The 115,343-nt window shown below is 44.4% G+C and carries 87 protein-coding genes and 1 tRNA gene (2 of these 88 cut by a window edge); 26 read left to right on the top strand and 62 right to left on the bottom strand.

The features are described from left to right. The 3 genes from trxA to MUY27_RS05600 form a co-directional block, all read left to right on the top strand. On the top strand, nucleotides 1–206 hold the 3' portion of the coding sequence (gene trxA / locus MUY27_RS05590) for a thioredoxin (RefSeq protein ID WP_245129000.1). The gene continues 91 nt to the left of window position 1, outside the view; only the last 206 of its 297 coding nucleotides appear in the window; its start codon lies beyond the left edge, outside the window; its stop codon occupies nucleotides 204–206. 126 nt (nucleotides 207–332) lie between these two features. Beyond that, the gene (locus tag MUY27_RS05595) at nucleotides 333–554 is read left to right on the top strand and encodes a hypothetical protein (RefSeq protein WP_245129001.1); all 222 of its coding nucleotides are present in this window, start codon (nucleotides 333–335) and stop codon (nucleotides 552–554) included. Then, nucleotides 542–1,360 carry a DUF481 domain-containing protein gene (locus tag MUY27_RS05600; protein WP_245129002.1) on the top strand — a complete coding sequence of 273 codons (819 nt, stop codon included), beginning with the start codon at nucleotides 542–544 and terminating at the stop codon, nucleotides 1,358–1,360. Before MUY27_RS05595 ends, MUY27_RS05600 begins: the two co-directional genes overlap by 13 nt. Here the strand turns inward: MUY27_RS05600 and MUY27_RS05605 are convergent. The 4 genes from MUY27_RS05605 to MUY27_RS05620 form a co-directional block, all read right to left on the bottom strand. After that, nucleotides 1,357–1,854: a hypothetical protein gene (locus tag MUY27_RS05605; protein ID WP_245129003.1), complete on the bottom strand. Its 498-nt coding sequence runs from the start codon at nucleotides 1,852–1,854 to the stop codon at nucleotides 1,357–1,359. The genes MUY27_RS05600 and MUY27_RS05605 overlap by 4 nt on opposite strands. Nucleotides 1,855–1,896: 42 nt before the next feature. Beyond that, nucleotides 1,897–4,086, bottom strand: a complete 2,190-nt coding sequence (locus MUY27_RS05610) for a penicillin acylase family protein (RefSeq protein WP_245129004.1) — start codon at nucleotides 4,084–4,086, stop codon at nucleotides 1,897–1,899. A gap of 20 nt (nucleotides 4,087–4,106) precedes the next feature. Continuing rightward, a complete protein-coding gene (locus MUY27_RS05615) occupies nucleotides 4,107–4,799 on the bottom strand; it encodes an aspartate/glutamate racemase family protein (protein ID WP_245129005.1) in 693 nt (230 codons plus the stop codon). Between the two features lie 64 nt (nucleotides 4,800–4,863). Beyond that, nucleotides 4,864–5,349 carry an inorganic diphosphatase gene (locus MUY27_RS05620; RefSeq protein WP_245129006.1) on the bottom strand — a complete coding sequence of 162 codons (486 nt, stop codon included), beginning with the start codon at nucleotides 5,347–5,349 and terminating at the stop codon, nucleotides 4,864–4,866. 73 nt (nucleotides 5,350–5,422) lie between these two features. On the opposite strand from MUY27_RS05620, the gene MUY27_RS05625 reads away from it, so the two are divergent. The 3 genes from MUY27_RS05625 to MUY27_RS05635 all read left to right on the top strand — a co-directional run bounded on the left by MUY27_RS05625 (nucleotide 5,423) and on the right by MUY27_RS05635 (nucleotide 8,023). Continuing rightward, nucleotides 5,423–5,914, top strand: a complete 492-nt coding sequence (locus tag MUY27_RS05625) for a hypothetical protein (RefSeq protein ID WP_245129007.1) — start codon at nucleotides 5,423–5,425, stop codon at nucleotides 5,912–5,914. 13 nt (nucleotides 5,915–5,927) lie between these two features. Next, nucleotides 5,928–6,806 (top strand): cyanophycinase, encoded by an 879-nt coding sequence (locus MUY27_RS05630; protein ID WP_245129008.1) that lies wholly within the window; start codon nucleotides 5,928–5,930, stop codon nucleotides 6,804–6,806. A 296-nt stretch (nucleotides 6,807–7,102) separates the two neighbouring features. Then, the gene (locus tag MUY27_RS05635; RefSeq protein ID WP_245129009.1) at nucleotides 7,103–8,023 is read left to right on the top strand and encodes an MBL fold metallo-hydrolase; all 921 of its coding nucleotides are present in this window, start codon (nucleotides 7,103–7,105) and stop codon (nucleotides 8,021–8,023) included. 3 nt (nucleotides 8,024–8,026) lie between these two features. On the opposite strand, the gene MUY27_RS05640 is transcribed toward MUY27_RS05635, so the two are convergent. Genes MUY27_RS05640 through kduI form a run of 5 tightly spaced genes read right to left on the bottom strand, consistent with a single transcriptional unit; the run spans nucleotide 8,027 to nucleotide 12,777 of the window. Next, nucleotides 8,027–9,379, bottom strand: coding sequence for an MFS transporter (locus MUY27_RS05640; RefSeq protein ID WP_245129010.1), 1,353 nt, complete (start codon nucleotides 9,377–9,379; stop codon nucleotides 8,027–8,029). A gap of 20 nt (nucleotides 9,380–9,399) precedes the next feature. Then, nucleotides 9,400–10,059, bottom strand: a complete 660-nt coding sequence (locus MUY27_RS05645) for a bifunctional 4-hydroxy-2-oxoglutarate aldolase/2-dehydro-3-deoxy-phosphogluconate aldolase (RefSeq protein ID WP_245129011.1) — start codon at nucleotides 10,057–10,059, stop codon at nucleotides 9,400–9,402. Further along, on the bottom strand, nucleotides 10,049–11,086 hold the full coding sequence (locus tag MUY27_RS05650; protein WP_245129012.1) for a sugar kinase: 1,038 nt from the start codon (nucleotides 11,084–11,086) through the stop codon (nucleotides 10,049–10,051). The genes MUY27_RS05645 and MUY27_RS05650 overlap by 11 nt, the downstream gene beginning before the upstream one ends. Nucleotides 11,087–11,100: 14 nt before the next feature. Further along, complete coding sequence (locus MUY27_RS05655; protein ID WP_245129013.1) at nucleotides 11,101–11,916, bottom strand: SDR family oxidoreductase; 816 nt, start codon at nucleotides 11,914–11,916, stop codon at nucleotides 11,101–11,103. Nucleotides 11,917–11,946: 30 nt separating this feature from the next. After that, nucleotides 11,947–12,777, bottom strand: a complete 831-nt coding sequence (kduI, locus tag MUY27_RS05660) for a 5-dehydro-4-deoxy-D-glucuronate isomerase (protein ID WP_245129014.1) — start codon at nucleotides 12,775–12,777, stop codon at nucleotides 11,947–11,949. Nucleotides 12,778–13,025: 248 nt separating this feature from the next. On the opposite strand from kduI, the gene MUY27_RS05665 reads away from it, so the two are divergent. From MUY27_RS05665 to MUY27_RS05680, 4 genes are all read left to right on the top strand, one after another. Next, nucleotides 13,026–13,640: a NanQ anomerase/TabA/YiaL family protein gene (locus tag MUY27_RS05665; protein ID WP_245129015.1), complete on the top strand. Its 615-nt coding sequence runs from the start codon at nucleotides 13,026–13,028 to the stop codon at nucleotides 13,638–13,640. Nucleotides 13,641–13,651: 11 nt separating this feature from the next. Then, nucleotides 13,652–13,990: a cupin domain-containing protein gene (locus MUY27_RS05670; protein WP_338042650.1), complete on the top strand. Its 339-nt coding sequence runs from the start codon at nucleotides 13,652–13,654 to the stop codon at nucleotides 13,988–13,990. Between the two features lie 23 nt (nucleotides 13,991–14,013). Beyond that, nucleotides 14,014–15,201 (top strand): mannonate dehydratase, encoded by a 1,188-nt coding sequence (gene uxuA, locus MUY27_RS05675; protein ID WP_245129016.1) that lies wholly within the window; start codon nucleotides 14,014–14,016, stop codon nucleotides 15,199–15,201. Nucleotides 15,202–15,247: 46 nt separating this feature from the next. After that, nucleotides 15,248–15,321: transfer RNA gene (locus MUY27_RS05680), tRNA-Arg, on the top strand. 198 nt (nucleotides 15,322–15,519) lie between these two features. On the opposite strand, the gene MUY27_RS05685 is transcribed toward MUY27_RS05680, so the two are convergent. The 9 genes from MUY27_RS05685 to MUY27_RS05725 form a co-directional block, all read right to left on the bottom strand. Beyond that, complete coding sequence (locus tag MUY27_RS05685; protein WP_245129017.1) at nucleotides 15,520–17,031, bottom strand: SusD/RagB family nutrient-binding outer membrane lipoprotein; 1,512 nt, start codon at nucleotides 17,029–17,031, stop codon at nucleotides 15,520–15,522. Between the two features lie 11 nt (nucleotides 17,032–17,042). After that, nucleotides 17,043–20,207: a SusC/RagA family TonB-linked outer membrane protein gene (locus MUY27_RS05690; protein ID WP_245129018.1), complete on the bottom strand. Its 3,165-nt coding sequence runs from the start codon at nucleotides 20,205–20,207 to the stop codon at nucleotides 17,043–17,045. A 172-nt stretch (nucleotides 20,208–20,379) separates the two neighbouring features. Then, nucleotides 20,380–21,699, bottom strand: a complete 1,320-nt coding sequence (locus MUY27_RS05695; protein ID WP_245129019.1) for a gluconate:H+ symporter — start codon at nucleotides 21,697–21,699, stop codon at nucleotides 20,380–20,382. A gap of 24 nt (nucleotides 21,700–21,723) precedes the next feature. Further along, a complete protein-coding gene (locus MUY27_RS05700; protein WP_245129020.1) occupies nucleotides 21,724–23,439 on the bottom strand; it encodes an IlvD/Edd family dehydratase in 1,716 nt (571 codons plus the stop codon). An 18-nt stretch (nucleotides 23,440–23,457) separates the two neighbouring features. Then, entirely contained in the window at nucleotides 23,458–25,050 is a 1,593-nt protein-coding gene (locus MUY27_RS05705) for an aldehyde dehydrogenase (NADP(+)) (RefSeq protein ID WP_245129021.1), read from the bottom strand. 5 nt (nucleotides 25,051–25,055) lie between these two features. After that, nucleotides 25,056–25,892, bottom strand: a complete 837-nt coding sequence (locus MUY27_RS05710; RefSeq protein WP_245129022.1) for a fumarylacetoacetate hydrolase family protein — start codon at nucleotides 25,890–25,892, stop codon at nucleotides 25,056–25,058. Between the two features lie 208 nt (nucleotides 25,893–26,100). Beyond that, nucleotides 26,101–27,201, bottom strand: coding sequence for a bile acid:sodium symporter family protein (locus MUY27_RS05715; RefSeq protein ID WP_245129023.1), 1,101 nt, complete (start codon nucleotides 27,199–27,201; stop codon nucleotides 26,101–26,103). Beyond that, nucleotides 27,201–28,484: a mandelate racemase/muconate lactonizing enzyme family protein gene (locus MUY27_RS05720; protein WP_245129024.1), complete on the bottom strand. Its 1,284-nt coding sequence runs from the start codon at nucleotides 28,482–28,484 to the stop codon at nucleotides 27,201–27,203. The genes MUY27_RS05715 and MUY27_RS05720 overlap by 1 nt, the downstream gene beginning before the upstream one ends. Nucleotides 28,485–28,511: 27 nt before the next feature. After that, nucleotides 28,512–29,465: an RraA family protein gene (locus MUY27_RS05725; protein ID WP_245129025.1), complete on the bottom strand. Its 954-nt coding sequence runs from the start codon at nucleotides 29,463–29,465 to the stop codon at nucleotides 28,512–28,514. 256 nt (nucleotides 29,466–29,721) lie between these two features. Here MUY27_RS05725 and MUY27_RS05730 point away from each other — a divergent pair, with 256 nt between their 5' ends. From MUY27_RS05730 to MUY27_RS05745, 4 genes are all read left to right on the top strand, one after another. Next, nucleotides 29,722–30,603: a helix-turn-helix domain-containing protein gene (locus MUY27_RS05730; protein ID WP_245129026.1), complete on the top strand. Its 882-nt coding sequence runs from the start codon at nucleotides 29,722–29,724 to the stop codon at nucleotides 30,601–30,603. A gap of 8 nt (nucleotides 30,604–30,611) precedes the next feature. Next, nucleotides 30,612–32,135: a gluconokinase gene (locus MUY27_RS05735; protein WP_245129027.1), complete on the top strand. Its 1,524-nt coding sequence runs from the start codon at nucleotides 30,612–30,614 to the stop codon at nucleotides 32,133–32,135. 508 nt (nucleotides 32,136–32,643) lie between these two features. Beyond that, nucleotides 32,644–32,844, top strand: a complete 201-nt coding sequence (locus tag MUY27_RS05740) for a hypothetical protein (RefSeq protein ID WP_245129028.1) — start codon at nucleotides 32,644–32,646, stop codon at nucleotides 32,842–32,844. A gap of 10 nt (nucleotides 32,845–32,854) precedes the next feature. Further along, nucleotides 32,855–34,030, top strand: a complete 1,176-nt coding sequence (locus tag MUY27_RS05745) for a nucleotidyltransferase family protein (RefSeq protein WP_245129029.1) — start codon at nucleotides 32,855–32,857, stop codon at nucleotides 34,028–34,030. A 444-nt stretch (nucleotides 34,031–34,474) separates the two neighbouring features. Here MUY27_RS05745 and MUY27_RS05750 read toward each other — a convergent pair whose 3' ends face one another. The 14 genes from MUY27_RS05750 to MUY27_RS05810 form a co-directional block, all read right to left on the bottom strand. Further along, the gene (locus tag MUY27_RS05750) at nucleotides 34,475–35,521 is read right to left on the bottom strand and encodes a hypothetical protein (RefSeq protein ID WP_245129030.1); all 1,047 of its coding nucleotides are present in this window, start codon (nucleotides 35,519–35,521) and stop codon (nucleotides 34,475–34,477) included. A gap of 4 nt (nucleotides 35,522–35,525) precedes the next feature. Then, nucleotides 35,526–36,455 (bottom strand): hypothetical protein, encoded by a 930-nt coding sequence (locus MUY27_RS05755; protein WP_245129031.1) that lies wholly within the window; start codon nucleotides 36,453–36,455, stop codon nucleotides 35,526–35,528. 97 nt (nucleotides 36,456–36,552) lie between these two features. Then, entirely contained in the window at nucleotides 36,553–36,687 is a 135-nt protein-coding gene (locus tag MUY27_RS20555) for a hypothetical protein (RefSeq protein ID WP_262918279.1), read from the bottom strand. A gap of 32 nt (nucleotides 36,688–36,719) precedes the next feature. Beyond that, the gene (locus tag MUY27_RS05760; protein WP_245129032.1) at nucleotides 36,720–38,549 is read right to left on the bottom strand and encodes an asparagine synthetase B family protein; all 1,830 of its coding nucleotides are present in this window, start codon (nucleotides 38,547–38,549) and stop codon (nucleotides 36,720–36,722) included. After that, nucleotides 38,546–39,028, bottom strand: coding sequence for a lasso peptide biosynthesis B2 protein (locus tag MUY27_RS05765; protein WP_245129033.1), 483 nt, complete (start codon nucleotides 39,026–39,028; stop codon nucleotides 38,546–38,548). The genes MUY27_RS05760 and MUY27_RS05765 overlap by 4 nt, the downstream gene beginning before the upstream one ends. Continuing rightward, a complete protein-coding gene (locus MUY27_RS05770) occupies nucleotides 39,021–39,311 on the bottom strand; it encodes a PqqD family protein (protein ID WP_245129034.1) in 291 nt (96 codons plus the stop codon). The genes MUY27_RS05765 and MUY27_RS05770 overlap by 8 nt, the downstream gene beginning before the upstream one ends. 41 nt (nucleotides 39,312–39,352) lie before the next feature. Further along, a complete protein-coding gene (locus MUY27_RS05775; RefSeq protein WP_262918280.1) occupies nucleotides 39,353–41,014 on the bottom strand; it encodes a trypsin-like peptidase domain-containing protein in 1,662 nt (553 codons plus the stop codon). A gap of 101 nt (nucleotides 41,015–41,115) precedes the next feature. After that, the gene (locus tag MUY27_RS05780) at nucleotides 41,116–42,510 is read right to left on the bottom strand and encodes a TlpA family protein disulfide reductase (RefSeq protein ID WP_245129036.1); all 1,395 of its coding nucleotides are present in this window, start codon (nucleotides 42,508–42,510) and stop codon (nucleotides 41,116–41,118) included. Nucleotides 42,511–42,524: 14 nt separating this feature from the next. Then, a complete protein-coding gene (locus MUY27_RS05785; RefSeq protein ID WP_245129037.1) occupies nucleotides 42,525–43,937 on the bottom strand; it encodes a PKD-like family lipoprotein in 1,413 nt (470 codons plus the stop codon). A 12-nt stretch (nucleotides 43,938–43,949) separates the two neighbouring features. Next, nucleotides 43,950–44,657, bottom strand: coding sequence for a DUF4843 domain-containing protein (locus tag MUY27_RS05790; RefSeq protein WP_245129038.1), 708 nt, complete (start codon nucleotides 44,655–44,657; stop codon nucleotides 43,950–43,952). A gap of 6 nt (nucleotides 44,658–44,663) precedes the next feature. Beyond that, nucleotides 44,664–46,079 carry a RagB/SusD family nutrient uptake outer membrane protein gene (locus MUY27_RS05795; protein WP_245129039.1) on the bottom strand — a complete coding sequence of 472 codons (1,416 nt, stop codon included), beginning with the start codon at nucleotides 46,077–46,079 and terminating at the stop codon, nucleotides 44,664–44,666. Between the two features lie 11 nt (nucleotides 46,080–46,090). Next, nucleotides 46,091–49,243 carry a SusC/RagA family TonB-linked outer membrane protein gene (locus MUY27_RS05800; protein ID WP_245129040.1) on the bottom strand — a complete coding sequence of 1,051 codons (3,153 nt, stop codon included), beginning with the start codon at nucleotides 49,241–49,243 and terminating at the stop codon, nucleotides 46,091–46,093. A 339-nt stretch (nucleotides 49,244–49,582) separates the two neighbouring features. Beyond that, the gene (locus MUY27_RS05805; RefSeq protein ID WP_245129041.1) at nucleotides 49,583–50,713 is read right to left on the bottom strand and encodes a FecR family protein; all 1,131 of its coding nucleotides are present in this window, start codon (nucleotides 50,711–50,713) and stop codon (nucleotides 49,583–49,585) included. A 68-nt stretch (nucleotides 50,714–50,781) separates the two neighbouring features. Continuing rightward, nucleotides 50,782–51,357, bottom strand: coding sequence for an RNA polymerase sigma factor (locus tag MUY27_RS05810; protein ID WP_245129042.1), 576 nt, complete (start codon nucleotides 51,355–51,357; stop codon nucleotides 50,782–50,784). Between the two features lie 1,312 nt (nucleotides 51,358–52,669). On the opposite strand from MUY27_RS05810, the gene MUY27_RS05815 reads away from it, so the two are divergent. The 3 genes from MUY27_RS05815 to MUY27_RS05825 are packed head-to-tail and all read left to right on the top strand — an operon-like array spanning nucleotide 52,670 to nucleotide 54,579. Next, the gene (locus tag MUY27_RS05815) at nucleotides 52,670–53,323 is read left to right on the top strand and encodes a FadR/GntR family transcriptional regulator (protein ID WP_245129043.1); all 654 of its coding nucleotides are present in this window, start codon (nucleotides 52,670–52,672) and stop codon (nucleotides 53,321–53,323) included. A gap of 6 nt (nucleotides 53,324–53,329) precedes the next feature. Beyond that, entirely contained in the window at nucleotides 53,330–54,163 is an 834-nt protein-coding gene (locus MUY27_RS05820) for a sulfite exporter TauE/SafE family protein (RefSeq protein WP_245129044.1), read from the top strand. A 14-nt stretch (nucleotides 54,164–54,177) separates the two neighbouring features. After that, nucleotides 54,178–54,579 (top strand): DUF1634 domain-containing protein, encoded by a 402-nt coding sequence (locus tag MUY27_RS05825; RefSeq protein ID WP_245129045.1) that lies wholly within the window; start codon nucleotides 54,178–54,180, stop codon nucleotides 54,577–54,579. Between the two features lie 83 nt (nucleotides 54,580–54,662). Here MUY27_RS05825 and MUY27_RS05830 read toward each other — a convergent pair whose 3' ends face one another. From MUY27_RS05830 to MUY27_RS05910, 17 genes are all read right to left on the bottom strand, one after another. After that, complete coding sequence (locus MUY27_RS05830; RefSeq protein WP_245129046.1) at nucleotides 54,663–56,069, bottom strand: alpha-L-fucosidase; 1,407 nt, start codon at nucleotides 56,067–56,069, stop codon at nucleotides 54,663–54,665. 58 nt (nucleotides 56,070–56,127) lie between these two features. Further along, nucleotides 56,128–57,750 carry a RagB/SusD family nutrient uptake outer membrane protein gene (locus MUY27_RS05835; RefSeq protein WP_245129047.1) on the bottom strand — a complete coding sequence of 541 codons (1,623 nt, stop codon included), beginning with the start codon at nucleotides 57,748–57,750 and terminating at the stop codon, nucleotides 56,128–56,130. A gap of 30 nt (nucleotides 57,751–57,780) precedes the next feature. Continuing rightward, a complete protein-coding gene (locus MUY27_RS05840; protein WP_245129048.1) occupies nucleotides 57,781–61,068 on the bottom strand; it encodes a TonB-dependent receptor in 3,288 nt (1,095 codons plus the stop codon). Nucleotides 61,069–61,351: 283 nt separating this feature from the next. Next, complete coding sequence (locus MUY27_RS05845) at nucleotides 61,352–62,509, bottom strand: FecR family protein (protein ID WP_245129049.1); 1,158 nt, start codon at nucleotides 62,507–62,509, stop codon at nucleotides 61,352–61,354. An 84-nt stretch (nucleotides 62,510–62,593) separates the two neighbouring features. Continuing rightward, entirely contained in the window at nucleotides 62,594–63,199 is a 606-nt protein-coding gene (locus MUY27_RS05850; protein WP_245129050.1) for an RNA polymerase sigma factor, read from the bottom strand. 193 nt (nucleotides 63,200–63,392) lie between these two features. After that, nucleotides 63,393–65,132 (bottom strand): thiamine pyrophosphate-dependent enzyme, encoded by a 1,740-nt coding sequence (locus tag MUY27_RS05855; RefSeq protein ID WP_245129051.1) that lies wholly within the window; start codon nucleotides 65,130–65,132, stop codon nucleotides 63,393–63,395. Between the two features lie 136 nt (nucleotides 65,133–65,268). After that, on the bottom strand, nucleotides 65,269–67,665 hold the full coding sequence (locus tag MUY27_RS05860; protein WP_245129052.1) for a sensor histidine kinase: 2,397 nt from the start codon (nucleotides 67,663–67,665) through the stop codon (nucleotides 65,269–65,271). 363 nt (nucleotides 67,666–68,028) lie between these two features. Continuing rightward, nucleotides 68,029–68,754 carry a 6-phosphogluconolactonase gene (gene pgl / locus MUY27_RS05865; RefSeq protein ID WP_245129053.1) on the bottom strand — a complete coding sequence of 242 codons (726 nt, stop codon included), beginning with the start codon at nucleotides 68,752–68,754 and terminating at the stop codon, nucleotides 68,029–68,031. 9 nt (nucleotides 68,755–68,763) lie between these two features. After that, nucleotides 68,764–70,266 carry a glucose-6-phosphate dehydrogenase gene (gene zwf, locus MUY27_RS05870; RefSeq protein ID WP_245129054.1) on the bottom strand — a complete coding sequence of 501 codons (1,503 nt, stop codon included), beginning with the start codon at nucleotides 70,264–70,266 and terminating at the stop codon, nucleotides 68,764–68,766. 31 nt (nucleotides 70,267–70,297) lie between these two features. Continuing rightward, complete coding sequence (gene gndA / locus MUY27_RS05875) at nucleotides 70,298–71,707, bottom strand: NADP-dependent phosphogluconate dehydrogenase (RefSeq protein WP_245129055.1); 1,410 nt, start codon at nucleotides 71,705–71,707, stop codon at nucleotides 70,298–70,300. 35 nt (nucleotides 71,708–71,742) lie between these two features. After that, nucleotides 71,743–72,366 carry an HAD family hydrolase gene (locus MUY27_RS05880; RefSeq protein WP_245129056.1) on the bottom strand — a complete coding sequence of 208 codons (624 nt, stop codon included), beginning with the start codon at nucleotides 72,364–72,366 and terminating at the stop codon, nucleotides 71,743–71,745. 2 nt (nucleotides 72,367–72,368) lie between these two features. Further along, complete coding sequence (gene tal / locus MUY27_RS05885) at nucleotides 72,369–73,496, bottom strand: transaldolase (RefSeq protein WP_245129057.1); 1,128 nt, start codon at nucleotides 73,494–73,496, stop codon at nucleotides 72,369–72,371. Next, nucleotides 73,493–73,951: an RpiB/LacA/LacB family sugar-phosphate isomerase gene (locus tag MUY27_RS05890; protein ID WP_245129058.1), complete on the bottom strand. Its 459-nt coding sequence runs from the start codon at nucleotides 73,949–73,951 to the stop codon at nucleotides 73,493–73,495. The genes tal and MUY27_RS05890 overlap by 4 nt, the downstream gene beginning before the upstream one ends. A 6-nt stretch (nucleotides 73,952–73,957) precedes the next feature. Next, on the bottom strand, nucleotides 73,958–75,973 hold the full coding sequence (tkt, locus tag MUY27_RS05895) for a transketolase (RefSeq protein WP_245129059.1): 2,016 nt from the start codon (nucleotides 75,971–75,973) through the stop codon (nucleotides 73,958–73,960). Between the two features lie 215 nt (nucleotides 75,974–76,188). Then, nucleotides 76,189–77,673 carry a gluconokinase gene (locus tag MUY27_RS05900; protein WP_245129060.1) on the bottom strand — a complete coding sequence of 495 codons (1,485 nt, stop codon included), beginning with the start codon at nucleotides 77,671–77,673 and terminating at the stop codon, nucleotides 76,189–76,191. Nucleotides 77,674–77,825: 152 nt separating this feature from the next. Then, entirely contained in the window at nucleotides 77,826–79,103 is a 1,278-nt protein-coding gene (locus MUY27_RS05905; protein WP_245129061.1) for an MFS transporter, read from the bottom strand. Nucleotides 79,104–79,153: 50 nt separating this feature from the next. Further along, nucleotides 79,154–81,505, bottom strand: a complete 2,352-nt coding sequence (locus MUY27_RS05910; protein WP_245129062.1) for a glycoside hydrolase family 78 protein — start codon at nucleotides 81,503–81,505, stop codon at nucleotides 79,154–79,156. 217 nt (nucleotides 81,506–81,722) lie between these two features. On the opposite strand from MUY27_RS05910, the gene MUY27_RS05915 reads away from it, so the two are divergent. Next, complete coding sequence (locus MUY27_RS05915) at nucleotides 81,723–82,190, top strand: hypothetical protein (protein WP_245129063.1); 468 nt, start codon at nucleotides 81,723–81,725, stop codon at nucleotides 82,188–82,190. Nucleotides 82,191–82,231: 41 nt separating this feature from the next. Here MUY27_RS05915 and MUY27_RS05920 read toward each other — a convergent pair whose 3' ends face one another. The 10 genes from MUY27_RS05920 to murQ form a co-directional block, all read right to left on the bottom strand. Continuing rightward, entirely contained in the window at nucleotides 82,232–84,079 is a 1,848-nt protein-coding gene (locus tag MUY27_RS05920) for an outer membrane protein assembly factor BamB family protein (protein ID WP_245129064.1), read from the bottom strand. A 17-nt stretch (nucleotides 84,080–84,096) separates the two neighbouring features. Next, nucleotides 84,097–85,620, bottom strand: a complete 1,524-nt coding sequence (locus tag MUY27_RS05925; protein ID WP_245129065.1) for a glycoside hydrolase family 10-like protein — start codon at nucleotides 85,618–85,620, stop codon at nucleotides 84,097–84,099. Between the two features lie 75 nt (nucleotides 85,621–85,695). Next, on the bottom strand, nucleotides 85,696–87,417 hold the full coding sequence (locus MUY27_RS05930; RefSeq protein ID WP_245129066.1) for a RagB/SusD family nutrient uptake outer membrane protein: 1,722 nt from the start codon (nucleotides 87,415–87,417) through the stop codon (nucleotides 85,696–85,698). 14 nt (nucleotides 87,418–87,431) lie between these two features. Continuing rightward, entirely contained in the window at nucleotides 87,432–90,707 is a 3,276-nt protein-coding gene (locus tag MUY27_RS05935; RefSeq protein WP_245129067.1) for a SusC/RagA family TonB-linked outer membrane protein, read from the bottom strand. Nucleotides 90,708–90,766: 59 nt separating this feature from the next. Then, nucleotides 90,767–91,981, bottom strand: a complete 1,215-nt coding sequence (locus MUY27_RS05940) for an exo-beta-N-acetylmuramidase NamZ family protein (protein WP_245129068.1) — start codon at nucleotides 91,979–91,981, stop codon at nucleotides 90,767–90,769. Nucleotides 91,982–91,998: 17 nt separating this feature from the next. Then, on the bottom strand, nucleotides 91,999–92,778 hold the full coding sequence (locus tag MUY27_RS05945; RefSeq protein ID WP_245129069.1) for a phosphodiester glycosidase family protein: 780 nt from the start codon (nucleotides 92,776–92,778) through the stop codon (nucleotides 91,999–92,001). A 542-nt stretch (nucleotides 92,779–93,320) separates the two neighbouring features. After that, complete coding sequence (locus MUY27_RS05950; RefSeq protein WP_245129070.1) at nucleotides 93,321–94,445, bottom strand: enolase C-terminal domain-like protein; 1,125 nt, start codon at nucleotides 94,443–94,445, stop codon at nucleotides 93,321–93,323. Then, on the bottom strand, nucleotides 94,442–95,695 hold the full coding sequence (locus MUY27_RS05955) for a C40 family peptidase (RefSeq protein WP_245129071.1): 1,254 nt from the start codon (nucleotides 95,693–95,695) through the stop codon (nucleotides 94,442–94,444). Before MUY27_RS05955 ends, MUY27_RS05950 begins: the two co-directional genes overlap by 4 nt. Nucleotides 95,696–95,698: 3 nt before the next feature. Then, on the bottom strand, nucleotides 95,699–97,207 hold the full coding sequence (locus MUY27_RS05960) for a sodium:solute symporter (protein ID WP_245129072.1): 1,509 nt from the start codon (nucleotides 97,205–97,207) through the stop codon (nucleotides 95,699–95,701). 26 nt (nucleotides 97,208–97,233) lie between these two features. Next, on the bottom strand, nucleotides 97,234–98,049 hold the full coding sequence (murQ, locus tag MUY27_RS05965; RefSeq protein ID WP_245129073.1) for an N-acetylmuramic acid 6-phosphate etherase: 816 nt from the start codon (nucleotides 98,047–98,049) through the stop codon (nucleotides 97,234–97,236). 193 nt (nucleotides 98,050–98,242) lie between these two features. Between murQ and MUY27_RS05970 the strand changes: the two genes are divergently transcribed. Beyond that, complete coding sequence (locus tag MUY27_RS05970) at nucleotides 98,243–98,986, top strand: DeoR/GlpR family DNA-binding transcription regulator (RefSeq protein WP_245129074.1); 744 nt, start codon at nucleotides 98,243–98,245, stop codon at nucleotides 98,984–98,986. A 21-nt stretch (nucleotides 98,987–99,007) separates the two neighbouring features. Here MUY27_RS05970 and MUY27_RS05975 read toward each other — a convergent pair whose 3' ends face one another. Beyond that, nucleotides 99,008–102,040, bottom strand: coding sequence for a serine hydrolase domain-containing protein (locus tag MUY27_RS05975; protein ID WP_245129075.1), 3,033 nt, complete (start codon nucleotides 102,038–102,040; stop codon nucleotides 99,008–99,010). 322 nt (nucleotides 102,041–102,362) lie between these two features. Between MUY27_RS05975 and MUY27_RS05980 the strand changes: the two genes are divergently transcribed. Beyond that, nucleotides 102,363–103,670: a gluconate:H+ symporter gene (locus MUY27_RS05980; protein WP_245129076.1), complete on the top strand. Its 1,308-nt coding sequence runs from the start codon at nucleotides 102,363–102,365 to the stop codon at nucleotides 103,668–103,670. A gap of 16 nt (nucleotides 103,671–103,686) precedes the next feature. On the opposite strand, the gene MUY27_RS05985 is transcribed toward MUY27_RS05980, so the two are convergent. Beyond that, on the bottom strand, nucleotides 103,687–104,157 hold the full coding sequence (locus MUY27_RS05985) for a DinB family protein (RefSeq protein ID WP_245129077.1): 471 nt from the start codon (nucleotides 104,155–104,157) through the stop codon (nucleotides 103,687–103,689). A gap of 353 nt (nucleotides 104,158–104,510) precedes the next feature. Here MUY27_RS05985 and MUY27_RS05990 point away from each other — a divergent pair, with 353 nt between their 5' ends. Both MUY27_RS05990 and MUY27_RS05995 read left to right on the top strand, forming a co-directional pair. Beyond that, on the top strand, nucleotides 104,511–104,963 hold the full coding sequence (locus tag MUY27_RS05990) for a cold-shock protein (RefSeq protein WP_245129078.1): 453 nt from the start codon (nucleotides 104,511–104,513) through the stop codon (nucleotides 104,961–104,963). Nucleotides 104,964–105,097: 134 nt separating this feature from the next. Next, on the top strand, nucleotides 105,098–107,242 hold the full coding sequence (locus MUY27_RS05995; protein ID WP_245129079.1) for a glycoside hydrolase family 31 protein: 2,145 nt from the start codon (nucleotides 105,098–105,100) through the stop codon (nucleotides 107,240–107,242). A 96-nt stretch (nucleotides 107,243–107,338) separates the two neighbouring features. Here MUY27_RS05995 and MUY27_RS06000 read toward each other — a convergent pair whose 3' ends face one another. Continuing rightward, nucleotides 107,339–109,861 carry a sensor histidine kinase gene (locus MUY27_RS06000; RefSeq protein WP_245129080.1) on the bottom strand — a complete coding sequence of 841 codons (2,523 nt, stop codon included), beginning with the start codon at nucleotides 109,859–109,861 and terminating at the stop codon, nucleotides 107,339–107,341. A 184-nt stretch (nucleotides 109,862–110,045) separates the two neighbouring features. On the opposite strand from MUY27_RS06000, the gene MUY27_RS06005 reads away from it, so the two are divergent. From MUY27_RS06005 to MUY27_RS06020, 4 genes are all read left to right on the top strand, one after another. After that, nucleotides 110,046–111,599, top strand: coding sequence for a PAS domain-containing sensor histidine kinase (locus MUY27_RS06005; RefSeq protein ID WP_245129081.1), 1,554 nt, complete (start codon nucleotides 110,046–110,048; stop codon nucleotides 111,597–111,599). After that, nucleotides 111,596–111,967, top strand: a complete 372-nt coding sequence (locus MUY27_RS06010) for a response regulator (protein ID WP_245129082.1) — start codon at nucleotides 111,596–111,598, stop codon at nucleotides 111,965–111,967. Before MUY27_RS06005 ends, MUY27_RS06010 begins: the two co-directional genes overlap by 4 nt. 209 nt (nucleotides 111,968–112,176) lie before the next feature. Then, nucleotides 112,177–113,376, top strand: a complete 1,200-nt coding sequence (locus tag MUY27_RS06015; RefSeq protein ID WP_245129083.1) for an ROK family transcriptional regulator — start codon at nucleotides 112,177–112,179, stop codon at nucleotides 113,374–113,376. Between the two features lie 67 nt (nucleotides 113,377–113,443). Then, on the top strand, nucleotides 113,444–115,343 hold the 5' portion of the coding sequence (locus MUY27_RS06020) for a SusC/RagA family TonB-linked outer membrane protein (protein WP_245129084.1). 1,391 nt of this gene lie beyond the right edge of the window; only the first 1,900 of its 3,291 coding nucleotides appear in the window; its start codon is at nucleotides 113,444–113,446; its stop codon lies beyond the right edge, outside the window.

The raw sequence follows: 115,343 nt of genomic DNA on the forward strand, positions 1-115,343 counted from the left end.
CTATACTAAAACAGCTGAAGGAAATGACGGGCGATAAGCTGCGCATTTTAAAGATTGATGTGGATAAGAACCCCCAAACGGCTGAAAATTATCAGATACAAGGGGTTCCTACTTTGATATTATTTAAGAACGGGCAGGCCAAGTGGCGCCAGTCTGGTGTGATACCTGCTGCGCAACTTAAACAAATCATCGATCAATATATTTAACCTTTAGTAGAGTTATTAACACCCGCTGTCTAAAACTGGTTAATAACCAACCGTTTAGTGTTGAAATATACACAAAACCAGATAGCGAAATAATTTGTCGTTATAATAAAACCATTTTCATTTCTTATGAATCCGTTTTATAAACGACTTTTTACATTCGGTGAACTGGTACAGTATTTCGGCCGGATGAACCACGTGAACTACGAAGACTATTTCGAGATAGAGCATCCCGGTCATCCCGTATTTATTCACGGCGACAGGGTGAAACCACGTTTAAATTTCACCAAACCTTGCCCGCGTAAAGAACGCGCCAGGATAATGGGTATTTTTAACGAGTGCTTTGGCTGAAAAGCCTTGCTTATGCTATTGTTTCGGTAAACATATCCGGCAGGCGCTTGTTGCCTGTAAGCATGCGTTTACTCATCATCACCGTACCTACTATAGTTTTTCTATGGACGTGCGCCCTTACATGCCTGGCGCAATTTAACGATACTACCCATTACTACACTAATTTTACATCTACCGGTGCCATTAACCGCACGCAAGACGGCAGCAGTTACCTGTTAAACAATGCTTTCCGTTTCAGTGAGAAAAAGAAAAGCATTGCACTGAACTTTAACAACAACTGGGTTTACGGTAGAAGCAATGATGACCTTACCAATAACGATTTTTCTACTTCCTTAGATTTCAACCTTTACAAAAGCATCCCGCACTTTTACTATTGGGGCCTGGTGAATTATGTAACCAGTTATTCGCTGAAAATCAATAACCAGTTTTTAGGGGGAGTTGGCGGCGCATACAACCTGATTGACAAGAAAAACATAATGCTGAACCTGAGTGACGGCGTTTTATATGACCGCGGGGACTTGTTTATTGCCGACGACATCCGGGATAATTACCACACCTTCCGGAATTCTTTTCGCCTGTTATACCGCTTTGTGATTAAAGATATTGTAACGCTTGACGGCAGCAACTTTGTGCAGAATTCATTTTCGAGGCGAAATGATTACATCATCAGATCTACCACCAACCTTTCCGTCAGGATCAGGAAATGGTTAAGCTTTACCACTTCTTTAAATTACAACCGCATGAACCGTACCCATAGCGAAAACACGCTGTTGAACTACGGCCTCACTATCGAAAAATACTTTTAAGGGGATTCTATGGTGATGAACTGCCGCTCATGCACTTCTACTGTAAAAAAGGATTGATTAAAGGGGATATATACCGACACGCTATACAGATCGCTCTGGTAAACACGAATGTTTTTAGTATCATCCGCCCCCTTAAAACACAACGGGTAACCGTATTTGGTAATCTGGGTCAATATTTCATTAATGTGCTTTAACGAAGTAGTGGTATAACTGATCACGCGCAGCATCCGGCCATCCTTATTTGGCGACCCCATACCGGTAGTAACCGTTTCACGGAAACCATCGTATTTATTCTGATATCGACTGATGGGGTGCCCCGAAGTAAAATCTGTCGACAGGAATTCGAACTTCTTACCAACCGTTAAAAACTGGTTGATCTGTTCTGGCGGAGCGCTTACCAAACTCAGCAGATCCGGAAAGTTAATGTGTTGCGCCTGAACCCTGGATAGTCCAAGTATCATCAGAAAAGACAAAACAGCAAAAACCTTCTTCATTTTGGAAATAGCATTCAAATATACATAATCTTGCCGAATGCTTTATTGGCCGGGCCGATACTTCTTCTCTGCATGTTGCAGTACATCGTCCTTATAAAACCATACGTCTTTAAATTTACCATCAAGATAGCCTTGCGCCTGGTCTGTAAAATGCGGTGAAGAAGGGTCTGATGATTGCCCGCCAGTTACAATACTTCTGGCTTTAATTTTCTTACCAAACTCTACCACGGCTACAAAACTATTACCAGAATAGCCATAACGTTTTTGCGTATTGGGTTGCGTACGGCTTACAAAAGAAGGTAACTGACCAAATGTACTGGCCGTGTAAGCCACCGGTAGACTGGGCTTCTGGTCATCAAAAACACCATCAGCAGGCCTTTGGTAACGGTTGATATCACCCCATTTCACTTCCCATGTACCAAACCTGGTTTTAAGATTGTCGGTTGCCTGCTGCAAATAAGCTAATAACTGCTTTGGCGGCATGGTTTGCATCAGCTGTTCCACACGTTGGGTCTGAAAAGTACCGGCTGCAACAGAGGCTGGCCTCGGCAGATCTTTCATCACCAGTGTCCCCCATTCTACAGCCAGTGTAGTAGCTACAGAATTTACGGCGGCATACTTATCCCATTGCTGCAAAGTCTTTACGGCATCAGTAAAAGGTTGTTTAACCGAATCCGGCGCAGCCTGGTAAGCCTTAAACAATGGCGGCAGCAATACATCAAAAGCGGCCAGATAACGGGTATAGCTTCGCGCAACCAGTTCATCCATGGTAAGTTTTACTGTTCCGCTAAATATCTTTTCTGCCAGCGCTCCCCTGAAATTCTCCCCATCCGGCCCCATGTATTCCGGGTAATTTGCTTTTTTGGGACTGGCAGTGCCGGAACAGGTAAAAGGCGTGGCGTTGCAGTTTTGTATAAAACCGGTAGACGGATTATACACATGGATTATTTCGTCTAAACTATGCAGGTCATCCCATTCGGTATCTTTGATTGTTCCATCAACAGGCTGCGTCCAGTCATACGCCGGGTTTCTTTTCGGCATGAAGTTTCCGTACCAGAACGCAATATTTCCGTCTGCGTCTGCGTACACCGTGTTGTTACTGGTATTTGCCCGGATACCCATTGCGCCTTTAAAATCAGAGAAAGACTGCGCGCGCGTAATTAACCACGATTCAGCCAATGCCTCATCCGAACGGTTGTTTGCTTTTAAACTCAGCCATTGCCCGTTCCGCAAAGCAATGATCGGTCCGTGTTGGGTATAATAGCCTTCAAATTCGCGCTCCAGTAGTTTACCATTTTCCAGGTACCGGATCAGGATTGTCCTCTGCTTCATTGGCCTTTTCTTGCCCTTATACTCATAAAACCATTTACCGTTTTGCTGGCTGACCTTTTCAACGTAAAGATCCGCTACGTCTGCGTAACTGCTGGTGTGCATCCACCCGCAAAAATTATTGAAGCCCTGGTAGACGAAAAACTGCCCCCAGGTAATCGCGCCGTAGGTATTTGTTCCTTCGTCGCTCACCAGTTGCGCCTCGGTACGAAAATAAAAAGGCACATGAGGGTTGATATACAACATCGCCTTACCGCTTGCAGACCGTGAAGGCGCAATGGCAAAACCATTTGAACCGATCTCGCGCTCGTTCAGCAGCGCCGTAATATCATCAGAAGGCCGGGATCTGGTCAGGCCAACTTTTTCTTCCTTACCATAAAAAGCCGCTGTTTCAGAAACAGTTGCGCCACCAAAATCTGTGGCGGCCACACTACCATCTGTATACATCAGCGGGAACCAGGGCTCAAAGCGCTTTAAAACCAAAGGCTTTACTTCCGGATGCTTATACAGATAATAGTTCACACCATCGGCAAAGGCATTGAGTAAATCTCTCATCCATATGGTTGCCTTACCGTAATCTTTTATGGCGTCTGCGGTATCTGCAATCAACTGCATCTGTAGATCTTCAAAAACGCGCGACTTTCCATCTACCTCGGCCTGCCGTCCCATCTGGTATAAATAATTACGCTCTATCGCCTTGAAATTATCCTCGCATTGGGTATACATCAGGCCAAAAACAACATCGGCATCTGTACGGCCATAGATGTGCGGCACGCCATAGTTATCCCGGATGATGTTCACCTGCGCGGCTTTGCTTTCAAACCGTTTAATTTCATCTTTCGAAAAACGCTGTGCATGCGCAAAAAAGGGCAGCAAAGCCAATAGCGGCAATAACTTTTTCATCGATTTAAGTATAGCAAAAATTATAAGCCAAGAGCAAGTTCTATCGCTTTCCCGGCATGGATTACAGTAGTATCAAATAGTATCACATCGGTGTCCGCAGGTGTGATCAGCAACCCAATTTCGGTACACCCCAAAATTACCCCCTCTGCACCCCTGGCGACCAGTTCGTTTATTATTTCAAGATATTTGCTGCGCGACTCCGGACTAATGATGCCTTTGGCCAGTTCGGTGTAAATCACCTCATGAACCACCAAGCGTTGCTCATGCTCCGGTATCAGCAGTTCTATCCCATGCGCTTGTATACGGCTCTTCAGGAAATCTTGTTCCATGGTATAGCGGGTACCTAATAAGCCTACTTTTTTAAAACCCTTTTTAGTAATGGCTTCTGCGGTGGCGTCGCCGATATGAACAAGCGGAATACGAACGGCTTGCGCCACCTGATCAGCTACTTTATGCATGGTATTTGCGCAGATCAATACCATGTCTGCACCGGCTTTTTCTAATGATTGCGCTGCTGTAACCATCATCTGGGCAAGTTCATCCCAGTTACCTTCACGCTGTAGGCGGGATATCTCTTCGAAATCAACGGTGTAGAGAACAGACTTGCAGAAATGCAGCCCGCCTAAACGCTGGTTAATTCCGCGGTTAAGAAGTTGATAATAAACAACGGAACTCTCCCATGACATCCCCCCGATCAGGCCTATAGTTTTCATAATAGACCAATTTAAGACATCCGTCTCGATAATACAATGCCCCGAAAGTCTTTTCGCCAGTCTGTTATTCTTTTAAAGCTTTCCGGATGGTGGTATAAGCTTCTTCTGCTCCCTGCCGTTTCAGCACTTTAAATTTTTTACCGGCTTGTTCATTGTAATTTTCGAAGAAGCGCTCTATTTGCGTGATAATCCCTTCGGGTAAATCATCGATGCTTTGATGATCTTTGAAAAGATGTGAAACTTCAGGAATACCCAGGAAGCGGTCGTTGCGAACTGTCTCGCCGTTCTCTTCGGTTTGCTCTGCCATAATACCCCCGATGATACGGCAATCCATACAACAACCGGGGAAACTTTTGATCTCCGAGATCACAATAATATCCAGCGGATCGCCATCCTCGCCCTTGGTACCGGGCATAAAGCCAAAGTCAAACGGGAATACCAACCCAGCGGGCATCACCTTTTTCAGCTTGAAACACTGCATTTCGGGCTCATAATCATACTTATGGCCGCTACCTTTCGGGCTTTCTATAATGGCGGTTATACTATCCATACTCACATTGCTTTACAACTTTTAAGAACATTTATAATACCGCCATGTTTCTGAAATATTAACCAATTAGAAAATGATTTTCAAAAGAGCATTAACTGGCGCTATAAGTGGCACTACTTTAATGACTGCCTTTAGTTATGCTGTCACCAAAGCAACCGGTAAGAATTTCATTGAACCGGTAATCCTTGGCGAATTGCTTCACCGCATTGCGCCGATAAAAAAGCCTGCGTCAAAGATCATTGGTTGGACAGCCCATTATGGCGTAGGCCTGTTCTTCGATCTGTTTTATGAAGAATACCTGCAAATCAGAAGAACCAGCCCCAACCTGATGAATACCGCCTTGTTAGGCAGTATCAGCGGGCTTACAGGCATCGCCGTATGGCATGCTACTTTTAAAGCGCACCCAAACCCGCCTGGGGTAGACTTAAAAAATTTCTATAAACAATTATTCATTGCCCACCTGGTATTTGCCGTGGGGACTGCTCTGATGCGAAAAGCAATAGATAAAAAGAATGATGTGCATAAACCATTCCCGCAACCATTATCTGACAACGCAATTGTTTAAAAATAAAATAAATATGGAGCGCAAAAGTGCAGACCTGCTAACGAACGAAACAGAATGCCCCGTACCAAACGGCATTCTACTCGTAATAGGCGGTGCGGAAGACCGCGGGCAGGACGAGCAAAAATATCAAGGCAATAATGTACACATGGAGGTGCTGCAGACTTTTGTAGACCTGATGGACAAAGAGCAGCCCCGTATAGAATTAATTACCTCTGCCAGTGATGCCGATGTGAACGAAACGTACAAAGAGTACCAGGAAGCTTTTATAAAATGCGGTGCAGGCAATGTCGGTCATATCAACCATAATAAGTTTGAAGAAGTAAATTTTGAAGAACTGGAACAACGCTTACGCGAGGCCGACGGGATTTTTATTGCAGGGGGTGACCAGTTGAAGCTGACGTCTATTTATGGCGGAACTAAACTGCTGATGTTGCTGAAGAACCGATACATCTACGAGAAATTAGTGATAGCCGGAACCAGCGCAGGCGCGATGGCGCTTTCAACGCCGATGATTTACGCAGGAGTAGGACGTGATGAAATGATTGCAGGTAATGTGAAAGTAACTACTGGGCTGGAATTCCTGAAAGATATTTGCATCGATACACACTTTGTACACCGTGGTCGTTTTGTACGCATATCGCAGGTAATTGCCGAGAACCCAACCAGTATCGGCATTGGTATTGAAGAAGATACCGCAATTATTGTCCGTAACGGCACAGATATGGAAGTGATCGGCTGCGGCGTAATCATTGTCATTAACGCCCGGCATAGCTACGGCTCTACCATTGCCGATAACCGGGAAGAACTGCTGACGATCCGCGGTTTAGAAGTAGACATTTTGGCAAAGGGCCAGCATTACCAGTTTGACCAGGTGAACCCGCCCCATCATTAAAAGTTGTGGTATTTAACAGAGTGCTTTTAAAGGAAGCTCTATTTGTTTGAGGCACGAACCAGTTCCCCTTTTTGTGCATCACGAAAGCCGTCGTGTATGCCTCTTGTAAAATCGCCCCAATGCGCTAGCAAAGAATAAAGCAATACAACGAGGATCACGCGCCAGAATATTTTTCGTTTCTCCATTTTTGATAATAACAACCTAATATACCGTTTTCAGTCATCATTTACTAATTCACATCTTTTAAAACTGTAACAAAAACCAAAGGTTTAATAATTATAGTAACAAGTAAAGACATGAAGGATAGCAGCAGTGGTTACTTTGAAGTAGCGCCAGGTGTATATGGCTTAAAGATCATCTTCGTCAATATTTATATGGTTGCCGGTGCAGATGGACAATGGGTGTTGGTCGATGCCGGCATCATGGGGTCAGCAGGGAGGATCAAAAAAATGGCCGAAGAACTTTTTGGCGATGTACCGCCTTCAGCCATTATCTTAACCCACGCCCATTTTGATCACCGCGGGGCTTTGCCAGCGCTATTAAAGACATGGGATGTTCCGGTATATGCACATAACCTGGAATTACCCTACCTCAGAGGCTTGTCTTCCTATCCACCACCAGATCCTACCGTAGGCGGCGGACTGATGAGCCTGCTGTCTGTACTATATCCAAAAAAACCTTTAAACCTGGGCGACCGTGTTCGGGCTTTACCGCAAGATGGCAGCGTGCCCTTTTTAAATGATTGGATCTACATCCCCACACCGGGCCATGCACCGGGACATATATCCTTGTTCCGTGGACGCGACAAGGTATTGATTGCTGGTGATGCCTTCGTCACGACAAAACAAGAATCGGCTTATGATGCGCTTACCTTCAAAAAGGTATTAAGCGGCCCACCGAAATATTTCACGCCGGATTGGATTTCTGCTAACGATTCGGTGATCAGATTACGAGACCTGCATCCACACGTAGCGGCTACAGGCCATGGCGTGCCCATGCAAGGCGAAGAACTTGCCAAAGGCTTAGACCATCTGGTGAATACTTTTAATGAAACAGCTGTACCTGCGCATGGCCGTTATGTGCATGACGCTGCAAAGATGAATAAGCGGGGCGTGCAATATGTACCGCCACAAAAAGTAAACCCCGTAATACTGGCCTCGGCGGCACTGATTACAGGGGTATTAACCTACACGCTTATTCAAAAAATTAAAAAGTAGCGCTTATAGCTGCACCTGCTTGTAGCGCGGTACCAGCAGCTTCATGATGCACCAGGCAATGATATATGATGATGCACAAATAATGAACATAATAAAGTACGCATGCTGCGGATTTTTTGCATATAAATCCGTCAGGTAACCGGCTAGCTTCTGGATCAGCACACCGCCCAGTCCACCGGCCAGGCCACCGATACCGGTAACAGATCCGACAGCCTTTTTAGGGAACATATCAGACACGGTAGAGAAGATATTTGCAGACCAGGCCTGGTGCGCCGCTGCGCCTACACAAATTACTGCAACAGCAAATATTACGGCGTTATCACCGAAGATGCTTTTATCTGCAAAATACTGGGTAGAAAGCACCAGCAACGGGAATACGGCAATAATCAGCATTGCAGTGATACGTGCCCTATAAACTTCCCATCCTTTGTTAATGAAAAACATTGGTATACTTCCGCCAAAAACACTACCGATGATAGCGATACCGTAAACGATAAACGTTGGCAGCATTACCTGCTCGCCCGTCATACCAAACTGCTTTTTCAAATAATCAGGCAGCCAGAACAGCAGGAACCACCAGATCCCGTCCGTCATAAATTTGCCCACGAAGAACGCCCAGGTTTGCGGGAAGGTCAGCAATTTCCACCACGATACCTTTTCGCGCAACGCCACATCTTCAGATGGAGCGACATGCATTACCAGGTCATCGCTATGGATGTAATCGTATTCTTCTTTACTTAACGACTGCATTTTACCCGGCGGGTTGTACAACAGAAACCAGAAAATGAGCCATACAAAACCTACGGCACCGGTAATAATGTAAGCATACTTCCACCCTTGTTGATAGCCAAAATAGGTTAAACACCAAGGCACGAAAAGCGAGGCAATCATGGCGCCGATATTAGAACCACTGTTGAATATCCCTGTAGCCAGGGCACGTTCTTTTTTAGGGAACCATTCGGCAACAGTTTTGATAGAAGCCGGGAAGTTGCCCGCCTCACCAATACCGAATAAACTGCGCACAAACATGTGTACTGCTACGGTACTGCCTGCAAAGGCATTCAGGATACCGAATACAGACCAGGTAATCAGCGAAAGCGCCAAACCCAGTTTTGTACCGATACGGTCTATCAGCAGGCCTGCCAGAACGGTTACCACGGCATAGAAAAAGGTAAAGCACGAGGTAATGTTCGCGTACTCACTGTTGGTCCAACCGAAGCCGCCTTTTTCTACCGGAGTAGAAAAAAACTCTTTCAGGTAACTAATTACCTGGCGGTCCATGTAATTGATGGTAGTTGAAAACAGTAGCAGGGCAGCAACTACCCACCTGTATTTCCCTATAGAAGTTTGTGCCATAATTTAGGTTCCTCGTTCTGCTATCTGGCGGTTTGTACCAGTTGCAGGGCGGTTAAAGTGTCGTTATATAATTGGTCGTATTCTTTATTCTCGAGCACCGATTTACTGATCAGTTTGCTGCCCATCCCAACGGCGCAAACACCTGCATGGAACCAGGTGGTAATATTATCCAGGTTCATTTCTACGCCACCGGTTGGCATAAACAGCTGGCCGGGGAACAGTTCGCGGATGGCCTGCAGGAATGCGGGGCCTAAAATATTTGCCGGGAAGATCTTGATCAGCGCCGCACCATTTTGCTGTGCGGTAAAGATTTCGGTCGGTGTCATACAACCGGGAATCCAAAGCATGTTGTTTTTAGCAGCTATTGCAGCTACCTCTGGGTTAACGATGGGCTGGATCAGGAAATCAGCACCTGCATCAACAAAGTTTTCAGCGTCTTTAGCCGTTTTGATGGTACCGATACCCAACAGCATGTCGGGCATTTCCTCCTGCTGTAATTTTTTAAGCGCTTTGAAATTCTCTAAAGCCGCTTCGCCACGGTTGGTATATTCAATCACCCTTACCCCTGCTTTGTAAAGCGTGCGGGTAACATCAAGGCTTACCTCTTTATCTTTATAAAAAAACAAGGGCAGCATGCCTTGGGTAATAATACAATCTAAAACATCCTGCTTAGTTTTCATACTGAATAGCTTGTTTAATTTCTTCAACGGTACTATGGGTAGCATCGCCTGCAATAAATAATTTTTCAAATGCTGCTGCCGTAGCAAAAGCCAGCGTATCCGATGGGTGAAGGTTATTGTAATAGCCGTAGATTAGCCCGGCCATAAAACAATCGCCGCTGCCTACTTTATCTACCACGGCATCGGTATTGTATTCGAACGAATGATACAAATGTTCGTCAGTGTATAAGGCTGTATAATAGGCGATGTCTTTCCCGCCATCAAAACGGAAGGTATTGGCAACTGCCCTACATTTCGGGTATTGCTTCATGATCTCCTGAGACGACCATTGCGCTGCCTTCAGGTAAATGCTTTTTTGACCCGATTCAGTTACTTCCAAATCCACCGGGATATCCAGCATTTTTTCGGCGGCCCAGATGTTCCCCATAATCAGGTCGCAATATTTAGCCAGTGAAGGCATCACCTCTTTTGGGGATTTACCATATTGCCAAAGCTTTGCCCGATAGTTCAGATCGACAGAGATCAGTATCCCACGTTCTGATGCCGCGGCTAAAGCTTCTTCGCATAGGTCGGCCACGTTTTGCGATAGTGCCGGGCAGATCGCACTGAAATGGAACCATTTTACGCCTTCAAATACTTTGTCCCAATCGATCACACCGGCACCAAGTTCTGCAAATGAAGAACCTGCACGATCATAGATCAGCGCATCGTTCTTCATATCGCGGCCGGTGGTGAGGTAAAAAGTACCGATCCGTTTACCGCCGAAATGCACGGCAGAAGTATCGATATTTTTTTCTTCCAGCAGACTGAGCACCTGATTAGACATCCCGTTATCCGGCAGTGCCGTGAAGTATTTAGACTTAACGCCCCACAAAGCCAGCGCGGTTGCCACATTCAGCTCGGCGCCGCCTAAATAAAACTTTAGCGAATTTTCCTTTAACCAGTTTCCGTCGCCATCGGGGCAGAAACGGATCAGCAATTCGCCAAAAGATAATACTGAACCTCCCGGCTCTACTTGTAATCCCATTGATGTTAACTGATTTATACTCCGCTAAATATAGAAAATCCTCCGTCAACGCAGATCATTGATCCGGTTACAAATTCAGATGCGTCGCTCAATAACCACACAATAGCGCCGATCAATTCATTCGGGTGCCCGAAACGTTTAAATGGTGTTTGTTTGATCACGGCTTCACCACGCGGGGTATAGCCCCCTTCTTTCTTGGTTAATAAATAGCGGTTTTGCTCGGTAAGGAAAAAGCCTGGTGCCAGGGCATTCATGCGGATGGCATCGCCGTAACGGTTAGCCAGTTCCACCGCAAACCACTGGTTATAGCAATCTACCGCAGCCTTGCCCATGTTGTAACCCAACACTTTGGTTACTGCCCGTTTAGAGTTCATGGACGAAATATTCACGATGCTGCCCTTGCCTGTTTTCGCGATAGCTTCACCAAATACCTGAGTAGGCAGTAAAGTTCCCCAAAGATTTAGGTCCAATACCTTTCTCATCCCCTCCAGGTTCATTTTAAAAATATCCTCTTCGGGTTGAAGCACACCTTCTGGCATGTTACCACCGGCAGCATTCACCAAACCATCCAGTCGGCCGTATACTTCCAGTACTTTATCTTTTGCTGCCTTCAGTTGCTCTTCGTTAAGCACATCGGCTACCAACGCCAATGCTTTACCGCCTTTTTGGTTAATCGCTTCGGCTCTTTCCTCGGCTACTTGTTTGTTTCGCCCAAGGATAGCTACGGTGCCACCTGCTTCCACAATGCCATCAACAAAAGCGCCGCCTAAAATACCGGTACCGCCGGTTACAACGATTACTTTACCTTCTAAAGAAAATTTATTTTCCACCTATTTGTAGTTGAATGATTTAAGATTTAATTACCTGATATCTGTAAGCGTCACCGGATCCATATCTGTATAATCCAGGTTTTCACCTGCCATACCCCAAATAAAGCTGTAGCTTGATGTACCAACGCCGGAGTGAATGCTCCATGGCGGCGAAACTACGGCATCGTAATTCTTCATCAGGATGTGGCGTGTTTCATTACCCTCGCCCATAAAATGGAAGATGCGCTGCCCTTCAGGCACATCGAAATAAAAATAAGCTTCCATACGGCGGTCATGCACATGCGAAGGCATGGTATTCCAAACGCTTCCGTTATGCAGAATAGTTAAGCCCATTACCAACTGGCAGCTTTGAATACCTTCTAAGTGGATATACTTATTAATAGTACGCTGATTAGCCGTAGCAACGTCACCCAGGTTAACCTTTACTGCCTCTTCATTAGTCATTAAGGTAGTTGGGTAGGTATGGTGTGCCGGGGCAGAAAGGATATAGAAAACCGGCGAATCGCCACCCTTAGCCGCGAAGCTTACTTCTTTTACGCCCTTGCCCAAGTACAGGCAGTCGAGCTTGTTTAAGCTGTAAACCTGCCCGTCTGCAATAACTTCACCTGCACCTGCCACGTTGATGATGCCCATTTCACGGCGTTCTAAAAAGTATTCGGCACGCAGGTTTGGGTAGTTTTCTAATGATAACTTTTCACCGGTCGGGATAGCTACGCCTACCATCATACGGTCGTAATGGGTATAGGCAAAATTGATCTGCCCTTGCTGCGCCAGTTCGTCCATCAGGAAATTCTCCCTGATCTTTTGGGTTTGGTAACTTTTAAAATCCCCGGGGTGGATGCTATGTATTACTTTTAACACGAGATGTTCTTATTAGGTTAAACTTTATAAATGGGTTAGCAAGTCTACAATTCTCGGCGTTTATAAGAAAGAAAATCGGCCCTTATTTCTACGCAATCGTTATCGGAACACTCAAAAAACAGAGGTTAGCCACGCTACTCAATCGTTTGCGTAAATTGTGCGTGGTATAATTATAATTTAAGCGATATACGTTGTAATATTGAACAATCGGCCTGCCGATAAGATGATAAACCGTAACATTAACTTAGATGAAGACGAAAAAAGTGGGTAAGCTTGCGCTGGGTATAGCATTGGCGTTGTTAACCGCGGGGGTAGTTTTTGCGCAGCCTAACACGGGGAATAATAAAGCGGCGAAAAAGTGGGTGAAGAGCAAAGCCTGGGGCAATGGCATTAAATTGAATGTCTTCGACGAGGTGAACGCAGCTGAATTTCAGAAACAATACATCGCCAACAAAGCCGTATGGGATAAAGCTTTTGAGTTTATCAAAACGCACGATCTAGACACCCTCCATGTCGGCCGCTACCCTATCGACGGCGACAATGCGTACGCAACCATTACCGATTCGCCTACCCGCGAATTCGACCAAACCAAATGGGAATCGCACCAGAAATATATTGACCTGCAGTATGTGATCCGCGGTGCGGAGAAAATTGGTATGGTACCGGTTAATACGGCTACCGTGGTGAAAGAATATGATCCTGCAAAAGACGTGGCCAACTATTCTGCCGATGGCAAGTATTACCTGGCTACCTCCGGAACGTTCTTTTTGTTCTTCCCACAAGATGCACACCGCCCGAATGTAAAAACCGAAGGTGCGGACACTGATAAAAAACTGGTAATTAAAATAAAAGTTGCCCAATAACTGAACAGCTGATGAACGGATTATTTCAGTTTGAAAAAGAATTAGCCTGGGAAGATGCCGGGCCGGGTGTAAAACGGCAGCTTTTCGGTTATGGAGAAACGCTGATGATGATAAAGGTAAAATTTGAAGCCGGGTCTATCGGCGCAAGGCATAGCCACCCGCATGTACAGGCTACCTACATCGAAAGCGGCATTTTTGAAATGACCATCGGCGACGAGGTGCGCACCATCTCAAAAGGTGATGGTTACTTTGTGCCATCGAATATGGAACATGGCATCAGGTGTATCGAGGCCGGGATGCTGATAGATAGCTTCAGCCCGATGCGTGAGGATTTCATCACAACAAAATAAATTTATACGATCAATCATAAGAAATGAGCTTAGAACAAGCATGGCGCTGGTACGGACCAAATGATCCGGTTTCACTTGCCGACGTTAAACAAGCCGGGGCTACCGGCGTGGTAACCGCCTTACACCACATCCCTAATGGGGAAGTGTGGCCGGTTGAGGAAATTTTAAAAAGAAAAGAAACGATTGAGGCTGCTGGCCTGAAATGGTCTGTCGTGGAGAGCGTTCCCGTACATGAAGATATCAAGAAACGTACAGGCAATTGCGACCAATACCTGGAAAATTATCGTCAAACCCTGCTGAACCTGGGGCAGTGCGGCATAGACATTGTTTGTTATAACTTTATGCCCGTGCTGGACTGGACCCGTACGGACCTGGATTATGCCCTGCCAGACGGTTCTACCGCCTTGCGGTTTGATATGCCGGCATTTGCTGCTTTCGACGCTTATATTTTAAGACGCCCGAATGCCGAAGCCGATTACCCGGAGCACCTACTGCAACTGGCAAAAGAATACCTGCAGCAATTGAGCGATGATAGCAAGAAGCTGCTGGTAAAAAATATCATCGCAGGTTTACCCGGTTCTGAAGAGGGATATACCCTTGAGCAGTTTCAACAGGTACTGGACAGCTACAGCGGCATCGGCGCGAAAGAGTTGAAAGAAAACTTAGCTTACTTTCTGCAACAGGTGATCCCGACGGCTGAGCAAGCCGGGGTGTTAATGTGCATCCACCCGGATGACCCACCCTACCCTATTCTTGGCCTGCCGCGCGTGGTAAGTAAAGAGCAGGACATTGTAGACCTTTATAATGCGGTGGACAGCCCGAACAACGGACTGACCTTCTGTACCGGGTCTTTTGGTGTGATTTCCGAAAACGACCTGGCCGGAATGGTGAAAAGATTGGGCGACCGTATCCATTTCATCCACCTGCGCGCTACCAAACGTGATGAATTGGGAAATTTCTATGAAGCCGACCACTTAGACGGCGACGTGGATATGTACGAGGTGATGAAAGCGCTGCTTGAAGAGAAAAAGAAACGTGTAGAAAATGGCCGCAAAGATGTTCGGATGCCTTTCCGCCCCGATCATGGACACAAAATGCTGGACGACCTGCACAAGAAAACCAACCCGGGTTACTCGGCCATTGGCCGCCTGCGCGGACTGGCAGAGCTGCGCGGACTGGAATTAGGCATTAAAAGAGCATTTAACCTGTAACTTTTAATTTAAATTTTGCATATTTGCACCGCAAAAAACATTGCGGGGTTCCATAGCTCAGCTGGATAGAGCAACTGCCTTCTAAGCAGTAGGTCTCAGGTTCGAATCCTGATGGAATCACTTCAGGTACATTAAGTACCTTTAAAAACCCTCTAAAAATCTTATTTAGAGGGTTTTTATTTTAGCAATCCTTATGATCAACTTATCTACTGGTTGCTTAAATTACAACTCTATGCAGGCTGTTCATTGATATGAACCCCCCGAAGCCATTGCTGCTTCGAGGTTCGAAAAAAATAATATTTAGTAGTACCCGGGTCTTTATTTATCCCAGAAAACAGGGGTATCCAAATCATCCGCGCCTATGCTGGCAACAGCCGCTCTGTAATTATCGGCATTTATAGCCGCTTCTGTTTGCGGATAAGTGTACCTGCGTACAAAACTCCCTTTTATTTGCTTACCAGGGTAAGTATTAGGCGCGAGTGTGGGATAGCCGCTTCTCCGGAAATTAGCCCAAGATTCTGCACCGTTACCGAAAGATGTTATCCAATACTGTGTATTGATAAGTTTTAAAGCATTAGCATCAGAATAGGCGTTTAACGGATTGTTCAGGTAAGCATTCTCTGTACTGGCAGGTATTATTGCAGTAGCATCATAAGTGGTAAATTGGTCCATGGCGGCTTTCACACCATTTGCGTAAAACGAGCCTGGTGAACCAGTGATAAAACCCTTATAGGCTGCCTCTGCCAGGAGCAACTGTGTTTGGGCATAGGTTATAAAAAACTGGGGCGCAGTTACTTTACCAAACACGCTGTAGTTCACCTGCGAATACTTAAATCCTGAGCCGCCCCCCCCGCGGAAACCCGGAGCAGAAGGCAGTGTGCCGCTGTCATACCCTACTGGTAGGCCATATTGGTTAGCCGATGTGGTATCCGGAGTAAGCGTCAAAGCCTTGCCCGGATCGGTATAAATTGCAGATATATATTTCAGCCGCGGGTCGCCGGTAGATTTCAGTTGCGTAACAAACGGTTCTGCAAGGTAATAGGTATTGGTTAACTGCTGGATTTGTTGCGTCATCGGATTGGTATACGTGTTGTTATATTTAAGATAACAGTTATCGGCATTGGATTGCATTACACCTCCATTGAATGCTGTTTGTACAATTGTTTTTGCTTTTGCAGGATCAATCTTGGTGTAGCGCATGCCTATTCGTAGCAATAAAGAATAGCCGAGGCGTTTCCATTGAGCAATATTACCCCCGTAAAATACGTCTCCAGTTACTACGTCCTTAGCAGGGTCCAGCGCGGCTGTAGCAGTGGTAATTTCATTCACCAGGTTAGTGTAAATATCCTGCTGCTTATCATATTTTGGCAGATATACCGTGTTAAGGTATGCTTGCCCCGCCTGGCTGTAAGGCACATCGCCATAGGTGTCAACCAGCATCATATAGTTGTAAGCCCGCCAAATTCTGGCTTCGTTATACAGGTTTGGTCTTGATGCGTCGGATTTTGCAGAAGCCAATACCTGCTCCAGCAGTTTTATGCTGTTTGGGTAAGCATTATTCCACCGCAATACGGTATAGGTTTGATTTAAAACATTAAAGTTAAACGCCGACGTAACACCGCCAAAAGGATCTACAAATTGCTGAACCACCGTTGCCTCGGTTTCCATCAGCGAGGCATACGTTAATAACTCTGCATTGGAAAACAAAAATACAGGGTCGAGGCTTGTAGGATTATTGGGGTTAACATTCAACTCTTTGAATCCCTTATCGCAGCCCGCTACGGTATATAAGCAAGCGGCGAATATTATTACTTTGATATACTTTTTCATGATGGTACGTTTTAAAGTTTGACGTTAAGATTGAATCCGTAAGTCCTTGTAGTAGGTAAAGACCCTTGCTCATACCCCGTGAGAATGTCGCCGCTTGATTGTATGGCTTCAGGATCAAGGTTTGCCAGGTATTTTTTGATAATAAGCACATTGTGGCAAACAGCTGAAAGTACCAGGCCTTTAATAAATTTGGTTTTCACCATTTTAGAGAAATCGTAGCTTAAAGAAAGGTTCCTCAATTTGATGAAATCTGATTTATAAATAAAAGGGTCCAGAATACCTTGTGAACGGTAATTAGCATAAAAATCTTCGGCGTTTACAGCTGTTGTGTTTGGCGACCCATCAGCATTTACCGCATTAAACTTCACGCCGCCTTCGCGGCCTACCAACGATTCTTTAGATAAACCTTCCCTCAGGAAATTCAGGTTAGAACTTGATAAAACTTTCCCGCCGAATTTATAATCGATATGAGCCATCAGCGTAAGTTTCTTATAGGTGAATGTGTTAACCCAGCCACCGGTAGTTTTAGGTAACGCACTGCCGAAAAGTTTTGGACTGGTACTTGCTACCGGTTTACCGCCAGAGACGATGATGTTACCACCGGCGTCCCGCTTGTATGTTGCACCCTGGATTTGGTTCAACGGCAAACCCACCTGGTCAACAATCGAACCAAAGAACTCGCCAGTGCCCAAGGTTAATTGATTTTGCCCATTTGCCAGTGCCAGTACCTTAGAGGTATTATAAGCCGTGTTAAAGGCAGAGCGCCAGGTAAAGTTGCTCCTCTTAACCGGCACCAGGTCTAACAGGAACTCCATACCCCTGTTTTGCAGTTTGCCCAGGTTTACTATAGTGCCTGTATATCCCGAAGAATTTGAAATAGCAACGCTCAAGATCTGATTGGTGGTACGCTTATCATACGCTGCCACATCAAGATTAACGCGGCTATCAAACATATGCAGTTCAAGGCCTACTTCTTTTTCCTTTACACTATACGGCTTAATATCGGGGTTAGGAGTAGTAGTATTGTTGATACTGCCTACCGGAACGCCATTAAAAGCATTTTGAGAAATAGAATAGGTAAGCGAGTTGCTGTAAGGGGCAATACCGTTTGCGCTACCCACATTGGCATAAGTAGCCCTCAACTTTCCGAATGAAAGCCACGAGGGCAGTGTTTTAAACATTTCGGAGAAAACAAAGCTGCCGCTTACAGAAGGATAAAAATAATGGTTATGCGTAGGGCTTAAAACCGAAAACCAATCGTTACGTCCGGTTATATTCAAAAACAGGTAAGACTTATAGCCAAACTCAGCAGTGCCATAAAGAGAATTTACAGTTGATTTAGAAAGGCTGTAGCCCGATGTAGTAGTCACGCCATTGCCAAGGGTATAAAAATCCCTTACATAAAAATTTGTTGCACTTACATTATAACCCTGGGAAGAAGATGGGAAAGTATTTCCGCCGACGGTGGCATCAAAAGAAAAATCGCCCCATTTGTGACCTCCGCCAAGCAAGAAGTCGGCGTTTAGCGCGCGGTAAGAATTGTCGTTTGAGGTATAGCTGCCATTGTAAAGACCTGTGGGTGCGGCGCCGACTGCCAACGTGCCTGTAGGTACATTCTGCTCGTAATACGATGTGCTGTATTCCATATTCGCGCGACCCTGTAAATAAAGCCAGTCAAAAAACTGGTAGCGCAACGTGGCGGTGCCCAGAAGGTGGTCACGGGTTTGCCTGGTAAATTGTTTTGCCATGATCCAGTAAGGATTGGTTAGCGTAGTGAACCTTGAAGTAGGCGTTTCGTTGCCATTAGCGTCAACAGCTGCTGCTTTTAATACATCGAGGCTAACCGAGTTAGAATAACGGTATATGTAGTTAGTGACTGAGGTACCCTGAATACCAATTATTGGTGGATTATTATTGTTCTCGTGGTCGTAATTCGCGTAAACCTGTGCAGAAAGCTTAGGCGTAAAATTATGGTTGATCCCAAGGTTGAAAATCTTTTTATGATAATCATTATTGGGGACTATGCCTTGCGCATCCTGGTTTGAATAGGCAAACCTAAAGCTTCCTTTATCGCCGCCGCCTGAAAATGCAATAGTATTGGTCCATGCGTTAGCCAGCCTGAAGAATTTACTGATACGATTTTTTTCGGGGGCGTAGGGCCGTTGTACACCGTCAAACTGATAGGTAGGAGCGTTATCAAATTTTTCACCGAAGCTCCACGCGCCTGAACTTTGCGCCTGTCCTTGGGTTTTAGGCCGTACGTTATTTTCGCCTTGCCCGTATTCGTATTGAAAATCGGTAAAGTCCAATGCCTGGTTTTGGGTGAAGTTTGAAGTAAACTCGATACCAATACCTGAATTTTTGTTACCGCTTTTGGTGGTAATGATAATGGCGCCGTTGCTTGCACGGGAACCATAAAGGGCTGCCGCAGTAGCACCTTTTAATACCGTCATCGATTCAATATCATCTGGGTTGATCTGCTGCATATTATCACCTAAATCCACCGATTGGGTATAACCATTAGCACTCGATGGGCTTTGAGATAAGGGCAAACCGTTTAATACGATCAGCGGTGAGTTTTCGCCCCCGAATGAAGATTGTCCGCGCAGCCTGATTTTTGTACTTCCGCCCGGACCCGCGGCTGGTGGCGTAATATCAAGCCCCGCTACTTTACCTTCCAGGGCGTTTACAAAGTTTGTACTGCGGTTAGTGGTAATCTCGCCCACGCGTACGTTTTCTGCCGCATAACCGAGTTTTTTCGACTCCCGTTTGATACCTAACGCTGTTACCACAATTTCATTAAGAGCGCTTACTTTGGGCTCAAGGGTAACGTTGACAACGCTGCGGCCGCTTAATGATTCTGTTTTAGATACATAACCGATGTAGGTGAATAACAATACCGCGTCTCCGCCGGATACTTGTAAGCGGTAATTACCCTTAGCATCTGTGAGCGTCCCTTTGGTGGTACCCCGTTCGCTTACGCTAACACCTACAAGTGGTGCTCCTTTTTCATCAACAACTTTACCGGTTACCGTTTGGGCATTTGTTTCTTTATTAATATTGATACGGAGATTACCTGTGTTCCCCGCTTTTACATCTGCTGTTAAAATAAGCGTCAATAGCACACTTATAAAAACACACAGGCACATGCTGTATGCGTGAATCTTCTTTTTCATAATTTTAGGTTGGTTAATTGGTGTATATCGTTTTAATCGCCTCACAGATTGGGCTCGTGAGTACAATTACCCTGTATGTTGCCTGGTCGGCAACGATTTGCTTATTTATGTACTTTTCTCTTCATAATTTAACCGGCTTTAGTGTTTTATTAATCTTTTAGTTCATTAGTTTTTAATTTTCGAGCGAGCCGTTTAGTAATAGCACCCCGGCAAGACCTATTACCGAAACGAGGCTCTCCATAACCGTCCAGGATCTTAAGGTTTCTTTTACCGATAGCCCGAAGTATTCTTTGCAGAGCCAGAAGGCAGTATCATTTACATGCGACCCGAAAAGGCTGCCGCCGCCTATTGCCAGTACCAGTAAATTGGAGTTGATTCCCGCGTGATGGGCAATTGGAAATAAAACGCCGGCAGCGGTTACGCCAGCTACGGTGGCAGAACCAAGGCAAACCCGTAAACAAGCAGTAGCCAGCCAGGCAAGTAATAAAGGGGGCATGGCCGAATGAACCAGCATAACGGCAAGCGCGTCATTTAACCGGCTGTCGACAAAAACCTGCTTTAAGGCCCCGGCACTACCTATGATCAACAGGATCATGGCTATTTCTTTTACCGCGTTACCGTAACAACCCATAATTTGCGTCATCGACTTCCCTTTGCTTAACCCCAGTGTATAGGTAGCTATGATGACCGTTAACAGCATGACAGAAACCGGCTCGACTAACCAATGGCTTAAGGCTATTATCCAGGGAGCAGGCCCAAAAAGCATAGGCAACAAATAGGCCAGGCAAATTAGCATGACGGGCAGAAGCGAGGATACTATACTGTTGAGGATCCCGGGTAATTCTTTCTCAGGCAACACCGCAGAGGCTTTGACCATGTTGGAACCACTAGGTCTGATATTTTTGAGCGTGATGGCAAATAATGGCCCCGCTACAAGTATCGCCGGGGTAGCAATAATCAATCCGTAGCCGAAGGTTTTCACTATATCAGCATGAAAAACACTGATCAATGTCATGGGTGATGGGTGTGGCGGTAAGAAACCATGCATCACTGATAAAGCCGTAAGCATAGGCATGCCTACATACAGCAGTGGAAGGCGATAGCTTTGAGTAACAGAGAATATAATAGGTACCAGCAGTATAAAGCCGACGTTGTAATATAAGGGGATACCTACAACACAGCCCGTTAACGCCATAGCATAAGTTACATACCTGGCACCAAACAGGGCATGCATAAAATTAGCTATGCGTTGTGCAGCCCCGCTCTCGGCCACCAGTTTGCCCAACATAGCCCCTAATATGATGATGATAGCAACCGACCCCAGGGTATCCCCGAGCCCCTTGTTTACCGACGTAATTACCCTGGTAAACGGCATCCCGAACAGACAGCCGGCCAACAGCGCAACGATAAGGAAAGCGAGGTATGCATTAACCTTTGCCCAGGATATAAGCATTACCAGCAGCAGTATACATAAGACGAGTACAAGTACCATTATATTCAATCGGCGCTATGTTTTTTAATGAGAATCACGCGTTACTACCGAACCCGAATTTCCTACCAGGAAATCGAGGTCGGCCCCTTTGTCCGCTTGTTGTACATGGCGTTGGTACATCGAAACGTAGCCCCTATCAGTATGATAGGCTGGTTTCTGCCACAGAGACCTCCGTTTTTCCAGTTCAGCATCTTCTACCAGCAGGTCAATTCTTCGCGCGGGCACATCCAGTCTTATCAGGTCCCCGTTGTGCACAAGTGCAAGGTTACCGCCAATAGCAGACTCTGGCGAAACATGCAGAACGACGGTACCATAAGCCGTACCGCTCATGCGACCGTCAGAAACCCTCACCATATCTGTTACCCCTTTATCCAAAAGCTTTTTTGGCAGCACCATATTGCCAACTTCAGGCATACCGGGGTAGCCCACCGGGCCAACACTTTTTAGCACCATCACGCAGGTTTCATCAATGTCCAGCTCAGGGTCATCTACCCTTGCATGGTAATCTTCTATGTTTTCAAAAACTACCGCCCTGCCGGTGTGCTGCATGAGGGCTGGAGTAGCTGCCGAAGGTTTAATAACTGCACCATTTACCGCCAGGTTCCCTTTCAATACGGCGATGCCCGCTTCAGGAATAATGGGGTTTTGGCAGCTTGTTATCACTTCGTTGTTATAGCAAATACCTCCCTTACTTATATTTTCGGCATGTGATTTACCGGTAACCGTAAGCGTGTTCATATCCAGCACCTCTACTAACTCCTTTAAAATCACGGGCAGGCCGCCAGCGTAATAAAAGTCTTCCATCAGGAATTTGCCTGATGGCATCAGGTTAAGTAATAAAGGAATTTTACTACCCAGCCTGTCAAAATCATCAAGGGATAGATCTACCCCTATGCGCCCTGCTATGGCGGTAAGATGTATAATGAAATTGGTTGAACCGCCTATAGCAGCATTTACTTTTATTGCGTTTTCGAAAGCAGAGCGGGTAAGGATTTTTGACATGACAAGCCCTTCCTTAACCATTTCTACAATGCGCCTGCCGGATAGCTGTGCCAGTACCTTTTTACGCGAATCTACTGCCGGGGTAGCAGCTGATCCTGACAAGCACATTCCTAATGATTCTACCATACATGCCATAGTAGAAGCTGTCCCCATGGTCATGCAATGTCCCGCGCTACGCGACATGCAACTTTCTGCTGCCAGGTAGTCTTCTGTAGTAATTTTACCGGTTTTAAGATCATCGGTCAGTTTCCAAACGGATGTGCCCGATCCTATATCGCCCCCTTTGAACTTCCCGTTAAGCATAGGCCCACCAGGAACTACAATCGTAGGTAAGTCAACGCTTGCCGCACCCATCATGGTAGAGGGAGTGGTCTTGTCGCAACCGGTGAGTAGTACCACACCATCAATAGGGTTACCACGAATTGATTCCTCTGCATCCATACTGGCGAGGTTTCTGAAAAGCATCGCCGTGGGTTTAAGCAATGTTTCACCTAATGACATGATGGGAAATTCGACCGGAAAGCCGCCGGCTTCATAAACGCCACGCTTAACGGCTTCGGCCAGGTCGCGAAAATGCGCGTTACAGGGGGTAAGTTCGGACCAGGTGTTGCAAATACCGATAACCGGTCTACCGTCGAAAAGGTCGCCGGGTATACCCTGGTTTTTCATCCAGCTACGGTATAAGAAACCCATCTTACCCGATTTACCAAACCAATCCGAACTTCTGAATTGTGACATTATTCTTTATCCTTTTATTTATTTACTAATGGATGTATTTTCAAACTGCCCATTAATAGAGCGCCAGATACCCAGCGGGTTGCCGTCCTTTAACTCATCAGGCAACAAAGCCTGGGGCATGCCCTGGTAGCATACCGGCCTGGTAAATCTGTATATGGCCCCGGTACCAACAGATGTAGTACGCGCATCTGATGTTGCTGGGTAAGGTCCGCCGTGTACCATAGGCTCCACCACTTCTACTCCAGTCGGATAACCGTTGATGATTAACCGCCCCACTTTAGTTTCCAGGATTTCAAGAAGCGGTTTATACAGTATCAATTCATCTTCGGTGCCATGAACAGTGGCTGTTAAGTGTCCAGACAAACCTTCCGCGAAGTTTATCATTTCGGCCTTTGATCTCGCCGCAACAACAATTGCTGACGGACCGAACAATTCTTCCTCCAGTTGAGGCTGCTCAAGAAATGTATTAAGGTTTGTTTTAAAAAGGGCCGGTACCTGAAGCTGCTCATCTTGTGGCAATTCCCCTTGCGCTAATAATTCCAGGGCTTCATTCGCGTGCCGGCCAGCTACCCCCTTAGCGTAAGCATGAGCTATCGCATCGGTTAACATTACGCCACCCTGAGCAGCATTGATATTATTGATCAAGTTTTCATAAAAACGCTCTTGAGCCCCTGTAGATTCATGTATCAACATACCGGGATTAGTACAGAACTGCCCCACGCCAAGGGTTAAAGCATTGGTGTAAGCGGCGGCTATAGCTTCGTACCGTTCTGCCATGGCTTGCGGTAATAGAAATACCGGGTTGCTGCTACCCATTTCGGCAAAAACGGGTATCGGTTCTGGACGGGCCGCGGCGGCATTGAATATCAGTCTGCCAACGCGGTTTGAACCGGTGAAAGCGATTGCTTTAATTCCTACACTATTGGTGAGCGCTATGCCCACTTCTGCCTTATCACCTTGCAACAATGAAAAATATGCCGCCGGCATGCCAGTTGCGTAAGCTGCCGCAAGTATTGCCCTGGTTACGATTTCGCTGGTAGCCGGATGCCCGGGATGCGCCTTGAATATAACCGGGCAGCCTGCAGCTATTGCACTCACTGTGTCGCCGCCGGCAGCTGAAAAAGCAAGCGGAAAGTTGCTCGCGCCAAATACCGCAATCGGGCCGACCGGCCTTTGCATTGACCTGATATCAGGCCGTGGCGCTGGTTTCCGATCCGGATCGCCGGTATCTATCTTCGCCTCTACCCAATTGCCGTCTCGAACTAGCTTAGCAAACAATCGTGCCTGATTAACAGTACGCAGCAGTTCACCTTCTATCCGTGCGGTAGGAAGCGCCGTTTCCAGGCAAGCCATTTCAACTATCTGTGGCCCCGCCTTTTCTAATTCTGAAGCAATTGCCTCTAAAAACAAGGCTTTTTCCAGGCCGCTTTTTCTCCGGGTTACCTCAAAGGCCTGTTGCGCCACCGTTACTGCCATGTCTATGTCGGCTTTGGAGGCATTAAAAAAACGAGTGTCCAGCCTGTTGCCTTTTACACGTTCCACCGCATAAAAGAATTCAGTGCCGGTTGTCGCGCTTACTCCATTAATTATTTGCTTACCATCAACATTCATCCTTATTACTCCCCTACTACATTTGAAAGCCGACCAATACTGCCGATACTGATATTAACCACGTCTCCATATTGAAGTGTAAAAGAATCTGGAGGGACGATGCCGGTTCCGGTCATCAGATATACACCCTGTGGGAACGACAATTCCATCAAAAGATATTCTGCCAGTTCCGCATGTGTACGCTTCATCCGGCTGATCAGCACTTCATCAGCAAATACCTGTTCGCTGCCTCTCAATATTTCGATCTGAATTTTGGTATCTGGATCAATAGGTTTAGCAGGGACGAATAGGCACGGTCCTATGGATGCAGCTCCGTCATAGGATTTGGCTTGAGGCAGATAAAGCGGGTTTTCACCCTCAATATCTCTCGACGACATATCATTGCCGATCATATATCCTTCGATAGTACCGGCGCTACAGATAAACAATACCAGTTCGGGCTCGGGAACGTTCCATTTGGAGTCTTTGCGAATGCGCACGGTACCGCCCGGACCAATTGCGCGGTACCCGGCCGATTTAAAAAAGAGTTCCGGGCGCTTTGCATTATATACCCTGGAATAGAAATCACCGCCTCCTGCATCTTTCGCTTCCTCCATCCGCGCGTCCATGCTCCGAAGGTAGGTTACTCCCGACGCCCATATCTCCTGCCCGGCAATAGGCGCGTCTATATTTTCAAGGCTGGCAGGCTGTGCTATACCGGCGGGCAAATTCATGATATCTTGCAGCACCTGCTGATGAAGCCCCTGGCGGTTTATAAAGCTATCCCAGCACCACTCCGCAGAAGTGTAAAGTTTCTCCAGGTATTGGACAATAACTTTTCCGTTTGATTTAAAAATATGCATAGCTGTTTTTATTATGCCGGGTTTGCCCGGCTAGTAACACAGTCAAAAAAAAGAATGTAATTATTTGGTTACAATTGGTTGCTTTACAAAGAATGTTAATTGAAGTGGCTTTGTCTTCTAAAAAACCACAGCGATGAATTTTACACATCTTGCTGCGGTAACTTATCTCCGGATAGTTTAATAACTATCTCTATATCAATTTTTTGAATTATTCCTTTACTGTTTTTTTATGCCAGTAAGACGCTAACAAAGAGCCGGTAATATTCATCAACGTGGAAAAGATTACCGGTGCAAGGCCAAGGGTTGCTATTTTACCCAGACCTTTTGCCAGGCCCGCTGCCATGCCCCCGTTCTGCATACCTACCTCAATTGCTATGGTGCGGCAGTCGCGCTCTTCCATCCTTAAAAATTTGGCTGACCAAAAGCCAAGCAGGTAGCCGCCGATGTTGTGAACCAATACCATCACGGCAAGCAGCGGCCCAACTTTGAGTAAGCTGTCGCGACCTGCAGCCGTTATAATGATGATGATCCCGACGATACCCGCCATCGATACTAAGGGCATCAACTTTTTTAACCCGTTAGCGCGTCCTTTGCCCATAAATGAAAAAAGCAGCCCCAGGGCAATGGGGATCATTACCATTTTAAAGATATCTCCAACCATTTGCCATGGGTTTACTTTGATTAATGGCCCGGCAAGTAAATTCATCAAAAATGGCGTGACCAGGGGCGAAAGCAGCGTGGAAATGCTGGTAATTGTAACAGATAAGGCGAGATTCGCCTTGGCCAGGTAGGAAACTACATTATATGCCATACCATTGGGGCAGCAACCAATCAGAATAATACCTGCTGCTACCTCCGTGGGCATCGCCGCGAACTTTACGCCCAGGCTGGCGATGCTAAAGCCAAGCAAGGGCATGATGATGAAATGGCTTGATACGCCTATTAATAAGCCCTTTGGCGCATGGAATACCCCCAGAAAGTCCTGGTAGTGCATAGATGTACCCATACCAAACATAATTAGCTGGATTAGCGGTACAATCAGCGTGGCATACTTAAAACTGTTGTAGCTAAGAAATAGACCCGGATAATAAAGAGCCATAGTTGCAGCAAAAAAAATCACGATGGTGTAAGCAAAGCTCCTGGTTTTTTCAAAGCCCCTGCAACCAATAGCCAGCAGCAAGAAGAAGGCAAGCACATATGGGCCGGCATAAACCGCTCCCCTGCAAACGATGGTTAACAATACGGCGACTAATGCCGCCGCAGAAAGCATCATAGCTATTTTATAAAAGGTACGCATACTCCAGGCCATCAGGCAAAGAAAGGCACACCGGGCGTAGCGTATTTTTTCAAGCCCTCTTCATTTATTTCTACGCCTATCCCGGGCTTATCAGACACTACCAGGAAACCTTTTTCAATAAAAGGCTTATCATAAGTGACTATCTCCTTCCATTTCGGTTCTGTATCGCTAAGTGTTTGCCACTCCAGAATGTGAAAATTGGGAACCGATGCGCAAACATGGGCGGTGGCCATGGCGCCAAGGAATGAGCCTACCATGTGGGGTGAAAAAGGCACATAGTATAAATTGGCCAGGTTGGCGATGCGCTGCCCTTCGCCCAGGCCACCACACTTCTGCAAATCCGGCATTACAATATCTATCCCGGCTTCAGAGAGCAACCTGGTATAACCATAGGCCAGATAAAAGTTTTCACCGGCGCAAATAGGCGTGGTTGTTTCCTGTGTTATCGTTTTATAAACATCAATATTATCCGCCGGTATAGGCTCCTCTAACCACATCAAGTTCAGAGGCTCCATCATTTTGGCTACCCTGCGGCCTGTAGTGGCATCGTAGCGCCCATGCATATCTACGCAGATATCTATATTGGGGCCTACCTCTTTCCTTACCGCAGCAATGGCGTTATACATCCTGTCCAATTCGGCATTACTTGCCGTCCAATTGTAACGGTCAAACTTATTGGGATCCCAGGCATCATCGATATCAAATTTTACGGCGGTGTAGCCGCGGTCTACAGCGCCTCGTGCAGCCTTTGCATAATCCGCCGGAACGGGATGCGTGGCCGTGTATAACTCGGTATCACAATATACCCGGCATTTGTCCCGGTATTTGCCACCCAGCAGTTGGTAAACCGGTAAACCTAACGCCTTGCCGGTGAGGTCCCAAAGCGCGGCCTCAATAGCGGTAAGTACGGCAACAAACATACCTGACTGTGCTCCGCCAAAAAAGTTTGCCTTACGGATCTCTTCGGCTATTCTGTTAGGATTAAGCGGGCTGCGTCCCTTTAGAAAAAACTCCAGCCGTTTTACCAAATAATAGGTACCCACTATTGCGTCAACACCCTCACCAGAGCCCCATATTCCCTGGTTGGTGTATATTTTCACAAATAGCCCGCCCCCGGCGTAGGCACATTTTACTTCAGTTATTTTCAGGTCTGAGGGAGCCGATGCTTGCGGGGTACGCTCTTTGGCATCTATTAAACCTTGACCAAATGTTTTGCTTAGCGGCGCGGCGAGTGCAACTGCACCGGCTAACGAAGCTTTAGTTAGAAAGCTACGCCTGTTTTGTTTGTTTGACATAAATTTGATTACTAAGGGTAGGTTATTTTACCAGGTACGGTTTTTAAGAATCTCTTTTATTTGTTCTTTGGGCACGGGCAGTTCGTTAATATGGTCGTTAAGCCATTTAGAAAAATCTTTTTCTATGTCATCGCTCCATCGCGCATCTATTTGCCCGGCTGTGTATTTTCCTTCCTTGAGGCGCAGGTGCCCAAACATATCCCTTAGCCTTACAATCTCAGAAGTGGTCACCACTTTCTCGGCCAAATGGGGTGGTATAAATATTACTATACCATTTTCGCCAAGCACAACGTCGCCCGGCATTACGGTAACCTGTTTAATCCGGGTTGGCTGATTTATACCAACAATCATGGTATTAAGGTCGCCCGGCGGGTTGTGATATGATGGATCATAGCTTTCAACAAACGATGTGAAGCCCCCGATCTCTTTTAAGCCGCGTATGTCTCTAACAGCACCATTGTATACAATACCATTACCGGTTTTTGCGTATATGGCATTTCCTACGTTATCACCAATGGTAGGCCCGTTCTTGTGCGCACCAAACTGGTCAGCCACGTACACATCTCCTTTTATCAAAAGATCTACCGGCCAGGTGTTCTGCCCTTTTTTTCCCCTGGCCTTACCACGGTCATCAATAGCTTTCCATACATCTGGCCTGGCAGGCATAAACGTTGCCGTTACTGCCCGCCCTACCAATACACTGTCGGGGTTTATCACCATCCAGTTATCTGCTATCTGGTAACCGTAACCCGCATTTTTCAATACCGCCCACGCTTCTTCTATACTAACCTTTTTCATTCTCGTCAGGATACCATCGGGTACCTTTGGACGCCCGTCTGCAAAACGCTCGCCTTTCCACTCAGGGGTTAAAAAGATTAGTTCGTCTTTAGTGATTTGCTGGGCAAATGCTACTTGAATACCTAAGCAGCAATGCAATAAGACAACACCTAAAATGCAGACAAGGAAACGCCATTTTTTCATAATAAAGTTTAATGTGCACGCTGAATGCGGGGGACCCGCAGTTAACAGCAGGCCGGTTTAGTTTTTGGAATTGGTTTATAATTAAACAAATAATGCCATTATAAAACCCGGAAGATACCATTAAAAAACAGCGATGATTTTTATACAAATGTTGGTATGATAATGCGTAAACTTGTTGGTTAGGGAACCGGGTTGGGCACCTAAATACTTGCAAGGTTTTGTAATAGCCGCAGCAGCATACCAATTATTATCCTGAATGAATCAACTGATACTTCAGCAAGGCTTATCCAAGGAGCTTGCGGACTTCCCGCATATACTTGAATTTGTCCATAAAAAAAATAATACCATCCAACTCAACTCGTTTAGCAGCAATGTTTGCGATTGTATTTGCCTGTATTATATACTGGAGGGAAAGTTTACCTGGATCATTGATTCTATGGAACACACCTTGTATCCCGGTGATTTTGCTATAGTGTTACCACGACAATGCATCGGCGGCCAAAGCGGTATTATGAACATCGGGGCGCTATTTTGGATCAAAATATCTATCGAAGATCATAGCAAACTGTTACTGGGCAAATGGAGCGGCTTAACCAAAAAAGAAAAAATATCGGTCAACCAGATATTGATGCTTAATAAAGAACAGCCCGTTTTAAAATTAAAAGAAGCGCATACCCTGATGCAAAACCTGCAAACGGAGCTGCTAAACGAAGAAGTGGGCTTTTATACACGTATTAACCAATTGCTCGATGAGCTTTTTGTGTTGATCAGCCGTCAGTTCATCAGACAGAATAACTCCAGGCGGGATTTCCCGCAAAACTTCCTGAAACTGGAACAAACTTTAAGACAAAACCTTGCCCATCAATGGACGGTTGAAGAAATGGCCACACTGATAGGTATGGGCACTACGGCTTTTACCGAAAAGGTAAAAAATTATTCAGGCTTCTCGCCGCTGAACTATCTGATCATGATCAGAATAGCCGAAGCCACCAAATTGCTCAAGAAAAACCAGGTGAACGTAACCGAGATAGCGCTGAATACCGGTTTTTATTCTTCACAGCACTTTTCTACAACATTTAAGAAATTAACCGGCTATACACCGACAGAATTCAGGAAAAACAACACAACAGATCAATAACGTACATCATGAATTGTATCATCATTATAGAAATGGGCACAGCCGCAGTCAAGGTCTTTGCCTTCGATCTTTCCGGAAACTTAATCAGTTCGTCCAAGGGGCACTACCCCACTTTTCATGAACAAAACGACCATAGCGAACAGGATCCGGAGCAGATGTTTATTACGATGTTGTACATACTAAAAAACCTGCTTATAGAGAAGATTTATCCAAAAAAATACACGGTAAGCTGTATCTGCTTCGGCTCATCAATGCATAGCTTACTGGCTGTTGACAAAGACGGGATACCCTTGGGCAACGCCATTACCTGGGCAGATAACCGGGGGAAAAAAGAAGCTGCAGAATTAAAAGCTAGCGCACTGGGCGAGGCAATTTATAAAGCCACTGGTACCCCGATACACCCAATGTCATCTTTGATAAAAATTTGCTGGATGAAAAATAACGAACCGGACAAATTTAAGCTGGCAAAAAAGTTTCTACCGATAAAAAGCTATATTATACAGCAACTCACAGGCGCATGTGTGATAGATTTCAGCATCGCATCAGCAACCGGTTTGATGAACATCCACACCCTGGCTTGGGACGAGGCGGCGTTGAATTTTGCCGGTATAACATCTGAGGAACTACCCGCTTTACACCCCGTTTTTTACTCGGACTTGACGCTTAAGAAAGAATATCAAAGGGTACTGAAACTGCTACCTGCAGTAAAAATCCTGGTAGGATCAAGCGATGGCTGCCTCGCAACGCTGGGCGCCGGCGTATGGGGCAATGATATGGCCACAATCACTATCGAAGACAGCGGTGCTTTCCGCATCATCGGCGACCATATCATTGATGACCCTAAACAACAGATATTTAATTACTTGCTTACAGAAAAACATATTATTACCGGGGGGCCAACAAGCAACGGCGGCGTTATATTTAACTGGTTCACCAAACAATTCGGCGATTTTCAGAAAGCATATGATATCGACCAGTCTATGGATGAACTGATCCAGGAAGCAGCAACAGTAGAAGTGGGCTCGGGCGGTTTGATATTTCTTCCCTTTTTGCACGGAGAACGTGCACCAATATGGAACCCCAATGCCCGCGGCTGCTATTTTGGTGTGAACATCAGGCACGAGCGTAAACATTTCATCAGGGCTACGATCGAGGGAATTTTATTTGAGATGTATAGTATAGGCCGGTCCCTGGAGAAACATCGCCATATTAAAGGCCTCTCTATTAATGGTAACTTTGCTTCGATACCGCTTTGCACACAAATTATTGCCGATATTTTTAATAAGCCGGTAAGTACACTAAGCCATGGAGATAGTATAGGCAGAGGAGCCTTCCTGTTAAGCGCCACCGAGATGGGGCTCTACCCCTCTCTGGAAGAGGCTTCTAAAACAGTGAATATGCATCAAACCTTTTATCCAAAGGCAGAAAATCATGAGATTTACGCCCAATATTTTAGGGTGTTTGAAAGTCTGATTACCAAGGTAGCTGATGAATTTAACCTCATTTCTGACCTGCAGCAGCGTTACAGCTAACTGCCTGCCAACGGTTGCCATTTATTATGCCGCTTTACATTAACGCTGGTACAATCCTGATTCTTGGGCCATGCGTTCAGCAATAAATGAAATAATCTAAAAACCTGCATTTATCCAGAAATTAACGCAAATTTCACCGGGTATGAAGATGAAACTATAACTTCAATTATGAGTAAGGTAAATACATTGAGATCAGGTTTCATTGGAAAGATAACCCAAAAACGCTTTCTATTGCCTAAAGGGTAGCTTTTGAAGGAATGATCGCGTAAATTCAGTTTGGTTTTGTTGCCTTCGGCTTCATTGAAATTTGTTGCTTACTATGGTAAGTTAGGGGTATACATTATCCTGCTTTTTAAGTAATTTAGTGAAATTTACAGCAGAATTTGAGCTAATTGTACAGTGCATTTATTTTTTAATAAATTGATTTTTTACACCGTACGATAAAATATGAATGGTTGGGGTATTCATGCTTATAAAATGCAGTATCGATATATTAATCTAAAAGCCCATGTCAATACAAAAAGCGCTAAACGTTATAGATCGCCTTAAAACAGATACCAAATTGTCCGGTTCGCTAAGAACATTTGACGATTTATTAACAGTCTTAGAGAAAGAACAAGTAGAAATAAGCAAGGAAGCACTTCATAAGGGATTTCTTTTGGATTGGAAAATGCGTTGGATCAAGAGCACGAGTGATTTAGGCAAATAAACAAGAATTTATGTTATCTACGCAACAGTTGCGTCGCCGCTACTCCGCCGAACAAACCCTGATCATATTACTTTGTCGGTTATATTTCAAAAAAGCCCTACTACTTGACGTTCAAAAATATTTAGAAGATACCGACATTGATTGGACATTATTTTATAAAAGTGCCCAGCTTAATAGTATTCGCGGATTTCTGTACGATATAATAGAGACTTTTGATCTTAAAATTGATTACTCTGTACTCAATATGTTAAAAGCAGCCGCCTCGACAATTCAACAGAAAAACCTTTATCAGCTTAAAATCACCCGTGAATTAGCAAGGGATTTTCAAGTTCATAATATCCATGCTTTAAGTTATAAAGGGGCGTTTTTTGCTACTAGTTACTATAAAAAGCCTTTTTTGCGTGAAAGCTCAGACATAGATTTTTTGGTTAGCCAAAGGGATGTTATAAAGGCTATTGAATATTTTAAAGAACACAACTATCATCATAAATACGATATACCCACAAAGTACCTTGGCTATGTAATGAAAAATTGTAGAGACTTATCATTCAAAACACCCGGACACTTCTCAGGTCTGAGCTGCTCAGTGGAAATACAATGGTCTTTAGTGGAAAGTCATTTCAATGCTTTTCCGGGATATGATTTCTTTTCAGGTAACTTTAAGAAAAGAGATGGCACTGATGTTCCGGGTTTGAATGAAACCTATGATTTTATCTGCGTTTCTTCGCATCATCTTCTTAAAGAGCCTTTATTTAAATTTAAATACCTGGTTGATTTAGCCTGCATAGTCAATACTGCCGGAGAACGTCTGGATTTTGAAAAAATAGAAGACCTTTATTTGAAGTTAGGATATGAACGCTTTCTATATGCCGGATCAGCAGCACTAACTGACATTTTAGGCATTCAATTCGGGACTTCACCACAAGTTGAGGCTTTTTATGCTATTTTTCTAGCAGACAAGAATGCTCACCTCCCGATGGTCAATCGGCTTCAACTTTTTAAGACCTTCATAAAAAATCAAAGTTTAAGACAAAACTTTGTTTTTATGATTAAGGTGATACGTTCAGTGGCAAGACCTAATATAAGTGACCTTCTTTTAAATCTACCCCCTCGCCTTGTGCCGTTATTGTTTATCATTAGGCCAGTTAGATTGATGAATAAGTATATTATTAAACTCCTAACATAATTATTTCATTTTGCTAATTGTTGCTATCTGCCAATTGCTTCTAAATATAAACCGGTTGCCAATTCTTCTGATCCCAGCCTACAGGATTGACCGTTACGTGATTAATTTGTACCATCAACATCATAAGCATTTAAGTGATAAAAAAGGATGGTCGCGCAGATAGTGGTTCCTGGCTTTTTCATCGATAAATTGAACAGGTATAAATATGGCGGCCTTTCCAGCATGATATAACATTCTTTCTTTCTCTAAAAAAGAAGCGAATGTCCGGTCAAAAGATTATTGAACAAATTATAATCATCCCTTCGCCACAATTTCAATTGGTCAAAATTCAGCATTAGATTGTTGTTAGAAACATAACTTCTAAATCTACCCTGATTACGCTGACTGCTTTTTGAATTTATACCTCTAATATTACTTTATTCAATATCAAAGGTCAGACATAAATTATGCTAAGTTCATCCACAAATTGAGGTAGCCCAGATAAGCTTTAAATTCTAAAGGTTTATCAAGTTTGTAGGACACTTTTATATGTGAGAGCGTTTGCTTTAAATAGACAAACTCCAAATCTGACCTTTGTAAAGACTCAATCCACAAATGCTCTGGCCAATGTGGTATATCGCCAGGAAAAATATTCTTATTCCAGCTTTCTACCGCTTGAATTTTTTGAGGTTCGCATAAACCTTTTTCAATGATAACCGATTTGAATGCCACCCACCGGACATCTTCAGCAGAAAACTCATTCCAAAAACACTCAAATCCAATACCCGGTAGAACACCGGTACTTATATCAAGACATAACGTAACGCGATCAGCATGTTCATATACAAATTCTATACAATCTGCTAAACTTTCAGATATCCACTGATAGCCAATAGCTTTAAGAAATAAAAGCACACTTTCCGCTGTAAGCGTTTTAATATTTACTCTTAAAACATTAACGTCACGAGAAAATTGCATACCCAAGTAAGCAACATTACCATGCTCTGGACACAGATCTATGATCTTATCCAAAATTGGCAAAAAAACTTTCCTTTCTCCAAGTGTTTCCGTGATCAGGTAATCACAGAAAGTTTTTTTCTTGTCCTTGGTTAAGGTAGGTTCCAGTTGTAAAAATAATAGTGGCACCCCAAATGCAGTAGTTCTTACGTCTAACTCCAGGAAAATTTCTATTATATCTTCGTAGTAAGAATTCTTAGAAGTTGACCATTTGCTTAAAAAATCCATAAAGCGTGTCTCATCTTCAGTTTGCCTGTCAATTAGCTTATCGAACCATTGATATACAGATGTTAAATCATCTTTATCCCTTTGTAAACACATTTGCAAATCAACCTGCGTATTTGAATTTAGTCTGCATTCGAGGGCGAACCTCAAAATAGGAGGAAATAATTCTGCCGCTTCTAACAAATGCCGCCTTTGTTCATTTGATACAAGTTCGGCGGGGAGCTTGTCAAAAAAACCTGCCGAGGCACACAATAATGAATAATTAAGCATCGCTTTAACGTTTGTCAGTAAGAGAAACCCTTAAAATTTCATGATATACCTCACCAATCCTTTCAATGGCATCTGGTGCATGTACTGCGTAAAATGGCAGATCGTCTATGAACCTTTTGGCCGACTTGAAATAAAGTTCTATATATGCTTTCGAGTTTACACCGGGGAGCATCATTTCTTTTAGCAGAAACATAAAGGCTTTCTGTTTATCCTGATCGTGAACAATATTGAGAGGTGATAACTCGCGCGGATAAAGCTGAAAAACTGCCTTTACTGGTAAAGACTCAGGCTGTGCTAAATCTACAGAACTTTTAAAGTAATATTTACCTGCTACTGGCTTCTCAGAGTTGTCAATTTTGTTGCGATAGGTAAAAACACTTTGAAGCTCACTATAGGGAAGGTTAAACAGCGATGCAGTTTCGGGTGTTACTTTTAAATCATCATCTCCCTTATAAGCAAACCAATTACCGCCGTTAGAGCCAACAACGGCATAGTCATCGCACCAAACAGTGTGCCCTTTTAAACGAAAATAAGCTGTAAGGGTAGATTTGCCAGCCGTTTTATGGCCAGTAAATAAAATTACACCGTTATCAACCTGGACACCAGCCGCATGTAAGCAAAAGTTTCCCTGATGTTGTAAGCAAAATTTGGTGATATTCCCTCTTATCAGAGAATTAATGGTTCTTTTAGAAGCTGCATCAGTATATGCGTAATATACATTTTTGGCGGAGCCTGATATTAAAAACTCGGCCTTATCGGTATTGTCAAAGTATTTGAACAATGTACATTTTTCTCCATTTGTTGAAAGACCGCTCTGTACAATTTCGCCGATATCATTATTGATAATGGATCTTAAATCAGAAAAGACAAACTTTTCTTTTATAGTAATAAATGCATCCCACGATAGCTCTTTAAATTCAGTATCTAATTTCAAACTTTTGGATTAGGGTTAAAACTGAGTAAAAAATATACAAGCCGAAATAATTTCGGCCTGTATATTAAACAAAAAAGGTTACTTAGAGTATGACACATTAAGACCCGTATCCATTTGTACTGTCATTAGCGTCCGCTCCTTGTGTACCAGCGTTTGTAACTTCGCCAATTTTTCCTAATTCTTTGATTTTAGGCGATTCATAGCTCTTTTTTTGGTTCTCTTGATTTTCCATGATCAGAAATGATTAAAGTATTAAAATGTTGGTTAATTAGCTGTTTGCCTGTAATCATATAAACCCCATAAAAGAATATTTGCCAAAGCCTCTATCTTTTTGGTATCTGCTTTTTTCAGTAGTTCTGAGTCAGATATTTCTTTGTGCAGCGCAGGTTCATCGATAACTCCCTTAATAAAATCCGGAGCACTACTGATCTTGTCTTTCAGAAATTCCAGTAAGCCCGATTTTTTTAAATTTTGAATTCGGGAAAAAGAATAAGCAAGCGTCTTTTGCCGGTGAACTACCACCGCAGGTAATTCTTCAACCATCGCTGCGCGGAGAATTAATTTTTGATTAAGCAGATGAGGTGGAACAATTTTTATAAATTCAAAGAGTTCTAAAGAAAAAAATGGGTGAAGATATTTCATCTTCATTCCGGTAAAGCCCGGGTGACCAATTTCAAACAGGTATGGCCAAAAAGGATGTGTGGACATACCGTCAGCTAGTGCTTGAGGTGAAGCTGCAAGCTCTATTTTGGCCTTTAAATATTCTTCATCAATAAAATCTTCCCTTATCCATGAGGGCGGGCTAAAAAAAGGTTTGGCAGCTAGCTTCCGTTTTTTCTTCTTTGTACTTACGTTTAATCTTGGTATCCTTTTATGAATAACCACAAACTTTCCCCAATCCAAAACTGTTTTAAATACACCATTTAAAAGAATTCTGCTGCTCCAGATTTCATCTTGACACCCAAACAAAGGATCACCACCAAAACCGGTAAGTGTAATCCTTGATCTCTGTAATGTATCCCTTAGCATACCGCCATCCGGTACAGTTGCTAAACTTCCGGCGGGTTCTGGATACCATGTCTGATCATCTTTTGCATGATGTCCGGCCAATTGGTCAGCCAGGTAATGGCGCAGAGGAATGCCCAAATGTTCTGCAATTATTTTTGAATAGAAGGTTTCGGATTCTACCACATTTGTTTCCAAGGTAAAATTATAGGCATTAAGGCCCATTGCAGACCCGTACCTTTCTTTGTGGTTTTTTGCAGTTAAAGCAGTTACCGAAGAACTATCCATACCACCACTTAAATGACAAGACACGTGCTTACTACGAACCCGATCACCTACTGACCTTTCTAAAATATCATAGAACCTGGCTACATAAGCAGATGTGGTTAACTTTTCTACGGGAGTATTTTTCTGTGTTCCACTCCAATATCGACTGATTTCCAACTTACCCTTTTTTAAAGAAATCTGATGAGCTGGCGGTAGCTTAAAAAGTTTTGTATAAATGGTGTGTTCAACGCTGTCGTTTCTACCGCAAAAAAAATAATCTTGCAATACATTAGTACGCAGCTCATCAAAGAGATTTGGTACATGCTTCAGGCAGCGGTAATAATTACTAAATAAGAACCCATGTTCCGTGTTGGCGTAATAAAAAGGTACCAGACCGAAATGATCACGCGCACAAAAAAGTGTTTCAGTCGCTTCATTCCAAATGGCAAAGGAGAAGTCACCTGCAAGATATTTCATCATACCTTCTTCCCAGGTTTTAAAAGCATATAAAACCAAATGGCTGTCTGGTATTTTGTTATCTACAGCAACTCCTTTTTGTTGCATCAGCTCAATCAATCGTTCGCGATTGTCGAGTCTTACATCTCCTGTAATGTAAACTTTTGCATCATCGGTGAATGGCTGGATGTCATCGTCGGTATCGTCATCTACTTTTAGCCAACCAAACCTCAGATCAATCAACGGGCTTTGATGTCTGCCCAAATGGTCATTACAACATCGAGAAATTTCTTCCTGACATTTATCCAGTACACTGCTTGCGTTATAACGGTTATCAGATGCTATTAAACCAACAAATCCGCTCATACAAATTGCATTTTTGAATTTAGTTTATCTAGCGGTAGCACGAAATAGTTTTCAATATTAATCGGATGGTCATTTAAGATAATCCCGTTTCTTTCGAGCCACGCATGCGCAAAAAAATTACCGTTGTGAATATCTACGCCTATTCTCAAATCTGTTCTTAGCCCATAGCATTTAAGTGCATATTGCATAGCAAGGGAACGCGACAAGCATCTCCCTTTGAAGCGCCCCCCCAGGCTAATTAAGTAAAATATGTTATAATAACGATCTATTATCACCATATCCCCATCGTCGCCCGCATGAAGATAAGTATGCTTTTTACTAAACGAATTTAAAAACTCCAATAACGCAGTTGTTCCCTTAAAACCAATGGTTAAAAGTGATGCCTCGATTAAATTTACCAAAAAACGGCATCTCAAAAACTTGTATCTAAAAGCGGCTAAGCTTTCGCTAATTTGACGTATGGCAGTTTTATTACTCATGCCGTATCTCGATCAGTTTATATTCAACCAATTTGTGTAACAATGCTGCCATATCCTCATTCACAACATCCTCAGTTACCTCATACTCCATCGTAAGTTTTGTAATAGCCACATCTATCTTTCCAAACTCAGATAAAAGTTCCCAAAAACGCTTACCTGTTTCGTCCAACTCATAAAAATATTCGGTATTCATGTTCATTAATACCAAACCGCCGCCAATATGCTGTGTAAGAACTTCTGGCGGAAAAACAACCATCTTATTTGAGAATTCCATTTTTGCCATCTTGAATTACATTTAATTAAACCGTTAATTTTAAGCTGAACTTATTTCTTATAAGTAACCAATTTCCTGATCACGTCTGCAGGCAAAATTACAGTTGAGGTCCTGCTATGCCGGGCAATGTTGATACCTAAAAATTTCCCGGCACCGTCATAGACAGGCCCCCCGCATTCATCAGACCGGATTGCTGCATCCTGCACAAAAACTTCTTTAAATCCGTCAGCCCGCTTGCTACGTTTACCCTCGTATTTAGCCGCCAGATGATCAGAACTTTGTTCTTCAAATGGGATGATGACTTTCAGCGTACTCCCATCCCTCAAAATATTCAGTGCCACACTATCACCAATATAGAATTCTTTCATTTTAAACTCAAACGTACCGGCATCGTCCACCTTATTGTTATTAAATGACAAAATCTGATCTCCAATCTTAAGATACTTTTCTGCAGGATACGACACTGCAATGTCTTTCACGAAAACCTTTCCATCCTTGTTCTCTAATAATGCTCCAAGTTGTGCTCTGCTAAATAACACGGGAAGTTCTAGTATTTGCGTGCTAACGATACCAACTTTATAGCCTTTTTCCGGTAACGGAGAAATGACGAATTCTCCTATATTCTTCTGGTTGGGATTATTTGAACATGAACGATCAATATCAATTGACACCAAACCTGGTAAAGGTTGGGCGGTTTGCATCACCACAAAGTCGTTTTCCCGGTTACGCAGGGAAACCGATAAGGGAACTTTTCTACCCTTATAAACGATCCACGGATGCTCGCCTACCAATGAACTTTTGCTGATGAATACGTGCAGCCCTCTGCTGTTGAACTTACCTGTTACATGGGCTGCCAACGCTGTCTGGATTAAACCCTTATCATTATTGTAAACAACATATGCACTATCTAAGACTGATGGATGGAATGTTACCAGCTTTTCGGGCAGGCGGCTATTGAGGCGACTTGGCAAAGGGATAGACTCAAACCGGTCACTATCAGGTAGTGTTTTGTAATCAATCGGTTTCTGAAGTGCTGTCCAGTATTTACGAAACAGATTGATTTGGATATCGAAGTTTTCGTCTTCGTTTACATTGATCTTGTCGCGTACGCCTATTAATTTTCCACTAAGGTCAAATAACGCACCTCCTGAATCTCCCGGCTCCATCTTACAAGTAGATTCTATGTAGCCATATCCATCATCCAGCCGGGAAATACGGCCAAACCGCACGTTAGGTTCAGTTCTAAAAAAACTACCGGGATAGGATATGCCTACGCAACCTTCTCCGGGCAAAAGCGATTGGCTGTCGCGCAACTCTGCATAAGGCCATATGGCTTTTTCCTGGATTTTAAGCATAGCGAGATCCAGCTTTTTATCCGTAGTTGTAAAAGCTATCCGCCCTAATGCCGTGGCAACCGCCTTTTTTCCGTCAGAAAATTCTACCCTGTATCTAATACCGGGCATTACGGAGTGTGCTGCAGTTAAAATCAAACCATCCCGGGATACAATTACACCACTGAAGCCACCAAAATCACGATCATTCAGGGTGTCACGAATTACTAATTTAATGCAAGCACCGTGTACCCTATCGTAAGTTTGTTTTATAAGTTTTTCGACCTGATGCGGCGTCAAGATTTCTTTCTGGGCATTAGCATTTAATATGGTTAAAATAAATATTAAAAAGCTGCACTTCGCAATTCTAAACAAGATCATCCCTCAACTTCAAAATTTCGCAAAAACGATTTATATCAGGTTTTAGGTAAGCAGGGGGGCCTCAACTAGGAATAATCCAGCTCCCCCAGTTACCAAATAAATTAATTAGACTTTTTTATCTCCTCAATAGCGGCGCTCATTTCTGCTATTAACTCGGGGGTAGAACCGCTAAAGCCTACGCTGGTAAAGCGTATAAAACCATTACCATCAACAATCACCTTATGTGGAATACCTGTAACTTTAAAAGCCTTTGCAACTTCATTACCCTTTTCGCCTTTTCTTAGATCAAGATATAACGGTAAATCATATTGCTTTGATTTAAAGTATGCCATTGCATTTTCTTTTACTTTAGGGGTTTCACCCGGTAATTCATTGGTGTGTATAAACAGAAATTTAATGGTAGTATCGCCTTTGTATTTATTAACCAGTTGTTGCATTCCGGGTAAAGCAGCTTTACATGGGCCGCACCAGGTTGCCCAAAAATCAATCACCATGGTTTTTCCCTTAAAAGTTTCAAGGTTAACCTTATTGCCATTTACATCAAGCAATTCAAATTCAGGCGCTTTAGTTTTAACTAATTTTTGAGCGATGTTGCTGTTATACGTATTCTCGTATTTCTCCTGCAAACGTTTATTGATCGAATCTAGATGGGCTTTATAGTTTCTATTTGGGTATAAACTTTGGTAAGCCATACGATAGCCATCTCTGATCTCCTCATCTTCAGTGCCTTGCATAATAGCTGCCTCTAATGCAGGGAAAGCTTGTTTATACTGCCCGCTTTTAGCAAGCAATACTGTGTAATGGTCATTTTCTTTTTGATCCTTACCTTTTTTTAAGTCGATAATCTTTTTGCTAACAACTGCCGCTTGTTTAAAATCGCCCTTTTTTTCAAAGAAATAACGCTTTAAACTGAGCATCAAATTTTGTTGTTCCAGGGTCATCGTTTTAGTATTTTTCAGCTCCTTGTCAACCAATTGCTCTACTTTTGCAACAGAAACAGGATTAGTGACATACGCAAACATGGCCCACGCCGTTAATCTGTAATAGCCTTTAGTTTTGTACAGGTATTCCATAGATTTATCAAACTTGCCGGCATTTGCAAAAGCGTGAGAAATCATGGCATACGCATATCCCATATCTCTATTTGGGAATTGTTTTTTAAGCGCCTCCAGCATTTGAAGTTTCTTTTGCAGGTCCTTTTCTGTAACTAAACGGTCAATCTGTCTGCTGTAGGCAATATCACCTTTTGGAAAACGCTTTTCAATAAGTTCAAGCAGCGGTTGATAAGGCAATTCTTTAGCCACATTGTAATTTAACAAAAGGGTAAGATCGCTTTCGTTACCTTCCTTTAAAGCAGCCAATTTTTTATTTAGAACAACGGTATCTTTAATTGCCGACAAAGAATCAACTGCCTTTTGGTAGTCCCGTTCCTTTTGAGCGAATAATGAGGCTGAACAAGTGATCAGCATCAAAAACAAAGAAATTTTTTTTAGCATTTTATTATTTATTATTAGTTGGGTTTACGATAATCGATGTTAGCTATTGCGCCAAAGCCATCTATTTTTTGCACGTAACTATTGTTTACGATATTGCCAAGGTTGTCTAACTGAAAAAAGTACACGCTACCCGATGTACCGATATTTGTAGCGATCACGAGTTTTCTTGCATCATTGGGCTGCACAACCATTTGTTTAATTAAAACACCTGCCGGGAAGGTGTAAATGAGCTTTGAGGAATTACTTAGGATATCGTACACATACAGTTTATTATCTGTAGCGTAATACATTTGATTAAGAAAAAGCGAACTGGCAAATGTTTTAGCAGAGGCAATTTCAGGGCTGTTCTGCATTTGTTGTTTAAGCACTGGCTTGCCACCGTTTAAAGAATAAATATATCTGTTGCCAACATTATCCTGCATTATAAAGTAATATGTCCCTGTACTTACATCTTGTGGGCCATCTGACGCTCCCACCATGGTCATGCCTGTATTACCCATATTAAACGCCGCAGAAGAAGAGCCCAGAACAGGGTTTAAACCGAAATCTCCAAAAGTTGTATACATAAACCTTTTGTACTTATTATCAAAAAAATAGGTAATGAAATAGGTGCTCTTGATTACTTTAGGAAAAAGCGAATAATCGCCGCCGATACGGTCTGTAAAGGTCACATTAATTGGGTCATCTATTACTGAAGCACCAAACAGGTCTCCGTTATTTATTATATACTCCTCGGATCCATATCTTGTCAACCCAAAGGTAAACTGGCCCTTAACCGGTGTAAAGCCAGTTGTTGATTTGCCACTTTCTAAGAAACTATTGGCATCATAAATATAATTGCCGTTATCCGTAAAAAAACCGATGCTTGTTTTTGCTCCGTAAGAGCTTGGATAAGCGTATGCAGCTACCGCATTACCTGTATAAGCGGTTCGATTAACAGCTGTTGCAGGAGAGTAAAAAACCCTGTAATCTGACCTTATAAAATCTAACCCAGCTGTATTACCTTTTGTACTACTCACTAACCAGCCATCTTTAAAAACACTGGTAACTTGCAAGCTAAAGGTTTTAAAGGCAGATACGCCGTTGCTTTTATTCGTTACCTTGTATTCTAAGTTATACCCGTCCCTAAGTGGCGGATAACTAATCACTGCCTTAATTGCTTTATCTGTTGAAAGAACCATTGACGATATCCCTTCTACAGGGGTAACAGAATATATTTTCCACTGGTAGCTATAGCTTTCGCCAGAAGGTTTGGATTCTGTAATCACCGGATCGAGCTTTAACGTATCAAACTGTGTGATAGTAATAGCCGAATCTGTTTTAATTGTTACTTCATTCAGTTGGGCATACTTAAAGTCTTGTTTATCCTTTTTACAAGAGAGCAGGCACACACAACCTAAGAATAAGGTATATAAGTAAATTTTCATTGTTGACATTTTTTAAAATATAACCCGGTTTCCAGACTCGTCTATTAGAGGGCCGTTAACTTTCTCATACGCTGTTAGGGCGTTCCTGAACGTTACCTGAAGCCTGAAAATTTCTCCAAGTCCAATAACAGCGGGACTAAAATTGGTTAGCCCTGAAGTTTTGATCATAAACTGAAACTTGGTTACGCTAAATGTTCCAAACACAAACTGAACATTTTCCCAGTAATCCGGCTTGATCAACTGACCTGTAATGTTCACCTTCATTCTTTTCAAATTAGCGGAAAGGTCTGTAGCAATGCCGGGCGCACCTGCAACAAGTTCGGCTCCGGGAGCTACCTCCAGCAGCAGTTTAAAAGATTTCGTTTTCATTTCAGGCGAGTTTAAAACGATGAGCGGATATTTAACGAACATTTGATTAGCAGGGAGCTTCATATCGGGCAATATATAATCAATGTTATTTCTTGCCGTTGAACTATCAGTTGCTCTTAGTTTAAAAGTGCGCGCGTTGGCTGAAATCTTGCCAACCAGCCGCATATTAAGAAGCACTGTGTCGCGCTGTTTTTGGGTAGGTTGTAAAGCAAATGAATAGTTTATGCTATCCGGATTTTCAAAATAGGTAATATAGAAGCTAATGCCATCAGCACCGTGATACGTTAGTATATCACTTTTTTTACAGCCTAAAGCGAACACCAAAAGCATTAATATAGTTAAGTATTTCATATAACTTTATTTGTAGTTGGGATTAAATTCTAGTTCACTGTCTGGAATAGGGAGCACGTACTGGGATAAGGATATATCTGAAGTTTTAAATTGCATTCTAACAACATTCTTTCTTTTGTAGTAAAAGAAAAGCTGGCCTTCTGCATGAAACTCTTTCTGATATTCTTTAGTAATCTCGCTACTCAATGCGGCTTGAGTAATGTTACCGGCAAGTGCAGTTAAATTTCTATTCTGTCTTACCATGTTTAAATAATTAACGCCATCAACTGTAGATGGGGCGCACTCGGCTAATATGTAATACATTTCAGATAAGCGTAGCATAGGTACAATCTCATCCAGCCTGTCGTCAGTTGGTGAAGTACCCGGATAGGTTTGCCAAAATTTTGAGCAGAACACGTTTCCGCCACTGTTAGAAACGCTGTTGTCGGTTTCTATTCGGGCCAGGTATCGGATATCTGTTGACCCACCAGATGCGGTTTCGTACAGGGTTTGATAATCGCTCAGGGATCTGCGCATTGAAGATGCTCCGCGGAAATAGCTCTGATCGGCCCAATTTCTTAAGTTGGCCACACGTAAGCCAAAAATCTGTTCGGTAATGTAAAGCCGGTCCCTTGAACTTGCGTCAGCCGTAGCTGCGTTGAAAGAGACGAATGGAAATTTATTGGCATTTACAACAGTTTTAGCGGCAGCAAAAGCGTTGTTTTTATCGCCGGAAAAAAGATAGATCCTTGCCTCAAGCGCCTTTACTGCATAATAATTCATTTTGATTCTCCTGGTTACATCACCGGTTAATATTGGATCAGAATTGCTCAGCAGTTGTTCTGCCTCTTTAAGGTCGGCCAGTGCTTTTTGTACGACAACTTGCGTAGTAGATGGTATTACGGTATATTGATTCACCGCTGTTTTGTAGGGTATCGCTTTGTTATTCTGGCCAGCTACATATTCTGGCCCGAATAAGCGCAATAGTTCAAAATGCATATACGCTCTAAGGGCAAGTGCCTCGCCCCGTATTCTGCCATAGGCTTGGTCGCTCAGCACATTGCGTTTATCCTGAGTGTTTTGTATCACTTTGTTAGCACCGGCAATAGCGTTATACCCGTTACTCCAGATATCATTTCCAAAGCCTGCAACCTCCGCTGAAGTCAGGTTGAGATTTGACGTATCATAGAACGTATTTGCGGTAGGAATACTATAGTTTTGCGCAAGTGCCGATTCAAACCCCATAGACAGGTTGTCGCCAAAAAGGGCGCGAGAAGCAAACAATGAGTATACCCCATCCAATGCTTGCTGAAATCCGGTTTCTGAGGAAAACAGTGCCTCTTCTGAAATTGAAGATTTGGGATTAACGTCAAGATACTTTTTACATGACGCGAGTATGGTAGTTAAGCAAACCAATAGTGCCAGTATTTTTTTACAATTCATTGTTTTAAATTTTAAAAGCCCGCTCTTAATGTTAATGAATAGGTTCTCGCAAAAGGGTTGCTTGTGCCGCGTTCAACCTGAATAGAGCTCACCCGGAACAGATCATTGGTTATTGCAGTCAGCTGCAAACTTCTAAGCCCAATACGTTTAAGAAACTGCCTGTCATAGAAGCCATATCCCAAAGAAGCAGAACTTAGAATGAGGTTGTTGTCATTTTGTACAAACCTGGAAGTAAGTTTGGTAGTGCCCGGATTTGCTGTTATCCTTTTGTAGGGACTGACAGAACCTGGCCCTGTCCATCCGAGATTGTAGGCTCTTTGATCGACATTGAAACGCGCGTCAACCGCCTCCACTCTATCTACGAGTGTTTGGTTATACATTTGCCCCCCCCATTGATAGTTAAAAATAAGGCCGAGCTCAAACCCGCGGTGCGAAAAGTTGGTACCGAAGTTGCCATTCCAAACGGGCTGACTGACACCTACCGGAACCTTGTCTGCTACATTCCAGTTCAACGTCGTTTGCCCGTTTTTGGTTAAATAAACTTCGGAACCTGTTACCGGATCAATACCCAGTGATCTGACGGCAAAAATGGTGTTGATAGACTGCCCTTCTACCAGCTGCATATTTGGTACCACCTGGCTGGGGTTACCGTTATTAAGCAAATTATTTGAAGCCTTTAATGCATCTGATATCTTGCTTAGCGTATTCTTGTTGGTAAAGCCGTTTAACGTAACGGTCCATAACGTTCTTGACGCCGGATTTTGCATAAGCGTGTACCTGGCATAAAACTCGAAGCCTTTGTTGAGCAGCTCGCCGAAGTTCTCTGTATACGAATTGAATCCGGCAGATGGCGCCAATGTGATTTGCGTTACGGCATTTTTGGTATTTTCGCGATATAGTTCTACCCTTAAGTCAAGTTTACTTTTAAATAATGTGGCATCTAAACCAATATTTGCCTTGTAAACATTTTGCCAGCTCAAAAACTCATTCCCCATGGCGGCCAAAGTTGCACCCAGGTTATTGTAGTAAACTGTGCTGGTGTTAAAATTGTAACGAAACTGTGAAGCGTATGATGGCACATTGAGCGACCCGGTAGAGCCATAGCTACCTCTAAGTTTTAAACGGTTCACGATATCGCTTTTTCCAAAGAATGATTCGTTGTGAATATTCCACCCGGCACCTACAGACCAAAATGTCCCAAATCTTTTTTGGTTACCGTATTGCGAAGATCCATCCCGTCTGATAGATACACTACCGAAAAACCGATCGTCATAGATATAATTACCGCTATAAACCAGGCCAACCCGTCTAACCGTATTCTCATCACCGGTTGGCGTGCCTGTATACTGCGCGGCAAATAATAGATTATCTAAAGCATCTGTCGGGAAACCACTTGCCGATACGACATAATAATTTGATCTGGTTTCTGCGATATTGAAGGCCAGGTTGGAATAGATCTCGTGCTTACCAAAAGCCTTATTGAAATTGGCAGTGGTCAAACTCTCGTACCCTGAAGAACCGTTAGTAGTTAATTGGTAACTTCCTCTTTGTGTTACATCTGCTACGTTGGCAAACCTGGGGCTTAGAGCTGAATAAAACAGATCTCCGCCGCCTGTTTGCTTATTGACGCTTAAACTTGATTCGATATAAAAATATGATGAAGGTTTATATCTGGATACGAAATTATTGGAAATACCAAAGTAATTTGTGCTGTTAATAGAATGCAACGTAGCATCATACATGGGATTGGCCTGTTGGTAAGTAAATCCCAGGAAATTGTAATTTTCCACAAACGGAACAACTTTTCCTTTATCGTCATACGGCGTCCAGTATGGGTTCATTTTTACATAGTCACTGAAATTTCCGTATGGCGACTCATTGGATTTATTTTGAAAAACGCGTATCGAGTTCCGGAATTCAAACTTCTTTTTAAAGTAGTTCAAGTCAAACTGCCCCGAATAATTTTGCCTGTTCTGGCCTTTCATCACACCAGATTGCAAATCTCCTGATACCTGGAAACCATACCGGATTACAGTATCACCACCCTGAGCATATACAGATGTACGATTGCTGTATCCGTTTTGTGTGGGTATGGATAACCAGTTGGTATTTACACCTTTTACGTATGCCTTATATCGCTCATTATAAAGCATATCCTCGCTACTTTGCAGTATCGCTGAAGTAGTAGTATAGAGCCCCACGCGTTTTTCAAAGTCGAGTTTTTGTTGGGAGTTCAAAAGATTGTAAACAGACAGATCTGGTGTGGTGAAACGGAAATCGTTGGTCACATTCACCTGAAACTGGCCCGGCGATGGCGTGATCGTAGTGATCACAACAACACCGTTTGCGCCCCTGGACCCGTAAAGCGCTGTTGCGGATGCATCTTTAAGGATAGTCACATTTTTTACCAGGTTGATATCAAGATCAACAATACGTTGTAAGGTTACTTCAAAACCATCTAATATTAACAGCGGAAGCGTCGGTGCAGTTGATAGCTGACCTGAAAGATTTGGAAAAGAGTTCTCACCGCGTAACTGGATATTAGGGAGCTGATTGATGTTTCCGCCGGTGATATTATTTTGTACTATCCTGAACGAAGGGTCTATAGCGCCCATAGCAGCAAACAGGTTGTTAGAACTAACTTTTTTAAGTTCAGCACCTGAAATGCTTTTGGCTGCGCCGGTAAAGCTTTCCTTTTTTTGAGCGAAAATACCGGTTATCACGGTCTCGTTCAATGCAACCTGTGTTTCTTCTAAAAAGATGTCATAACTGGCCCCGGGCTTTATTTTAACAACCACTGTTTTGTAGCCTATGAATCTAAATTCCAGTGACTCCGCCGTCGCAGGTACAAGTAATTTATAACGTCCCTGGGCGTTGGTTTGAGTTCCCAGTGTTGAACCTTGCACCGAAACGACGACTCCTGTCATTGGAGCAGAAGTTTTACGATCTTTAATAACGCCTTCAATTACCTGGTCCAGTTTTTGAGTTTTAAGCACAAGCACTATTGTTTTATCCTGTATGATGTACTTGATCGGCTGAGCCTGAAAAATGGCGTTTAAAGCAGTTTCTAAAGGTTGATCATGGATATTCAGCGTAACTGGTTTGGCCGCTGCGACAACATTGTCTGAGTAAACAAAGTTGTACCCGGTCTGATCCTTGATCATGCTTAAAACTTCCGTTATCGGCTTATTTGATATCTTTAATGTAACCCTTTGAGCAAAACTTGCAGCGCTAACGTGCAGAAGTGTTATAATAAGTATAAGTTGAGATACTGACAGCACCCGAAAAAATTTGGGACGAGTTTTTCCTATCCCATTTGAATTGTTTGTTTTCATCAATTAGGTTTAATAAAAAGCGATTTTTTTATTGAATTCACCGGTCTGATTCCTGTTGGCCGACCGTTATTTTCCGAGAATTGGCGTTAAGTTAAAGTTTAATCATAGCTCATGAATTAGGGGCGTAGTTAGTTTTATTATAGACTTTAGTTAGTTCTGCTTTGAATGTTATTTAATTCCGGAAATAATTAGTTTCCTTCCATCTATCTGAACTTTTACCATCTCGGTTGCTCTTAAAATGTTAACTACACTGTTAATGTCAGCAAACCTGGAAATATTACCGCTGATCTTTTCATTTGTAATATTGCCTTCGTAATAAATGTCCACATCATACCATCGTGCGATAAGTTTCATAATAGCGCGAATGTCTTGACTGGCAAAAACGAACTCGTTATTTTTCCAGCCTATTGCTGCATAGATATTCGCAGCAGACTTCTCGATCCTGCCGTTATTTACAACCCCCTGCTGCCCTGGTACCAATAAAACCTTTTGATTGGCGGTTGACATGCTCACGCTTCCCTTTATCAACGTAGTTGTTTCGACATCATCATCTGGATAAGAACTTATATTAAATTCAGTTCCTAATACTTTTACCTCGTGCCCGGCAGTCTTTACAACAAAAGGGTGTTCTGCGTCATGAGCCACTTTGAAATATGCTTCTCCGGTTAAACTAACCTTCCGAATATCTGCAGTAGCTAAATTAGTTGAATAGGTAAGCGTAGAGGCCGCATCAAGCCAAACGGAAGAGCCGTCAGGAAGTTCAACTTTAAATGTTTCGCCTTTGGCAGTGCTGAGGGTATTGACCTGCGGAGTGGCAACCCCCGTATCTTTTACCTTGTAAACTAATTCGCCTTTTGCCGTCTTGCTGATAGTAACAGTAGATTCCTCTGCAAAAACGCCGTTCTGCAACGCCCTAAGTGCTATACGGTTACCATTTCCAAGTGTTAATGTTGCGCCGTATGTGCCAGGCAAAATTGTTTGCTTCTGCTTAGCAACTGCCGGTTGATTGTTACGCCGGGAGTTAACGTGCAGAAAAATGCCGCAAACAACTGCCAGCATAGCCGCAGCTGCTGTAATTTTATACCATAAATGTCTTTTTGCAACATAGCCGGATGCCGGTAGATTATGCCAGATCTCACGCCCGATCAATTCAATATCATCAGACCCAGGCATTTCCGGGTTATTAGCCGCCTGATAATTGAACCACGAATCAACCAGCCTGCATTCTGCTTCACTACATTTGCCTGCGTTGTATCGTTCAAGAAGATCTTTAGTAAAATTGGCTTCCTTTTCGGTCATCAGTAATTTGATTTCTACTGGTTTAACGACTAACCCGCCGCAAAGTCCCAGAGGAAATCAAAAAATTATTAAAAAAATATTAAATAGATATTAATAGAGTCTCCCAGCTTGTTCCGGAGCAGCTTTAATGCGCTGCTTAACTGATTTTTAACCGTCTTATTGGTAATACCAAGTTCATCTGCAATTTCCTGATTAGATTTATGATGTTTCCTGCTCATTTCAAACACCATTCGCATTTTTTCAGGTAGATGCTGTATTTCCTTTTCTACTTGGTCATAAAGTTCTTTTTGAATATAAAGCCGGTCGGGAGTGGTATGGTTAAGTTCAATAAAGTTATTTAAAGACTCCAGGTACTTATTCTCCACCTTGGAGCGTTTAACCATATCTAATATACGGTTTCTTGTTAAAGTATATAAATAAGCAGCCAGAGGGCCAGAAATATGATGATCATTTTTCTTCGCCCATAAAGTCGTAAATACCTCCTGTACTACATCCTTAGCTAAAACCTCATCCTGTAACATCTTACGTGAAAAGCGGAATAAAACTTGCCAGTAGCGTTCATATATATATTGGTACGCTTGTGCATTTCCCGCTTTAAAGGCGGATAACAATTCATCATCGCTCACGTTCGAAAGTGTTGACATGGATACCAATATAATATTATTGAAGTATATTAACTGCTATTTGTATTTTTTATTGAATTAGAAGTGTGATTTATGGTGTAAATTATAGAAATCAAGTTCAATAGTCTGTAAACATCCAAACAATCTGCATGCTTATTAAACTGTCGTCCCTTGAAGAGGAACTGTCATAATGGATCTTTGCCCCACTGTCAGCATGTATTTTACTTCTTGAATAATGAAAGGTCCATTAAGGTCAGCATCCGGTAATAAAGGGATGAAGGCGATCAGATCGAATTTCTTCTGATCATAGATTTTTGATGCAATGGTATATTGCCCTATTTAGGCGAAGCAATATTATTACTTTATTATTAGTTGACAGAAAACGTTCTATGTCGAAATACTACAACTGTTCCGTAGAATTAGCAAGTTCTCCTGCCTGCAATTACGACCATCAATCTTTTAAATGATTGTACAGTCCGTTATAATGAAGTAAAGCACTAGTCACTATTGTAATTGCCACGTTAAAAAATAGAAATTGCCATACAATTCTTTCTTGGTTTAATCACAATAAACATTAACTATAACTCTTATCAAATTGTAAATTTGAACAGTCAGTAGGTGAGCACCTAAGTAGCTACCTGAAATTTCGTTTTTTATATAAGAGTCTACAAATAAGCTATTTATACAATTGGGTTCGAATTCTGATGGAATCACTTGATTTACAACGAATAAAGCCGATCTTGTTAGGTCGGCTTTTCTTTTTCTCATACTTTTCTCACGCAAATAGCAACATTAGAAATATCTTTAGTTAGATAATGTAGCCAAAAATCCTCTACTGTCTTAACATTATCATTGTATCAAACGAAATGGATTTACGCCGCAATAGCTAGAAATGAAGGAAGACCTACCTGTAATCATCATAGTACAAGTTCTCTTTTTTTTGATCTTGACGTTCATTATCCGATATCGGCTCACGCGGCGACAGAGTGTAATTTTTTATAGCATCGTGATAGCTCTCTATCTTATAACTATTGGTGACTTAGTAAATGAATTCATCAACATGCCGCCTGTAGGAGAAGGAGGAACATGGTTCGTAATCGAAATGTATTCAATGATTGTTCCCGCAATATTAATAGGAGCGTCCCTAATAGTCTTTGTAACAAGTAACGTTTTAAGAAGTAGGAATTCAAGTAACATCAATTCGAAGAAGTGCGAACTACCTTTAACAGATAAGGTAAGTCCTTTGAATGATGAATAGGACAAAAATTTCTCCAACAAAACATCAGATGTTTAAAATAAACATCATATATTTGTGCCATAAAACAGAAAAGACATGGCTGCAAAAGAAAAATTGAGCGAAAAGGTGGTCAGGCAGATCAGGGAAGAAATTACCGCAGGGAATTTTAAGGTGAATGAGAAGATCCCTTCTGAGCCTGAACTAATGGAGCGTTATAGCGTTGGGCGGTCTACTATCCGCGAGGCCATCAAGTCATTGGCCGATTCGGGAATCTTACGGGTTCAGCAAGGCGCAGGCACTTTTGTGAATGCCTTTTCTGCACTGGAATCCATCGACCAGCGTCTTAAACGTGCCGACTTTGAGCACATCAATGCCGTACGTAAGCTGCTCGAAAACGAAATTGTAACGCTGGCGGCCGAGCATCAGTCAGAACAGCACCTCAAAGAAATTGAAGATTACCTACTGCAGCGTAAACAGGCTATTTTGAATGAACAAAGGCAGGCATGTATCGATGCCGACATCGCCTTTCACCTGGCCATTGCCCATGCATCGCTGAACCCGGTGCTGGCTGATCTATACCAGAGCTTTACCGTCATCATCCGCGACTTTTTCTCTAAGCGCGAAGCGCAGGGCATCGCCCATTTTGCCATGAGCCATTACCTGCACGAAGCGCTTTACAACGCCATCAAAAACAAGAACGTAGAACAGGCCCGACAGATCACCAAAGAAATACTGGACCATAATTATTAATACATCATGACTATACTTACATTTTCCATCATCGTACTGCTGGGTGCTTTTCTGGCAGGCCTGGTGGGCTCACTCACCGGCCTCGGCGGCGGTGTGGTGGTTATCCCCTTGCTTACACTGGTTTTCCATGTGGATATCAGGTACGCTATTGGCGCGGCTTTACTGGCCTCTATCGCTAACTCATCGGGTGCGGCCAGCGCTTATGTAAAAGAAGGTATCACCAATATCAGGCTGGGGATGTTCCTGGAAATTGCCACTACAGTCGGCGCGGTTGTCGGTGCCGTATTAGCGGCCTACACCCCTACCAATACCATCGCTATACTCTTCGGCGTCATCCTGCTGTTCTCTGCCGCCATGACCATCAGAAAAAAAAACCAGGAAGCTTTAACCGAAGGCAGCAAGCTGGCCGAAATCCTGAAGCTAAACAACAGCTACCCCACTAAAGACGGCGAGGTAGCCTATAAGTTAAAAAACGTAGGCGGCGGCTTTTCTATCATGACCATCGCGGGTGTCTTATCGGGATTGCTGGGTATCGGTTCCGGTGCGTTAAAGGTACTGGCGATGGATTCTACCATGCATATCCCTTTTAAAGTAAGTACCACTACCAGCAACTTCATGATCGGCGTTACCGCCGCGGCGAGTGCCGTTGTTTACCTGCAACGCGGTTATATGAATCCGGGCATTGCGTTCCCCGTAGTGCTTGGCGTATTAGGTGGCGCCTTTACAGGTTCTAAATTACTAACCCGGCTAGACCCCACACTTTTACGCTACATATTTTGCGCGGCGATTGTATTCGTAGCAGCAGAAATGATGTATAACGGAATCAACCATCAATTTTAATCATCAAAAAAGTTATGAAAAAGATATTATCAGAGAGTTTTTGGGCCGATCAGGACATCGAGCAGCTCATCGGTAAACTGTTACGTTATGGCGTGGTAACGGCCAGCACGATCGTGCTAATTGGCGGTATCCTGCTGCTGATCCAACATGGGCAGGGACAGGTTCCATCATACCACCGCTTCGCGGGTGAAAGTGATAGCTATACTACTTTTAAGGGCATCGTCAGCGGTGCAATTTCGTTACAGGCTAAAGGCATCATCCAGTTAGGGGTAATTGTACTTATCGCGACGCCAATTATGCGCATTGCATTTTCATTGGTCGGCTTTATCCTCGAAAAAGACAAAATGTACATTTTGATCACCTTAATTGTGCTTTGCGTAATGCTCTTCAGCACGATAGGTGGATTAAAGATCTGATTCATTACAACAAAAGAGGAGGCTAACCCTCACGAAGGCGCCTCCTCTTTTCACAAACGTATCAGTCAGAACTAGCGTATTGCCTATCTCGGTTCGTTATAAATTTGGAACTCTGCTATAGACGGTGCATTATCATACGTCTGGATAGCCATCCGTACTTTTTCACCCTTTACCGCCGGGAAGCGGTTAAGCTTCACACGGTTCAGATTCTCGCCTTCAAAAAGCACCTTCCAGGTGTTGTTGCTGAAGTATTCCAGCTTGTATTTTTTGATGTTGGGTTTATGCTCGAACACTACGACCGCATTAAAAGTCTGCGGTGTGCGGAAATCTACCTCATACCACGGATTTTTCACTTCCGGGTTTGATTGCCATGAAGAGTCGAAATCGTCATCATTGGCAAAATCCATAATGTTCATATCGTCGCTCCAGCTTGAATTTGCCGGTTGATGTTTCGCCAGGTTAGAAGCAATAATAGGTGCGCCGGTTGCTTTAAAGTCAGATTTCGAACCATCATTATTCCACAACGAGCCGATTGTTTTTAGGGCATCCAAGGCATTTTCGTCAAACAAACCATCACGGTTCGGCGCTACATTCAGGATAAAATTACAGTTGGCTTTATTCAAGGTCACCAAAGTTTCGTTCACCAGTTTCGCCGGATCTTTTACCGGGGTGGTGGGCATGTTTGTTTTCCAGAACCATGACGATTGCAGCGGCAAGCAAGCTAATGATGGCATTTGGTTAATATCTTTCGACATGCGTTGCCCGGCACCCATTTCATATGTTTTAATGTCGGTATAATACAGCCCGTCTTTCGGATACTTAGCCCCGTTCAGGTCCATCAGGATACAGTTCGGTTGCAGCGATTTTACCAACTGATAGATCTGCTGAAAAGGTATATCATCATAAGAAATACGCGACCATGGCGCATCCCAGCCGTCGATGATCAGAGCCTCAATCGGCCCGTAGTTTGTCAATAGTTCGGTCAGCTGCTTCTTCACCATTTCAATATGCCATGGCTTAATTTCATTCGGGCGAAGCTTGTGATGCGTATCCAGGATAGAATAGTAAAGCATCACTTTTAAACCATTTGCACGGAATGCGTTAACAAACTGCCTTACCACATCCTTTTTGTATGGGCTGTGCATAACGCTGTAATCGGTAGTTTTGGTATCCCAGATACAAAATCCGCTGTGGTGTTTGGTAGTTAAACAGCCGTAAGTCATATGGGCTGATTTTGCCGCCTTTGCCCATTGGTCTGCATTTAATTTAGTTGGATTGAATGCAGATGGCGAAGCCTCCGGGTCGGGCCAGTCCTGGTTAAAGTATGTCGGGATGTTAAAGTGAATGAACATACCGAATTTCAGATCCACGAAGGATTGCTGCAATTCATTCAGCGGCTTACCTCGCTTTTGCTGTGCGTGGCCCGAAATTGCCGTAACAACCAAAGCACAAGCAATAAATAGTGACCGTACGGTCGTGAAAAGTTTCATATAAACAATAATTGATAGATTTTATAGTTACCGGCCGGCAAATGCCGGCCGGATAGTTTTATTTCCACAATGGATTTTGCGTCAAAACACCTTTCGACGCGTCCACCGCTGATTGCGGGATAGGCCATTGGTAAAATTTCGCATTGTTGAAATAGCGCTGCTCGATCACCGTTTTTGGATACTTGTTAATCCGGCCGTTCGCCGTGCTGATATTGCTGATCCCCGCAGAAGCATCAACCGTATAGATAGGTCCCTGCATTACCTGCTCGCCAATTTTCCAACGTAACACATCAAAATAACGTAAGCCTTCGCCTGCCAGCTCGATACGGCGCTCGTGACGGATAAAATTACGCATATTCACCTGATTTACAGCCAAGCCGTTAACCGCAAAGGTTTGTGCAACTGTTGGCATGCCCGCCCTTGTACGGATCTGGTCTAAAGCCGCAATTACATCGGTACCCGGGCCGCTTACTTCGTTCTGCGCTTCGGCATAATTCAACAACACTTCGCCATAACGGAATGCCTTCCAGTTGTTGGTGCCCGAACGTACGTAATCATAACGATCCACATTCTTGCACCAGGAATATCCCGAGCGCGAACCAAGGTCGCCCCCGATGCGGTCGCCGGCATTATTGAAAGGATCATACTGATTAATGTTAGGAAAATAAGGATAAGCGTAGATATCGCCCGGGCATAACACGGTTTGCCGCAAGCGCGGATCGCGGTTATTATAAGGATCGGTAGCTACATAGCCCGGATCCTTCGTGTAAGGGTAATAACCGTTCTTACTTTCGTAATCGTTCACCAGTTCCGAAGTTGGGTCCATTATATTACGCCCATTCATCAGCGCCTGCGAACCAAGGATATCGCGTAAAGAATTTTGCTTTACGGAAAGTGTATAACCGAAAGACCAGATATCTTCTGACGAGTAATCGCCATCTTTCTGGAAGAAATTGAAATAATTCGCATACAGTTTATATACGCCCAGATCCATCACTGCCTTTGCAGCTGCAGCGGCATTGGTATAGTCTGCCGCGTACAAATAGATGCGTGCCTTCAACGCAAGTGCAGCACCTTTGGTAGCCCGGCCCTGGTCTGATCCAGAATAACTTAACGGCAGATCAGCGGCAGCTTCGTCCAGCCATTGGATTTCCTGTTTCTGAATATCTGCTTTAGGTGTTTTAGGAATATCAGCGGCATTAGGGTCAGTAATCAGCGAAGTTACCAACGGCACGTCCCCGTATAGGGTGGTCATGATAAAGTAGCGATATGCCAGCACAAACTTTACCTCGGCGATCAGGCGTTTCTTCAGCGCGGGGTCCATATCCGGCACTTTATCTACGTTGGCAAAAAAACTGAAGGCCTGACGCATAGGCGCATAGCTCCATTCCTTACCGCTGATGGTCGGGTCTTGCGTACTGTTTCCGAAACGACGCGTGGTTGGGTCGTTACTGATCCCGTTATCGCTCATGCCCTCGTAATAAACAAAGTTGTCTTGCGGCATATAGGTATACATCCGCGTAGCGAACATGGTGGCATCGTCAGCAGACTGCCAGTAGGTATCATCCGTGATCTGGTTAAGCGGATGTTCGTCAAGCAAGTCTTTTTTACAGCCGCCGAGCATAACCAACGCGATCAGAAGCCCGGCAAATATTGATATATGATTTTTTTGCTTTTTCATGATTTCATTTTTGCATTAAGCAGCTTTGTTTTAAAAGGTGACATTTAGGCCAAGGCTAAGGTTACGTACCTGCGGATAGTTGGATCCGTCGCCGTAATTGGCAATCTCCGGATCAAGGCTTTTCGGAAAGTTCTTACTGGTGATCAGGAACAGGTTATCCCCTGCCACAAAAAACCTAGCAGAGCTGATTCCCAGTTTCTTAACAAAAGCATTGGAGAACGTATAGCCTAACTGAGCATTCTTAAAACGCGTGTATGCAGCCTTAAATAACCACCAGCTATTGAACTGCCCGTTATTGATGGACTGATCTGTGCGCAATATCGGGTAGCGGGCATTAGGGTTTGAGGGCGACCAGTAATCCAGTTGAGATTGTAAGATGTTGCCATCTCCGTTAAAGAAGAACGGCACCTGCGCACCGCCGCTTACCCTTAGCAGGTTACTGAACACACCTTGCAACAGCACGGATGCGTCAAAGCCTTTATAGCTGGCAGAAAGGCTGACACCATAACGATAATGCGGCGTAGCCTGACCTAACAGCACGCGATCATCCGGAGTGATCTTTCCATCACCGTTTACGTCTTTGAACTTAATATCGCCGGGGATATTCCTGGGATCTTGGGTGGCATGACTGGCAATATCCTGGGTAGACTGGAATAAACCTTCGGCCTGCAAACCGTACCACACCCATCTGGATTGCCCCACAATAAGGGGATTATCGCCATAGCTTGGCCCGGTACCGCCAAGATCAAGAATTTTATTACGTGAATCTGAGAAGTTAACCGCAGCCTTGTAGGCTAATTTGCCAATATTGTTACGGTATGCCAGGTTGATCTCAAAGCCTTGGTTTTGTAGTTTACCCACGTTTTGTTGTGGCGCGCCGATACCATAGGTACTTGGAACCGATGGCGAACGTAGTATACCAGTTGTTTTATCACGGAAAATATCTACGTTCAGGTCCAGGTTCTTTAATAAGGTAAGGTCGAGGCCCAGGTTGATGGTTGTTTTCACCTCCCAGGTTAAGTTAGGGTTTGGTGAGTTATTATAGTAAGTGGTGGTATACGCCGCTTTATTGAGCACATAAGTACTTTGTGCAATGGTGTTTGCCCAGGGATAAAGCCCGCTGGCATTCTGGTTACCCACCTGCCCAACGGAGGCCCGCAGCTTCAGGAAGGTGATGATATTTGCCGCAGGTTTAAGAAATTCCTCTTCGGAAGCAATCCAGCCAAGAGATGCGGATGGAAAGAAGCCGTATTTTTTATTTTTGAAAACAGAAGTACCGTCATACCTCGCGTTGGCTTCGAGCAGGTACTTGCCATTGTAATTATAATTTACACGGCCAAACCATGAACGAATAGCATAGGAGGTAGCGTTACCGGATACATTGGTAAGTGTAGGGTCTGATGAACCGGCATCAACCTGATCCAAAGAATTATTTAAAAATCCGTAACGGCTAATGCTGTTAAAATCATACCTGTCCTGCTCTTGTGAATAACCTGCCAAAACTTTTACGCCATGTTTCCCAAAGGCCTGGGTATAGTTCAGGGTAACTAACGCTGTCGGGTGAACTTGTGAGTAATTGGCCTTGTAAACGCTGTTGGGGTTATTGTTATACGTCACAATTTGCTCATCATCATTATACAGCAGATACTTGTTATAAAAAGCAGAGGTAAAGCTATTAGTGTAATTATAGCCATAAGTACCGTTCAAAACCAGGTTATCCAGTATCTTAAACTCTGCCAGGAAGTTGGTATTGATGGTGTTGAGTGTTTCATTCTGTATGCCGCCCTTGGTCATGATGTCATTAGGCTGCGCGCCGCCGCGGTAGCTGCGGTCATGCCCGGCTTTGGTATAAGGGTACTCAGTCACTGGTACGATATACGACCATTGCAGGGCGTTACCAATGCCGTATGAAGGTTGCTCTTTATCCTCTTTGGTTAAAATTGAATTGATACCCAGTTTCAGTCTTTTCGAAACCTGTACATTAACATTGGCGCGAGTGCTGTAACGCTTATAGTCGACATTCTTGATCAGACCGCCCTGGTCCAAATAACCGGCAGATACGTAATAATCAGTATTTTTAGAACCACCGGTAATACTCAGGTTTTGCTGATTTTGCAGCGCCTGGTTATCTAAAATGTAAGGCAGCCAGTTGGTGCTCGGCAATTCGCCGCTTTTGTATTTAGCTACCAGATCCGGCGTAAACTTCACCTGTGTAGACGGATTGTCATTTCGTTGTGCCTGGTTATACAGGTCTACAAATTGTGGTGCATCTACAAACTTAGGCAACCTCGCAGGGCGCTGAAAACCAAACATGGTATTATACTGGATTACGGTCTTGCTGTTCAGCTTACCTTTTTTAGTAGTTACCAGTACTACACCGCCAGACGCACGGGCACCGTAGATGGCCGTTGCTGAAGCATCTTTCAGGATACTTACCGATTCGATATCCGCCGGGTTCAGGTAATCTATCCCGTTAACGGCCATACCGTCCACGATAAACAACACGGGGTTATTAGATAACGTACTGTTACCACGAATATCTACCTGGGTGGAACCATAACCGGGGTTGGCGTCTGTCTGCTGAATATTCAAACCTGCTGCCTGCCCCTGTAAGATGTTTAGTACAGATGGTACTGCCCTGTTCTCGATATCCTTGCCTGCTACTGTGGCTACTGAACTGGTTACATTTGCTTTCTGCTGGGTACCATAGCCAATCACCACCACTTCACTCAAACTGGACGACATCTGCATCAGGGTAGCAGAAATTTCTTTATGGTTGGCGTCAACCTGGATGGTCTTCTCAAAACGGCTTAGGCCTATCATCGTTACTACCAGGGTGTAATTACCCTCGGGTACACGCTGGAAGGTAAATTCGCCATTGGTGTCAGAAATACCACCTTTTTCAAACGCAGTACCTTTTAAGCTAATGGTGGCACCGGGCAGGGGCTGCCCTTTTTCGTCCACTACTTTCAAATGAAGATCAACAGCTGCGAATACCGATTTGATCTTATCGAACCATGACATCTCCTTATGCCTGACCACAATTGAATTACTGGAAATAGAATAAGTTAAGGGCAATTTATCAAACAGCTGATCCAAAGCTGCATTAACCGGCGCATCCGTTACCCGGAATGTTGTTTTTATCCGGGCGATTTCACTGTTCTCTTCCCAAAAAAAACGATAGCCGGTTTCTTTCTGAAGCTGTTTAAAAACTTTTGTAAGCGGTTCGTTCTTCACGTTTAATGTTACAAGCTGGCCGTAGCTTTTTGCCGATACCTGTAAACATGTGATGGCTACCAACGCGATAATCATTTTCATTACCATCAAAAATTTAAGTACAGTACGCCGCCTGGTATTAGCAGGCACTGCACGCAAGTTTAAATTCATACCTTTGTACGTTTGGGTAAATGGTGATACATTAATTTCTTTTTCAATCATCGGCCTGTGCCGATCTGTTAAAGGAGAATCCAGACATGCCGGGGATGGGTTCCAATCACGCCCCGGCTTTTTTGTTCCCCCTTTTTTTTCGAAGAGCAGTTAGGTTATTGTTCTATTTCCATAGGCTACTAAGGGTTATATATTTTATCAATTCGTTATAGATTTACGGGATCAGCACCAGTCGTTTGCGCTCTTTACCGTCCGATGGGTTTTCAATTCTAAAGTGTACATCACCTAACTCCAACACTTTCAATACCTGTCTTAACGTGTAAGAACGGTCTATCTCGCCTGAAAAGAACCGATGCTGAACCTGCCCCTGGTAAACCACATCTACATTATACCAGCGTGCCAGTTGCTGCATTAATGGCCGAAGTTCTGTATGGTCGAAAGAAAATACCCCATCTTTCCAGCTTGCCGCATCTTCTGCATTCACAGGTTTAACATTTAACAGTCCGCCTTTATCCTCGGCCTGTTCGCCAGGCTTTATTATTTTTGTATCTGCTCCGGCGGCCAACGCTGAAACTTTTACAGAACCTTCTAACAAGGTGGTTTTCTGGGTAGCTTCATCAGTGTAAGCAGCAATATTAAAATGGGTACCCAGCACCTCTACTTTATCTTTAAGGGTAGTTACCTCGAACGGGTGAGCCCGGTCTTTTGCAACCTCAAAGTATCCTTCGCCGTTGAGGTTCACCTCTCGCTTATGTTTTGATAGGCCTGCCGGATACGTTAATGAAGACATGGCATTAAGCCACACCTTCGACCCATCTGCGAGCACTACCAAAAACTGGCCGCCAGCCGGGGTGGAAAGCACATTTCGTTCAGTTATCACTGAATTAGCCGCATTCAGGCGGTAGGAGATCATCCCCTTGCTATTTTTGATGATCTGATAACCATTTCCTGTATAAACCACCCCCACTTTTGCGCTACCAACGTCAATTCGTTTACCAGTACCGAGTGTCAGCACAGCAGTTTGCGAACCGGGCATGGCATCCGGTTGGGAATGGATAATTGTGGCTATTCGTTTGGTGGTAAGGATGAGCAGCAATGGAATCAGTACCAGTAACGTAATTGCCATACGGCCTTTGGAGAACCGCTTTTGGTTACTCATCTCATCAGCAGGAGCTTTAGCAGCCTTGCGGATATTAGACAGCATACGATCCCTGGTAGCCGCAAGTTTTGCTTTTGGCAACTGAGGAGTAAGTTTAGGATCGTGCTCGAAAGAAGCATACCACTCATCCAGCTCAAATTTTTCAGCCGGGGTAGCAGTGCCATGCTCTATCTTTTCAAGCAGTTCTAAAAGTCTTCTTTCTGCCGGGTTCATCAGGTGTTTTATACCTAAGTACCGTGAAAGACAGAAAGGTGCTATCCGCTATTAAATTTTTTTTATCTTTTTGTTACCTCTTGTTTAAATCCTGCCAAAAAGACAAACAAGAATAACCAGAAATGGGAAGTGATCTTCACTCAGATCATTTTTAAGTGCGCTTAACGCACGGGTAAGATGCTTTTTTACGGTACTAAGGGAGATGCCCATTCTTTCAGCAATTTCCTTTTGCGACAAATGCTCGAAACGACTCAGCATAAACACCTCGCGGCATTTCTCCGGCAATTTATTGGCCACCTGCTTCACCTTTTCCCTTATTTCTTTCAGCGTCATTGCTTCATCAGGTGTCAGCGGGGCGATCTGGTTACTTTGAATTACCTCGCTAAGGTGCGACAGGTGAATTAAATGGGCGCGGTAGCTTTTATATACCTGGTATTTAAGTGCGGTTTTTAACCAGCCTTCCAGTGTAGAGGTAATCACCAGCTCGTGCCTTCGCAAAAAAAGGCTGAGCAAAACTTCCTGTACAATCTCTTCGGCAGCCTCTTTAGATTTGATTCGTTGAAAAGCGGTATCCAGCAACTGTTTCCAGTAACGATGGTAAATTTCTTCAAAAGCGGCATGGTCATCCCGGTCGCGCATATAGCCGAGCAGCATATGATCTGTAAAAACCGGCAGTTGATACTTACGCATTGAAACCTCTCTCTGACCTCTCCTACTGAAGAAATTGCTATTGCCATGCATATATAGCATGAACACGAAAGATCTAAAGATAAATTAAACCTTTCGTGTTGTTCAAAAATAACAGATAAAATTTATCAGGAATCAATAACCCTTATATTTTTTCAAAGAACCGTTTTGCCTCGCGCTGATGCTGTCTGCCCAATCAGTCCAGCAGTTCGCTCATGTGTTTATAGCTCGATTTTACTGTATCTAATACCTCGGTGAACTTTCCGCCCAACATCAGTTTGGTCATAGATAAGGTCATGCCTTTAATCATGTCAAATTCTATCTTTGGCGGCATAGCCAATGCATTGGGGTTTGTGAACACGTTTACCAATACCGGTCCGTCATAGTCAAACGCCTGGTGTAAGCCGCTTTCAAGTTGGTCAGGATCATTGATGGTAATGCCTTTAATTCCCATCGCCTGGGCAATCAGGGTAAAATCAGGGTTCTCCATATCAGTTTCAGAATCCGGCAATCCACTTACTTCCATTTCCAGCTTCACCATACCCAAAGAGCGATTGTTAAAAACGATCACTTTCACCGGTAACTTATACTGTTTCATAGTGGCCAGATCGCCTAGCAGCATAGAAATACCGCCATCGCCGCACATTGCCACTACCTGCCTGCCCGGGCAGGCGAAAGCTGCACCTATGGCATGCGGCATGGCGTTAGCCATAGAACCATGGCTGAATGAACCCAGCATTGCACGCTTACCAGTGGCCTGGATATATCTTGCCCCCCATACACAACACATACCTGTATCTACTGTAAATACGGCGTCGTCAGTGGCCAGCTTATTTAAACAAGCAGCAACTGCTTCGGGTTGAATGGCATTTAGACTGCCCTTGTCTTCCACATAAATATTCAGGTGTTCTTTAACCTTACCGTAAACATGCAGCTGCGCTTTTAAAAAACTATCGTCCTGCTTATTGTTAATTAACGGCAACAGTGCATCAAGCGTGGTTTTGATATCGCCGTGTAGGCCTAAATCCAACTTCGCACGACGGCCTAATCGCTCTGGCTGAAGATCAACCTGGATGATCTTTTTATCGGTAGGCATAAACGGTACGTAAGGGAAGTCGGTACCTAGAAGGATGATCAAATCACTTTCGTGCATACTGTGATATGCGGATGGCAACCCAAGCAAGCCCGTCATACCTACTTCATTCGGATTGTCATACTGGATACCCATTTTTCCACGGAAAGAGTATCCAACCGGTGCTTTAATTAATTGCGACAGTTGTACAACCTGGTCATGCGCTTCTGCCGCACCGATACCGCAATAGATACTTACCTTTTGGTAGCGGTTGATCAGCGTAGCCATTTCTTGGATGTCCTGATCAGAAGGGCGGATAAGCGCTTTAGAGAAGTAATTTTTATTCGCCGAAATATTTTCTACAGCATCCATCGCGCTGACATCGCCGGGCAAACCCAGGATGGCAACTCCCCTGCGCTGTACCGCATGCTGAATGGCTGCCTGCGTCATTCTTGGTAATTGTGCCGGGGTAGCCGCAATCTGATTGTAATGACTGCAATCGTCAAAGAGCTTGATGATATTTGTTTCCTGGAAATAGCTGCTTCCAAATTCTACCGTTGCACAAGTGGAAGCAATAGCCAACACCGGCACATTAGACCGGTGAGCATCGTACAAACCATTGATTAAATGGATATGGCCCGGGCCGCTGCTTCCTGCACAACATGCCAACCCGCCAAGTTCTGCCTCTGCGGCGGCTGCATAGGCACCCGCTTCTTCGTGTCTGACGTGTACCCAACTAATATGCGGATTTCTTCGTACCGCATCGTTTAATTCATTTAAGCTATCTCCGGTAACTGCATAAACGCGTTTTATTCCTGCATTTACCAACATTTCAACTAATTGTTCGGCTACTTTCTTTGACATATCGCTGCATTGATTTGCATCAGGTCAAGCAAAATCCGAACAAATAAATAAGCTACTGATAATCAAAAACTTGAAAAGCATCAGTCGGTTTTACTATTACGATATTTCGTGATTTTTCGAAACGAAAAGGTGAATATTACGCGCGCGCTACAAACTGCGGGAAATTAACCTCTACCACAGTTCCGGCACTGGAGTAAATCTTAAATTCTCCGGCTAATTGCCCGGCAAGTCCAGCCATCAGGTTCACCCCTAACGATATGCAATTCAGGATATCAAAATCGGCAGGTAACCCTTCTCCGTTGTCTCTTATTTCTAATGCGTACCAATCTGCGGTACGCGCTTTTAGTGATATGGATATTTGCGGATGGAGGGTATTCCCGAACGCGTATTTAATACTATTGGTGATGGCTTCGTTTAAAATAAGGCCGATAGGTACAGATTGGGCCGTGTCTAAATAAACGTCAATCACATCGATGCTAAACATTATGCCGAGGTCTACCTGGAAAGAATCGCAAATACTCTGGACAAGCTCTTTCACATACAGGTTGAAATGAACCCGGGCCAGATCATTTGATTGGTACAACTTCTGATGAACAATGGAAATAGCCTGCATCCGGTTCTGGCTATCCCTGATCGCTGCCTGGGCTTCTGAATTTTCAAGATAAACAGCCTGGGTATTCAACAAGCTCGAGACAATCTGCAGGTTATTCTTCACGCGGTGATGGATCTCTTTGATCAGCCATTCTTTATCAATCAGCAGCTGATTCAATTGCAAATTCTGCTCGTTGATTTCCTGCTGCTGTTGCTGCAGTTTTCTGTTGCTCCGCTGCTTTGCCTGGTATAAATAAACCATCAGGCCTAAAATTAACAGGCAGGCCACGAGTACTATACCGATCAACCTTTTTTCCAGTGCGCTTTTCTCCAGCGCTCCCTGCTGCAAGTTATTACTGTTCCGCAATTGTAGATTTTCGCGGTCACGCTCGGCGGTGGCATACTGCAACTGCAACTGCTGTGTTTGCCGTAACCTGTTCCGATTATAGATAGAATCACTGATACTTCTTGAACTCGCAAAATCCTTTATCGCTGCCAGGTAGTTTCCACTGGCAGAATCTACCTTAAACTTACACAGATAAAGTAAGGCCATATCCGATGACCTGATCAACCCTTTTTCTGCTTCAAAAGCCTTTTCTACGTACGGCGCCGCTTTACTAAACTCTTTTATCGAAATATAGAATGCTGCCTGGTTCTGATAAGCCTGGTAATACTCATAATCTTTTACACCACGGTTTTCAAGGTTTCGAACAATGCTCAGGTTATAAATCTCGGCACTATCCATTTTTCCTAAAGCAGCATAACAACGGGCACGAAGCTGCGGGATCAGAAACAAACGGTTAGCATCATACTTAAAGATCCGGTCTGCACTATCCAGCGTTTTTAAAACCTGCCTGGCTTTTCCTTTTGAAATAAGTTCGTTTGCTATGGCACTGTAAGCGGTATACGGGAAGCTCGTACTGGTCCGGATAGCTGCTGCCTGCCATTTACGGTACCACATTAAGCTTTGCCTTTTTAAACCAAGCCCTTCACATAATTGTGTCAAACGGTTATAAAAAGCGGTAATGGCGAACTCGGTTCCTGTTTTCTCTGCCGTTTCAACAGTGTGTACGGCGTACAACATTGCTGTTTCTATATTTCCTTTAGTCAGGGCAGTAGCAGCCAGAAGATCATACGTAAATTGTAAGTTTTGATAGCCGATGGTTTTATATTTCTTTAATACTTCCTTAAGTTCATTCTCTGCCGTATCCAACTTGCCCAACCGTAAATGGTAGTCTGCTATCTCCTTTAGGCAATAAATTTCCAATTCATATTCTTTAACCGCCCTTGCCCTCGATAAGGTTTTATATAAGTAGGCAGGATCATTAAAATTATATCTATCGGTAATTGCCCTCATCTTCATTAACTGTAACTCAACGCGGGTATGACCATATCGTCTACATTCGGCGATGATCTTATCACAATAGCTATTCCATTCATTCCGGCTACCTTGCTGCTTCTCAACTAAAAGCACGTATATAAAGGCACGACTAATCAGCGCGGTATTGGGCATGTGATATTTTTCGGCGTAATGTATCGCCGCAGAAAAATGAGTTTCGGCATCGTTCATATCCTCCTTATCTTCCCCTGGTTTTTCAAGGTAATATCGTCCGAGAAGAAAATTAAGATCGCAGAAAAGCTTACCCGAAGCACGTTTAATCATGTCTTTTACTACTTCAGGCTTGTCCTGCCGTAGAAATGCCCTTGCCCTTAGCTCCTCTGCACCTTCTAACCCCTCCTGAAAATTACTCTCCTCGCTAAAGTTTTGTGCTGCGGAAACGTAGTGCAGCGCAGAGTCTATCATGGCTTTCCGCGGTGCTTTATTGGTGATATAAAAACTTCCAATTGCCAGGGCGGCTTCCGCCTTCTGCTTTTCATTTTTTGCTTTTGCTAACGCCGTATAAAGTTCAACTAAAGAATGTTTTAGGTCTATCTGTCCCAAAGCAATGCTACTTTGCAGCAAGCAAAAGCATATTGTAAACACCTTAAACAGGTGTATGGCAGAATAATTTTTGCGTTTTTGGCGAGCCATTAATTACTTGCCCGGCATTTAAGGGGCTTAACTACTAAATATTGGAAAATAAAGCAACAAATCGCAAACCGTTTTAAAAACAGCTAACCGTCAATGTTTTGCACGGTTTTCAATAAGAAAAGAATGACGCTATTTCGTTAAATTACGAGGTATGCTAAGAAATGGACGAAATCATGAGCTTAAGCGCCTGTTCGGGTAAAGAAGAGTATTTTAAAATTCATCAGGCGGTAAGTAGCTAACGCCTGATGAAATATATCGCTAAATGATACAAGCTTAATGCTTCTTCAGCAGAGCGGCGGCAGCTTTGTCTACCAGCCAGGTAATATCACCGCTTTCGGGGTGAAGCAGTTGAGACGGATACAACTCAACGTTTGGTTCCCCTTCTAACACTTCATATAGCGCATTGGCTTTATTATCACCATAAAGCATTACTACAATGTGTTTAGCTTTATTAATCAGCGGAGCGGTAAGCGTTATCCGGTACATGCTCTGCGGAGCCAGATAGTAAGCATCTACCAACTTTGTCTGCTCATGCAATACAGGCTGGTGAGGGAACAACGAAGCCGTATGGCCGTCGGGCCCCATGCCCAACAAAATCAGATCGAATTTCAGCGATTCGCCCAATTCTTTTTTCACCATCTGCTCATAATCCGCAGCATATTCTTCCGGGCTTTTCCCGTCTGCCCACATATAAAAGATATTTTCTTTAGGGACAGGAACCTTGCTCAGCAAGGTACGCTTAGCCATTTTTGCATTGCTCTGGTCGTCGTCCAGCGGTACCCAGCGTTCATCGCCCCAAAATACATGTACCTTACTCCAGTCAACCTTATCGCGATAAGCAGGCGTTGCCAGTAAGTCGTATAATTTTTCGGGTGAACTGCCGCCTGTAAGTGCGACAGTGAATTTACCATGTACTTCAACGGCTTCTGCGGCAAGCTTTACAAACAGCTCTGCGGCTTCTTTACTCAGCTGCAATTGATCTTCCAATACTTTAACCATGGCGTTCAATTATTTCTTTTGTTGGGTGAATGCCCAGGTATGGCCCTGACGAGCAATAAGCGCTTCAGCAGTTTCTGGTCCCCAGGTACCTGCATTGTAATTTGGAAAATCCAGCGAATCTCTGGATGCCCAGGCTTCCTGTATCGGTGTAATGACCTTCCATGCTTCCTCTACCTGGTCGCTTCGCATAAACAGGGTGGCATCGCCAACCATGGCATCCAGCAGAAGGGTTTCGTAAGCTTCGGGCGCATCTTTTCCGCTGGCATAATCGAATACCATTTCCGCAGGGTTCAGATCCATTTCCAAACCTGGCTTTTTGGCGATAAAACGCAGCCTGATATCCATTTGCGGCTGGATATTAATTGTCAGTCTGTTGGGGGATAAGCTATCCACCTGCGAACCTGCAAAAGTAGAATGCGGCACCGGCCTGAACTGTATGGTGATAGACGAAGTTTTTTCCTGCATGCGTTTTCCTGTACGCAGGTAGAACGGTACATCCTGCCAGCGCCAGTTATCGATGTAAAACTTCACGGCTGCAAAGGTTTCTGTATTTGAATGCGGATCTACGCCCTGCTCTTCCCGGTAGCCCGGAACTTTCTCGCCCTGCATCCACCCGCCGCCATATTGACCGCGGACAGCGTTGAAATGTACCTCATCCTGTCTGATGCGATGTACCGCACGCAATACATCGATCTTACGGTTACGGATCTCCTCAGCCTCGAATGATACCGGGGGTTCCATGGCGATCATACATACCAACTGCAACAAGTGGTTCTGGATCATGTCCTTCAACGCACCGGCACCTTCGTAATAACCGCCGCGCTCTTCAACACCAACCTGCTCTGCAACGGTAATCTGCACATAATCAATAAAATTACGATTCCAGATAGGCTCAAATAAGTTATTGGCGAAACGGAAGGCAAGGATATTTTGTACGGTTTCTTTACCCAGGTAATGATCTATACGGTAAATCTGCTTTTCGTTGAACTTACAGGTGAGCAGCTTATTCAGTTCGATAGCGCTCTCAGTATCATGTCCGAAAGGCTTTTCAACCACCAGGCGGTCTTTGTCTGGGTCTGAAGCTAAACCGCTTTCAGATAAGTGCGTAGTAACCGCACCGATCAACTGTGGCGCGATTGACATGTAAAACAAACGGTTGGCCCTTGCCCCCCATTCTTTATCTATAGCATCCAGTTTTTCTGCAAGCTCTTTATAAGAAGCTGCATCATCTATATTAGATACAAAGTAGGAAATAGACTTTTTAAAAATTCCCCACTTATCTTTTTCTGGTTTTCCGCTTCTTGAAAAGTTGCTTAACCCTTCGTGCAGGCGTTCCTGAAAATCTTCGTCTGTTAGTTTGGTACGCCCCAGGCCAAAAATGGCAAACTGGTCAGACATCCAACCGTCTTTAAAAAGATTATAAAAAGCGGGGATCAGTTTCCTTTTCGCCAGATCGCCCGTACCACCAAATATAACGATGATCGTAGGTGGGGCTTTTTTTTGTGTTTTCATCACGTTCTATTTTTTGTAGAGGCTAATAATTTTAATCCCATTGGGTATGGAAAACACCTTCGCGGTCTGTCCGTTCGTAGGTATGTGCACCGAAATAGTCGCGCTGGGCCTGCACCAGGTTAGTCGGCAGCTTGGCAGTACGGTAAGCATCGAAATAGGCTAACGCCGTCATGAACGCAGAAGCTGAAATGCCTTTATCTACGGCAAACTTCACGGTAAAACGCGCAGCTTCCTGGGTATCCAATAAGGTAGCGGCGATTTTATCGTCCAGCATGATATTCGGTAATTCAGGATTTTTGATGAACGCCTGCATAAAATCCTCCAGCGAAGTAGACCGGATGATACAACCACCCCGCCAGATTTTAGCCACCTCTGCCAGGTTCAACCCGTATTGATATTCTTTAGAAGCCAGTTGCAGTTGCGACAAGCCTTGCGCATAGATGGTAAGCATGGCAAAGTGATATGCCTTTTTAATGTGCTGGATCAGGTGACCATGTTCATCACTTTCATTAGCCGAACCATCCCAGGTTAACTTTTCCGAAGCCTGAACACGCTCTGCTTTGTATTTAGAAAGATCGCGCATGGCTACTGCAGCATCAATCACCGGTATCGGCGCCTGTATATCCATCGCATTTTGCGAAGTCCATTTACCGGTACCTTTCGCACGTGCTACGTCTGATATCACCTCAACCAGGCGTTCGCCGGTTTCGTCATCCACTTTTTTCAGCACAATGCCGGTGATCTCCAAAAGGAAGGATTTCAGCTCACCTTCATTCCATGATTGAAAGATCTGCTGCAATTGATCTTCCTTGTAGTTCAGGCCACGTTTTAGCAGGTCATAAACTTCTGAGATCAGCTGCATAATACCATACTCGATACCATTGTGCACCATTTTAACGTAGTGCCCTGCAGAACCAGTACCCATATAGGTCACACAAGGCTCGCCATTTACTTTAGCTGCCACTGATTCGAATATAGGGCGAAGCCTTTCGTAAGCATCGCGGTCGCCACCCGGCATCATACTTGGTCCGCGGCGTGCACCTTCTTCACCACCGGATACACCCATGCCAAAGAAGTGGATACCTTTCTCATTCAGCTCGTTAAAACGGCGATCTGTATCGTGAAAAAACGAGTTACCGCCATCGACAATGATATCGCCTTTTTCCAGCAATGGAACCAGGCTGGCGATAGCGCCGTCGACAGGTTTGCCGGCAGGAACCAATAACATAATTGCACGCGGTGTTTTAAGCATGCTCACAAACTCTTGTGCAGAGCCGGTGCCTTTTACAACTTGTTTATCTGTAGCTTCGGTATGTAATGCGTCAACTTTGCCCTGGTCCAGGTCCAGACCGGCAACAGCATAGCCATGATCGGCTATATTAAAAAGCAGGTTGCGGCCCATAACGCCCAGACCTACCATACCAAAATCATATTGCTCCATATTTTCGAAATTTAATTGTTCAAAGTATTTATTATTCAGGTTGAAGAAACGGTGAAATTAAAATTTTTAAGCTGTTCGCGGGTAGTTTCCAACCCGGTGTGGTGAATCGTATTGATTCCCATAGCAGCGGCCTGTTCAGTGTACACCTTACGGTCATCGATATACAAGGCCTCTTCAGGTTTGGCCTGCATGATGCTCAGCGCCAACTGATAGATCTTAGGATCTGGCTTGCGCAGATTCACGTAACAGGAAGAAACAAAAACATCAATGAACGAAGACAAACCGCAGGTTTTGATGCGATGTTCATTCAGCTCTAAGGGTTCATTATTTACTGTAGCGATCGGAACGCGGTATTGCTGTTTCAAAGCTTTCATAAAGGCGATCATGTCTTCCAACGGTTTTGACTCGCCCAGCATAAAATCTTTAAATTCCTGACGCCCGAAGGTTCTTTCCTGGTGGAAGATAACCAGGTCGAGATATTGATCGAGCGACATTTTGCCCGACTCATACGCGTCGAATACGTTTTTATGCCGCTGGTTCAATTCATCAAAATCAAGGGAGAAATGCGCAGCGGCCTTTTCCCTCGATTTTGTTTCCCAGCCATCCGTCAGCAATACGCCGCCGATGTCCAGCAACAGCAACTTGATAGACTGCGGCATTATTACTGGCTAACTTGTTTAGATTTTTCGCCAATCACCTTCATCAGGCTATCAAAAGGTTTCACAAATTTCTGGATACCTTCTTCCTCCAACTTTTTGGTAACATCCAGCAAACGAATACCAACTACGTCTTCTAACATATAAAGTTCGTAGCGTGCCTCTTCCAGACCCTCTTCCAAGCGTGAGGCCGGGTTACCGTTTTCGCGATAAGCATTCAAGGTATCTTTCGGCAGAGTGTTCACGGTATCAGGGCCGATCAATGCTTCAATATACATTAGCTCAAGGTAGTCTTTATTTTTCACACTGGTACTTGCCCAAAGCAACCGCTGTGGTTTAGCGCCTTTAGCTTGCAAAGCCTTAAAACGTTCTGAACCAAATACCTCTTTATAAATGGCATAGGCATCGCGCGCGCTTGCGATTGCGATTTTACCTTTTAGCTTTTTCGCTGCATTTGCCTTTTCTGGGTCATCCTGTGCTATTTTATCCAGCATGGGATCTATCATGGTGTCTATCCGACTAAGGAAGAAGCTGGCCACAGAAGCCACTTTATCTACGGGCAAACCTTTGGCAGCGCGTTCTTCTAACCCATCTACATAGGTTTCCGCTACAGCGCGGTACCTTTCCAGGCCGAACAACAGGGTTACATTGATGTTAATACCCTCACTGATCAGTTGCTTGATGGCAGGTAAACCAGGTTCGGTACCAGGGATTTTAATCATTACGTTTTTACGGTCAAGCGTTTCCCATGATGATCTGGCTTCTTTGATAGAGCGTTCAGTATCCAGCGCCAAACCAGGTGATACTTCCAGGCTGACGTAACCATCCAGTCCGTCGGTTTCTTCGTAAACACCTTTAAAAAGATCTGCTGCTGTTTGTACATCTTCTATCGCAATTTTAAGGAAAGCTTCCTCTGGCGATAGATTTTGGTGGCTTAACTCGGCGAGTGTATCGTCGTAATCATTACTGTGTGCAATAGCTTCTTCAAAAATGGCCGGGTTAGAGGTAACACCTCTCAGGCCGTCTTCGTCTATCAGTTTTTTTAGTTCACCACCTTTGGTGAAAGAACGCCTGATATAATCGAGCCAAATGCTCTGCCCGAAATCGGGAATACGTGCTAATGGATTTTTCACGACTTTATGTATTTATGTTCAATTGCTAAAACTTTATCTAACCGGCGCTGAAACCTTTCGCCGCCGTCATAACTGGCTTTAAGGTAAGCCTGGATGATTTCCCACATCAGTACGAGGCCAATCACACGCCCGCCGAGGCAAAGCAAGTTCATATCATCATGTTCTACACCCTGGTGTGCCGAATAAGTTTCTGTGATGAGCGACGCCCTTACACCCGGCATTTTATTCGCCGCTACAGACACGCCTACCCCGCTGCCGCATACGGCAATGCCCCGTTCTACTTCGCCTTTGGCGATAGCCTCGCCTAAAGGAATTACAACGTCCGGATAATCATCAGTCGGTTCGTAAGTAAAAGCGCCGTAGTCTTTTACATCATAGCCAGCCTCCTGAAGCATTTTAAGCAGCTGCTGCTTGGGTTCGAAACCGGCATGGTCTGCTACTATACCTATTTTCATGACTGCTTATTTATTCAATATTTCTTTAGCCTTTTTAACCACGTTTTCTGTAGTAAAGCCAAAGTGGGCCAGTACCGCGTTGCCTTCGCCCGAATCGCCAAAGCTATCGATACCGATAATAGCGCCTTCGTCTGTAATAAACTTGTACCACGGCAAGGTAACCCCCGCTTCAACAGCTAAACGTTTGCGCACGTTAGGCAATAACACTTCGTTACGGTAGCTTTCTTCCTGCTGCATAAACAGCTCCATAGAAGGCATACTTACCACACGGGCATTGATACCTTCTGCCGCCAACTGATCCTGCGCTTCGAGCACCAAATGAACCTCCGAACCGGTTGCCATCAGGATAATATCAGGCGTGCCGCCTTTTGCTTCACTTAGCACATAAGCGCCTTTCCAGGTGTTGGTAGCAGGAGCATATTTTTCCTGATCGATCACCGGCAGTTTCTGGCGCGACAAGATCAGTGCAACAGGGCCATGTAAACGCCCCAGCGCTATTTTCCACGCCTCTACTGTTTCGTAAGCATCAGCAGGGCGAACAACAGTTAAATTCGGTGTAAGGCGTAATGAAGTTACCTGCTCTACCGGTTGGTGGGTAGGGCCGTCCTCGCCTAGGGCGATACTATCGTGGGTGAACACAAAAGTAACCGGCGCATGGGTTAATGCGCTTAAGCGGATAGAACCGCGCATATAGTCAGAGAAGGTAAGGAACGTTCCACCATAAGGGCGAACGCCGCCATAGGAAGCCATACCATTTAGAATAGCGCCCATACCATGTTCGCGCACACCGAACCAAAGGTTACGGCCACCATAATTACCCGGCTGGAAACTATCTGAACCATCTTTACCCGGTGTTTCGGTCGAACTGGCTAAATCTGCCGAGCCACCTAACAGCCACGGAATATTTGCACGCAATGCTTTAAGCGCTTCGCCCGAAGCTTGGCGTGTAGCCAACTGGTCGCCTACTTTAAATGTTGGCAGGTTAGCGTCCCATCCTTCCGGTAATTTACCATCCTGGCCGGTGGAGAAGTTCTGCGCCAATTCCGGATATTTTTGCTGATAGCTTGCAAACTGCCCTTTCCATTCTTCGTGCAGCTTTGTGCCTTTATCAATAGCTTCAGCAGCATGTTCTTTTACGCCATCCGGAATAAAGAAAGTTTTTTCAGGATCCCATCCGAAGAATTCCTTTGTTTTTTTCAGGTTTTCTTCGCCTAATGCACTACCGTGTACTTTATTGGTGCCTTGCTGCGGGCTGCCGTAACCGATAATGGTTTTAACGGATATCAGTGTAGGTTTTTCCTTTTCCTGCTGGGCTTCTAAAATTGCTTTTTCGATCGCAAGCAGGTCATTTCCGTCTTCTACAGTCAGCGTTTGCCAGCCATAAGCACGGAAGCGTTCTGCAACATCTTCGGTAAAAGCTAAATCTGTCGGGCCATCCAGCGAAATCTTATTATCATCATACAGATAGATCAGCTTACCCAGTTTCAAATGTCCGGCTAAGGAAGCGGCCTCTGAAGCTACACCTTCCATCAGGTCGCCGTCGCTTACGATGCCATAAATGTAATTGTCTATGAGATCCGCACCTTCCTGGTTATACTTGGCGCCCAGAAATGCTTCTGCCATTGCCATACCAACACCATTACCAAAACCCTGACCAAGCGGCCCTGTGGTTACCTCGACGCCCGGTGTATGGGTAGATTCCGGGTGACCAGGCGTTTTTGAACCCAACTGGCGGAACTGCTTTAACTGGTCCATCGGCAGGTCGTAACCGTACACATGCAACAACGCGTACAATAATGCAGAACCATGACCGGCTGATAACACAAATCTATCGCGGTTTGGCCATTTAGGCTCTTTAGAGTCAAAACGTAAAAATCGTTGCCATACCACATAGGCCATTGGGGCAGCCCCTAACGGCAGGCCGGGGTGGCCTGAGTTTGCTTTTTGCACCATGTCGGTTGCCAGGAACCGAAGGGTATTTACGGTCAGTTTTTCGATGTCAGATGATTGGGTAGTAGACATATTTATTTTATTTAAATGATCCTGTAAGGGTATCGTTTGTTTGTTCAACTCCTTAATAAAGAACTTGTTTTTCAAGATTCGGAGTATTTCCCCACAAATCCGTCAACCCCTTGTCATAGTTACTCGTCACCCGAAAATACCGTGCCAGCATGTTCATTTTAACCCATGGTTAGGCGCTCTTTTGCTGGCGGCGGCAATATAATTCTTTGAAATTATTATTCACTTGTCGTTTTCGTTAGTTCGTCAAGCCGGGCAGTTAATCGCCTGAATCTTTTGAACACTTGTTGATATACCGCCTGATTTTTCTCGTCTGGTTCTATCGTTGCTTCTTCCTTCTCCGGGCGTTTCATGATCGCCTGCGGCAACCCTAATGCTTTAACTGCCAGGAATATCGCACCCATTGCAGAAGCATCTTCCTGTTGCACAATTACCAGCTTTTTGCCGGTAATATCGGCAAGGGTTTGTACCCATAGCGGCGAATTGATAAAACCACCGCTGATGTTCACTTGCTTAACCGGCACGGAAGACTGTTCGAGGGTTTGCAGCACATTCATCAAAGCCAGGCAAATGCCCTCTAACCCGGCACGAAGAAAATGCGCCTGCGTGTGTCGTTCAGTTATATTAAAGAACATGCCGCAGGCGCGGGTATCCCATATCGGTGCGCGCTCACCATTTAAGTAAGGCAAGAACACCAAGCCGTCACTTCCTGCGGGTACTGTTTTAGCTTTGTCGAAAAACTCGTTGTATGCTGCCTCTTCTACCTTATCATGATTTAAAAACGTGCGTATAAGCCATTGCATGGCATTGCCGCCATTGTTTACTGCGCCGCCGCTTACAAAAGTTCTTTCATATAACAGGTAGTTGAAGATCATGGCCTCGTCATTGATAACGGGCTGTTTGCCGGTAATCCTTACCGCACCGCTGGTGCCGATAGTGATAGCAGCCACACCTTCGGTATCTACATAGCTGCCCAGATTAGCGCAACAGCCATCGCTGGAGCCGATCACAAAATGAGTTTCCGGATTAAGCTTTAACTCTGAAGCCAGTTTTTGATCTATATCCGAACGATGATAAGTAGTATCGACAGGTTTAGATAACTGATCTTCGTTAACTTCTGCCAACTTACAGGCATCCGGATTCCAGTGAAGCGTCTCGATATCAAACAATCCTGTAGCGGAAGCCAGGGAATAATCTACCTGGTAATCGGCAAACAGGCGGTACCAGATATATTCTTTGATGGAAATAAATCTGGCGGCACCGTGAAAAAGATCGGGTTGATTTTCGCGCCACCAGATCAGTTTGCACAATGGCGTCATGGCGTGAATAGGTGTACCAGATTTTCGGTAGATGGCAACACCATCGCCCGAACTGCGGATACGATCAGCGATTGGCTGGCTGCGCGCATCTGCCCAGATGATCATATCTGCCATGGCCTCGCCGTTTTTATCAACAGGCATAATGCTGTGCATGGCGCTGCTAAAGCTAATCGCCACCGGCGAACCTAACTTACCGGTAACTGCTGCAACACAACTTTTAAAGGCATCAAATATCAGTTTCGGGTCTTGTTCCGCGTAACCCGGCTGGGGACTTTTAACCGGATAGTACTGCTGCGCAACATCGAGCATTTCACCGTCAAACCCTAAAGCGACAGCTTTAGTGCTGCCCGTACCAATATCTATACCCAAAATATATTGCTGCATACGTCTAAAAATAATTGATCTGCTTTAACAAAGTATAAACCTTCGCGCAAGGTATTATTGCAAACAACCGGAAAACGAAACGTTGATAAAAAATCACAAATAATTACAAGACGATAACAGTAAGAGGTTACCTATTATTGCGTCATTACCCGCTATTTTACCTTCATTAATGGCCGTGCAGCCAGTAAAGCCAGCAAGGTAACAAAAGATGCAACAGACAGGTAATACCCCACATAAGCCAACCCGTATTTGGTAGCAAGGGTAGTAGCCAGGTAGGGTGTAAGCGAAGCGCCTAAAATGCCGGCTAAAGTAAAAGCCAGCGAAGCGCCGGTGTACCGTACCGATGCCGGGAATATCTCTGCCAATGCGGTACCGATAGGGCCATAAGTCAAACCCATCAGGAACATGCCGAGTGAAAGAAAAGTAGCAGTTACAAATACATTGCCGGTACTGAAGAGCGGTGCAAAAACGAGCCCGAATAGAATGATGGCTACCGTAGCGATCATCAGCATCCGGTTGCGGCCGTATTTGTCGGCAATTACCGAAGATAATGGTATCCCAATCCCAAAAAACAGCATTGAAACCATTTGCATCACCAGGAAGGTAGCTTTAGGAATGTGCAATGCGTTGGTACCCCAGCTAAGGGTAAAAACCGTCATGAGGTAGAACAGCAAAAAGGTAGTAATGGTGATGAGCGTGCCCAGCGTAATGGCTTTGGTGTTTTTGGTAAAAACTTCTGCAACCGGCACTTTTACCCGGGTGTTATTATCCACCACCTTCATAAACTCAGGTGTTTCGGTAATACGCAGACGAATGAACAAGCCCAGCCAAACCAACACGGCACTGGCGATAAAAGGAATACGCCAGCCATAATTCAGAAAGTCGGCATCAGTCATCAATTTGCTTAGCATAAAGAATATCCCGGTGGATAGCAGGAAACCAATCGGCGCACCCAATTGCGGGAACATCCCGTACCAGGCCTTTTTACCCTCCGGTGCGTTTTCTGTAGCTAATAACACTGCCCCACCCCATTCGCCACCGAGGCCAAGACCCTGCCCAAAGCGGAACAACGCCAGTAAAAGCGGCGCAGCTATGCCGATAGATTGGTAGCCAGGCAGCAGACCGATAGCCACCGTAGACGGCCCCATGGTCATGAGTGCTGCTACTAGCGTTGCTTTACGCCCTTTGCGATCGCCGAAGTGGCCGAAGATAGCCGCACCCAACGGCCGGGCAAAAAAAGCCAGCGCAAAAGTGGCTAATGATTCCAGCGTGGACGAAGTGGGATCTACAGCAGGAAAGAAAAGCTTTGGAAAAACCAGCACGGCGGCGGTAGCATAAATATAAAAATCAAAAAATTCAATGGTGGTACCGATCAGGCTGGCCGCCAGAATACGGCGGACAGAATTTTTAGCGGGGGAATGCTCATTCATACACCCAAACTTATTAATTTACGGTAACCTGCCGTTGATCTTTTTTCAATTTAACGCGTGTAATGATAAGTGCCCGCTTTTACGGTGTGTTGCTGATAATTTTTCCCTGAAGCGTCGGGCACGTAGATATCAGCCGTAGTTCCTGATGGAATCGTTACATCCATCACAAGCTGGTCGCCCTTAATTTCCCAGCGGCTGGAAATTTTACCGTAAACGCAGTTATAGCTACCCTCTGCCCAGTTTAGCTTCCCACCGATGACCGGTTTGATGATGATTTTTTTATAGCCGGGTTCAGCTGCCTGAATACCCGCGATGTTTTTATACATCCAGTCCCCAATGGCACCATAAGCATAGTGATTGAAGGAATTCATGATCGTAGTCTGGAAAGAACCATCCGGCTTGATGCCGTCCCAGCGTTCCCATATCGTTGTTGCGCCCATTTTTACCGGGTACAGCCAACTTGGATAGGTTTCCTGCAAAAGCAGCGTATAAGCCAGATCGCTGTAACCAAAACGACTGAGCACATGGCATAAATAAGGTGTGCCGAGGAAACCGGTAGTCAGGTGGTTTCGATATCGATTAATGTTATCGGCCAGGTAAGCTGCGGCTTTGGTTCTGGCCTCCCCTTCGGGCAGCATGTCAAACATCAGGGCCAGTACATAGGCGGTTTGGGTGTTGGATACCAATCTGCCCGAGCGGGTGACGTATTCCTGGTTGTAGGCATCCTTGATCCGCTTCAGCAATTGTACGTATTTCGCTACATCATCCTGTTTACCCAGTACGTTAGCCGCGTTCAGCAAAAGCTGCGTGGAATACGCATAAAAGCACTGCGCAATTTCATATTTATCGGTAATGGCATCAGAGCCATCATCATTGCCCGAGCGATAAGACAGCCAGTCGCCGTAATGACCACCATAACGGTACAATCCAACTGAATCAGTATGTGTCTGCATATACCCAACCCAGCGTTTCATGGACTCGTACTGGTCTTTAAGCACTTGCTGATCGCCATACACTTCATACATCTCCCATGGAATAATTGTAGCTACATCGCCCCAACCGGTTGAACCGTATTCGTAATCGCCCAAAACGTTGGGCACTACGTGGGCAACCGCGCCATCTGCACGCTGATCAGCCGCTACATCTTTCAGCCATTTGGAAAAGAATTTCTTCACATTAAAATTATAGGCTGCCGTGTTGAAAAAAACTTGTGCATCGCCTGTCCAGCCCAGGCGCTCGTCACGCTGCGGACAATCGGTCGGCACATCTAAAAAGTTTCCGCGTTGTCCCCAGGTAATATTGTGCTGAAGCTGGTTCAGTAACGGATTAGAACAGGCAAACGTACCGGAGGGCGACATGTCTGAATACAGGGCGACAGCCGTAAAATCTTCAGGCCTGATCTCGCCCGGGTAACCTTCTACACTAATGTAGCGGAACCCGAAAAACGTAAAATGAGGTTCAAAAACTTCCTCGCCGTTACCGCTAAGCGTATATTCTGCGGTGGCCCTGGCTGCGCGCAGATTGTCGGTGTAGAAATTACCCGCTTTATCCAGCACCTCGGCATGCCTGATTATGATATGGTCGCCTGACTTACCCTTGGCTTTCACTACAACCCAACCCACTAAGTTCTGCCCAAAATCAAGCACCTTCTCCCCTTTTGGCGTGGTAATCAATTTTACAGGTTTAAACGTTTCATGTTTTTTCACCATTTCGTTGGTGGTAGGTATCAGGTTGCTGTTGTTATAGTCTACCACTTTCACCAAAGACCAACTGTTATCGTCGTAATTGGGTAAGGCCCATCCTGTTTTCTCTAACCGTGCATCGATGTCCTCACCTTTATAAATCTCATTCGTTTGAATTGACCCGGTAGATGATCTCCAGGTACCATCTGAAATTACAAGTTGCCGGGTACCATCGGTATACGTAATTTCCATCTGCGCTAACAAACCCAAGTATTTGGCAAAGCGGTTAATGTTATCGCCCCAGGCCAGCGCGCTGCGGTGCCAGCCATTACCAACGACTACGCCCAGGCTGTTCTTTCCCTTGCCGAGCATTGCAGTAACATCGTAAGCCTGGTACTGCAGGCGTTTGTTGTAGCTTGTCCAACCGGGGGTAAGGTATGCATCCCCTACCTTTTTACCATTCAGCTGTGCCTGGTACATCCCATGACTGGTGATGAACAACACTGCGCGTTTCACCTTTTTACCGATTTCGAAATTTTTCCTGAAATACTGCGCCGGTCTTATTTTGTTATCCTCGGGGAAGCTGCTTTCTATCCAGCGCGCCTGCCAGGTGGGGATATCCGTTAAATTCTGAGCCCTGACGCGGGGATTAAAAGAAAACAGCGCTATAAACAAAGCAAGCCAGAAAGCTTGTGAACGAGTTAGATTGACCGGTTGCATAGGATTTGAAAATTGGTAAGGCAATATCAGCAATTGCAACTTTATATTAATAGCCCAGAAGCTAAAAACTTTGTGAATTGGAAACTTAGTTGATTGAAGACCGAATGAAAAACAGATCTCCACATGTGCGATTTTTTACATAAATTAAGTTGAAATTGTATTGGAGCATCTGATTTACCGCATCCAAAACTAACTACCACCCTAATCACGCATTTTTATGAAACTTATTTTAACCCTTATGTTGACGCTTAGCTTAGCGAAACCAGCATACTGCCAACCAAAAAATAATTTAGAGGGGTTTATCTTAAAAAACTACAAACCCACCAAAGAACAGCTAGCTTCTTGCGAATGGCAATTTGCGCTCATCAAACTTCATATAGACAGGCAAGGAAAGATCGTCGATTATGAATCGGTAAACGGTGTACCGGATGAGGTAATGAACGCTTTTAAATTTTTATTGGGATACAAAGTTTTACGGAGCGAACCAGCAAATAGCAAACTTCTTTTTTACTTCTCGGTAAACAATACAGAAACTTGTAACCCGAAGCCCGGCGACAACCAACATTTACCTAACGATGCGCTGGACGAAATATCCAGAAGAATTAATTCCGAACGCGAAAAAGACAAAAAAATGGCTGTATACCCCTGGCCCATCATCTTTAAAATATTCAAACAAATACAATAGTATTTTGAACGCCCGGTCCCCCCCGGGCGTTTTACTGTTTTCTATTTCTTCAGGCCGATACAATCTACCTTACCATCCATGGTGCTTACATAAACTGCATCCCCTGTCGCTAATACCGGGTTCACAAGGCAGTAGGATACCTTATGTTTCCACCTGGTTTCGCCGGTTTTGCTATCCACAGCGTAAATAATACCAGAATTGGTGGGTACGTAAACGAGGCCATTCTTCTCTACAATGGCTGAGGGACAAATTTCGTATGGAACTTGTAGCGAAGATCGCCAGGCAACCTGCATGTCATCTGCCTTGGTAGAGATACCTAATAATTGCCCACCCATGGTTTTCACATACACGACGGAACTATCCGCCGCTAAACCCATAGATTCGCGCACCTTGATATCCGGCATTTGTTTACGCCAGATTACCTGTCCGTTTGCGGCGTTAAACACCGTCATGTACCTGTCAGGAGCTACTATAAATACCCTGCCGTTAGTGGCCACCGGGTAACAGGCCGCAGGTGAGAACATGCGGTTTGATGAACCGTTGTTCCATTTCCAGGCCATTTTACCAGTATTGATATCAAGCGCGTAAAAATCATTATTCCAGCAACCGAAATAAATGAGGTTATTGTAAATCAACGGTACCGTGACTACAAAGCCTTTCACTTCCGGAAAGTCCCAGATCAATTTGCCTGAGTTAAGGTTGATTGCGCGAAAATGCCCGTCCGAAGCGCCAATGTATACTACCTTATTTTTGATGACCGGCGATGCCACAACCGCTTTCTCTGCCGCGAGTTTCCAGATCAGCTTACCTGTTTTTGCAGAAACGCAATAAATGTGATTGTCCGAAGAACCGGCTACTACATACCCACCACTCACGGCCGGGGTCGAATAAATTTTGCCACCCGTTTGGTAAGCCCATACCTTTTTACCGGTAGCTTTACTTAGGGCATAGATCAATCCTTTAGTATCTGTCAGAATAATTTTATCACCCGCATCGGCCATACCCGAACCGACATCACTTTGATCCTGGTAAGTCCATTTGATGCTGGCACCAGTTAAGTTTTTATTCACGGCGTATGAAGGGCGATAGTAGTGCGCGGTATCTTTTTCAAAGTGATGGTTGTAGAGATCTACCTCTGTCCATTGCCGGTTCCTTTCCACCAAAGGCGTTCTTTCCTCAAAAGTGGCTTTACCGTTGCTGAATGTAACGATGTTATACCCGCCGATGCTATCCTTCGCGCGCAGGTTTGATCGCCCCATGACACCCGGTACGCCCTCGAAATTATACTTGTGGTTGTTGTGCCCATGGCCGCATAAAATCAGCTGTACGTTCTTTTTCTTCAACGCATCCATAACATTATACCAATTGTTCTGCGCCGAATCTTGCGGATAATGGTTCAGGTAAACAACAGGTGTTTCCGGGCTGGTATGTGCCAGAACGGAATCCAGCCAAACAATGTGTTCGCGCGGCACCTGCCCCGGCCCCATGCGCATGTTCGGACCAGAGCTTACCCCGGCAAATAAGTAACCGCCATAATTAAAGGCAAAAGTTTCCGCACCGAAAACCTTTTTAAAGGTATTGCTGCCGCTTTCAGACCAATTGGCATCATGGTTGCCGGGGATGATATACCATTTCTTGTTCAGGCTGTCCAGAATTTGCTTGGCGAGTTTGATCTCATCATCCGCACCAAATTCGGTGATATCACCGGTGATCACTACAAATTTAATCTCGTCGTTCTTGTTGATATCGGCTACGGTTCTGCGAAGGTCTTCGGCCGCGGTGTGATTACCAATATGCGTATCGGATACATGAGCAAACTTGAACGACTGTGCAAAGCCTGTAGTTGCCAAGCATGTTATCGCGAATAGAAAAAGGGTTATTTTTTTCATAAAATAATCGATAGATGTTATTTATTGCGAACAAGCGTCGCTTTTGAGGGCAAGCTTTCATTCTTCAGGCGGTCTATTGCAGTGACCACATATTTATAGTTCGCCGCTGACGAGGCGGTAGAATCTGTAAAGGTTCTTAGGGTTTTGTCGAAGCTGATCTTCAACACATATTTAGGGTTATTGGTATCAACTTTTTGCGCTTTTGGAAACCGGTAAACAACATAGCCGTAGACGTTCTTGGGTGTTGCTTTCCAGTACGACCAATTAACGACGACCGAACGTTTAGTCCTTGTTAATCTAACTACTTCAGGGGCGACTGGTGTCGACTCGCCCAGCCAGATCATTTGCGGCAACAACGCCGGGTACTTGTAAAAATCATTTCTCAAGGAATCCTGGAAGCCGGCCAGATTATCCGTTACCGATTTCGAGCTGAAGAACACACTTCCCTGCACCCTGAAATTCTTACGCAATTCGCGCATCTGTTTAGGCAATTGGCTTCTGTCGCGCCAGCCTTCACGGTTTTCCATGGCCCGGTAAACACCCTGTCCCACATACACGTGCCTGTTAAACGCATTGTTGCTCCACCATTCCAGCAACTTTTCGTAAGGAGCAGCAGGATAATAAAAAGGGAAGTAAAGCTGTGGATTGATATAATCCAGCCAACCGGCTTTAACCCATTTCCGCGCGTCTGCATAAAGCGAGCTGTAGCCAGAAAATCCGTTAGATTGCGAGCCGTTAGGATCATCTTTCAAATTTCGCCAGATACCGAACGGACTGATCCCAAACTTTACATAACTTTTGGCATGATGGATACTATCTGAAAGCAGTTGGATTAGTGTATCCACATTATGCCGCCGCCAATCTTCTATCGTATTAAAGCCCTGCCCGTACTTGGCATAAGTGAGCGAATCCGGCAGTTTTTGCTTGGTTGGATAGGGATAAAAATAATCGTCAATATGGATGCCGTCTATATCGTAATTACGTACAATGTCCATCACCACACTAATAATATAGGCGCGAACTTCTGGCAAGCCCGGATTGAAATACTTCTTCCCGGCATAACTAAAGAACCATTCGGGATGTGTGCGGGTGACATGCGTGGCACTGATGTTCGAGTCGATCAGATCATTACTGGCCCGGTACGGGTTGATCCAGGCATGCAATTCCATCGCGCGTTTGTGTGCTTCTTTAATCGCAAACGCCAGCGGGTCGTACAATGGATCTGGCGCTTTACCCTGTTTACCGGTCAGAAACCTGCTCCATTCTTCGCGGCCTTTGCCATAAAAAGCATCAGCGGTAGGCCTAACCTGCAGCAAAACGGCGTTGATGTTACTTTTTTGATGTTCATTCAATATCTCCAGCATTTCCTGCTGTTGTGCAGCCGAAGGAAGCCCTGGTTTAGATGGCCAATCGATGTTTTCTACAGTGGCCACCCAAACGCCGCGGAATTCGCGTTTGGGAACGTATTGTGCCGAAGCGATAGAGGTGATGAAACTGCACAATAAGCAGGCAGCAAGAAAACTCCATTTTTTGATGCGCATAATCAAAGGTTTATTTGAATTTAAAAAGAAAGCCCTCCCCTGCAAACGCAAGGAAGGGCTTCTGGAACGCTTTTCTTATTGCCAGCCCGGATTCTGGGTTAACGTTACGCCATGATCCTGGTAAAGCTTAATCTGATCCAGCGGAAGCGGATTCAGGTAAACTTTCGGATCGGTGAACAAACGTTGTGTTTCCGGTTTAGGTGCAGGTACAATGTAACCCACAGTAGCATTGTTCTGTAAGGTTACAGAAAGGGTTTTAGCCCAGTCTGCCTTGTTGATCCAGGCACCTAAGTTAATATCAGGGTTACGCTGGGTATCAATGTAATCATACTTTTTCCAGCGCCTCAAATCACTATTTCTAAAACCTTCCATCATCAGTTCTGTACGGCGTTCGCGACGAATCTCCCACAGTATAGGAGAGACGGTAGCATCCCTTTTTGGATCGTCGTAAGTAACACCGTTAACCGCAGGAAGATTACCAACGAGCTGCAGGTTAGGCAATTTTGTGGTATAACCGCTGCGCTGACGAAGTTTATTGATCGTCAGGTCAAGGTCGGCCTGGGTTAATGTCCCCAATTCTGCTGATGCTTCTGCATAATTCATCAGCACCTCGCCGTAACGAATCACCGGTGCCTGAGTATCATTCAGGTTACTGTTACCGTTGGTCAGGTCTTTAATATCATCATTCAAGAACTTCTGAACGGCATAACCAGAAGTAGAATAGTTTGAAGCAATACCATTCAAACGCAATTGGGTTACAAAGGTGGCGTTGATCCGCGGATCGCGGTTGGTCATTACATCAGTAATTGTTTTATCGCCTTTGTAAAGCGGAGAAATGCTGATCGGCAAACCATCGCTGGCCAGGTAACTATCAATCGCATTTTTAGACGCGCCGGTTTGCGGCTCTTTGTTCACATAGCTATTCAAACTGTGTGTCAGGAGGCCCTGCTGGTATTTCCGGTACATAATAATTTCAGGGTTAGCGCTTAAGTCGAGCGAGTTGAAGATCTTGCGATAATCAGCCGCTACAGAATACGGCCCTTTAGTGATGATCTCATTCGCCGCCCATTTCGCAGCGGTGAGATATTCAGCCGCTTTCGTTCCGTTATTAGCCTGATATTTCTGCCAGGTTCCCTCAAACAAAAACACGCGGGACATGAATGCAAGTACAACATACCTGTTCACAAGTAGGCCCTTGGTACTTACATCACCGTCTGAAACGCGAACGTTAGCGGCGGCATAATTAAAATCTGCCAGTACGCTATCCATTACCAGGGTACGCGGGTCACGTGGTTTGTAAAGCGCTTTTTCATCTGTTTCGGAAAGTACTTGTCCGTACCATGGATAATCGCCGAAAGATTTAACTTTTGAAGCATATTCCATTCCTCTAAAAAAGCGAGCTATACCTGCCCAATGTTTCTGTGCCTCTGCACTCATGGGGACACGTTTTATACGATCCAGCATTAAATTAGCTTTACGGATATAGGTAAATGACCATCCGCCGCCGCTGGTAGGCACGTTTTTGGTGAAGGCTGCTGGTGTAGTTGGTGCGAAATCATCGTTTAGTGTTTCACCTGAAAAATAGCCGCCCCAGCTTAAATCGAAACCAGAAGCGTAACCCGGAAAGTAATTGGTATAAAACCCGTAAGCAAACGTGCGTACGTTGTTTTCACTTGTCCAGTAGGTATCATCCGTCATCTGATCCAACGGGTACTTGGTCAGGAACTTATCGGTCTCCTTTTTACAGCTGAATGCAAGCAGCACCAGACCAAACAGTAAATATTTTAAAGTTTTCATAATCAATCTTTTCATTAAAGTGTTACCTGCAAGCCTAAAGAAAACGTTTTACGGTAAGGGTACACACGCCCGAAACCGGCACGGTCATTATCGATCTGCGTTTGAGAGAAATCAATTTCCGGATCTACTGGAATATTGCCTAAGTGATCCCAGGTTAAGATATTCTCACCGCTGAAGAACACGCGCAGGTTCTGTATTTTAACACGTTGAATTAATGCTTTTGGGAAAGTGTAACCTACGTTAAGATTCTTCAACCGAAGATAAGCCATATTTAGCAGATAGCGGGTTTGAGGAACGTAATCCCATCTATCCACACTGGCGCCGTAATCTGTAGGTCTTGGGTAAAATGCATTAGGATTGTTCGGTGTCCAGTAATCCATCTGGTTGGCAAACCAGCCTTCAGCGGCTCTGAAACCCGGAAATACCGTTGAACCACTTGCCCAAAGCTGGCGGCTGCCCACCCCCTGGAAGAAAACATTAATATCAACCCCTTTCCAATCCGCGCCTAACCTGAAACCATATTGGTAACGGGGGGTTGAGTTTCCTATAATTTTCTGATCACCGTGATTATCTACTGTATTGGTTCCATAGGTAATTACTCCATCCCCATTAAGATCTTTATATTTAACATCACCAGGCCCAAACTTAAAAGTACTATTATTCCCTTCCAATAACGCCTGAGAAGGTATCCCGGGAGCGTAGTTAGAACCAACAAAATCGCTTGCTTGGAATAAACGATCTGTTTCATAACCCCAGATCTCCCCTAGTCGCATACCTTCATAATAGGTGCTGTTTAGTGCAGCAATAGGAGCGGGTAAAGAACGGGTCACGTTCGCAAATTTGCTGATTCGTTCGATCGCATCAGATAAAGTTCCGGTAACGTTAATATGGAGTTTGTTAGCAAAAGTATGATTGTAATCAATTGCCAGTTCCCAGCCTTTGCCCTGCAACTCGCCAAAGTTACGAACAGGAGCACTTGCTCCAAAAGATGACGGGAGCGTAACCCCGGGCGTAATCATGTTGCTGGTGTTCCGTTGAAAGACATCGAAAGTAAAGCCTAAGTCGTCATGCAAAACGCGTAAATCTAAACCCAAGTCTGCAGTTCTAATAGTCTCCCAGGTCAATATTGGTGATAATGGCGTAGGCGTACTTAAGGTAACTGCATTGCCGGTAGGCAATATCCAGCCAGAATTTGAGGCGCTCATTAAGGGCAAGAAACGTCCGTTACCAACAACCTGATTACCGACAGAACCGTAAGATCCTCTAATTTTTAAGAATGAGAGCCAGTTTTTACTCCAATCCATAAATTTCTCCTGCGTTAGCACATAGCCTAACGAACCTGAAGGGAAGAAACCATAAAGCTGGTTAACCGGAAAACGTGAAGAACCATCGTAACGCCCGTTAATTTCTAACAAATATTTATCTTTATAGGCATAGTTTATTCGCCCAAAATAGCCCAATGTTGTTAATTTGCTGTGTGCTCCGTCTACCAATTGATCTCCGGTGGCCAACTTGATCTCGCCGTAATTTGGGTCAATTAATGTTCTTCTTTCAGAAGATTGGCTGGTAGCCTCGTTCATTTCGATGTCACCACCCAAAATAACTTTTATCGCGTGGTCTTTGATATTCTTGTTATAGGTTGCGAATACTTTACCGGTATTGATCTGGTTCCAGTACGAATAATATCTTGCCTTATCATAGCTGGTGCTTTGATAAGGGCGGTAGTTTAATCTATCTTGAGTAGAAAGCCCAGCATCTGTCTTCAATGACCAAAAGTCGTAGGCATAGGTGTTACCACCGGTCTGATGCAAATGTTCGTTAGTTGAAGTATAAGTATAATCAGCATCTAAAGTTAGGCCTTTCGCAATTTTCAACGTTCCGCCTAAAGCAATACGTGCCAACTGATTTTTGTCCTCGTCCATTTTTGCCTGCTGAACTTCTGTTACTGCACTACGGAAAGGTAATCCTTTGTAAGTACCGTAAGGGTAGTTAGCCGGCCAGCGATATAGATAGTAGTAGGGTCCGTATTGGCTGCCAGAGAAGGTGAACGGGCTTTTGCTTAAAGTATTAGAAAACAATACTTTTCCGCGTACGTCCAGCCAGTCTGTAGCACTGGTATTTACACCTAAGTTCAGGTTATAACGGTCAAACTCGTCCGGGTTTACTTTTAATGAACCCATCTGATTTAGATAACCCATGCTTAAGTTATAATTGGTTTTTTCGCTGCCGCCATTTACACCGATATTGTGTGTTTGTTGTGGTGTCCACTGGCGCAGGTACAGTTTTTCAGGGTTCCATGAGCGGTAGAAGAACAGCTTTCCGCCGATAATCTCAAAATCACGGCCTTCTACCATTTCAGGGCCAAGATCCTGCCCACCATATTGTTGATCCCACTGACGCATTTTATCTATAGATGGCTGATCTATTGAATAACCGATAACATTGTAACTGGTAGTGTTTGGGCTAAAGCGTTGCAACGCCAGTAAAGACGCCTGTGCGTTATCTGCCGCACTTGCTAACTGTGGGTTATTGATCGGACTTGAGAATGCGAAGTTGTTTGAGTAGGTGATCTTCGTAGGCGCATTTCTTTTACCAGATTTAGTAGTAATTAAAATCACACCGAAAGCAGCACGCGTACCATAGATAGAAGCAGATGCGGCATCCTTCAATACAGAGATGGTCTCGATATCGTCAGGGTTCAGCATTTGCAGGCTTGGAATTTCCACGTTATCTACCAGGATAAGCGGAGAAGCGCCACTGGCCCCCGTATTGATTGAACCTTGTAAACCACGCAGCCTGATCTTCGGGTTGGTACCGATATCACCTGTTGCGGTAGTGATGGTCAAGCCTGGTACAGCGCCCTGTAAACCACGGGCAACGTCTGTAATAGGGCGCGACGCTAATACCTTCGTATCAACGGTAGCCACGGCACCTGTAAGGTCGGCACGCTTTTGAGTACCGTAACCTACCACGACTACTTCGTTCAGCGATTTAGCGTCTGAACCCATTTTCACGTTGATTACATTGGATGTGCCTACGGTAATTTCCTGCGTAAGCGAACCGATGAAGCTAAAGGTTAGCACCTGGCCCGGTGCTGCATTAATGGTGTATTTACCATTAATATCTGTAGCGGTCCCCATGCCTGTGCCTTTAAGCCGCACGGATACGCCGGGTAAAGGCAAGCCATCATCAGCAGAGATGACTTTTCCGGTAATTGCCTTTTGCTGCGCCATTACGTGCACAGAAAAGAGCAATAGAACCAGCAACATTTTAAGTAGCTTTTTTTTCATAAAGTTTGTTTAAGTTTTAGTTGAGGAACATTTGAACTATTTGATTTTTTGGGTTTTGATTAGGGGTAGAGTAGATATTGCTTCCGCATCTTTTTAAATTCGGTGAGTTTAGGCTCCCATGATGCTCTGATCTCAGCCTCGGTTTTTCCGGCGATGATCTGTTCTTTCAGGTCGGTTGTTCCGGCAAGTTTATCGAAGTTTCCTATTTGCTTGCTTTGCTTGAAATCGAAGAATTTTTCTTTATAGGGGTAAGCTTTGTACAGCTCGATCAGCCAGCTCAGGTTCACCTTTTTGCTTTTCACCAGCTTCTGAACATCATAATTACGCAGGTCTAACCCGTAACAAGTCTCATCCTGGAACAGCGGCGTTTCGCTCATACCATTCAGGCTTACCGGGGTAAAAGAAAAATCATATTTACCTTTCAGATCGGGGTTACCCAAAACGGTAAAAGGAAAATAAGTGCCGCGGCCTTGGCTGATGATCGTACCTTCAAACAGACATAAAGACGGATACAGCATAATCGATTGCTGGGTGTTCAAATTTGGCGAAGGATGTACCGGCAGCGTATACAACATGCTATGCTTGTAGTTAGCCACCTTAATGATCCTGATCTGACATTTGATACCATTGGCCATCCAGCCCTGGCCGTTGATCATCTGCGCATATTCACCGACGGTCATCCCGTGGGCAATAGGAACCGGGTGAAACCCGATGCCCGATTTCAGTTTCATATCCAGCACCGGCCCGTCGACCATATAACCGTTCGGGTTTGGACGATCAAGAATCATTAGTTCTTTGTTGTTTTCGGCACAGGCCTCCATTACCCGGTGAAGGGTAGCCAGGTAAGTATAATAGCGAGCGCCGACATCCTGCAGGTCATAAACCACCAGGTCTACGTCTGCCAGGCTTTCCGGACTTGGTTTGCCGGTTTTGCCGTAAAGCGATAGCACCTTAATGCCGGTTTTAGGATCAATGCTGTCATCCACATGCGCGCCGTTACTGGCATCGCCGCGGAACCCGTGTTCAGGGCCGAATACCTTCACTATGTTCACTCCTAATGCCAACAGGCTATCCACGCTGGCTTTTTCACCAATGCGTGAGGATGGGTTTACTACCATAGCCACCCGCTTGCCCTTCAGATAAGGAATATATTTTTCTGTCTGATCCGCACCCGGCAAAATAGGCCTGGCTATCGCCCGCACCGACACTGTTAGGGATAACAGACCACCTAAAAGAAAGAGAGCGATAAAAAATCTGGGTAAAAGTTTCTTCATGTATAGCGTTTTGGCTTTTAGTTTCTTTTAAGTATCACCACATTGGCCACCTTTCGCTGGCCTTCGTGGTCCCATTTGTTATTATCGGATGGGTGGTTAACCACGCCGTCTTCTTTATCCCAAAGCGTGGTCGAACCACCACCATCAAGATTGACCGCATCAGTACAGTGCATCCATTGCAGTATTTTTTTCAACTCGAACAGGCTCATGCCGGCAGCGTTCGCGTCGCGGCCGTCTACCGTAATCAGCAATACCCGATGTTTATCATTAATCGCCACGGCAGAACGCGGATGGCGGGCTCTTGCGAAAAGGCTGGTATCCATTTCCACGCCTTTATCCTGATACAGCAGCAACGGACCGGTCAACATTACGTCGTCCCCTAATAACTTAGTCTCCCAGTCCGGGCCGCCATCCCAATTATCTATATGAACAAGGCCATCCTTCACCACAATGGCTGCCCGCTGGTGCCTTGCTCTTGTGTTATTTTTTTCCAGCCGGTTTGCGTTAATCACCTGCCCGTGAACCCGCAGGTAATCAACAGAGCCACCATTTTTCACGTCGAAGAAGGTACCGTTGATAGCTGCTATTGCACCCTCTTTTTGACCAAAGTCACTGGTGATCCGCTTTACCTTCGGCTCGAATGCGAGGTCAAACTTGTTTCTCCCCCCCTGTTTAACCTCCAGAACAGAAATAAACTGGCTGGATTTAAATAAGCTGTTTCCCCTGAACCAGGCTTGTTTCAATTTTATACCCGGCGCTAAGCGCTTAGATTCCCATTCAACTCGTTTAAAATTCAAAGAGTCGTTCTGAGAAAATGCAAAGCATGCCTGTAGCAAGAAAAGAAACAAAAAGGCAGAAAAACGCATCATCTTGGTGGTTAAATAACTTAAAGGCGCAGTAAAGAAACTCAGCTAAACAAAACGCACAAACACGCACATTACCAAATCCTTACTCTTTCAAATATATAGAATTGCGTTCTTAAAAAACAATAACTCTTGCATGTTTTTTTACAAAATTTGCAAAAACATGCAAAATGTTACAAATCATATTGGTGTAATAAAAACACTATTATCACCCTGATAAAATCTACCAAAAACATAGACAAACCTATCTATTGGAAACAAAAAAGCCCTCAACACAAGTTTGAGGGCAATAAAACACTACATAAAAAAGAAGTTCAATAAAATCAAATTCAGCTTATCAGCATAGGATCGTGAATAATTTTGCACCTTTTTGCAACATCAACATTTTTTTGCATGATGTTCATAAAACCCGCAACACTATACAGTAAGTTAAAAAACTAAAATTAAGCGATAGTTAATTACTAAAAACAGCACAATCAGATCTTACGAACGCCAATGCCGGGAAGATCGCTAAGCGTTACTTTTCCGTCAACAACCTGCATGCCTTTATAAACATCATTACTGATCAGCAATGCCCCATCCAGGTCTGCCCAATCTGCCATAGGCGCCAGATGCGATGCGGCCGATATCGCGCAGGATGTTTCTGTCATACACCCGATCATTACTTTCATTTTTAAAGCTTTAGCCAGTATCAGCATTTTATGAGCTTCGCGCATGCCGGTAGATTTCATCAGCTTAATATTGATACCACTGTAAACGCCGTGCGCTTTCACTACATCATCCAAGCGCTGAACGGCTTCGTCACCCATGGTAGGCAGCGGACTGTTCTGGGTAAGCCATGCATTATCTTCCACCCGTTCTTTCGGCATCGGCTGTTCAATAAAAACAATCCCTTTCTCCTGCAACCAGTGCGACATATCCAAAGCCATCTGGCGATCTGTCCAACCCTGGTTCACATCCACACAAATGGGCTTATTGGTTATTTCGCGAATGGTATTGATCAGCAATTTATCCGTATCGCGGCCCAGTTTCACTTTCAGTATTTTGTAAGGATCGGCTTCTTTCACCTTCTGGCGGATTACCTCCGGCGTATCGATACCGATGGTAAACGAGGTGTTAGGGGTTTTAGCGGCATCATAACCCCATATTTTATACCAGGGTTGCTTCATTAGTTTACCAACGAGGTCGTGCAGCGCAATATCTACCGAAGCTTTCGCGGCTTTATTCGCTTCTTCAATACCATCAACATAAGTTAGGATATTCTCCATTTGAAACGGATCATCAAACCGAGAAAGATCTACCTTACCTAAAAACTTCAATACGCTTTCGTGCGATTCGCCCAGGTAAGGCGGCATAGAAGCTTCACCATAACCGATTACCCCGTTATATTCCAACTCCGTCAGCACTACGGGCGTGGTAGTTCTTGAACTGGTAGAAAGTGTAAAAGCATGCTTCAATTGCAACGTGTACGGGCGATACCTTAACTGTAGTTTACCCTTACCAGATTGCCCGGCGATACCTGAAAGTGCTTTTTCCCAGGGCAATAGTGTGGTGCCGGTCACTAAGGCCGAAGCCTTTAGAAAATTTCTTCTGCTATTCATTTTTTAGAGGTACTATGATAAAAAGGATGATCACTTACTTTTACAATTCCCGGCTCTCCAACTGAAGTTAGCATTCTGCGGGCTACTACCAGCCGCTGGCGACGATAGTCGTCATAGTTCGCCGCTTTAGGATCGAGGCTGTTTATCTTCACCATTCCTGCCGATTGGATAAACTGTCCATTGCCCATATAAATACCCGTATGGGTAATCTTAGCCTGCCTGCCTTGTCTAATTCCGGGTGAGAAAAAAAGCAAGTCGCCGGGCTGCAAGTTTTTCAGGCATTTGGCATTACTTACAGAATCCGCCTCGTAAATATCTACTTCCTTACCTACCAACGCTTGTTGGGAAGCATCCCGAGGCAATATGATTCCGTTTAAAAAGTAGGCTGTTTTAGTAAAGCCACTGCAGTCGACACCCTTAATGGACGTACCTCCCCACAAATAAGGCACCCCGATTAGCGTTTGCGCAGTGGCAAGAATTTTAGCAGCGTCCGGCTTGGGCTTATCCAGCCACTTCTGATAGTCAGCGGCTTCATTTACCGGAATATAGGCTATTCTTCCATCCGGAAAAGCCACTTCATAAAAATCAGCTTTCTTTCCGTGAAATTGTAAAATATCACCGGCTACCAGATCTGAAACAGGCAAAGAACTGCGCGAAGCCTGCTGATATGCATGGCCGTACTGGTTGGTATAGATCACCTTAGCAGCATCCCGCCAGGCCACGAAAGCAGCGGCATCCATGGGCGTTATTGCGCTATTGTCTACCCAGGAAATATAACGGTCGGGTGTGCGTACCAGCGAATATCCTCTTTGTGTTTTGAGAATAGTAACGGGAGTACCCAACAACATTTGCGTCACCATTTCAGGTGCATTTCCCGGAGAGATGCGGTTGTTGGAAACCGAAAGGTTGGCTACACCAAATATCTTACCCTGCAACTCTTTAGCAGGCAGGGTATCCGTCCTTAATACCAACGGTATGTCTGTAGCTGAAAGATGTTTTTGCAAAGTTATAGCGGCCGCAGGCACTGTAGTTTCCAGCGTGACGATCAGGGGCTGCAAATTGTTTACCTGCGCGTTGAAAATATCAGTGCGCTTATCCGGCGCAAATTTCAACCTCACCTCGTTTACCATTTGCAGTACCTTTTTTGCGGCGGTGCTGTCACTCTGTCCAAAAGCGACATTGGTGAAAGCAAGCAGAAAAGCGCAAATCAGTGCTGCGTTATACCTGAAAACTTTTCTATTATCACGCATAAACTAAGCTCCTTTAAATTCAACAGCCTTGGCAACCGGCCGAGTATTATTCGTTTTCAGTTGTGTAGAGATCAACAACAACAGAAAGGTGATCAGGCCATTCAGAACGATCAACTCAAAGCCCACCGCATAGCCAAACCATACCAGCAAATATTTCTCGAGGAAAAAAGACAAAACGGGCGAAAGCAGGCAGATCACCGGGACAGCTTTATCAGCAATTCCTTTTTCGGTCATGATTCCGAAGGCAAATAAACCCAGCAAGGGACCATAGGTATAACCGGCGGCCTTAAAAATACCATTGACTACAGAATCGTCATTCAGGGCACGGAAAACCAATATTACTAACAGCACTACCACTGAAAAACCGACATGCACCAGGTGCCTTTTCTTTACCAGTTCTGCACTGTTCTGATCTTTACTTTTATCAAACTTCAGGAAGTCGATACAGAAAGATGTGGTCAGGGCGGTAAGCGCCGAATCCGTTGTGGCGAAGGTAGCTGCGGTAAGACCAAGCATAAAGATTGTAGCAGGCAGTACATTCAAATGCCTTAATGCAATTTCGGGGAACAGGTGATCTGTTGTTTTCATTGCATTAACATCGATGTGATTCGCCGCAGCATACTGGTACAACAAAGCCCCGACACTCAGGAAAAACAGGTTAATCACCACGAACACGATAGTGAAGGTGAGCATGTTCTTCTGCGCTTCGCCGATATTTTTACAGCTCAGGTTTTTCTGCATCAGGTCCTGGTCGAGGCCGGTCATGGAAATGGTTACAAAAACACCCCCCAGGAATTGCTTCAGGAAATGATTCTTACTACCGGCAAGATCTTCCCAGAAAAACATTTTGGAATAAGAGCTTTGCTTTACCGCCTCGAACGTTTGGCCAATGTTCAGGTGCAGGCTTTCTGAAATAAAGTAGATAGACAGCACTACAGAAAGCAACAGGAAAACAGTTTGCAGGGTATCTGTAATGATGATAGTTTTTAACCCGCCTTTAAATGTGTACGACCAGATGAGGATAAGATAAAGCGCCACGGTAACACCGAAGGGCACATGCAAGGCATCAAAAATAAAACGCTGAAAAACAATAGCTACCAGGTATAAGCGAAATGCTGAACCAATAACCCGCGAAACGATGAAAATTACCGAACCGGTTTTGTAACTATAGTAGCCAAATCGCTTTTCGAGGTAGGTATAGATAGATACCAGGTTCAGCTTATAATAAAGCGGCAGCAAAACATAAGCAACTATAACAAACCCGACTGCATTGCCCAAAACAAACTGAAAATAGCCAAAGCCTGAACCTTTCACCGCACCGGGCACAGAAATAAATGTCACACCGGAAAGGGCCGTGCCAATCATCCCGAAAGCAACGAAATACCATTTGGAATTACGGTTAGCAATAAAGAAACTGGAGTTATCAGACGAGTTCCTGGAGGTGAAGTAAGATACACCGATAAGCGCGGCGAAATAACCTACAACAAAAAGCAGTAGTACAAGTGGCGACATAAAGTTTAATATTGAAGGGTGATTGGCTAATATTGCTTACTCTGTAATGCAGTAAGGGCCTGCCTTACGCTTCCGTGCTGTTCGAGCAGACGGGCGGCAGTCTCTTTATCACAACCGGTTTCCTGCATAATGATATTCACGCCGCGGTTGTACAGCTTATGATTGGTCAGTTGCATGTCCACCATTTTATTACCCTTTACCCGGCCCAGACTAATCATTACCGAAGTGGTTAACATATTCAGCACCAGTTTTTGAGCGGTACCCGCTTTCATGCGGGTAGAGCCCGTTAAAAACTCCGGACCAACTACTACCTCAACCGGATACTTAGCCTCCTTACCTATCGGGCTGCCGCTATTACAAACCACACAACCCGTTTCCAGACCATGCCAGTTTGCCGCAGCCAATCCGCCCAATACATAAGGTGTATTACCCGAAGCTGCAATGCCAACCAGTACATCTTTATTACTGATGTGATACTCCTGCAGGTCTTTCCAGGCCTGCTCTTGATCATCTTCTGCAAACTCAACCGCTTTTCGAATGGCGGTATCGCCGCCTGCTATAATACCAATTACCCAATCGTGCGAAACGCCGAAAGTAGGCGGAACTTCTGAAGCATCCAATATCCCCAAACGTCCGCTTGTACCCGCACCGATATAAAATAACCTTCCGCCAGCTTTCATTTTTTCGGAGATCACACCCGCAAGCGCACTGATTTGGGGGATACATTTTTCCACCGCCAGCGGCACAGTCTTATCTTCGTTATTAATATTGGTAACAATATCTGTAATAGACATTTTGTGAAGATCCGAGTAGCGGGAGTCTTTTTCGGTAGTGGCTTCCATTATATTATTTATATAGGTTTAATTCAAGCGCATTCATGCAAACATAATAAAAAATAACGCAAGAAAACGCAAATAAAAAGTAAATTTCATGAAATATTCATGATACAAAAAGCAAGAAACGGCAAAGAAACGCAGATGACAACATGTGTTTAAACATCTTCTTTAGAAACATATTTTTTATATTTTTATCGTCATGCTAAAGGAAGAAAGACAGCAGTATATTATTAACCAGATTAATATCCACAATAAGGTATTATCAACAGACCTCAGCGCGCAGCTTAATGTCTCGGAAGATACCATCCGCCGCGACCTGAACGAACTGGCCGAGCTGGGCAAGATTGTTAAAGTTTACGGCGGCGCGCTATCCAAATCCTTTCATTATCCATTCTCTGGCAAAGAGGTTTACAACAAAGACGGCAAAAAAGAAATCGCCCGCAAAGCCGCTAAACTAATCGAAGACGGCATGGTTTTACTGATCGGTGGCGGAACAACCATGATTGAACTGGCCCGTATCTTTCCAGAAAACCTGCACTGCACCATCTTCACCATTAGCCCACTGGTAGCCCTTGAACTGGTTGAACACCCTAACATGAGTGTGAACCTGCTCGCCGGGCAATTAGGCGGCAATTCGCATATCGTCACCGGATCGCAGGTGATCAGCCAACTTTCGGAGATCAAAGCCGATTTGTGCTTTCTGGGCACCAATGGCATTTCACTTACACACGGCATTACCGATTCTGACTGGGAAGTCGTACAGGTAAAAAAGGCCATGATTAAATCTGCCAGTAAAACTGCAATCCTTAGCATCAGCGAAAAACTGGATTCTGTTCAGAAAATGCAGATCTGTAACTTGAATAATATCAACTGCCTGATTACTGATGCCGACGAAAGCCATGAAAACGTTAAACGCTATGCAAAAAAGATAACTGTACTGTAGTACAGCTATCTTCTTCCTTGTTTATTTTTTAATCACACGCTTGTGCCGGTGATGAGGCGCTTTGGGGCGCACAGCCGGCTTTACCGGTTCTTTAACCGGCGCAGCCTTTACGGCATCAGCAGCCTCTTTCTTCCTCATGGCATCGTAGATAACTTCCTGGATATTGCTGCGCACGTTCATGCTCGATAATTTACCGTTATCGCCACCATCAGGATTTACCCGGTTAGAAAAGAACAAATACAGCAGGTTATATTTCGGATCGGCCCAAACACCTATCCCGGTAAAACCTGTATGACCGAACGTTTGCGGCGATACACTTAACGACGGGTAAGGCGATTTACTGGTGGCGTTATCCTTCTCGGGCTTATCCCAACCAAGCCCCCTACGGCTAATTTCGCTATGGTAAGCGGTGAAGTAATCGATCGTCTCCTTTTTCAGCAGCCTCACCCCATGCAGCTCACCGCCATTTAACAGCATTTGGTACAGTTGTGCCAAATCGTAAGCGTTACTGAACAAGCCTGCATGCCCTGCAACACCACCAAACATAGCCGCCCCCGGATCGTGCACATCTCCGCGCATCTGCTGCATGCGGAAAGTTTTTTCGTTTTCAGTCGGCGCGATCAAGTCCAGTGGCTCGTGCTCCAAAGGCTTAAACGTAGTGCTCATCATATTCAGCGGCAGGTAGAAAGTGTTACGCACATACTGATCGAGCGTTTGCCCGGTCACCTGCTGAACAATCATACCTAAAAGGATAAAGTCGTTATCACTGTACACATATTTATTAGGCGCACCCAGTTTACTGTTGAGGATACGGGTTTTCATAGTATCAATGTAGTCTGCGCGCATATACATATGATTAGCCACCCTTACACTGTATAACTTATCCGGTGTTTCGTGGTAAAAACCTGGCTTAGGCCTGCCGGTTGTTGGATCAATAGTTTCTTTATAGAACGGAATAAAAGCAACCAAACCAGCCTGATGCAGCAATACATCTGTAAGCTTTAACCCTTCTTTGTTAGAACCACGCAACCATGGTAAATAATCGCCAACGGTTTTATTAATATCCAGTTTACCCTCCTCGTACAACTTCATCACCGACACATTGGTCGCACTAATTTTGGTTACTGAAGCCATATCGTACACCGTTTGTAAGGTAACGGGCTCTTTTGCATCGTAAGAAAGATGGCCATAGGCTTTATAGAAACCTACTTTACCATCTTTAGCAGCCAATACCACACAACCCGGTGTAGCACCGGCAGCAATGGCGTTATTGGCAATAGAATCGATGCGTGTGAGTGCGGTGCTATCCAAACCGGCTTCATTAGCTGCAACCACCGGGAAATAATAATTAGTGGTTACACCGGTACCATATTTAAAACGATCTACCGTTACTGGGAGTGTCCCTTTAGGCGTAATCTTGCCGATCAGCAGGTCAATAGCAACATCGTGCATCAGACTGTCATCCTCATAAGCTGCGACGATATTATTTGCGTCGGCAATATTTTTTATGGCGTAAGGGTTACCAAATGCAAAGCTGATGACGTTTTTCTGTTGCTGTAACTGGCGCACCACATTCACCGCCGTGTTACTGATGCCAAAATTACGTGCCGGGTATTTCGCGTATTTATGCATCGAAACAATTACAGCGTCATAACCAGACCGCAACTGTTGCAGAATCTGTTTGGCTTTCAGGCTATCATCCTGATAAGACAGATAATAACAATCTGCGTTATACAGCTCGTGCACCCGCGAAGCGAAATGATTCTCTTTTTCCAACCCTAAACCTACAAAGGCAACTTTCCCGATCCGGTTTAAAGGCAACGCATTTTTATCTGCCTGCGCTACAACGGTAATAGCCTTTTCATAAGCGAAACGTTTTAACCGGTCAACGTCTTTATTCAAATCCTGCTGAATATTCAGCGTATCGATCTCCTTTAACGTATCCAGTCCAAGTTTATATTTAGCATATAAAACCTTTTTTACGCGCGCATCTATATCGGCCCAGGTGAGCTTATCATCTTTAATTGCCTGGCGGATTTTCTTGATACTTCCTTCCACATCGCCCGGCAGACAAAGCATATCGTTACCCGCAATTAAAGATTGCAAAGCGGCATCGCCTTTCGGATAATACTTCGCCACGCCTTTCATTTCCAGCGCATCTGTAAACGTTATGCCGCCAAACTTCAGTTGGTCGCGCAGTAAGCCGGTCACATTATTTTTTGATAAAGATGTTGCCTGGTTATGCGTAGTATCTATCGCCGGGATATAAAGGTGGGCTACCATCATGCTACCCACGCCAGCCTTGATCATTTCACGGAACGGATAAAGCTCCAGCGAATCTAATTGCGCCAGAGACTTGTTGATTACCGGAAGGTCCAGGTGCGAATCAACCGCTACGTCACCGTGGCCGGGGAAGTGTTTGGCGCAGGCCAGGATGCCGCCATCCTGCATGCCCTTCATGATACGGGTACCGTATAAGGCTACCTTATATTTATCCTCGCCGAAAGAACGGAAGTTAATAACCGGATTATTAGGGTTATTGTTGATATCCACTACCGGCGCATAATCTACCTGGATACCCGCCCTTCTGCACTGTGCGGCAATGGCATTACCAATATTGTAGGCAATCTGCGCGTCGCCGGTGGCACCAAGCGTCAGTTGATCCGGAAATGGCTTTACATCACCAAAACGCATCCCCAACCCTGTTTCGCCATCCACACAGACCAATAAGGGAATTTTAGATTTTGATTGTAGCTCATTCAGCACCTTTGCTTGCTGAACGGAATTTCCCTGAAAAGCACATACCGAACCTACTTTATATTTCTTGATATACTTTTTAATATCCTCATCAAAAAACACCACTTCTTTTCCCCGCCGTTCAGAAAGGCGGAGCACCATCAACTGGGCTATTTTTTGATTTTTATTCAGCTTCCTGAATGCTTTTTTTACCCATTTATCGGCCTGGGCCGAATCGCGGTCTACAGTTTGACCAATGGCGCTGATACTACCGCATAGGGCGGCCGCCAGGAGAAAGGATCTGAAAGCAGATGACATGTAAATAAATTTAGATATGAATATACAGCTCAATTACCAGCTTGTGCACTTCCAATAAAAAACAGCAAGAAAACGCAAAATCAGATAAACAGCTATTTGGTTTTAAATAACGGCATTAAGGTATATATTTATTTCATGAAAATAAAAGCAATAGTTTAGGAAAGACAAAACATGCAACAAAACGCACACAAAAGTTACAAAGGCGCATCACACTGCACCTCCGTGTGACATAATTTTCCGGCGAGTGCTCTTCAATTAATATTTAATTGCTAATTTGATTGCATTCACCAATTATCTACCGGTTTCTGACGGAATATCGCTTATGGCTCTTATTATACTGGCGCTGTGTATCGTCACGCTCATATTGCTTATAACAGCATTTAAAACCAACCCATTTATCGCCTTCCTGCTGGTATCGGTATCGGCGGGACTGTTATTAAAAATGCCACCGCAAGCGGTAATCGCTTCCATCAATAAAGGCATTGGCGATACGCTTGGTTCGGTTACCATCATTATCGTCCTGGGCGCCATGCTGGGCAAACTGGTTGCGCTAAGCGGCGCAGCAGAAAGCATCGCCAACCGGTTGAAGAATATTTTCGGTCCGCAGTATTTAACCTATGCCATGGCCTTAACGGGCTTTGTAGTAGGCATACCTTTATATTATAATGTAGGGTTTATCTTACTGGCGCCTATTATTTTTTCCGTCTCCTATAGCTCGCGCCTCCCGGTGGTTTACGTAGGCTTGCCCATGCTTGCCGCACTTTCGGTAATGCACGGCTTTATACCGCCCCACCCTTCCCCCATGACACTTATCGGAATTTTCCATGCCAGCATTATCAAAACATTTATTTACGGACTGATTGTAGCCATACCGGCGATCATCCTGGCGGGGCCTGTTTTTGCTTCGCGGTTAAAAAAGGTTGGAACAATTTATCCGGCTACAAGCGTTTCAGACAACAGTAAACCTTTGCCCGGTGTGCTCAACAGTTTGTTATCATCTTTACTGCCGGTTATCATTATCATTATTGCTTCGGTAGTTACCAGTTTGGCAGACAAAAACAGCACGTCTTTTCAGCTTGCGCATTTTATCGGCGACCCGGTTGTTGCCATGCTCATCACCATTATAGTTAGCACCTACACACTCGGCATCAGAACGCAACGATCCTTAAAGGAGGTGATGGCGTGTTATACTGATTCTGTAAAAGATATTGCCATGATCCTGCTAATCATCGGCAGTGCAGGTACCCTGAAACAAATATTTGTGGACAGCAAACTGAGTGATGAAATAACCGCACTGGTCGTTCGCTGCTCGCTCGAACCCCTTGCACTGGCCTGGCTGGTAACTGCCGTATTGCGCACGTGCCTGGGATCATCCACCGTAGCCGGGCTAACTGCAGCTGGTGTTTTATTCCCTGCCACGCAACATACCGCCATTAATCCAGAACTGATGGTATTATCTATCGGGGCCGGAAGTTTATTCGGATCGCACGTAAATGATACCGGCTTCTGGCTTTACAAAGAATACTTTAAACTCTCTGTCAGGGAAACGTTCTTCTCGTGGACGATGATGGAAAGCCTGGTATCCTTTCTCGGACTGACCGGGGTGCTGATCCTGAATCAGTTGGTTTAACATTTCCCACTTCGCACTAAACTCGCTCGCGGATCAACTTCTTAATCACGGCAATCTGCCCCAGGTGATAGTGCGTGTGTTCAATCAGTCCGAGCAGGTTACGGTAATAAGTCCCGTACTTTGGGTCGGCAAAATCCTTATCGAGCGCTTCAGAGGGTAGGCCTTCAATTAGTCTAATTAATTCTTCAGCTTCAGACCTGATCCGCATGAGCATAGCCGACCAAGCCTCTTCCGATTCAACAGGCGGGTGATCAAAGCTGAATTTATCCTTGGCCGTAAGCGGCTGCCCTTTCAACACGCTTGAAATTGCCGTAACGTAATAGCCAATATGATAACTTAAAGCGGCAATAGTATTTAACGTCCCTACTTTGGCAATAGCTTCCTGCCATGACACATCTGCTAACTGAGCGGTCAGGTTAGAAGCCGTCCAGTTTCCACCGAAATAAACTTCTTTTAAATGCTTTGCCAATTGTGCAGAGGTATCCATAGTTTGATTAACAGTTAAACTAATATAAGTAATTATCAGCACCTGAGCTGACCTTCCGCATCACCAATTCTGACATCGTTATTAACGGCAGATTGGGAAAATTCGTTTTTATTCAGTACCTTTATAAAATAATCGCCGCCATCATTATTCCTATTTAGACCTTGCGGGTTTTTCTTCAACAACCACCCGCCGGAAATATTCAGGCAGATACAAACTGAAGCTATTCCCTTTAACTGATTTTGTATCTGTATAAGTTTTCACAGACCACTTAGCACAAGTAATCTGGCACGATAGAAAATTAAGTTGCACCGCAAACAGCTTTACGGTGCAGAGTGTAATCATTAAAAACAACTATGGGTAAATCATCAGAAACATTTAGTAAAAAAGAAAAAGAAAAAAAGAGACTAAAAAAACAGCAGGATAAAAAAGAAAAAGCTGCTGAACGCAAAGCCAATTCTGACAAGGGAAAAAGCCTTGAAGATATGATGGCTTATATCGACGAGAATGGCAACATTACTTCTACGCCGCCAGACCCGACCAAGAAGAAAAAAATAGCGTTAGAAGATATTGAAATTGGTGTAAGCCGCCAGCCGGATGTTGAAGTTGACCCGGTAAGAAAAGGAACAGTTACCTTCTTCAATAGCTCTAAAGGTTACGGCTTTATAAAAGACCTGCAAACACAGGAAAGTGTTTTTGTACACTTTAACGGTTTATTAGAGCAGGTAGATGAAAGAGATAAAGTAACTTTTGAAGTAGAGCGCGGACCGAAAGGCCTGAACGCTATAAAAGTTAAGAAGGCTGTATAATACAGCCTTACAGGTAGCAGCTACTGCCTGCGTGAAGATGTTGAGAAAAAGCTGTGCAAACTCTAACTGATGGTTACAGTTAAAAAAGGTAATTTGCTCGCGGTTACCTACAGCATTTCTCTACATTTTCGCCTATGAAAACCTGCTTTACATTTTTAAGCCTGCTATTGCTTGCCGTATTCACGAAGCAGGCAACTTCGCAGCCCTATAAAATTCAACAGCCCGCACCAGGGGTCGAGATTATTTCCCAGGGCGTTATTGACAAATTTACGCCTTATACTTTTTGCAGTGAGCCGCCGCGTATAAAAGCGATGAGCCAGCTGGCACCGGCCAAGCTTCCATTTAATATTAACGACATCCGCGTTAAAGTTACCCAGCGCGGTGCATTAGTCGATATCCCCTTGGATGACGATGAACATCTGTATGGTTTTGGTTTGCAGATCGGCACGTTTAACCAGCGCGGTCTGCGTAAAAAGCCCATTGTAAACGACAACCCGCTAAACGATGTCGGGTATACACACGGCCCCACTACCTTTTACGTATCCAACAAAGGCTATGGCATTTTAATCAACACCACACGCTACACCACCTTTTACTGCGGCACTACCGCCATGAATATTTCGGGCAAGCCGGATGAAAAAACAACCTACGGAGGAAATTCTGTTCTGGAGTTGTACAGTCATAAATCAGCGGTATCGCACTATGTAGAAGCAGACGTACCGGGCGCCAAAGGAATTGAAGTTTTTGTATTCAGCGGTCCCGATATTCTTACCGCGCTGCAGCGTTACAACCTGTTCTCTGGTGGCGGTACAATGCCGGCATTGTGGGGTCTGGGCGTAAAATACCGGGTGAAGGCAGACTTTAAGCAGGATGAGGTAAAAAAAATGGCAAATTACTTCAGGCAGAACCAGATCCCGTGCGATGTGATCGGGTTGGAACCGAAATGGCAGACGACTGCTTACTCCTGCTCTTACGTATGGAACCCCGAATATTTTCCTTCGCCGCAGCACCTGATCGATAGCATGAAACTACAGGGCTTCCACCTCAATTTGTGGGAACATGCCTTTGTGAATCCAAAATCGCCATTGTATAAACCATTAAAAGAACGATCCGGCAATTACCTGGTATGGAACGGCCTGGTGCCGGACTTTGCAGACACCTCTGCCGCAGGCACCTTTGCCCGTTACCACGAGAATACCTTTGTAAAAGAAGGCATATCCGGCTTTAAACTGGATGAATGCGATAACTCTAATCTGGGTTCCGGCCACGCCGTATGGAGCTTCCCGGAGCATAGCGAGTTCCCATCTGGTTTAAGCGGCGAGCAAATGCACCAGGTATTCGGCTTGTTGTATCAGAAAACAATCTACGATATTTATAAAAAGAGAAACACACGTACCTATCTGGATGTCCGTGCGTCGAGTTCTTTTGCGTCGCCCTACCCTGCTTCTTTGTACAGCGACACTTACGACCACCAGGAATATATCGGCATGATTGTAAATAGTGGTTTTGCCGGCATGCTCTGGTCGCCCGAAGTAAGGGAGTCAACCTCTATCGCAGACCTGATGCGTCGCAGCCAAACCGCAGTATTGTCTGCACAAACCTTATTTAACTCGTGGTACCTTACCAATCCGCCCTGGCTGCAGATAAAGATAGATGAGAACAACCACAACCAACTGATGGAGAATGCAAAGCAGGTAGAAGCGGATATCAGGAAGCTGTTGAACTTCCGTATGAGCCTTGTCCCTTATTTATACAATGCTTTCGCCGATTACCATTTCAAAGGCATTCCGCCTTTTCGCGCGCTGGTGATGGATTATCCAACAGACAAAAACACTTTTAATATTGCCGATGAATATATGATCGGAAAGGGTATCCTGGCAGCACCTCTAACAGAAAAACAGAATGAACGCAAGGTATACCTGCCTAACGGTAACTGGTATGATTACAATACCGGAAAAAAATTTACCGGCGGTCAAACGTATACCATCGCCACTTCCTTTACAGAACTTCCGGTATTTGTGAAAGAAGGCACCATACTCCCCTTGGCCAAGCCGGTGGAGAACGTTAGCCCAAATACTAAGTTTGAAATTACGTGCTGCGTATATGGCGACAAAGCCCGCGGAACATTATTCGAAGATGACGGCGAAACCTTCGATCTTGAGCAAGGCAATTACAATAGCTTAACCCTGACTTATGATGGTAAAAAAGGAAATCTTACACGCAGTGGAAGCTTCAAGAACCACCGCTACCAGATTAAAAACTGGGAAGTGATTAAGTAGCCTAACCTTGTTTGTTAATTAGAAAGAGCGCAGAAAAGATTTGAGGAGTGATATTTCCTTCAATTGCCTTTCTGCGCTCTTTTGATATGTTTGTTATTACACTACCCCGCTTAGCCAAGCTTCAGCTTCCTTGCTGTCTGTAAAGAATTGTGCTATGATGTTCCCTTGTTTTACATCCACGCTTTTTTGTGCGGACAGCTGGCTAAAGGCACTTGGCGAAACTATCCAGGCGACGTATTTCAAACCTGCCTCTTCCGCCAGGGGGAACCACTCCATGCCCACCCATTCCGACGCCTCTGACCAGGTACCTAAAACCCGGCGGTTATCGTTTAGCAATTTCCCGCAGTTATTTTTCCGGATGCGGTCCAGTATCGCCATACATCCTTCCTTTACGGTTTCAAAATTTTGAAAACCCTTCCAGTCAGCTTCGAGCCACTGTTGATGTGCGTTATAAAAAATGCTGAGATGTTTGCTTTCGTACCGGTGTACAGATTTCAATACCAGTTCGCCATGAGCAACTTCCTGCTTCAGCGGCAGCCTGAAATAAAAGGTAGATCCCTTACCCTCTTCGCTATCAATCCAGAAGCTTCCATGGTGTCTTCGCAAAATTTCAGAAGAAATAAAAAGTCCCAAACCCAGCCCCTCAAAACGCATCGCCGTATTATCCACCCGGTAATAGCGCTCGAAAAGCCGGTCGAGGTGGGCTTTAGCGATGCCGATACCGAAGTCTTTAACAGAAAAAACAACCTCGCCTTCTTCTATCTCGCTTTTGATAATGATCTTTTTACTATCTGGCGAATACTTAATGGCATTAGTTAAAAAATTATTGATCACCTGCTCTAACCGCAGGTGATCGCCCGTCAGCATTACCTCTGTATTTACCTTAATTTCCAGATCATAGCCAGTCGCAGCCAGTTGCGCAGCCTGCACGGTGTCCAATAACATTTCATCAAACCGGAAGGGTTCCATATTATAGGTCATCTTTCCGGCATTGATCTTGGTAACATCCAGCAGGTCGCTGATCAGCTTTTCCAGTCGCCGTACATGGTCTGCAGACTTCACAATAAAATTCCGGAGCTTTTCCCCATCGTTTTCACGTTGCATCAACTGGTTGAAGGCCTTGATACTTGTTAATGGGGTTTTTAGTTCGTGGCTGGCGATGGACAGAAATTCATCCTTCCGCTGCTCGTTAGCCTTCTGCTGCTCTATATTGGTATTTGTACCTATCCAGCTTTTTATTTCACCGTCTTCAATAAAGGGTAGGGCCCGGGTTAGATGCCACTGATAAACACCATCGTGCATGCGTAAACGGTGTTCCATTGTATATTCAATACCGGCATCTAAGCTATTCTGCCACCGTTGTTGGCTTTCGTCAATATCATCCGGGTGAATGAATTTCCGAAGTCCATATTCGGCAACTGTCTTACCCATTTCGCCAAAATCCCTGGCCATTACCAGGTTTACATAATCAAATACTCCGTCAGGAGTGGCTGTCCATACGTGTTGCGGAATTGCATCGAGCATAAAGCGCAGGCTCGCTTCGCTTTCCTCTATCCGCTCTAATGACCCCCGTAATTGCTCCTGGGTTACGTAAAGCTCTTCGTTTATGGCGGTTAATTCCTCGTTTGTTGCACCCAACTCCTCTTCATATTCCTGGCTGCGCTCTTTAGCATAAGCATTATTGACGATAGTGCCTGTATGTAATCCAACCGTATCTAAAAAATTGAGGTAGTCTTCATCCAAACGTTTACGCGGCGATACGCCTAAAACGGCATAACCGATAATCAGTGAATCGTCACGGATTAAGGGTACCAGGCAAACTTCTGCAAGTGCTTCTGACCAATAATTGCTTTCTATCAACGGAATAGACGGGTGATCCGCAAGCTGTAAAACCACGCTCTCCCCTTTTAAAACATCATCGGTTTTCGGCCACAACACACCTGCCAGTTTCCTGCCCGATTCGCTGAAGGCGGTCAGCTGCGGGTTTTCATCACTTTGCTTCGCACCAGAATAGATCAGGAAGAAGGGGATATCAAGTTCCGCCGCCTCCAGTATTTCTGTCACCACCCTTAATCCCTCTTTTACCGTCTGCGGAAAATTCAGGCGTTGCAGAAGCGCCTGTAGTGTTAAATTTCTCCTGGCGTTTATAAAGCGGTAAGTAGTTTCAATCACCGCGTTAAATACACCTCCTATGCTCCCGTCTGCAGCGACGATGGGCGACAGTGTATAATCGAAATAGCATTCTTCTGTATAGCCATAACGATGCATGAGCAGCAAAGCATCTGGCTGACGGATAGAGTTACCACTATTCAGCACACTATTAAATTGTTCATCCAGGCCTGCCCATATCTCAGGCCAAACTACAGCACCCGGGTTACCAAGCGCCCAGGGGTGTTTGTTGCCTGGTATACTGCTCCAGGCATCATTATATAACAAAGTAAAATCACTTCCCCAGTAAATAGCAATAGGGAAGCCGGAATTCAAGCTGATGCTTGCTGCATATTTCAGGCTGTCGCTCCAGCTTTCGGGCGAACCGAGCATTGTTGCTGACCAATCTTTTGCGCGGATTAGCTCTCCCATTTTACCGCCGCCTTGAAGAAACGGATAAGTATCAGACACGTTTATAGACTTTTATTTTTTCACAGGTAATTTCGGCCACAAATAAATTATTTAAACAGCACAAAGCGCAGCGTGTTTTATTACTTTTTACTTTTCAGCACAAGTGTAAATACGCAAACACTTTGGCATCAACAAATGTTAACTGTTCTATAATTTGCTGGATGATAATTTATTATAGATAGCTTTGGACTCACTTAAGGATGGACATTTTACTTTCTCGCGCGATACTGTAGAGCAGGACTTTACCTTGCTGACAGCCGCTCTTGATGCCAGTATCACGGGTATCATTATCACGGATAACCGATTGACGGATAATCCGATTATTTACTGCAATAGTGCTTTTGAAAAAATGACAGGTTATGACCGGAAAGAAATTATCGGACATAACTGCAGGCTTTTGCAGCGTGAGGACCGCACCCAAAAAGAACGGCAGCAACTGCGCGAAGGTATTGACCAGGGCAAACCTGTGATGGTCGAAATAAGGAACTATACCAAAACAGGTACGCTTTTCTGGAATGAATTGTATGTTTCCCCCATTAAAGACGCTTCGGGAAAGGTAACCCATTTTATAGGTATTCAGCATGATGTAACCCGTAGAAAGCAGGCTGAAGCCGAGTTGGAGAATGAGCGGCAGTTAATGGAACAGCGCATAGAAGAACGCACGCAAAGCCTTAAACTTGGCCAGGAGTATGTAGAGAGTATTGTGCAGACCGTGCGCGAAAGTTTGATCGTTTTAGACAACAACTACAAAGTACTAAGCGTAAATGATCATTTCCTGCGCACCTTTAAAGTAAACAAAGAGGAAACCGAAAATAAACTACTTTTTGATTTGGGCAATGGCCAGTGGAACATTCCCAGATTAAAAGAACTGCTGGAAAAAGTTCTGCCTACCAACAATCCCGTGGTCGATTTCCAGGTAGAGCACGATTTTCCGTACATCGGCCATAAAGTGATGCTCTTAAACGCGCACCGGATAGAATATTCGGGCGAATATAAAGATCGCATTCTGATTGCCATTGAGGATATCACAGACCGCAGTGAGATTGAAAAACGAAAGGATGATTTCCTTACCGTTGCCAGTCACGAGCTAAAGACACCTTTAACTACCATTAAAGGTTATGTGCAAATGATGAACCGGTTTATGCCTGAAGAAACCGATGAAAAGTTTAAAGACATATTAGCCAAAACTGCCCAATTCATCGACCGTTTAAGCAACCTGATCACCGAGTTGCTGGATGTATCGCGCATACAAACCGGCAAAATGGCCATTCACCGGGAAATGTTTGATTTCGACCAGATGATAGCTGAAACCGTGGAAGGTATACAGGCGGCTTCGAAAAGTCACCAGATCATCATTAAAGGTGAACCAATCGGCAGCTATAACGGAGATGAGTCGCATCTGATCCAGGTAGTAAATAACCTGGTTTCTAATGCCGTAAAATATTCGCCCGAAAGCAAAATAGTTGAGGTGCACAAAGCATTCGTAAGCGACTATATCAAACTTTCTGTGATTGATAACGGCATGGGGATCAGCGCGGAAGACCAGCAGAAAATATTTGAGCGTTTTTATCGCGCAGGAGACATACAGACCAAATTCCCCGGAATGGGCGTTGGCTTATATATCTGCGATCAGATCATAAAACAACATGGAGGTACCCTTTGGGTGGAAAGTGAAAAAGGCAAGGGTTCTAATTTTAGTTTTACACTTCCCACAAAAGAAGCACCTGGAAAAAAATGAGTAAGAAGAAAGTATTGGTATGCGACGATGATACCGGGATACTCGAAATGCTGGAACTGGCACTTGAAAGCGACGAAACCGTTATTATTACTGAATCGAACAGCCTGAACGTAATACCGTTAATTGAAAAAGAAAAACCTGATCTGATCCTGCTGGACCTGTGGATGCCTGTGCTATCCGGCGATCAGATATTGCGTGCTATACGCCAGCAGACAGATACGCAATCTTTACCCGTCATCATTATCTCTGCCAGCCTTGATGGCGCAAAAATCGCCCGTGAAAATGGGGCAAATGACTTTCTTGCCAAACCGTTCGATATAGACGAACTATTCAACCGCGTTTGTAAGCAGATCGAAGTAGGCTGTTAATTCATCCGCGATTTCGATATCGGATTCACCGCAAACAGGCTGTAGCGATTGCTACAGCCTGTTTGCTTTCTAACTACGGCAGTTCCGACAATTTGCCGATAAATATCTTTTTAAATTAATTAAAAACTTTTTAAAAATATTTTTAAGTAAGCTTTTGTTATTAAATAATTATTATGTAATTATGTATTAATTAAAAACTTATACTAGTAATGTTGCTCAGTCAACTTGAAGTCTTAAAAACCTTATACTACAATAAAGGCTATTCCATCCATGACATCAGCATGGTTACCGGCCGCAGCATCCCTTTTACCACTAAAGCGATCAGCGAGCTGTTAGAAATGGGCTTTATTAAAGAAGATGGTTTAAGAATTTCAAGTGGCGGCCGTAAGCCTGCAACCTATTCTTTATCAGCAAATACCGGATTTATTGTTTCTGTAGCGATTGACCAGTTTAAAACACGAGTGGTTATTGCCGATCTGGGCACCGGCTTTATCGGCGAGACGCAGGAACTGGAAATTAATATCCATCAAAAACACGATGCGATTTTTGACCTGGTAGATTTCATCAACCAAACCATCACTGCGTCCGGACGGCCGAAAGAAAGATTCCTGGCAATTGGCATTACCATGCCTGGTTTTATCGATGCATTTAAAGGCAACAACCTGCTATTTGTAAAATCTCCGCAAGGAACTTTTGTAGATTTCATCGCAGAAAAAACCGGCTTACCTGTTTTCATCGAAAACGACTCTACAGCTATTGCCCTTGCCGAACAAAAGTTTGGATTACCCATCGCTAAAAACGATTCCATGATCATCAACCTGGGCTGGGGTATTGGATTAGGCATGATCGTTAATCAAAAAGTATTCAAAGGGCATAGCGGTTTCGCGGGCGAATTCAGTCACCTTGCCCTTTACAAAAACGGCAAACTCTGCTCGTGCGGCAAACACGGCTGCCTGGAAACAGAAGCATCGCTGCTGGCCATTGAAGCCAAAGCAATAGACGGCCTGAAAGCAGGCGAAGTAAGCCATCTCTCTAATTACGAGCATATCACCGCGGATGATATTATCAACGAAGCGATCAAAGGTGACGCTTACGCGATCAAGATCATATCCGAGTGTGCTTATTATATCGGCCAGGGATTGGCTATTCTTATTCATTTAATGAACCCCGAAAGCATTATTCTGAGCGGCAAAGGCAGCGTGATTGGCAAAATATGGCTGGCCCCTATCCAGCAGGCTATTCACCAACACTGCATCCCGCATTTAACTACTTATACCACGCTTGCCGTATCTGAGCTGGGCGACAAAGCCCAATTACTCGGCGGTTTAGCGATAGTTGTCGAAAATCTGGATAAGATTAAAGACAAAATTTCAGCATGGCTAACTGTCCAACACCAAAATCATAACTGATTTATTTTAAACAACCAACAATTTAATTTCTATGCAAAAATTCTACTTAAATTTAAAAAGGATGGCAATGCTATTTTTGCTCCTTTTTATTACGGCAAGTACATTTGCCCAGACAGCCGTTACCGGTGTGGTGCGGGACGAAGCAGGCCCGGTACCCGGTGTTACCGTGCGTATTAAGGGTACAACTACCGGTACGGTAACAGACGTAAATGGTAAATACACCATTCGCGCTACTGAAGGTGCAGTGCTAACCTTTACATCAGTAGGCTTCGAATCAAAAGAAGTTACCGTAACAGGTGCAGGCCCTTTTAACGTAACCCTGGGAAAAGCAACTTCAGGCTTAAATGAAGTTGTGGTAACCTCATTCGGTATCAAACGCCAGGAACGTGCATTAGGTTATGCCACTACTACCATTACCGCCAAACAATTAACCGAAGCAGGTAACACCAACTTTGCTTCTGCTTTGTATGGTAAAGCGCCAGGCGTAAAAATCACTACTGCCCCAGGTGGTGCAAGTAGTGCGGTAAACGTTCAGATCCGTGGTATCAACTCGTTAAACTTTAACACTCAGCCCTTATTTGTGGTAGATGGTGTAATTATCCGTAACAACAACGAGACGCCTAACGGAAATGGCTCAAACAATGATGGTTACTGGTCTGACCAGCGCATTCGTGGTAACGGTATCCTGGATATCAACCCGAATGACATTGAAAGCCTGACAGTACTGAAAGGTGCAAGTGCAACTGCGCTTTACGGTTCTGACGCGATGAGCGGCGCTATCGTGATCACTACTAAAAAAGGTTCAAAAACCCGTGGTCTTGGTGTTGATTTTAACTACGTAGGTACCATGGAACAAGTGGCCTTTACACCTAAGTTCCAGAACGTTTACGGCCCTGGTTATGACCGCGAGACTAACCTTGCCGGTGGTTTTACAGACGAAGGCTGGTTAAAAGATCCTAACTCACCTTCTGGTTACCGCCCGCGTTTCAGCGCATACGCACAATTCGGACCCAAAATGGACGGCCAGATGATCCGTTGGTGGGATGGCGAGTACCGCTCTTATTCTCCGCAGCCTAACAACTACAAAGACCTGTTCCAGAAAGGTTACAGCTCAAACGCTAACATTGCTATTTCAAACCAGACTGATAAGGTTAACTACCGTTTGTCAGCAACACGTTTAGATTATCAGGGGATCCAACGCGGTTCTAAACAACAAAAAAACACCTTCAACTTAAACACTTCTATCAAGTTAACAGATAAGTTAAGCACAGACGTTGTAGTAAACTATGTAAACACGCTTACCCACAACCGTCCGTACGAGTTAAACCGCGTACTCGCTAACTTCGGCGGTTTCCTTAACCGTTCTGAACGTGCTGACGTTTTATTAGACAACTACAAAACTTCACAAGGCTACAAATATGTAACCCTTGGTAACCAGGCAAGAAACCCGGCTGAAGCGTTCAAATACAACATGAGCGGCGGCGATATTATGGATTTCTTCTGGACACAGTTAGTGAACAGCGAAGATGAAACCGAAAACAGGTTATTAACCAGCGCTACCCTGAACTGGGATATCGTTAAGCACTTGAAATTCCGTGGCCGTATCGGTAGCGACTATACCGGCCGCAATACCGAGACCATGCAGCATAACGAGTATCCTGTAGCCTTTAACGGTTCTCAAAGTACCGGCGCTTACGGTACCGCAAAAGGACAGTATTCTATTACTTATGGTGACTTATTATTGACCTACGCTAACAACATTACCAAAGATTTAGGTTTTTCTGCCAGCGGTGGTTACACTTCGCGTAACGAAACTTACAGAGATCAGTCTTCAAGCACTAACGGTGGTTTAGTAACAGAAAACTTCTTCTCTTTAAGCAACTCTTACGGTATTCCAAATACCTCGGCAACCCGCGGTTTCCTGAAGAAACAAGCATTCTTCGGAACAGCAAGCTTCAACTACAAAA

Source organism: Mucilaginibacter straminoryzae, from assembly GCF_022953055.1.
GTDB lineage: Bacteria > Bacteroidota > Bacteroidia > Sphingobacteriales > Sphingobacteriaceae > Mucilaginibacter > Mucilaginibacter straminoryzae.

Excerpts from the sequence above, each read along its gene's own strand:
- MUY27_RS05695 (WP_245129019.1), bottom strand. The coding sequence starts at position 21,699 with ATGGTACTTGTACTCGTCTTATGTATACTGCTGCTGGTAATGCTTATA.
- MUY27_RS05855 (WP_245129051.1), bottom strand. The coding sequence starts at position 65,132 with ATGTCAAAGAAAGTAGCCGAACAATTAGTTGAAATGTTGGTAAATGCA.
- MUY27_RS05765 (WP_245129033.1), bottom strand. The coding sequence starts at position 39,028 with ATGAGTAATAAAACTGCCATACGTCAAATTAGCGAAAGCTTAGCCGCT.
- MUY27_RS05700 (WP_245129020.1), bottom strand. The coding sequence starts at position 23,439 with ATGTCACAATTCAGAAGTTCGGATTGGTTTGGTAAATCGGGTAAGATG.
- MUY27_RS05760 (WP_245129032.1), bottom strand. The coding sequence starts at position 38,549 with ATGAGCGGATTTGTTGGTTTAATAGCATCTGATAACCGTTATAACGCA.
- gndA (WP_245129055.1), bottom strand. The coding sequence starts at position 71,707 with ATGGAGCAATATGATTTTGGTATGGTAGGTCTGGGCGTTATGGGCCGC.
- MUY27_RS05705 (WP_245129021.1), bottom strand. The coding sequence starts at position 25,050 with ATGAATGTTGATGGTAAGCAAATAATTAATGGAGTAAGCGCGACAACC.
- MUY27_RS05735 (WP_245129027.1), top strand. The coding sequence starts at position 30,612 with ATGAATTGTATCATCATTATAGAAATGGGCACAGCCGCAGTCAAGGTC.
- MUY27_RS05960 (WP_245129072.1), bottom strand. The coding sequence starts at position 97,207 with ATGTCGCCACTTGTACTACTGCTTTTTGTTGTAGGTTATTTCGCCGCG.
- MUY27_RS05825 (WP_245129045.1), top strand. The coding sequence starts at position 54,178 with ATGAAAAAGATATTATCAGAGAGTTTTTGGGCCGATCAGGACATCGAG.
- MUY27_RS05730 (WP_245129026.1), top strand. The coding sequence starts at position 29,722 with ATGAATCAACTGATACTTCAGCAAGGCTTATCCAAGGAGCTTGCGGAC.
- MUY27_RS05715 (WP_245129023.1), bottom strand. The coding sequence starts at position 27,201 with ATGGCCTGGAGTATGCGTACCTTTTATAAAATAGCTATGATGCTTTCT.
- MUY27_RS05950 (WP_245129070.1), bottom strand. The coding sequence starts at position 94,445 with ATGAATAGCAGAAGAAATTTTCTAAAGGCTTCGGCCTTAGTGACCGGC.
- MUY27_RS05775 (WP_262918280.1), bottom strand. The coding sequence starts at position 41,014 with ATGATCTTGTTTAGAATTGCGAAGTGCAGCTTTTTAATATTTATTTTA.
- MUY27_RS05795 (WP_245129039.1), bottom strand. The coding sequence starts at position 46,079 with ATGAATTGTAAAAAAATACTGGCACTATTGGTTTGCTTAACTACCATA.
- MUY27_RS05840 (WP_245129048.1), bottom strand. The coding sequence starts at position 61,068 with ATGAAAATGATTATCGCGTTGGTAGCCATCACATGTTTACAGGTATCG.
- MUY27_RS06010 (WP_245129082.1), top strand. The coding sequence starts at position 111,596 with ATGAGTAAGAAGAAAGTATTGGTATGCGACGATGATACCGGGATACTC.
- MUY27_RS05630 (WP_245129008.1), top strand. The coding sequence starts at position 5,928 with ATGGAGCGCAAAAGTGCAGACCTGCTAACGAACGAAACAGAATGCCCC.
- MUY27_RS05835 (WP_245129047.1), bottom strand. The coding sequence starts at position 57,750 with ATGAAAAAGCAAAAAAATCATATATCAATATTTGCCGGGCTTCTGATC.
- MUY27_RS05605 (WP_245129003.1), bottom strand. The coding sequence starts at position 1,854 with ATGAAGAAGGTTTTTGCTGTTTTGTCTTTTCTGATGATACTTGGACTA.
- MUY27_RS05785 (WP_245129037.1), bottom strand. The coding sequence starts at position 43,937 with ATGAAAATTTACTTATATACCTTATTCTTAGGTTGTGTGTGCCTGCTC.
- MUY27_RS05710 (WP_245129022.1), bottom strand. The coding sequence starts at position 25,892 with ATGCATATTTTTAAATCAAACGGAAAAGTTATTGTCCAATACCTGGAG.
- MUY27_RS05610 (WP_245129004.1), bottom strand. The coding sequence starts at position 4,086 with ATGAAAAAGTTATTGCCGCTATTGGCTTTGCTGCCCTTTTTTGCGCAT.
- MUY27_RS05890 (WP_245129058.1), bottom strand. The coding sequence starts at position 73,951 with ATGAAAATAGGTATAGTAGCAGACCATGCCGGTTTCGAACCCAAGCAG.
- MUY27_RS05750 (WP_245129030.1), bottom strand. The coding sequence starts at position 35,521 with ATGCTTAATTATTCATTATTGTGTGCCTCGGCAGGTTTTTTTGACAAG.
- MUY27_RS05940 (WP_245129068.1), bottom strand. The coding sequence starts at position 91,981 with ATGAAGAAACTTTTACCCAGATTTTTTATCGCTCTCTTTCTTTTAGGT.
- MUY27_RS05995 (WP_245129079.1), top strand. The coding sequence starts at position 105,098 with ATGAAAACCTGCTTTACATTTTTAAGCCTGCTATTGCTTGCCGTATTC.
- MUY27_RS05670 (WP_338042650.1), top strand. The coding sequence starts at position 13,652 with ATGAACGGATTATTTCAGTTTGAAAAAGAATTAGCCTGGGAAGATGCC.
- MUY27_RS05990 (WP_245129078.1), top strand. The coding sequence starts at position 104,511 with ATGGGTAAATCATCAGAAACATTTAGTAAAAAAGAAAAAGAAAAAAAG.
- MUY27_RS05910 (WP_245129062.1), bottom strand. The coding sequence starts at position 81,505 with ATGCAACCGGTCAATCTAACTCGTTCACAAGCTTTCTGGCTTGCTTTG.
- MUY27_RS05830 (WP_245129046.1), bottom strand. The coding sequence starts at position 56,069 with ATGAAACTTTTCACGACCGTACGGTCACTATTTATTGCTTGTGCTTTG.
- MUY27_RS05815 (WP_245129043.1), top strand. The coding sequence starts at position 52,670 with ATGGCTGCAAAAGAAAAATTGAGCGAAAAGGTGGTCAGGCAGATCAGG.
- MUY27_RS05800 (WP_245129040.1), bottom strand. The coding sequence starts at position 49,243 with ATGATCAAGGATCAGACCGGGTACAACTTTGTTTACTCAGACAATGTT.
- MUY27_RS05805 (WP_245129041.1), bottom strand. The coding sequence starts at position 50,713 with ATGACCGAAAAGGAAGCCAATTTTACTAAAGATCTTCTTGAACGATAC.
- MUY27_RS05640 (WP_245129010.1), bottom strand. The coding sequence starts at position 9,379 with ATGGCACAAACTTCTATAGGGAAATACAGGTGGGTAGTTGCTGCCCTG.
- MUY27_RS05595 (WP_245129001.1), top strand. The coding sequence starts at position 333 with ATGAATCCGTTTTATAAACGACTTTTTACATTCGGTGAACTGGTACAG.
- MUY27_RS06015 (WP_245129083.1), top strand. The coding sequence starts at position 112,177 with ATGTTGCTCAGTCAACTTGAAGTCTTAAAAACCTTATACTACAATAAA.
- MUY27_RS05740 (WP_245129028.1), top strand. The coding sequence starts at position 32,644 with ATGTCAATACAAAAAGCGCTAAACGTTATAGATCGCCTTAAAACAGAT.
- MUY27_RS05915 (WP_245129063.1), top strand. The coding sequence starts at position 81,723 with ATGAAACTTATTTTAACCCTTATGTTGACGCTTAGCTTAGCGAAACCA.
- MUY27_RS05810 (WP_245129042.1), bottom strand. The coding sequence starts at position 51,357 with ATGTCAACACTTTCGAACGTGAGCGATGATGAATTGTTATCCGCCTTT.
- MUY27_RS05665 (WP_245129015.1), top strand. The coding sequence starts at position 13,026 with ATGAAGACGAAAAAAGTGGGTAAGCTTGCGCTGGGTATAGCATTGGCG.
- MUY27_RS05615 (WP_245129005.1), bottom strand. The coding sequence starts at position 4,799 with ATGAAAACTATAGGCCTGATCGGGGGGATGTCATGGGAGAGTTCCGTT.
- MUY27_RS05900 (WP_245129060.1), bottom strand. The coding sequence starts at position 77,673 with ATGCAGCAATATATTTTGGGTATAGATATTGGTACGGGCAGCACTAAA.
- MUY27_RS05650 (WP_245129012.1), bottom strand. The coding sequence starts at position 11,086 with ATGGGATTACAAGTAGAGCCGGGAGGTTCAGTATTATCTTTTGGCGAA.
- uxuA (WP_245129016.1), top strand. The coding sequence starts at position 14,014 with ATGAGCTTAGAACAAGCATGGCGCTGGTACGGACCAAATGATCCGGTT.
- MUY27_RS05790 (WP_245129038.1), bottom strand. The coding sequence starts at position 44,657 with ATGAAATACTTAACTATATTAATGCTTTTGGTGTTCGCTTTAGGCTGT.
- MUY27_RS05845 (WP_245129049.1), bottom strand. The coding sequence starts at position 62,509 with ATGAACCCGGCAGAAAGAAGACTTTTAGAACTGCTTGAAAAGATAGAG.
- MUY27_RS05625 (WP_245129007.1), top strand. The coding sequence starts at position 5,423 with ATGATTTTCAAAAGAGCATTAACTGGCGCTATAAGTGGCACTACTTTA.
- MUY27_RS05770 (WP_245129034.1), bottom strand. The coding sequence starts at position 39,311 with ATGGCAAAAATGGAATTCTCAAATAAGATGGTTGTTTTTCCGCCAGAA.
- MUY27_RS05780 (WP_245129036.1), bottom strand. The coding sequence starts at position 42,510 with ATGCTAAAAAAAATTTCTTTGTTTTTGATGCTGATCACTTGTTCAGCC.
- MUY27_RS05820 (WP_245129044.1), top strand. The coding sequence starts at position 53,330 with ATGACTATACTTACATTTTCCATCATCGTACTGCTGGGTGCTTTTCTG.
- MUY27_RS05930 (WP_245129066.1), bottom strand. The coding sequence starts at position 87,417 with ATGAAAACTTTAAAATATTTACTGTTTGGTCTGGTGCTGCTTGCATTC.
- MUY27_RS05920 (WP_245129064.1), bottom strand. The coding sequence starts at position 84,079 with ATGAAAAAAATAACCCTTTTTCTATTCGCGATAACATGCTTGGCAACT.
- MUY27_RS05620 (WP_245129006.1), bottom strand. The coding sequence starts at position 5,349 with ATGGATAGTATAACCGCCATTATAGAAAGCCCGAAAGGTAGCGGCCAT.
- MUY27_RS05985 (WP_245129077.1), bottom strand. The coding sequence starts at position 104,157 with ATGGATACCTCTGCACAATTGGCAAAGCATTTAAAAGAAGTTTATTTC.
- zwf (WP_245129054.1), bottom strand. The coding sequence starts at position 70,266 with ATGAAAACACAAAAAAAAGCCCCACCTACGATCATCGTTATATTTGGT.
- MUY27_RS05850 (WP_245129050.1), bottom strand. The coding sequence starts at position 63,199 with ATGCGTAAGTATCAACTGCCGGTTTTTACAGATCATATGCTGCTCGGC.
- MUY27_RS20555 (WP_262918279.1), bottom strand. The coding sequence starts at position 36,687 with ATGGAAAATCAAGAGAACCAAAAAAAGAGCTATGAATCGCCTAAAATC.
- MUY27_RS05745 (WP_245129029.1), top strand. The coding sequence starts at position 32,855 with ATGTTATCTACGCAACAGTTGCGTCGCCGCTACTCCGCCGAACAAACC.
- MUY27_RS05970 (WP_245129074.1), top strand. The coding sequence starts at position 98,243 with ATGCTAAAGGAAGAAAGACAGCAGTATATTATTAACCAGATTAATATC.
- MUY27_RS05725 (WP_245129025.1), bottom strand. The coding sequence starts at position 29,465 with ATGAAAAAATGGCGTTTCCTTGTCTGCATTTTAGGTGTTGTCTTATTG.
- MUY27_RS05880 (WP_245129056.1), bottom strand. The coding sequence starts at position 72,366 with ATGCCGCAGTCTATCAAGTTGCTGTTGCTGGACATCGGCGGCGTATTG.
- MUY27_RS05635 (WP_245129009.1), top strand. The coding sequence starts at position 7,103 with ATGAAGGATAGCAGCAGTGGTTACTTTGAAGTAGCGCCAGGTGTATAT.
- MUY27_RS05720 (WP_245129024.1), bottom strand. The coding sequence starts at position 28,484 with ATGTCAAACAAACAAAACAGGCGTAGCTTTCTAACTAAAGCTTCGTTA.
- MUY27_RS05925 (WP_245129065.1), bottom strand. The coding sequence starts at position 85,620 with ATGCGCATCAAAAAATGGAGTTTTCTTGCTGCCTGCTTATTGTGCAGT.
- MUY27_RS05690 (WP_245129018.1), bottom strand. The coding sequence starts at position 20,207 with ATGAAAAAGAAGATTCACGCATACAGCATGTGCCTGTGTGTTTTTATA.
- MUY27_RS05955 (WP_245129071.1), bottom strand. The coding sequence starts at position 95,695 with ATGCGTGATAATAGAAAAGTTTTCAGGTATAACGCAGCACTGATTTGC.
- MUY27_RS05905 (WP_245129061.1), bottom strand. The coding sequence starts at position 79,103 with ATGAATGAGCATTCCCCCGCTAAAAATTCTGTCCGCCGTATTCTGGCG.
- tkt (WP_245129059.1), bottom strand. The coding sequence starts at position 75,973 with ATGTCTACTACCCAATCATCTGACATCGAAAAACTGACCGTAAATACC.
- MUY27_RS05645 (WP_245129011.1), bottom strand. The coding sequence starts at position 10,059 with ATGAAAACTAAGCAGGATGTTTTAGATTGTATTATTACCCAAGGCATG.
- MUY27_RS05685 (WP_245129017.1), bottom strand. The coding sequence starts at position 17,031 with ATGAAAAAGTATATCAAAGTAATAATATTCGCCGCTTGCTTATATACC.
- MUY27_RS05980 (WP_245129076.1), top strand. The coding sequence starts at position 102,363 with ATGGCTCTTATTATACTGGCGCTGTGTATCGTCACGCTCATATTGCTT.
- murQ (WP_245129073.1), bottom strand. The coding sequence starts at position 98,049 with ATGGAAGCCACTACCGAAAAAGACTCCCGCTACTCGGATCTTCACAAA.
- pgl (WP_245129053.1), bottom strand. The coding sequence starts at position 68,754 with ATGGTTAAAGTATTGGAAGATCAATTGCAGCTGAGTAAAGAAGCCGCA.
- MUY27_RS05935 (WP_245129067.1), bottom strand. The coding sequence starts at position 90,707 with ATGAAAAAAAAGCTACTTAAAATGTTGCTGGTTCTATTGCTCTTTTCT.
- MUY27_RS05975 (WP_245129075.1), bottom strand. The coding sequence starts at position 102,040 with ATGTCATCTGCTTTCAGATCCTTTCTCCTGGCGGCCGCCCTATGCGGT.